This window comes from Streptomyces inhibens (assembly GCF_022221585.1).
Taxonomy (GTDB): Bacteria; Actinomycetota; Actinomycetes; order Streptomycetales; family Streptomycetaceae; genus Streptomyces; species Streptomyces inhibens.
The window spans coordinates 516381-630511 of sequence record NZ_CP084681.1 but is presented as its reverse complement, the minus strand read 5'-3'; the positions used below and the strand labels follow the sequence as shown (position 1 = coordinate 630511).

The window sequence follows — 114131 nt, the reverse complement described above, 5'->3', positions numbered from 1 at the left end:
TCCCGAGGACGTAGCCATCGTCCTCCAGCTGGCGGAGGTACCCGTCGTGGCGAGCGTACGCAAAAGGTGATACGTGGTGGTCAGCGGCAGCCCCGTCTCCCGTGCCAGCTGCTGAGCCGGCGCGCCGCCCTCGTGCGCGCCCAGGGCCTCCAACAGCCGGAAAGCCCGCTGCACGGAAGCGATCAGGGTGGGGTCCTCGGTCGCCATATGCCCAGCCTGCGTCCGCCGTTCGGCGCAGGCAAGGCGGTAATTCGCGGGGCTCACGTATCTGTAGCGCATCCGTACGGGCAGCGACGGCCGTCGGTGCGCGACCTGGTGCCGCCGACATCGCCCGTCGGCGTGCTCGACGAGTACGCACCGGAGGCCGGCCGCCCGCCTGTCCACCGCCACCGCCCAGCATCCGAGCTGCAGGCCGGCCTCCCGGGCCGCGGCGAGCACGGCCAGGACGGGGGCTGCGGTGCGGTGGTCGATTTCGGAGACGACAGCCACCCCCGGTCGGCAGGGCCGGCAGCAGCGGTCCAGTCGTATTCACGTGCGAGCGGCGGCCGACCTCTCGACCGGCTGGCGGCCGAGAAGGTCAGCCGCCGCGCTTCAGGCGTACGACGACGGGGGCACCGAAGGGGTCGCCGGACTGGTTGACCTGGACGTGTCCGGCCCCCAGCCACTCGTCGGTGCCGGGTACCCGGTGGATCTCCTTCAGCCACAGCGACTGGTTCGACCCTTTGCGGGCGCCGGTCGACAGGGGCAGACGGTGGCGCTTGATCTTCACACACCGGCCCTCGTCGGTCAGGTACCAGTTGCCGTCGAGGAACAGGCCCTCGTCGTCCTGACCCACCGGGGTCCGCAGAGTGCACCCGCCGGGAGCGGGCTCCTGCTGGACCCACTTCGAGCCGTCCCAGCGCAGCCGGATGTACTCGTCCGCGGGTTCGTTCTCAACCTCGCCGTGGTTGAAGGTGTTGTTGCCGTACGCGCGCACCTCACCGCTGTCGAGCGCGAAGACCTGGCCGAGGCCGGCGCTGGGCTCCGGCGGGAGGGGCTCCTCGAAGCGGGCCTGTGGAGTCTCCACCGACTTCCAGGACGTGCCGTCCCAGTGCATCGAGGCCGGCTGGCTGTACCGCTCGCCGTAGCCCAGCTCGGTGCCCGGCCCGGTCGAGCGGCTGCCGACCGCCCAGACGTCGTCCGGTCCCACCACGGCGAGATCGGAGGCGCCGTACGGTAGCCGGGTCGTGGTCCAGTGGGAGCCGTCCCAGTGCTGGGCGGTCTGCTCGCTGTCGAGGGCCCAGATGTCGTCCGGGCCTGCGGCCTCCAAGTCCCCGGCTCTGCCCGGTGGGGGGTTCGGCACCGCGGACCAGCGCGTGCCGTCCCACCTTGCCCAGGGATTCACGCCGGTGCCCTCTTTGTAGTGTTGCGGCCGCAGCCACAGTGCTTCCTCACCGACCTGTTCGAGCGCTGGCGGGTAGTCGGTGGTGCCGAGAGCTTCGGGAAGGGGCTCGCGCTTCCATTGCGTGCCGTCGTAGTGCAGCAGGTGGGCGTTGGACTCGCCATTGTTCTCGGTCCCGACCGCCCAGATGTCGTCCTCGGCCAAGCCGGCGACATCGGTGAGCTCCCCACTGAAGTCCGCGATGTGCTCGAACTCCCAAGTGAGGGAGCCCGTAGGGGCCTTCGGCGGGGCGCCCTTGCCGCCGGAGTCCGCCGGGCCGGCGGAGCCCGTGGTCCGGGAGCCGACCGGATCGGAGTTCGTGCCGCCACACCCCGCAGCCGTGAACAGCAGGGCGACCACGCAGAGAAGGGCCGGAATGGCGGCAAGGCGGCGGGGGAGCGGATACATGCGGCAAAAGCCTGCGCGGTGCGACTTACGGGCCGGTAACGGCCAGGTCTGGATCGCGACTCAATCGATAGCAGCGCTTCGGTTGGCGAGTCCCGTCAGGTGAGGCGCTCAGTCGCCATCGTGTGGCTGATCCGTTGACGGGCCCATCCAGCAGGGAAGGCCGTCCACGAAGCAGCCGGCCCCGGTCGCACGGATGCCCCTGTCCGCGAGGGTGGTCGCCATCCTGTCTCTGCGGTGGCCGGGAGAATGGGGCCGGGATCCGGTGTCTGGGGCGGGCCCAACGGACGTCTGCCTTCCGGTGCGTGGACACGCAAGGGCTGTCCGGCGGTCGAGGGCCACGACCGTGACGTCGTCGCGGTTGAGTGTCCGCTTGCCGACGTCCCAGCTGCCGGAGGCACTCACCACGAGGGCGTTGAGTTCCGGGTCGATGAGGAACATCCTGGTCTCCGCCGCCACCCCAGCGGGCCAGCGGGATGGTTTTGGCTCACCCGTACCTACGCGCAATGGGCGGAGCTGGTCGACGAGGCCACGGGCCGGCTGCACGCCCTGGGCGCGCGTCCCTGGGACCGGGTGGCGGTCATGAAGGCCAACCACTTCGACATCGCGGTTCTGGCCGCCGCCGCAGCCCGGATCGGCGCGGTTCCTGCGTTGCTGTCCGGCGCCTACAGCCCCGACATTGTCCGGCTGCTGCTTTCCCGGCTGGAGAAGCCGTATGTCATCACCGACGGCGCGCATCTGCGGTCCGGGGGCCTGGACGCGGAGGCAGTCAAGGAGCTGACCACGCGTACGGTGTGCACCACTGCGCAGCCGGGCAGACGGGACGTGGTCGATCTCAACTCTCTGCGGGGCGCGCCGGTGGCGGCGCCGCGGCTGCGGCGCCCGGACGAACCCATGATCGCCACACACACTTCGGGGACCACCGGCATCCCCAAACTGGTCGTGCACTCCGCGATCTCCGAGCTGGGCGAGCCGCCATCATCGAGTCCGAACGGTGGCCCGTGGTCGGTCTGCGCCCCAGCGACGTGTGGGCGTACTGCGAGCCGTACTGGCACGAGCGCCAGACGCACCAGATGCTGTCCATGGCGACCGTCACCCAGCGGATGCTGATGCTGTCCGAGCCGAAGAACCTGCCCAAAATGAAAGGTCTGCTGCTCAAGCACCGTCCCACGCTGGTGGAGGCGCTGCCCGACATCTATCTGTACTGGGAGGAGCTGGCCCGCGACCCGGACCGGCCGTTCGCCTCGGTACGCGAGTACGTCAACTCTTTCGACGCGATCCACACGCGCACCATCCGCACGTTCCTCGATGCCAGCGACAGCCGGATGCCCCTCTGGCTTCAGGCGTGGAGCCAGAGCGAAAACGGCACCATCCTCATCCGGCCCTACCTGCGCCGCAACGTGCGTCGGCGTGGCCACCGGCCGCCCCCCACCCAGATGTTCGGATGGACCGTCCCTGGATTCGGCCGCATCCGCATCGTTGACCCGGCCACCCGCCGCAAGGTCGGCCGCGGCAAGGTCGGCCTCATCGAGATCAAACAGCCCGGCCGCTTCCTGACCTACATCGGCGAACACGACCGGCACACTCTCAAACGCGACGGCGACTGGTGGAACACCGGAGACCTGGGAACCCTCAACCGGATCGGCGCCCTGCGCTTCGTCGACCGCGAAATCGACCGCATCCCCTCCGGGAGCGCCGTTGAACTCGAAGACGTCCTCCTGGACCGGCTCACGAAGCTCTCCGAGGCCATCGTCCTGCCGGTGGCCGGCGGGGCTCCGGTCCCCGTCTACAGCACTCACGATGAGCTGCCGATTGACCCTGACGAGTGGCGTTCCGCGGCCGCTGGGCTGCCTGTGCTCGCCGACCCGATCCACATCATGTGGGATGACTTCCCGCGCACCGGCACCTGGAAGGTCCGGCGCGTGGAGTTGCGCAGCCGGTTTCTTCCGGACAGTCGGGCGCTGGGGATCGGAACCTGGACCTGACGCACTGCACCAGCGCCCGAACGCTGCGCGCTCCCGGGATCTGGAGGCCGGGGGCGTGTGGTGGTCGGGTGCTGGTGGCGTCCGTGACACTGCGCAAGAAACTCCACTGTGCCCGCCTTTCCCGTTTTCTTGAGGGAATCGGCCCTCCGGGGCGATTGGTCAGCCATCGCCCGCAGGAGTCTCCAGTCCGCTCGCGCCGGCAGCGTCTGGGAACTCCCGGGCGTCACGTCCGGCGAGCCGTCACGGGCGGTCCAGCGGCCGGCGGGACCAGGGCCGATCAACGGCCGGACGCGCGGTCCGGTGCCGATGTTCGTGCCTGGGTGCCCAGCAGGTCGAGGAGGTGGTCCGGGAGAAGGCGGGCACTGTCGCGGGCGAGGGAGAGGAACTCGCTGACGAGGGGGTGCGGGGCGGGGCGGGCGAAGACGGCCAGCGATCGGCGTTGGCGCGGCGTGAGGCGCAAGACGGTGCCGGGGAAGTCCGGGGTGAGGATGTTCGCGGGCACCACGGCGACACCCAGGCCTGCGGCCACAAGCCGGGGAATCGCGGCGGTCTGGCGGGAGCGGATCGCGGCGCTGGGAGTGAACCCGGCCTGAGAGCAGAGGTGTTCGACGGTCGCGGCCAGGCCGTGTGCGGAGTCGTACAGGACCCAGCGGCGCGCGGCCAGCTCGGTCAGGCGCACCGTCCGGCGGCTGTGCAGCGCGTCGCCGGGTGGCACGATCGCGACGATCTCCTCCGCCCCCAGTGGGTGGTGCGGCCCGGTCCAGCCTTCTGGCAGAGGGCCGATCGCGACGTCGGCCGTGGCGTCGGCCATGGAAGCGGCAAAGTCGTCGAGGTCCGCGTACTCGTGCAGGACGACATCGACGAGCCGGTGGTGCTGGTGCCAGCAAGCCAGGACGGAAGGGAGCACGCCGAGCGTCACCGACAGCACGGAGGCGAGGTGCAGCTCGCCATGGGTCATGCCGGCGACGGCGCGGGCGGCGCCGGTGGCACGTTGTGCACCGGCCAGGGCATGGCGAGCACCTGGCAGGAAGGCGCGACCGGCCGGGGTGAGACGGACGCCGCGCGGGGTGCGTTCGAGGAGAAGGGTGCCCACGCCACGCTCCAGGGCTTTGAGCTGCTGCGAGAGGGTGGGCTGGCTGATACGCAGGTGTGCGGCGGCCTCGGTGACGGAGCCGTGGTCGACAACGGCGAGGAGATATTCGAGCTGTCTGAGGGTGGTCATCGACATAGGCAAACTCTATGGGGTTGTGTGAAATTTCGTCTTTGAACTATATCGCCGACGTTCCTAACGTGGAGGGCGACCGGGACGAAAGGACTTCCCCCATGACCACTCCCACCCCCGCCTCCACATACGACGAACGGGGCGCGGTACAGCCCCTGCCCACGCGTCCGCCCCTGAACGGCTTGGCGACGCTTGCCCTCGTCTATGGCATCATCGCCGTCGCAGCCGGCATCCTCCCGGCCGTCCGTCAGATCACCGGCAGTCTCGCAGTCCCGGCCGTCGCCCTTGCGGCCACCGGATTGGCCAACGCCCGCCGCCTGGACGGCGCCGGAACGAAGCAGGCCGCCATCGGCCTGGTCACCGGCTTCGCCGGTCTGGCTATCAGCCTGGCCACCTACCTGACCACATAGTTCGAGTTGACAGGCGGAACGAGGAAGCCGCATACGCGGTCCAACCGGCGTGCCTCCTTGGCCGACCACGCGGCTGAAGCGGGTAGGCGAAAATGACGGACATGAACATCGAGCAGGCTGTCGCGGAGATCGGGAACGTCGAGGAGGTACCTGGCCTGCCCATGGCCTGGTGGTGGTCGCGCCGATGTCGAGCTTCGTGTTCTCCCTGGCCGTAGACGTCGATGGGCGCTGGGCCTACCAAATGAACTCGCTAGACGTCTACGACGAAGGTCTGAGCAGGGCTGTTCTTGCGTTCGCGAGAGAGCACCAGCTCGGGCGCGGCCCCGACGCCCGGCCTCTGGCGGTCGTCCCCGGGTTCTCCTACGGGGCCTATCGGTTCGACGCCGTGGCAGCGGCTTCGCCCTCTGTGCATGGCTACCACCACGGGCGGAACGCGGCCTTGAACGAAGTCGTCTCAGCGGTCTTCCCGGCGTACCAGTGCGAGTTCCGCGGGGACGAGAACCTGGAAGAGGCGGTCCTGCGGTTCAAGCGCATGCTGCGGCCGACGATCGTCTCCCGACCACCGGTCCCGTACCTGCGGATGCGGTACGAGAACACCAGGACCGGTGGCGGCAGCGTGGGACCGTCCCGCGGGTTCACCACGCACGATGTGCTGGAGAGGGAGCTCAGGCTCCTCGAAGGCGCTCCGGGGAGTTTCGTGGAGTTCGAGAACTCCCGGGGCGAGGTGTGGAACGTCGAGTGGAACGGATCCTGGCTGGTGAACGACACGCCCCAGGACGGACCGCCCTCCGAAGACTGGGCGGCATCGGCTCTGGGATGTCCGTAGGGGCCCGATGGCCCGCATCATCCTTCCGCCGTAGTCATCACGGAAGCGCGGTCGTAACCCTTCAGTTGGCGGACTGGCGCGATAGTTGGCGAGTCGAGCGCGATAGGTGGCGGTGTGTGCGCGGCACGCCAAGATTCACACAAGCGTCTTAAACAAACGTCTTGTACGCACGTATAGATCTGCTCTACGGTGAAGCCATGGACACCGACATCGCCAAGCGTTCCGCGCTCACCGTCGACGGCCGCACCCTTTCCTATGTGGACTTCGGCGGCCCCGGCCGCCCGCTGCTCGCCCTGCACGGGCACATGTCCGAGGGCCTGTCGTACGCCGAGCTCGCCGCCCGTCTCGCCCCGGAGTGGCGGGTCATAGCCCCCGATCAGCGCGGCCACGGCGAGTCCGACAGGGCGGCCGACTACAGCCGGGAGGGCTACCTCGCCGACCTGAAAGCCCTCATGGATCACCTGGGTCTGGACCGGGCGGCCCTCCTCGGCCACTCACTCGGCGCGATCAACGCCTACCAGTTCGCAGCCCGCCACCCCGAGCGCGTCACCGCGCTGATCAATGCCGAGGGATGCGCCGATCTCGGCCTGGACGGCAGCAATCCGCTGGAGTTCGTCCTGAACCTGCCGGAGGGTAGCGCCCCCGACCGGGAGGCGTTCGTCGCGCAACTCGGCCCGTTCGCACCGTACTTCGAGTCAGCCGTCCGCGAGCGGCCGGACGGAACCTGGGGCCTGCACTTCCGCCCCCAGGACATCTACGACTCCGAGGACCAGGTGCACGGCGACCACTGGGCCGACTGGACCGGCTCTACCTGTCCGGCGCTGCTGGTGCGTGGCGCCAAGGGCGGTGTGCTGCCGGCGGAGCAGGCAGCACAGATGGTCACCCAGCGCCCCGGCGCCCGCCTCGTCGAGCTGGAGACCGACCACTTCGTATACGCCAACGCCCCGGCCGGCTTCGCGGCCGCGGTCCGCGACTTCCTCGCCGCGGTCTAACGCTGGTCCACGGCCGTCCCTGCCACCCGGGGCCACCGCATATTGGGCAGCCCGTGACTGAGCGCTTCACCTGGCGGGTCAGTGCTGGAGTTGGCGCGCCTCGGGCGCTTCGGTTGACGGGCAGGGCGATCGCTCAGGGGCCAACGGTGTGGTCCAGGTATCGCAGCGGACGTGTCCCGTTGATGACTACCGCTTGCCGCTCTTCGCGACCTTGGGCGTGACCAGGGGGCTGCCGGACCAGTCGTCGCCAGCATTGATGCTCTTGGTCCGCAACAGGCCAGCGGTGCTGGAGGTTCGGGGCTTCGAACTCAAAGTCCCAGAGCGGTAACGCCCCCTACCCAGGGCGGTCTGCTCCGTAGGGTGATCGGCACGCCGGGGCCATGGGGGCACCTGGCACGTCACGAGGAAATCCGATGCTTCGTCTCCGTACGGCCGCTTGCGCTGCCGTGATCGCCGCAGCCGGTAGCTTGGTTCCCATGCCTGCGCAGGCTGAGGCTGCCGGCTGCCGCTGACCGCGAAGCAACGGGGTGCCAGAGAGCGCGGCAGCTACTTTGCACCGTGGGTCAGGGATAGCAGACCGCACTATCGGCATGCGCCACGGCGGTCGAGCGCGGCACCAAGTCCCGATGGGATTTCAGCCCCACCATAGAACTCCCTGGCCAGCGCTTCGCGAGTTGAGCGCACGAGTTGGCCGTACGGGCCAAGTCGGGGGTTCTGACCGCTCTTCCGTGATGCCTACGGCTGAAGGAGGACGCGGGCTCTGAGCAGTGCGAATGAGGCTCGCCCGTACATTTGCCGCTTGATCGTTTTGATTCTGGCAGGGACCGCGATGCCCTCCCGGATGGCCATCATGTAGCGGTTCACAACGTGGTATCCACCGGTGTAGCCGAGGGCGGTCAGAACCCTTCAGTCGGCCAGTTGAGAAAGGGTGGCGCGCCCACACCGTCCGCCCAGCCGGCCTCGCTGTCAGCGCTCTGTGTGATGATGCGGACGCGTCCCAGGGGAGTGGGCCGCGGTCTACTGATTGCCAGGGGGTTGGGGATGGGTGCGGGTACGGAGCCGGACGGTTCGTCCAGGTCCGACGAGGAGTGGGAGCGGTTTCTGCGCGAGTCGGTGGCGGGTGCCGCCGACGCGCCCAAGGAGCCGTCGGCGCGGGCCCGCGACGTGGCAAGGCGGCTGCGCGCGGAGCCCGGCCGTGGCCGGGAGGGCTGGCGCAGCTACACGCCCGCGCGGCCCAAGCGGCGCACGGGCTGGTACGTGGTCGGGCTGCTGGCCTCGCTGGTGCTGCTGGTGGTGGCGCTCGCGCCGGGGCGGATAGTGGACCTGTTCGCCGGCGCTGACTCCCCGCCGCTGGCGGCCGAGACCGCCCGCCCGACCCAGGCACCCCCGGCGGAGGCGTCCCAACGCCCCACCATGGAGGAGCCGTTCCGCGGCTCGCCGGCGGCGAGCTGGGCGAGCGGAGCGGCGGGGATCACCGTGCCGAAGGCCGAGGCGGTCGGCTGGATGAGCGCGGCCGAGGTCGAGCGGGCCCTCGCCCGCAGCCGGGACTTCCTCGTCGCGTCCGGCCTGGACCGCGGGGTGCTGCGGGGCGAACGCCCCGAGAAGGCGATTGCACTGATCAACCCGCACCAGAAGGACGTCCAAGACCTTCTGAAAACCGCTTTCCGAACCCCGAGCGAGAAGAACGACCCGCTCCTCCTCTTCAGCCGCTTCCAGCCCTCCCGCACCCACCTGGTCGGCGACGTCGTAAAGACCCGGGGCCGGCTCACCTACCGGGAGGGCGAGCGCGGCGCGCTCCAGGTGACCGCCGACGTCACCTTCGTCTACCCGGTCACCCGTGCAGACGCGGGCGGCGACGACGAGATCGTGCGCACGATCGTCCGACGCGAGCTGGTCCTGAGCTGGGACGACCCTGACAAGGTGATCACCGAGCCGGGCACGTTCTCGATCGTCTCGTACAAGTACGACATGACCAACGGCGGCTGCGGCGCCCCCACGGGCTACTTCACCCCGCCCTTCGGCACGGACCGCCAGGTAGACGAGGCCGGCACGCAGGTCGACCCGTACGACCGCAGCGCACCGGTCGGGCGGGGCGAGTCCTCTGGGGACGAGTGCGGGAGGGCGACGCGGTCCTAGCGGGCGTTACTCGGTGGCGGCCACCCCAACCCCGAGGGCGATGAATGTCCAGCCGCCGATCCGCTCCCAGCGCCGGCGCCAGGCCGGTCGCCCGAGCACCGCGCGCAGCCGGGCGGCGACGTGCACGAGCGCCAGCCGGTTCGCCGCCACCGGCTTGTCGCTTAGCGCCATCGGCCGCCGTCTGCAGTTGGACCGCAAGACGGTCCGGCGCTACCGGAACAAGGACCTGGCAGGGCTTCTCGCCTCGGCGCAGGACCGCGGCCACGCTGTCCTCGACCTGTTCATCGAGCACGTGCAGCACCGCTTCCAGGCGGGCTGTACTAGGCGGTGTCCGATAGCTCATGTAGCTAGGGCACGTCGGTGTCGTTCACCCGACATGAGGCCAATCCGTCACCCACTTGGGTGCTCAGGCCGCAGAGCGGCCTACATGAGCGCGCCCAAACGGAAGACGGACTCACAGGGTGGGGCCCACTTCACCGCTTCCAGGACAATGAACCATTGAGGGGGCCAATCATGAGAGCTGCGCGTTCGCTTCGTAGGCGTCGCACTGCTGTCGCGGCGGTCGCGTCGTCAATCGCGCTAGTGGTGCCACTGGCGACCAATGCCCACGCGGCGAGTGGCCAGCTAACCTACGTCAGGGCCGACACGGGCACAGTGGATGCTCTGTTCAACCCGCCGAACGACGTGTGTTTGCAGATTCTCGGAGGAGCAGTGCGCTTGGGGAACGACACGGACGCCGCGGTGTTCGTGTACCCGGACCCTTCCTGTAGCCAGGGCTGGGACTTGGTGGGGGTCGGGGCACAGTGGGATGCACCGACAGGTATGGCGGCACAGAGTGTGCGCCTCGGATCGACGGGATAAGACCGCCTACCCGTAACACAGTTCCGTCTAGATGATCAATTCCAAGGGATGCCTGCGGAGGGTGTGGGGTGGGCGGCGGCCGAAGCCACCGCGAGACGGTCAGGCGGCGGGCTGCCGGCCCTGGTTGTCGAGGTGGCAGCGGGCGGTCAGGCGTCAGGGTCGACTTCGGGGTGCGTGAACCGCACGGGCTTGCCCAGCGACCGGGCGTAGGCGATTTCGGCTCGGGTGCTGTCTCCGATGTAGTCGCCGACTACGAGTACCTCATCAGCGAGGCGGATCTTCGCCCGGTGCAGATCGTCGAGTCGAACCTTCAGCGCCTCGGCCTCGACAGGATCGGACCAAAGTTCGTGCGGCGACTTCATGTCACAGCCCGGTTTGACGACAATCTTTCCGGCTTTGGTCTCCCGCAGATCGGCCTCGTTCATCTCGGTCATGAAGCGGGTGGAGCCGCAGATCACGACGATGCGCGGGAGGCTCAACAGCTTCTTCGCGTGGGCGAGCTTCTCCTCAGGGGTGAGCAGTTGCGGGTATGACACTGGTTCCTCCTGGTGGTGTGGTCCAAGGGGTGGTGCCTGCGGAGACGAGAACGAGGGTGTCCAAGATCGTTTTGTGACGAACGATGTGGACACCCTCGCGACAGCACTCTATGCGACGACCGACGACATGCTGAAGGAGCATCCCGACCTGGCGCCGTGGCGCCCGCCGGTTGGCATTACGCCCCGCCTGAGCGATGCCGAACTGGTCACCCTCGCCACGATGCAAGCCATACTCGGCTACACCTCTGAGGCCAAATGGCTCCGCCATGCCCGTGCCCACCTGCGCCACCTCTTCCCCTACCTGCCCCAGCAGCCCGGCTACAACAAGCGGCTGCGCAAGGCCGCCGGTCTGATGGGAAGCGTCAACCGAATCCTGGCCACCATCACCTCGGTGTGGAGCGACGACGTATGGGTCGTGGACTCCACCCCGGTGGAATGCGGCCGCTCCCGCGAGACCGTCAAACGCTCCGACCTGGCAGGTTGGGCCGAATACGGCTACTGCGCCAGCCACAGCCGCTTCTTCTGGGGCCTGCGCCTGCACCTGGTCTGCACCCTTCAGGGCCTGCCCATCGCCTTCGCCCTGACCGGGGCCAAGGCCGACGAACGCGAGACCCTCCTTGACCTCCTGGCAGCCGAATGCGAGCTTCTGCGAGAGCGCCCCCGACAGACTCTCATCGGCGACAAGAACTACTTCGGCCGTGGTTTCGAACGCGAACTGTCCGAGCATGGAGTCCAGTTGCTGCGGCCTGCCCGTAAAGGTGAACGGGAGCGGCCTGGCGCAGCCCTGTTCAAGCCGCTGCGACAGGTCATCGAATCGATCAACGAGACCTTCAAGGGACAGCTTGACCTCGAACGGCACCGAGGGCGCACACCCGGAGGTGTCATAGCCCGCGTCATGCAACGCATCCTCGCGCTGACCGCCGCGATCTGGCACAACGACGCCACCGGACAAACCGTCCTACGCTCACTGATCGCCTACGATCACTGACCCCTTGGAATAGATCATCTAGGGCGTGTCCGATGATCCGTCGGACACGCCCTGGTTCGATGCAGCTCTATTGTGAGTTGCTCGCCCTCGGCTACACCGGTGGATACCACGTTGTGAGAACACCAGCCTCAAGCAGCGCGTCCGCCGGCTGACGGCCGACAATCGCAGCCTTGACGAGAGGATGAAGGCCGCCCGCTCCCACCTCCGCTTCCAGGACCGGCGCGTTGCCGACCTCGAAGCCCGCATCACCGAGCCGGGATCAGCGACCATGATCGCCAAGACCCGTGCCTGCTTTGCTGCCCAGGCCCACCACCGCGCCTATCTGCGCGACTTCTAAGCCAACCCCCACCTCAGTGCTGAGGTACGGGTCGATGACGAGCGGACCCTGGCCACGCTGGAGCGCATGCTCAAGGACAGCTAAGAATTGTCGTCAAATGTCACGCCCACCTCAGGCGACCGGCATGACAACAAGAAGCGAGCGATCCCGGATCCGAGCCCGTGCGGGCTCGGCCTGGGTGGCCGGGCGGGGTTGTTTCAGAACGGGAGGTTCCTCCTGCCAGTCGCGGATGGAGCCGGATGCGCAGCTCGCGCCGGTTGGACCAGCAGGGGCAGAGGCCGTGTTCGTCGGCGAGGCCGGACGTGATGGCTGCGCCGGAGGGGTCCCCGTTGCCTGCGGGGCCGTTCAGGGCGCGGACCTGTCATGGTGGAGCCGTGTTCTCGGATGAGACCTTCGAGGTGAGCCGTTCGCGCGGTTGTGCGATGTCGAGGCCGAGGCGTTCAGCGATCTTGGGGATTCGGGCCCGGGGAACGGTTGAGAAGCCGGCGGGCCCGGGCCCGGCTGTTGGCGACCGAGTTCCAGCGCGTGCTGCTCCCGGGACCCTTCGGGACTACTGACTTCCCTTGGTGTCCGCTGCTACGTTGAGCCTCATGTTCCTCCTCTTGGCATAGGCACGCCCAGGACCGCGACCCGCACACAGCGCTCGCGACACTTCGGCGTCCCTCCTATCGCCTCGACCGAGGAACTTTTCCATGTCTGCGCCTGCTCAAGGGCGGCCCTCGTACGCCGCCGTACTGCGCCTTCCGTACGCCCGACGCACCTTCGGTGCCGCCCTGCTCGGGCGGCTCTCGTACCGGATGGTCGCCCTCTCCGTGATGATGGCGGTGACCCGGGCCACCGGCTCGTATGCCGTCGCCGGCACGATCACGGCGCTGTTCGGCGCCACCAGTGTCTTGCTGTCCCCGGTACGGGCGGCCCTTGTCGACCGCCACGGCCCACGCCCCGCGCTCCTGCCGATGGCCCTGCTCTACGCGGGCCTCCTGGGCGCGCTCGCGGCGGCCTCCTTGCGGCCCGGCGCCCCCGCCTTTCTGCTGGGCGCGATCGCCGCCGCCGCGGGCGCCGCGACGCCGCCGCTCGGCCCCTCGATGCGGGCCGTCTGGCGTGAACTCACCGATGACCAGGTGCTGTTGCAGCGCGCGTACAGCCTGGACGGCGTCGCGGAGGAGATGCTGTTCGTCTCCGGTCCGCTGCCGGTCGGCGCGCTGGTGCAGATCGCGCCCCCGGCGGCCGGGGTCGTAGTGAGCGCGCTGCTCGTGGGGATCGGGACCTTCGCGTTCGTCATGTCGCCAGCCGTGCGGGACTTACGGCCGACTGCCGTTGCCAAGGCGGCGGCACGCTCCGAGGCGCGGCGGCACGGGGCGCGGGCGCTACTGACGCCGGTCGTGGTGGCGGCCGCGGTCAGCGCGCTGGAGGTCATCGACGACTCTCCAGCGCGCTGTGAGGCTGTCGTGTGCAGACGGCCCCATGCGATGCCGCCTTACGAATTGATCTGAGCGAAAAGCCAACTGGTGACTGCTCGCGCGATACCTGCTACGAGGCCGCCCAGGGCAGTGCGGAGCAGGGCCGGGGACAGGGGCAGGCCCTCGCGGCGACGAGGTTGTTCGGGGAGCATCGGTCCTCCAACAGGTTGCGGAGAGCGGGTGGGGCGCCGGCCGGTTGTGCTCCATGTTGGGCATGGATTGGAGATCGACTCTCAGTTGCGACGGGGCCGTGCGAAGCTTGTGGCATCTGTACTGGTCCGGCCCGCGCGCCGGGGCGGGGTGGGGGCGAGGGTGCGATGAGTCGCGACAAGAGGACCGATCCGGTACGGCGGGCGCGGACGGTCAAACGGGCGCGGGTCGGGGCGGGGCCACTGCGAGAACTCAAGGACCTGCTGTACGAGGTGTACTTGGCGGCGGGTACCCCGACTTTGGATGAGATCACCGAGGGCATTGGCGCCGACAACGGACTGCCGGGCGCTCCGAGTCGGGACACTGTCCGACGGGTCCTGAACTCGCCGGAGGTGCCGGGCAATCAGGCCGATGCGATCGCCGTTGCGGTGGTACTGGCCCGATGCGCGGCTTGGGACGAGCGCGATCTGGCCGCGCGGGTACACGCGCTGTGGGTGCGGGCCCATATGGTCCAGCCACCGGGGCGGCCGATCCGCGAGTTCGTGGACGACCCGTTCGTATTGGAGGTGCACCGGGCCATCGGTGTTGGCGGCGCAGCTGCCGAAGCGGACCTTCCGCCGGAGCTGCCGATGCTCCCGGATTATGTCGAGCGGGAGCATGACGCGCGGCTCAGCGCGATGGTGGCGGAGGTCGCCGCGGGGGCGAGCCGACTGGCGGTTCTGGTGGGCGGGTCCTCCACTGGCAAGACCCGGGCGTGCTGGGAGGCGGTCCAACGGCTGCCCGAAGGCTGGCGATTGTGGCATCCGATCGAACCCGGCTGGCCCGAGGCCCTGCTCAACAGCCTCGACGAGGTCGCACCTCGCACCGTGATATGGCTGAACGAGACACAGCACTATCTGCTCACCCCGGCCGGCCCGCAGGGGGAGACCGTGGCCGCCCGGCTTCGCGCGCTGCTCCGAGACCCGGATCGCGCGCCGGTCCTGGTGCTGGGCACGTGCTGGCCCGACTACTGGGCGGCGCTCACCAGCGGCCCGGTGGACGGCCAGCCCGACCCGCACGCGCAGGCCCGCGTTCTGCTGGAGGGCAATGGCGTACCCGTACCGGATACGTTCAGCGAGCCAGCGCTGGATCTGCTGCGGAGCAAAGCCGCGAGCGACCCACGACTGGCCCGTGCGGTGGACGAGGCGGATCAGGGGCAGATCGCTCAATTCCTCGCAGGCGTCCCCGCTCTCCTCAATCGCTGGCGCACCGCACCCGCCGCTGCCCGTGCAGTGATCGAAGCAGCCATCGACGCCCGCCGTCTGGGGCACGGACGGGCCCTACCGGACTCGCTGTTGGAGCACTTGGCCCCCCACTACCTCACCGACCAGCAGTGGGAAGCACTCCCCGAGACCTGGCTCGCCCAGGCCCTCGACTACACCGGCGCCCCCTGCCGCGGTGTCCGAGGCCCGCTCAGTCGCGTCCGGCCACGCCCCGGCGAACCTCGTCCGGGCCAACCCTCTTACGTACTGGCCGACTTCATTGAACAGCAGGGCCGCGCGGACCGCCGTGCCCACCCGGTCCCGGCGGCTGTATGGCATGCGCTCCTTAGCCACGCGAGCCCGCCCCACCTCACCGATCTCGCCTGGTCCGCGCAGACGAGGGGGTACAAGCGCCTCGCGTTCCGCGGCTACTTGGCCGCCGCGGGAGGCGGGGACACCAGGGCCATGTTGTCCGTCGCCGAGTTGCTGAAGGCGGCGGGGCGTTCCGACGAGGCGATCGGCTGGCTGCGGTACGCCGCCGAGTCCGGCGAGGCCGATGCCGAACCGCGGACCATCAACGCCCTCCAGGACGCGGGGTGCGGCGCCGAGGCCATCGACTGGCTGCAACAGCGCGCCGCCGCGGGCAGCGACGACGCGTCCTTGAGGCTGGCCACTTTGCTGAAGGCGGCGGGTCGCGGCGAGGAACTGATCCCCGGTTATTTGCGCGCAGCCGAGGACGGCAGCACCAGCACCGCGATGAGAGTTGCCCGTCTGCTGGAGGAAGCAGGGCGTACCGAGGAGGCGATCGGCTGGTTCCGGCGCTGCGGCGACAAGGGCGCCTGGTCGGTGGGCAATCTGCTCAGGCGGACGGGCATCACGGAGGAGGCCATCGAGTGGCTGCGGGCGCGCGCTGAGGAAGGGGGCGGCAGCTCGCTTGCGACGGCGGCCGAACTCCTCAGGGAAGCCGGGCGCGCGGAGGAAGCGTTGCAGTGGCTGCGCACCCGTTTCGGCGCTGGTCACAACGGCGCGTTCCACGCCGCCGTCCGGTTACTCCAGGACATCGGCCGCCCGGGCGAAGCCCTGGACTGGCATCGATGTGCGGCCCAGCACGCCTCGGGACAGGGCCCGCTGAAGGGAGGCGCATTCTTCATCGTCCACAGGTCGGCACATGCGCTGTTTGAGGCCGGGTGCGTGGACGAGGCGACGGCCTGGTATCGCCGGGTGGCGCTGGGAGCGGCCGAGGACGGGAACCTGTACTACCTCACCAAGGCCCTGCGACGTCTCCAGGGCGGGGACCGGACCGAGGCCCTAATGCTTGGCTACCGCAGGACTTCTGAGCGCGAGTTCCTGCCTTTTGCAGTGGATGTTCTGGCGGGCAAGATGCTGGAAGCCGGATGCGTGGAGGAAGCGCTCGGCTGCCACCGGAGCGCCGTCGAGCACGGCTGGCACCACTCCCTTCTCCCGATGGCCGAGCTGCTTCTCCGGCTTGGCCGAGCCGAAGAAGTCACCGCCTGCTATGCCCGCGCGTACGAGGACGACGTGGCTGAAGCCCTGCCGCGGCTGGCCGAGTTGGTGATCACGGCAGGGGAGACCGAGCGGGCCCTCGACGCCCTGCGTGCCCGCGCTGATGCCGACGGCCTCGACGCATACTGGGCGGCGGCCGACCTGCTGCGTCGTGCGGGACGTACGAAAGAGGCACTCGCGTGGCACCGCCGCGCAGCCGGGACCGGTGACATGGAGGCCCGCTGCCGACTGGCACACTTCCTCCACGAGACGGGCCGTACCGACGAGGCCATCGCCCAGTTGGGGTCCTGGGCCGAAGCCGGGGACACGTTCGGACTGTGGCACGCGGCGTATCTGGCACGGAAGTCGGGTCATACGGACGAGGCGATTGTCTGGTACCGGCGGGCGGCCGAGGCCGACGACGACACCGAGTCCTTGCTACAGGCCGCGTACCTGCTCCAGCAAACGGGGCGGGTGGACGAGGCACTGGTCTGCTTTCAGCGCGCGGCCGAGGCCGGTGACGCCGAGGCCCTCTGGGAAGCGGCCGACCTGCTGCCGCGCGCCGGTGCCGACACCCTCGCCTGGCTGCGCGCCCGCGCAGAGTCCGGCAACGTTGAGGCCCAGTTGCAGATGGCCCTCCTGTGCCGACAGGGCCATCGTGTACCGGAAGCGCTGTCCTGGTACCGGCGGGCCGAAGGCGCCGGCAGCACCGTCGCCCTGTTCATGGCAGCACAGCTCCTCCGGGAGGCAGGACACAGCGACACCGAGGCGCTCTCCTGCTATCGGCGCGCGGCCGAGGCCGGCGACAACGAATCGTTGCGCCACGGAGCTGAGTTGCAGCTCTCGGCCGGATGTACGGACGAGGCACTGGCTTGGTACCAGCGCGCGACCGAGGCCGGCGACGACACCGCTGTTCAACAGGCCGCCCAGCTTCTCAAGGATGCCGAACAGGCACAGGAGGCGGAGTCCTTGATCCGGTACGGCTGGGAACCGGCCGGCGGAATCGCCGCTCCGTGGGACGCTCCATTGCCCCAAACCTCTAGCACGGTGCAGCGGTCGGTGAACACGTACTGGACGCGATGATTGACGTTCTCTCGACCACCTGGAAGCCCGCGGGAAGGTCGGTAGAGTCCTCGACCACGATGATGTAGACGCAGGCATCAAGTGCCGACTCGCACGCCGTCGTCTACCGCTGCATCGGCCCTTGGTACAGCAGCTGTGATCCCCATGCGCCCAGCCCACAGTCGTCCTCCCCGCTCCCAGGTGGGGCGGCTCCCGTTCGAACCGCCGCGGTACGGCGGTGGTGGGGCTCAGGCGGATTCGAGGAGTGGGCGGATCTCGATCGTCTCCGGAGTAGGCAGGGTCTTGGCCAGTTCGACGGCCTTCGCATGGTCGGCCACCTCAAGCACGAACCAGCCGCCGAGGGTCTCCTCGCTGGTGTGCGCGGGCCCGTCGGTCACTGATGACGCCCCGTCGGTCGTCTTGCGCACGGTCGCCGGGGTGTTGTGCTCGGTTTCCAGGGCGTCGCCGCCGACCAGCTTCCCGGTCGCCGCAAGCGTGCCGCTCCAGGTCTGGTATTCCGCGCGGTAGGTGTCCCGGTCGGCCTGGATCCGGCAGCGTGACTCATCCATCTCAAAGATCACGAGTGCGTATTTCACGGCTGTTCCTCTCCGGCCGCCGTGCGGGCGGCCGTTGGTGACGTTGACGGGTGTGAGGGAGCCGTTGGTCAGGTGGCGCTGTTCAAAGGGGCGATGCGAGCCAGCGCACCGATCTCCAGAGCTGCCCACAAGGCGCCGTCGGGACCTAGGGTGATGCCGTGCGGCTCGGAGCCGGGGGTGGGCAGGTCGTGCACGGTGATGGTGCCGTGGGGGGTGATCGAGCCGACGCGGTTGCCGCCCCACTCGGTGAACCACGCGGTGCCGTCGTCGGCGACAGTGATGGCGTGGGGCCGGGCTGCGCGGTCGGGCAGCGGAAACTCGATGACCTGCCCGTCGGGGGTGATCCGCCCGATCTGACCGGCGGAGATCTCGACGAACCACAGAGCCCCGTCGCGCCCCGCGGTGATGCCTACCGGAGCGGCGTCCTTGGTCGGCAGTGGGTGGAGGGTCACTGCGCCGTCCATGCCGATCCGCCCGATGGCGTTCGCCTGGTTGAGCGTGAACCACATCGCGCCGTCGGCGCCGGCGGTGATCGCGGAGGGGAACGCGCCCGTGACGGGGAGCGGGAACTCGGTGACCCGGCCGTCGAGGGTGATGCGACCGATGCGGTCGGCGGTGGTCTCGGTGAACCACACGGCGCCGTCGGGCCCGGCTGCGATACCGAAGGGCCCGCAGCCGGGGGTGGGGGGCGCGAAGTCGTTGATGACGCCGGCGGTGGTGATCCGCCCGATCCGGTGTGCCTGGTATTGGGTGAACCACAGGGCGTCGTCGGGGCCGGGGGCGATGACGGTCGGCCCGCACGCGGGGGCGAGCTGGTGGCTCGTTGGTTGTCCGCCGGGGACCAGTCGACCGATCCGGCCGCTGTGGACCAGGGTGAACCACAGTGCGCCGTCCGGCCCGGTGGTGATGGCGTACGGTCCGGCTTCGCTGTCAGTCACCGCGTGCTCGTCGATGGACACCTGGGTCACAGGGGTTTCTCCAGTTCGTGCTCGGCGGCGATGCGTGCGATGTCCGCGGGAGTTCCGGCCATGATGGTGCGGGCGTGTTCGGTGACCAGGTCGACAGGCCAGCCCCACCATGCTGCGCGGAGGAGTCGCTCGACGTCGTCGTCGGTGAACCGCTGTCGAATCGGCCTGGCCGGGTTGCCGCCGACGATGGTATAGGGAGGGACGTCGGCGGTGACCAGGGCACCGGCCGCGATGATGGCGCCGTCGCCGATGTGCGCGTGACAGGCGAGCGCATGCGAGCCGGCCCGCCGATCCAAGAGCCCCACGGCGACTGAGCCGACCGGGCCCTCCAGCACCCGCACGCCGATACCGACCAGCCCGCCTTCCTTGCTCTGGACGTCGACCGAGGGTGCGCAGAGGGTTGTCGGAGTTCGGATCCGTTCACCATGCCTGGTCACAGGGGCAATTCACTCCCCGTAACGAGTCCTCTATGGAGTTCTCTGGTGAGTCTTCTATGGGGTCCGCGTATGACGGCGTGGTGAGTACGACTTAGAGGAGCTAACAGAATGCTTGGACGCGTCGATAGGTGATGACGCAGCAGGCCAGTTTGAGGAATGCTTCGTGGACGTCGTCGCGGATCTCCCAGCGGATCCGCAGCCTGCGAAAACCGTGAATCCAGGCGTTGGTGCGCTCCACCACCCAGCGGACGGTGCCGAGCCCGGAGCCGTGCGGCACGCCTCGTCGGGCGATGACCGGTTTGATCCCGCGCTTCCACATCAGACGGCGGTACTTGTCGAAGTCGTAACCGCGGTCGGCATACAGCCGCCGGGGCCGGTGGCGAGGTCTGCCGGTACGGCCCCTGATGTGCGGTATCGCGTCGAGCAGGGGGAGTAACTGGGTGACATCATGCCGGTTGCCACCCGTGAGCGTGATGGCCAGCGGGGTGCCGTGCGCGTCGGTGATCACATGGTGTTTCGAGCCCGGTCTGGCACGGTCGACCGGACTCGGCCCCGTTTTGGGCCGCCCCGACGCGCCTGCCGATGCGAGCCGTCGATCACCGCCCGGGACCAGTCAAGCTTCCCCGCCTGGTGCAACTCGGTCAGCAGCACCTGGTGGAGCCGGTCCCATACGCCAGCTTCGTTCCAGTCCCGCAGCCGGCGCCAGCACGTCATCCCCGACCCGAACCCGAGCTCCTGTGGCAGCCACTCCCATTGGATGCCGGTATGCAGCACGAACAGGATCCCCTGCAGGCACCGGCGGTCATCCAGCGGCAGACGCCCCGCATTGCGAGATCTGCGCTCACGGACCGGCAATAGAGGCTCGAACCTCGCCCACAAGTCATCCCTCACCAGCCACGGCGGGCCCTTCCCCTTCCCCATGACATGCCCAACGAGCCACCAGGAAGCGAGACATGGCGACACAGAAGCTTTCTGTTAGCTCCTCTAAGGCGTGAACTCCGATCATCTTGGCGGAAGTTGAGTTGCTTCAAGCAGGCCCTGCTCACTGCCGTCCAAGCGGATGTGTTCAGGTGATCAAGCTGCGTAGAGAACAGTCGTGATCACCCACGGCCATGGGCTTCCTGTGTCCAGGGCCCGACCCACCCTGCTTTCGCTATCTGTGACGGTGTGACAGGCCGACTACAGTCAGACCCACTCAAGCTCCAACACTTGCCATCGGGTCCCTCCGCACGCCCGGAGTGAAGGACATTACGGCCAACCTACGCCGCAACGCCGGCAACCCCCGCCTTCCCCTCGCGCTCCTCGGCCTCGGATGAGCGCGAACCGGACATCACGCGACTACGTCGAAGCCCTGGCTCCCGGACCAGCGATGACAGGTACCCGCGGCTGCGGTGTCAGTCTGCTGAAGTATCCTTCCCGCCACCGCACACCGATTGGGAGGACCAAGAGAATTGACTGGCCTGTCTGCTTTCCCGCTGCCCTTTCATGCTTCTCGTTCCATAGCGTTCGCGACACCCCGAACGCTGCGGGAACTTCAGATGATGCAGTGCAGCGCACTCATTCGGGCGAAGCCGGGGTGGTTCGACAAGATGAACGATGCCGACATCGTCGCCAGGTGGACGCAAGAAGCGGTCGCCCAGGGCCTCACCGAAGCACAGGTTCGTTATGTGCTTGCCGAACTCCTGCATTACGCCGCGCTGCGGGACGGACGAACCGGCGTCGAGGTGTCCGCCGTCGACGGGGTATGGCAGTCGGACACGCTGGTCGACGACAAGCTCAGATCCCGGCTGCGCGAGGCGGTTCGGGTTCTGGAGCAGGTCCCCGAAGCAGAACAGGACTGGCATCCCGGATCCGACGGCCAGGTACTGGATCTGGTTCATCCCTCACTGTTCTGCCTGGTGAGAGAGGTGAGCGGTGGGCCCGAGAGGGCTTGGCAGAACCCGACGGACCGCTACTCGAGGTACGAGTTCTCGGAGAAGTTCCAGTGGCTACCCACGGACGTCGACGTCAATGACGACGGCGATGTCAGCTTTCGTTCGTACGTCAACAACGTCCACCCCGAGACGCATCGCGAACTAGCCTCCGTCCTGCCGGACTTGTTCGCGCGCTTGCGCCCACTGCTGGAGAACGTGCTCACCGATCTGCGCCATCCGCGACCCCTACGGATCGAAGCCGATCCTTTCGGGTGGTACGACTCGGAGCCGGAGTATCCGGACAAATCCTCCTACAGTGATGATGAGGCCTACGCAGAAGCCCGCCGTGCATGGGAAGAGGCCCAGGACGACTGGTGGGAAAACCGCCGCCCGGCGATCCCGGACGCCCCGGCCTTCACTCCGCCCGAGTTTCCCGATGAATCCGCCCGAGTCGACCTGCGCGGCCGCCGTCTCCAGGTCATCGTCAAGCTCGCCACCATTCATCTCACCCCGGACAAGCCCGAGTACCCCGGCGGTTCCTGGCATGTCGAGGGGATGATGAACGAGCGGATCGTCTCGACCGGCATCTACTACTGGGACAGCGAGAACATCACCGAAAGCCGGCTGAGTTTCCGGGCGGCACTCGACGACCCGCACTACGAACAGAACGACGACAACGGCCTGCGTGAGGTCTACGGCCTGGAGGACGAAGACGCACTGAACCAGATGCTGGGATCGACATCGACCCCAGCGGGCCGCTGCCTGGCATTCCCGAACATCCTGCAACACCGCGTCGGCTCATTCCGCCTCACGGACCCCACCCGCCCGGGATATCGCAAAATTCTCGCGTTCTTCCTGGTCGACCCGTCGGAAAGGATCGTCTCGACATCCGATGTGCCACCGCAACAACCATGGTCCGACACCTCGACCATGACGCTTGAACAGGCCAAGAACTACCGCGAACAACTCATGCAGGAACGCAAGTTCTTCGTCGACGAACACAACGAGCAGCTCTACGAACGAGAATTCTCCCTCTGCGAGCACTGAACCCCTTCTATCCTGAATACATGCAGGTCAGGACGGTGCGGCGGCCTTCGCGAGAGAAGGGGATGGCGTCGCCGCCCTCGAGGAGCAGGTGTTCGGGAATGCGGAGCAGTGGTTCCATGCCCAGCATGAGGGCCGCGGCCTCCATGGTCGCGGCTTCTGCCTTGCGGATGGGCGAGAGCATGCTCCCGACGATGTACCGGCCTGGCAGCCAGGGGAACGTGATGAGGGCGTCACGGGTGTAGACCTGGTTCGGATTCGCGTGGGCCTGCGCGAACACCTCATTGTTTCCTACGAGTTCGGAAAGACGTCACCAATCGTCCTGGAAAACGTCACCGCATCGCTCATCGGCCAGGGGGAGAACGCCCAGATGAAGTGCAACAGGCCAACTACCACGAGGACAATCGTCAACGCCATGGGGACGACACTGCGGACCATGCTCAGTGCTCCAATCCCGTGCCGACGCGTGCGGATCTAGTATGGCAACGCCCCTTTTCGCCAAGGTAGTTGACCCCAGCACGCGCGAGACCTATGCGGTCAGATGCAGTCAGAGCACCAGTACGGACACGCTCACGCAAGACTGCGACAACAGGTCTCCGGAAGCTCGACCTGACTCGCATCACCGAGCTACCAGGAGGTCCTGCCCTCATGCACCGCCCTCGCGATTGCCCGAATAGATACTCTGCTCGACTGACAACTCCACTGACCGGAATGCGGATGGCTTCTAAGATCACCCCGCCCCACACGGGACGGAACGATCCACCGCCAGACCCGTCACGGAACCCTTCGGACAGGCCCTAGCCCTGGCCGTGCCCCTGGCCCTGAAAAGGCAGGCGCGGCTGGTCAGCTGGTCCCCAGGTGAGTCCGCAGGTCGGGGGGCGTCGATCGGCAGGCTGTAGGTGGAAGGCCACCGGCAGCAGCGCCACCGCGATCGGGGAGAAGCTCAGGACCCGTCCGATGGCTTACGGCCCGGATGACGGCCGCACGACAACGCCCGCCCCGATGGTGTCGAGGCGGGCGTGAACTGTCTGCCGGAGTGATCAGACGTTGTTCTCGGCGTCTTCGTACGCCTTGATCTGGTTGTCGATGGCGCGCGCCTCGGCGCGGGCACGCTCCGCCGCCTCGTGCTCGCCGTCCTGGTCCAGTCGGTTGGCCTTGGCCTTCAGGTCGGCGGACTGCTGGCGCAGCTCGTCGAGGTTGACGTGGATGCTGCCCGCCCGGGCCACCGCGGCGTGCGAGCCGGTGGTCGTGGCGGCGTGTGCGGGCAGGGCCGCGAACAGTACACCTCCGGCCATTGCGGCTGTGACGGCGAAAGCGGAAATGCGTCGACGCATAGGGTCCCCCTGGTCCGAAAACGGTGGTTACTTGTGGATAAGTGTACGCGAAATGATCTTGCGCTCTTGCACTCGATGCAACGTCAGGGGGAATTGACCTGGGATGACGCAACCGGCTCGCTCAATCTCCTTGGATTGATGGGGTGTTGCCGTCAGTCTCGCTCTGCGGGGGGTCGGTACGCGGGGCCGTCGGTTCAGGGCCTGGATGGTGCGGGCGAAGTCCTCGATCGCTGCTGCGATACGGGGACGGGCGCTCGAGCCCGCCCCCGCCAGCAGGCGGTACATGTGCCTGGTGGACGACGTGGAAGGCAGCGACCCGGTACCCGCCGTGGGATGCCGGTTGGCGAAAGAGAATGCCGGTGATCACCCGGCGGTGGCTCTTCCCCCGTCCGCCGCGCCCAATGTTCCGCGGCAGGTGCGCGTTCAACCGAGCCCACTCTGCGCCGGACAAGTCACCACGTCCCACGAGGGGCGGAACGACATGGATTCCGCCCAGTCATCAGCCATCGGACACTGCCTAATCCGTTCGCCGGGTGCTCGGCTCGGTGACGACACGGCCTCCTCGGTGACAGGCTCACCGACGAGCGGATACATCGACCGACCTTCACTGGCAGGATCGCGTGTGATTCAAGGGTGAATGCTCCAACGCCGTGGCCCGTCCATCACCGGTGGTGGTCCCGATCTGCTGCGCCCCATGGGGTCACGTACTGGAGCGAGAGGCGTTCTGCGGTCTTTTGCCGCAGACGGCGCCATGCACGTTGAAGGACGCGCACGCGTTGCCATTTCACCCTCAGGAGCGGAAAGCCACATGCTCACTCCGGGGCACTGGGGCGACGCCCCACAGCTCATCGCGGCCAGTCCCGGCTGACAGTGGCGGGTCAATCGACTGGGCGGGGAGCTCGTAGGTGCCGGCGCCGGGCCAGCTCTTCGTCGTCGGCGCAGCGGGCCGATCCGTTCCTGAGGAGGCCGCAGCAGCACTTCCTGGGTCGCCTTCGCCACCGATCTGAGCTGCGTCAGTTCCCGCTCGTGCCGCTCGCGGCGATACGCCAAGAAGGTCACGAACGCCGAGATCAGGATCAGAGTGGTGATCTGGAGGGAGTGGTTGAGATCCGTCAGGCTGGTGCGCACAGCGGCGACGACCGCCTGAGCCAGTACGGCCACCACGCCGACGAATGCCGTCATCCGCGGGCTGCCGAACGACGCCGTGATGGCGGGAGCGGCGACCAGGAAGGGGCCGAGGTGTACGTCGGGCGGAGCCAGGATGTCGACCGCCGTGACGACCAGGACGGAACCCGCAGCCCTCGGCAGCGCCCGCGGCACCCGCCGAGCAGCAGCACCGGCAACGCCGATAGCTACCGAACCTGGCCTCCGGAGGCCAGGTGCCCGCAGAGGACACGGGTGGCCACGGCTAGGCAGCCATCTCGCTCCGTATCTGCTCCAGAGACTGCGAGGCGGCAGCATGCTGGGCGGGCAGCCTGGCTCCCGCAGTGCGCATGATCCGTTGGAGCTGATGGGGCAGGCGCTGCGTGGCCGCCTCTCGGATCGCGCTGTCCAGCGACTCGGCGGCGCCGCCGCGGTCGTCGGCGAGCAGCTGGACGTGAGCGACGGTGATCAGCTCGATGACGCGCCACTGCGGGGCCACGACCGTCGTAGGCGCCGGACTCTGTTCCACCAGCCGCATGGCCACGTCCGTTCGTCCGGTGGAGACGAGACCGCGCAGGCGGATCTCGTGGAGCGAGAAGGGGTTGAACAGGCTGGTGTGGTCGACCCGGGAGAGGAGGTCGTCGGTCTCCCGCATCACGCGGTCGAAGAGCTGGCCGTTGCGCAGTGCGCCGGCCGCACGGGCGAGGAGTGGCAGAGCGGCGGCTCGGGCGGTGTCGGTGGCCGCGGCGCGGCACAGCCGCTGGACGGCCGCTCCCCGCAGGTTGGCCTTGCGCAGCTCGTTGCCGTGCATGCGCAGCGCGTACGAGTCATGCCCGGGTCCTGGAAGTACTCGGCGATGTTCAAGCTCTTGGCCGTCCAGTGGGCCGCTGTGGCGAGACGCTCCTCGGGCAGCACGTTGCCCAGGGCGACGCCGAGGCCCACGCGAGCCCGGGCGAGCAGGTACAGCACGTCGCGCTCGGTGTGGCCGTCGTCGATGCGGGCTTCGAGCCGGGCGACGAGCGGCCACAGTTCGGCGACGGCCTCGGAGGCGTGGCCGGACTGGCGGGCGATCTCGGCGAGCCGGACGGTGGACTCCCCGAACTGCAGCATCGCCCGGTAGTCCGTATCGGCGGGGTCGGTGATCCCGAGGACGTGCGGCGGCAGCTGCAGAGCTTCGCAGATGCGGCGGCGGGAGCCGACGTCGTCGAGGGCGCGCTTTCCCAGTTCGAGGGCGGAGATGTAGGTCTTGTCGTAGCCGAGGAGTTCGCCGAGGAAGGTCTGGTTGATGCCGTGCACCCGCCGGTAGAACCGCATGATGGCGGCCAGGTCCCCCGTGGAGAGGATGAGTTGGGCCTGCGGGGTCGCCCAGTGCCATTGGGCATGTCGGGCTGAGGGCTGGGGCTGGGGCTGGGGCTGGGGCTGGGGGAGGATCCGGCTCGTTTCCGTTCGCTGCACGATCTCGCCCCCGGCCATCGTCGGCTACATCCGCTCGGAGTCGTCCAGGTCTGCTGGGTCCGCGTGCCTGCGGCCGTACCAGCCGGCGATGGCCTGCTTGTAGCCGTCGGGCATGTTCAGCCCGGGCACCTCGTCGGCGGTGAACATGCCGAGCTGCTTGTGTTCGTGGCTGACGACCGGCAGCCGGTCGGGGGTCAGCACGGTGCAGCCGTAGGTGACGATCAGCACTCTCCGCCCGGGGATGGGCTGGTAGATCCATGTCCCACCGTCGATGAGCGAGCCGGCCTTGACCTCCCAGCCCGTCTCTTCCTGGATCTCCCGCTCCAGCGCAGCCTCGGGACTGGCGTCCGTCGGTACGGCACCATCCGCGCTGCCGATCTCCAGACGACCGCCGGGCAGTTCCCACTCGTCGCGCTCGTTCTTCAGCAGCAGTACGCGGTCCCGCGCATCGAGCGCGACGCCCTTCACGGAGACGGGCCGGAGCGGCGGCATGTACGTCATGTCGGTCCTCGTGTCCTGCGGTATGCGACCCGGGCTTTTGGAACGTAGCACGCATCACCCAACCCGCCTCCGTCGCGAGCGATTTGCCCGAGTCGACAATCAGTCGCTTTACCCCGACAGCCCCGGATCCCCACCCTGATCACACCTGCCTCGATTGAAGGAGTACGGCGATGCGCGATGCCGCAACAGGCTCCGTGACGTTCTTCGCTGATCACTACGTCAACATCCGTGCCTCGCACGCCGGCGACGTGCTCGCCGCTCAGCTTCGCGAGACCGGCCTCGTCACCGTCGAAGGACTCCAGACCCGGAACGAGGTCCTGACGTTCGCCACACGGGTGATGGCCATCACACCGCACCCGCACAGCGCGCCGGACGGTCTGACCCTGATCCGCGACACGGGCAGCCACGCCCACCGTGCGGGCTTCGCCGGACTCGGCAGCGGCGAACTGCAAGCGCACACAGAACGATCCGGTATCCCCAGGCCGCCACGCCTGATGCTCCTGGTGTGCCTGCGCCCCGCGCCCAGGGGCGGTGACGTCCTCCTCGCCGACGGACGCGACGTCTACGACCTGCTCGTGGGCAGTTGTCGATAAGCCGCCGTCACGTTGGCCCAGCCCCGTACCGCGTACTTCGGAGCGGGGGCCGGCCACACCACCCAGGTCCTCACCGCCCACGCCGACGGACGGATCTCCATACGGCTGCGCCAGGACGGTCTGGCCCGGTGGAGTCCGATCGCCCAGCCGTACCTCTCCCGCCTGCGCGGCGCCATCGGGCGATCCGGTCTCGCCGTTGCGCTGGACCACGCTCTCACTGCGGTCCATGGCCTCGGCACTGACCACTCAGGGCAAACCCCATCAGCGCGGCGACCGTCGGACGCCTGCTGCACACCCTGGGATACAGCCTGCAAGGCACTGCCAAGACCACGGAAGGCGCCAGTCATCCGGACCGGGACGCTCAGTTCACGCACATCAACGCCACCGCCGCCGCATTCCTCGATGACGACCAGCCGGTGATCAGCGTGGACACCAAGGCCAAGGAATGGCTGGGCAACCGTGACCGGCCCGGCCGCACCTGGCGTCCAAGCGGAAATCCCATCCGTGTGGACTGCCACACCTTCACCACGAGTGACCAGCCCGTGGTCATCCCTTACGGGATCTACGACATCGCCCGCAACACCGGCTGGGTCAACGTCGGGACCGACCACGACACGGGCGAATTCGCGGTGGAATCCATCCGCCGCTGGTGGCAGCACCGCGGACGCGGCGACCACCCGGACGCCACCCGCCTGCTGATCACCGCCGACTGCGGCGGTTCCAACGACCTCCGCCGCTGGACATGGAAGAAACACCTCGCCGCCTTCGCCCTGGAAAGCGGACTCGAGATCACGGTCAGCCACTTCCCACCGGAACATCGAAGTGGAACAAGAGCGAACACCGGATGTTCTGCCACATCACCGCGAACTGGCGGGGCAGGCCCCTGACCAGCTACCAGACCGTCATCGACACCATCGCCGCCACGACCACTCGCACGGGACTCAGGATCGGCGCCGAACTCGACACCGGCCGATATGACCTGGGCACCGCAGTCCCACCCGCCGAGTTCCACGCCCTGCCGATCACACCACACACCTTCCACGGCGACTGGAACTACACCCTGGCACCGTTCCCTCCCCGGCTCCCCGAGCCGGCAGCGAGCCGACAACGGATCGACCCCGCCCTGACCACGATGCTCACCGACCCGGCCCTGACAGGCATGTCACGCTCCGCCTTCGACCACCTGGTCACCATCTCGGAACCGTACTGGGACGCCCTGGCCGAGGCGGCATTCCAACGACGCTTCCACCGCCCACGCAGCTACCTCCACCCGCAGACCAGCAGCCTCGACCACTACCACCGTCTGCTGACCGCCCTGTTACGCCGCCGCAGAGCCGTCACCAGCACACTTCTGGCCCAGCTCCTGAACGTCGGCCGCACCAACCTGTCCAACCAGTTCCAAGACGGCCACCGCCTCCTGGACCTGCATCGCATCGTGGTCACTCCGCTGCCCGGAACCCCGGCCCGCACCCTCGCACAACTACAAGCCCGCCTACCGCTACACGGCGAAACCACCACAGATCAACCCTGACAGTTATTCAGACACAGGCCCCCGCGGTCCCGGAGTACTGACGCTGGACCCCTGCCGAACGGGTCCCCTTCTTCAGGAAGCCGGTGTCGTCCACGATAAGCACGGCCTCGGGGTCGCCGAGGTTCTCGGCGACGTAGTCACGCACATCGTCGAGGACCTCATCGGCTTCCCACTCGATCCGGTTCAGCAGCCGCTGGATACGGTCCGGAGCGGCATGACCGGCCTGTTCGGCCAGTGTCCAGCCGTTCTTCCGCTCCAGCGGAGCGATCAGTCCCCGCTTAGAGGCAAGCGCCGACTCCCGCGGCTCCGTCCTGGAAAACCGATGCACGAACCGCTCATGCACAGCATCCAGTTCACCGGCCCACACCCTGACTGCAACAAGGTCCCCACCCATGACCAGACCAACGACCCACCTGCCCAACCGTCACGCCAAACACCGTTGCAGTACTAGGCCGTTTCGTTTTGGATCACCTCGTGGACCAGAGGAAGATGGCTGCGATGTGGAGTCCGGCCAGGTAGATGGTGGCGGTCTTCTCGTAGCGGGTGGCGATGCCTCGCCACTGCTTGAGGCGGTTGATGCACCGCTCGACAGTGTTGCGCTGCTTGTATGCGTCGCGGTCGAAGGCCGGTGGCCTGCCGCCGTGGCTGCCTCGCCGCAACCGGTGGCCACGCTGGTCCGCCGGGACGGGGATCACCGCCCGGATGCCGCGTCGTCGCAGGTGCTCGCGGATGGCGCGTGAGGAGTACGCCTTATCGGCCAGGACTACGTTGGGCCTGGTCCGGGGCCGTCCACGCCGACGGGGAACCCGCAGTCGGGCCATCACGTCCCCGAAAGTGGGGGCGTCACCCGCCTGTCCTGCGGTGAGAACGAAGGCCAGAGGCCGACATCGGGCATCGGCCGCAAGGTGGATCTTCGTACTCAGCCCGCCGCGGGACCGGCCGAGGGCATGGTCGTGCGGCTCGCCGGCCGGGGCCCCTTTTTGCGGGCCCCGGCCGAGTGCTGTTGAGCGCGCACGATCGTGGAGTCCACCGAGACCACCCAGTTCAGATCCTCGTCGGCGTCGGCCTGGGACATCAGCGCAGTGAGGACACGCTCCCAGGTGCCGTCGACGGCCCACATCCGCAAGCGGTTGTAAACGCCCCTCCAGTTGCCGTACTTCTCCGGCAGGTGCACCCACTGCGATCCGGTCCGGAACTTCCAAGCGATCGCATCGATCACCTCACGGTGATCCCGCCACCGGCCACCCCGCCTCGGTGTCCGGTCCGGCAACAACGGCTCAATCCGCGCCCACTGCACATCAGTCAACAGCACACCCGGACCAACGATCCGGTGATCTGAAAGGAATGGTCTAACTCCCGGCCGTGGCAGCCGTGACCACGATGACCGCGGCCATCGCCGCCTGCATGTCGCGGATGGCAGCGTGGACGCTCTCGGCTGCCCATTGCCCGGCGGCCACCTGCGCCATCCGCGCGGCGACCTCCTTGCGCGGGCTGTCGGGGAAGGCCAGGCGGTGCAGCTTGGCGGAGTGGATCAGCGCGATCAGGCCCGCCGTCCGTGTGTCCGGCTCGGCGCCGCCCAGTACGACGGCGCGGAGCCGTTCCCGCAGCTCAGCCTCAACGGCGCCATCGGCCTCGGGGTAGAGGCGTATCGGGAACACTCCGAGTGCCTTGCGCTTCTCCTCCACGACCACTCCGCGCTGGCACAGGCTCTCCAGAGCCGCACCGACGGACTTGGCCTGGTCCTTCGTCAACCACTCCGTCACCCGTCCCTTCTTGCGACCGCGCAGCCAGGTCTCGATCAGTGCCGTCCGGCTGTCGAGCAACTGGTCCCCGGTCGGCGTCGTATCTGTCAGTGCGAGGTGCTTGCCTGCAACGGACACTCGCCTGGCCAGGACCAGTTCGAGCAGGATGCCTCCCGACACTGCCCACCCAGCGGCGCTCCGCTGCTTCGCCGACCCGGACTCATCGTCCAGAGACAGCAGCATGATCTCCTCGGCCAGTGTGATCGCCATACCCACTACCCCCGTATACGCCCCGTGATCGCTTTCTCATGATCAGACGCCCGGGACCGCTAAGAGGTTCCTCCTTTAATTCCGGCCCTGGCCCGACCCTCTCACCTCATGCGTGGTCCGCGGACTGATCCGAACGAGACGGCCTAGGCCTCAGGGTCGGCGGAAGTGCGTTTGTAGTGACATGTGTAGGGATAGGGGTCCCCGCCGTCCGCGTGGACAGTCCCGTCCATCCACAGCTTTCCGTGCTCCAGATGGAACGGCAGAAACTGGTGGTCGTTGTGATTCTTGAAACTAAGCACCAGATAAGGCGTCAGGCCGGGGTCGTTGTTGACCCCATGCCATTTCCCGTCGCTTGAACGGCGTGTCACCTGCGAGTCCGGCCCGGGGCCGTCCCACTGGACCGGAAAGTCCTTGCTGGAGAAGGTGTAGTCGTCGCGTAGCCGGACGATCGGCGATCCGCATTCCCCCTCCCCGTCCCACCGGCCGACCAATTCGGCATGAGTGACGGCCTTCGGAGTGGGGGCGGGTTTGGCTGTCCCGCAAGCGGACGGGGCGAATGCCATCACGGTGGCAGTCGCAAGGCTTGCGCCGATGCGAAATATGTCGAATTGCATGCTGTCTGCTTCCAACCGTTGGATGACGCCCAGTATGCCGGTCGGTGATCCGAAAGAGACGGCCTAGCAGGCGCTGGACGAGATCCAGCCTTCGTTGTCACGGTGGCGGTCCAGCCCCACGGCCTCGAACTCGTCCTCACCCAGGCCCCTTCGCGTGCCCAGCCGCCCCAGGGACTGGGAGATCGGGCTGACTGTTCGGGAGAACCGCTTCTTCGTTGGCACATCCAGCGGCCCCAGCACCAGTGCCCCGTCAGCCCAGACGGCGGCTCGTTGCTCGCCGACGCCACCAAGGTACTCGGCCTCCACATAGGCAACCGGCCCTGAGACCGACCACTGAGCGAGCAGTCTCTCGAAGCCACCTGGCAGCCGCCAAAAACCCAGATCCCCTGCGGCGCTGCCGTCCGTGACGCCGTCGAAGACCTCATCCGTCATCGGCATCAGCGACAGGCCCTGCCGAAGGGGCGCCACTCGGGCTCCCGGAACGTCCCGTGCCGCGGCACTCAGCAGCTCGTCCCCTGCGATTACCGCCTGCAGTACGTAACCCACCCCAGGCCCCTCCCCAACCGATTGGAGCCCTCATCTTGCCTGACGCGTCGGGCACGAACCCGAGCGCCTCTCACTACAGAACCCACAACCCACCAGCGAGTTCCTGCCACGGCTACCACCAGATTCTGCGAACCCGCTGGTTTCGTTGAATAGGATGCGAGTCGTGTTGAGCGCCTCGAAGACCCAGCAGTACCTGCGCCGACTCGGGCTGCCCGCTCCCAGGGCGCCGTCGGTGGCCGGGTTGTTCGCCCTGCACCGGGCGCACGTCGAGCAGGTGCCCTACGAGACGCTGGAGATCCAGCTGGGGCGGCCGACGACGGTCGATCCGTACGAGTCGGCCGACCGAATAATGCGTGGCCGCGGCGGCTACTGCTACCACCTCAACGGCGCCTTCGCCACGCTGCTGACCACGCTCGGATACGAGGTCCAGTGGCACGTCGCCGGGCTCCAGCCGGATGCAGGGATGCCCGCCGGAGCGAACGGCAACCACGTCGCATTGACCGTCGAATGCGAGGGCCGCACGTGGTTCGCGGACGTCGGTCTCGCCGACGCACTGCATGAACCAATGCCACTGCGGGAGGGGACATACCAGCAGGGGCTGATGACATTCGGCCTCCGCCCTTCAGCCGCCGAACCGGGCGGATGGCGGTTCGATCACGATCCCAAGGATCCTTCCCGGGAATGGACTTCCTGACCGCGCCCGCCAGCCCGGCCGACTTCGCCGAGCGGCATCAACACCTCTCGACCTCTCCGGACTCGCCGTTCGTCAGCACGGCCTGCGTGTTCCGACGGGACGCCACAGGACTCGACGCACTGCGGGGCTGCGTCCTGACCCGCACCGACGTCGACGGCCGGCACAAATACGAGCTGACCACCGGCGAGGAGTGGTTCGCGGTACTCGGCAGCCGCTTCGGGCTGACCCTGGACGACCTGCGCCCCGCCGACCGCGACGCCCTGTGGCAAAAAGTCCACACCACCCACCTGGCCTGGAAGGCCACGGCCACCCAGCCCTCGTAGCTACGCCGCCATACGGCCGCCAGCGGCCCGGGGGCGCTGCCGCGTTGTTCACGGACGCACTGTCCCAGTAGCGGTGCCCAGACAGACCCAAAAAGCATCCTTCGACAGGGACCTTTCGAGATCAGTCCTTCGAGGAGGCGCGCGACCAGTCGTAGGCGGCGGCTGAGCGCTTGAGCCGGCGAAACCCGCCAACTCAAGCGCTCAGTCACAACGTGTGTGACTGAGCGGCCGAGCCGGCCCGTGAGCGCTTGAGTTGGCCCGGGTGAGCGTCGTGGTTGGCCCGCAGGGCGCAACTCAAGTCGTCAGGGTGTACCGCCGAAGACGACGTCCTTGGTCTCGACCGCCCCAGCCGTCCGCCCCGGCGCCGTCTGGTAGGTCCAGTACAGGTTCGTGTGCGCGATGACCTGGTCCGGCGGGGGCGCACCCCATGCTGTCTTGTCGCCCGTCGTGTGGGCGTCGCTGACCAGCGTCGCGTCGTACCCCCTGGCGAACGCGCCGTGGAGCGTCGAGCGGATGCACGCGTCGGTCTCCGCACCGACGACGACGAGCCGCCCAACACCGAGTCCCGACAGCACGGTCTCCAGAGTGGTGTCCTCGAAGGAGTCGCCGTAGCTCTTCTCGACGAGCGGCTCGGCGTCCTCTGGATTGAGCTCCGGGACGATCCGCCAGTCGTCGCTCCCTCTCGTGAGCTCCTCGTCGGAGTGCTGGACCCAGACGACCGGGACCCCTTCCCGCCGCGCCCGCTCGACGAGGCTGGCGACGTTCGCGACGACCACGTCGCGCTGGTGGACCCCTTCGACGACGCCCTTCTGCACGTCGACGACAAGGAGCGCGGTGTTCGGCCGGTTCTCCAATATGGTCATGATCTTCCTTTACTCTCGCTGGGCTCGTGTCTACGCACGGTAGCCCCACCCACCGACAGCGGGCCGGACGTCGATCAGCGCCGCCACCCAGGCAGCAGCACAAGGAAGTCCGGTCCGTGCTGCAGCCCAGGGCGCTGCTGCTGGCCCGCCCGTGAGGTGAACCCGCATATTGGCGCCGACGCCAGCGCCGGGGAACCGGCCACACCCTCGGCCGACCAACCCGGCCCGCCATACCGCTTCTTGCGCAAACCACGCAGGTGAGCGAGGCGGCCCACAGGGTGGGAGGCGACTCTCTCAGGTGTCCCTGCAGTGCGCACAAGACCCAAGGGAGTAGCCTCTGACCTGGGGTGTCAGGGGCGGGTGGCGGCCACGAGCTCGCCGGTCGTCACCACTCGGGCGAAGCCGCCGCCGTGCAGCGAGACGGCACTCGCCCGGGCGAGTTCGTCGGCCGTCAGATGCCAGCCATTCGGGCCGGTCAGGCCGAAGGTGTGGGTGGCGTCGAGGACGACCAGCACGTCGTAGCCGAGGTTGCCGCCCATGCGGGCGGTGGTCTCCACGCACATGTTGGTCTGGATGCCGGCCAGTACGACCTGGGTGATGCCTGCCGCCTTGAACCATTCGTCAAGGTTGGGGGTGCCGTAGAACGCCGAGTTCGCGGACTTGGTGACGAGTAGCTCCGGACCGCCGCCCTTGCCGCGCCGCTCCTGGACGTACTCCTTGAAGTCGTTTCCCTCATACCCGGTCCGCAGCGGCGAGCCAGGCTTGTTCGAGTCGTGCCGCACGAAGACGACTGGCCGGTCCGTGCCCTGCCAGGCCACGATCAGCGAGGCGATGTTCTCATCGGCGGCCGGGTTGTTGCGTGAGCCCCAGAACTCCGACTCGTCGAAGCCCTTCTGCACGTCCACCACTACCAGCGCCGCGTTCTGTGTGATCTCCATGCCCACGATCCTGCCGCCCCGCCGGGCCCGCTCACAGAAGACGAAAAGACAGCGATCGATGGCTTACTGCCAGGGTGACCCGACCGTCACCGGCCCACCGCATCGCCCTGCTCGCCTTCCCCGGCATCCGCGCCTTCGACGTCTCGGTGATCACCGAGGTATGGGGGACGGACCGCACCGACCGCGGGGTGCCCGCGTTCGAGCTGCGCCGGGTGGCCGCGGGCCCCGAACCGGTACCGATGCGCGGCGGGCTCGCGCTCACACCGGACCGCACCCTCGCCTGGCTCCCCTGCGCCGAACTGATCCTGGTGCCGGGCCTGGACGACCACGTCACCCCAACACCCGAGCCGGTCCTGGCGGCGCTGCGCCGCGCCCACGACCGGGGCACCACCATCGCCGCGCTGTGCGGCGGTGCGTTCACTCTCGCCCAGGCGGGACTGCTGGACGGCCGCCGGGCACTGACCCACTGGGCGCTGACCGACCTGCTGCGGGCCCGGCACCCACGGGTGCGGGTCGAGCCGGACGCCCTGTTCGTCGAGGACGGCAATCTGTGGACCTCCGCCGGTACCGCCGCCGGCATCGACCTGTGTCTGCATCTGGTGCGTGCCGCACACGGCGCGGAGGCGGCCGCGACAGTCGCCCGCTCCATGGTCACCGCACCGTTCCGGACCGGCACCCAGGCCCAATTCATCGAACATCCGACACCGCACGCCGACCGCGACGCGGACGCGCTGGCCGAGGTGCGCGCCTTTGCCCTGGCTCATCTCAACGAGCCACTCACCGTGTCCGCGCTCGCCGCCCGTGCCGGGATGTCGCCGCGCTCCTTCGCCCGGCACTTCGCGGCAGCCACCGGGACCACCCCGCTGCGCTGGCTTGTCGACCACCGCATCGCGGCGGCCCAGAAGCTCCTCGAACGCACCGACCTACCCGTGCCCGAGGTCGCCCGCCGGTCCGGTTTCGGCAGCGAGGTGACCATGCGCCAGCACTTCGTATCCCGCCTGGCAACCAGCCCGCGCGCCTACCGCACCTCGTTCGCTGAGCAACCGCCCTCTGCACAGACGCGTTGATTGCGGGCCAGCCACTACGCTCCGCCGGGCCAACTCGACCACTCACGGGCCAGCTTGCGCGCTCAGTCACATTTCCCGACGATCTGGTGCAACTGCGGCGTGACCTTGATCAGGTCAACGCCGACCTCAAGGCATTCCTCGACGCGCACCCGCATGCCCCGGAGCCCCTTGACGGCTGGCACGGCAAACCCGGCGAAGGCTACTGGCGCGATCGGCAGCGCGACCCCTCGCCCGGCTGGAGCGACGACGACAAGGCGCACGAGACCGAACTCCGCCGGAACCTCCTTGACCTCATCGGCAAGGTCCACAGCCACCCACACTGGGACGCCCTCACCGGACCCGACCTCGTCAAAGCACGCATGAAGCTCAAGCACATCGACGACGCCGACGAGGACTGACCGGAATCGCAGAAGCCCCTGCCCGAACCGGGCAGGGGCTTCTTGCAGTACCGCACGCCAGCGCTCCATCCGGGGCCGGCGGGGCCTCCATCTGCCGCAGTTCGAGCTACCTACTCCACCGCATACAGCAGCTTGTACTCAGCGCCATCCGCCCTGAAGTGCAGACTGCGTTCACCAGGCGTATCCGTAATCCACTGCTTCCCGAGCCTGTCATCCCTGTCCGGGCCGTCGTCCTCCCAGAGAGAGACGGCAATCGTTCCCGTGAAGTCGCAGTCGTACTTCACGGTGTACATCCGGCCCCCCAGCACCGTCCCATTCCACACAGTGCCGCGATTCTGGACAACAAGCCTCGGCTCATCGAAGCCGCTCCAGTCCTCAGCCGTGACGCACTTGAGCTTCTCCAGATACAGCTTGGCCATACCGTCCCCTGTGAAGGATCCTTCCCGACACTTCACATCCTGCCGAGCCTCAATAAACGATCACTAAACGATCTGGTGCGGTATTCGCCGCCGCGGCGATGCCCCGCCCAACACCGACGGGGCGTCGCCGCAGTCCCGGTCAGAGCAGCCAGTGGGCGCCAGCCCCACCAGCCCCGAGGCTGACCAGCCACGCCAGCAGCGCCGGCGACAACGCCAGTTGCAGATGATGGCTGGCGCGTACCTGCAGACCACGGCGCCCCAACGTCAGACACCACGCCTCAGACGCCTGCGGCCGGGAACGCTTCCCGGGACGCGTAAAACTTGATCCAGGTGCTACCGTCATGAACGACTCCAAACTTGATACGAGGGGTCTCGCTGAGCGGGGTGCAACCCGCAGGCACTTACACAGCCGAGGTGTTCCACCACCTCGGCTGTTTTGCTGCTCAGACAGTAGCGCCGCCGAGATCCAGACAGACTGGAAGCGATCGAATCCTGGACACCTGAAACTCACTGAGACTCACTGAGGCTGCATTGCACGTGTATTGGGTCTCGAGAGTCCGGGGCTGGTCGAAGGTGGGTAATTTAGTCAATGCTGCAGGTCAGGATGGCGTTCCCACCTGGCACTTCCCTGCAGGGGGGTGTCAAAACCATCCTTCAGCTGTGCGATCGCCCCGGGGTGCAGACACTCGATCACAGGGAACCCGCCGCGCTGGCAGACGTGTCTGAAAATCACCTACAGGTGTCAGGGCGTCCTCAACCGCGTCGTCCAAGCTGGCCCAGCCGCTAACCTCCCCCTGCACACGACCTCAGGGGGAACGCGTGGACGAGGGCAAGGCCGCCTTATACGCCGCCATCATCGGCTTCGCCGCAGCCATCATCGGCGCCGCAGTCGGCGGATGGGCCAGCTGGCGAGCAGCACGACATCAAGTTGTTGGCGGGGCAAAGAACGAGCACAGGCACTGGGTACGCCAAGAGCGACGGAGGGCTTACGGGCAAGTGATCCAAGCAGTCCAAGAGCTCTCGCACGGTGAGAGAGCTCTGCCGAATCCTGACGTGCCACCCAATGACTACACGCAATCTCAAGATATCGGGAACACGCTGTTAGAACTTCAAAAAGCAGTCATCGTCGCGTGTGAAGAGGCATACATATTCGGGCCAGAGGGTGTGACGAAGCATGTCGAAGCGCTCCGGAAATCCTGCTGTGAATTTATTGCGTCCTCATTGAAGCTGCATCAGCAGGAGGTTGGAACCGAAGAACATTCCCAGGCTAGAGGAGAGAGGGATGGTGCGTTGAATAAAATGATGGGCCGACATGGGGCATTCATCGCAGTCTGCAACTTCGAACTCATCGGTGAAGGACTCAACTCCGACAGCAGTTACATACCCGCGCCAGACTAATCCTGCAGCCCTGACTTGCGTCTTCGCTACCGCTTGCCGCTCTACGCTACCTCTCGGTGCCGGTCTGGTCAGACGGCCAGAGCCTCCTCTCGCAGGAACGCCGCCGGGCACTGCCGGCAGATCAGCGACCGCGCCCACCGCTCCCGCGCCTCCTCCGCAGCCGACGCCCGCCGCGGCAACCACGGGCGCCATCCCGCCGCCTAACTGCCAGCCGCACAGTCTTCGAGCGGTTTACCCTTGGGGTTCATGACGTCCGGCTGTTTTACGTCGTTCACCTGCTTGAATGCGTCGAGTCTGTGGCCGAGCATTTTTTTGAAGTCAGCGATACCGAAATTTCCTTCTACGGGTGAGAGTTTCCCGTCGCCGGCTCGAACCCATTGCTTTCCGTTTGTATCTCGAAAGTAGATTAGTAGCAAATCTACGTAAGTGTTTTCCGCCGAGTACCGCTCCCCGTCACCCCGGATGATATCGGGGGGTGTAATGGTGAAGCTTGAGCAGGGCTGGATAGGGTGGATCACGATGACGTCGTGCAGCTCATCGTAAGATTTTCCCGTTTTATTATCGATCCCGAAGGTGGTAAATGCAAGGTCTAAGATTGTTACCGGGTCGAGGGAGCGGTTTGCGAAAACGCCGTTGGTGGCATATGTGTAATTCTTTGATGGCTCAGACCACATGTAAACGCGAGACGCCTGAGCGCGGCTCTCCTCATCCGTGGTTTTGCGTGACTGATCGAGCTGATCCTGGGCAACCTTGGCACCATAGTAAGTGCTAACCCCCGTGAATATGAGGCCCCGGCAGCTATTAGGCCGGTAATTAGATTCCAATCAAGTCGAAATCCAGCTCGTCGAGCCGTCCCACTGTTCTGTCGAAGCCTCCGCACCCGCTGAGGATGCGGCCACTTCCCACGCACCAGCCGTAAGCGCGTCCTACGGTCCTGTCGGTTCCGAGACACTGATTCCCCCAACGAACTTCATCTCTCCGCGACCGGTCACACCGCGACCGCATCCTCCCGCGGGAACGTTACCGGGCACCGCAGACAGATCAACGACCGCTCCCACACGGCCTTCGCCTCCTCGGCGGCCGACGTCTGACGCAACATCCACGTGCCCAAGCCTGCCGCACACACCAGCAGCGCGATCCCGGCCGCCACCACACCCGACCCGAGAAGCACGGCCGCCAACACCCCGGCACCCACCGGCAACAGCCACTGCGCCATGTACGCCTCCGGCGGGGCATGCTTCGACCGCGCCTCCGACTCACGCGGCAACGACCGCCAGTACTCCGGCAAATCCAGCACCTGCACGTGATCCTTGCAGCGCGGGCATGTGAGCGTCATCAATCCCCCCCGGTCAGAAGACGAGAGCCTGCCAGCGGAGTCGGTTGTTCAGCAGGGCGCGAAGTCGCCCACCTGAGGCCGACACGAAACAGCCCCACCCCAGTACAGGGCGGGGCTCCGGGACACGGTCACGCTCGCTCGGACCGTGAGGGCTTCCTCAGGCAGGAACCGGGCCGGACACCGCTGGCAATACAACGACCGCGCCCACCGAGCCCGCGCCACCACAGACGCCGACGCCCGCCGCGACAACCACACACCGATACCCACACCGCCAGCTACCGAGAGCCGTCACTTGGCTGGACCGACGAAGAGAAGCAGACCGAGCCCAACCTCCGCCTTGAAGTCCTCTACCTAGCCGCCCTGACCTGGGATGATGTGGTCATGCGGGCCTCTGACCTGCAGAAATGGATCTTTCAGCGTCCTTCAGGTTCGTGCCGCGTTACGCAGTCGATTCTCCTCACGCGCTCCCCAGCGCCGCCCAAACTCCCCAGATTCTCCCCAGGGATGGTCCGTGCAGCTGGACGGGGCGCCGTCGGAGCCCCTACCTGAGGCGCTGCTTTAGCTACGTAGCGTGACTGCCGTGGGTCAGGTAGAGGCCCACCAGCAGGTTCTTCGTCTGTTGGTGGTACAGAGCTCCCCTTGTTGCTGACCTGCTGAAACGGCAACCGTGGCTGCCCTGGTCAGAGCGTTGGTCCGTGCACGGTCCGGATCTTGGCGTCAGCTTGCTGAGTGCTGGGACAAGGGTGTCAGCCCCGCCCTGGAAGGTGCCTTCGTCGGTTCCTGGTCAGTTCCAGCGCGGCATGTGGCGAGTTGAACGTGCATGGGCGCGGCAACCCGCCAGGTACTGGAAGCGTGTCTCTTCGGCCTCAATTGGCTCCGCCCCATCCAGGCTTGGGCCAACAGTCCCACGGTGTGCTCGGGGTGCTGCTCCGGCTTTCGGCGCGACGACCTGATGGCCTTCGGCGGATTTCCGGAACGGACCATCGTCGAGGACGTGGACTACACCTGCTACGCCCGGGCGGAACGTCCCTACGTTCAAGCCTGACAGGGCGGAAAATATGCTGGTCAGGGGCGCTTTTTGGGTGCTCCTGTCGTGCGCAGGTGGGGTCGAGTGCAGCCTCCTTTGGCAGGGTTCTTGCTGACCTGATACTGACCCTTCTGATGGGGCGTCAGGCCAGTACGGGCGCGTCGATGCGGCCGACTGCTGGTGGTAGCCGGGCGGGGGGAGGGGCGAGGCGCCGACGGTCGGGGCTGTGACCGTGGGGCAGTGCCGAATGGTTCGGAAGCTTGCTTGAGGGCGGGCAAGGGGCCGTCGCGTTGGTCGCCAGGGGGACGGGGCGGGCTCCACCGGCGGGGTCGCTCGTCGGCCGGGGCCCAGAGGTCAACCCCGCGGGCGCGAGCACGCTTCGAGGCGGCGGGCGAGTGCCTGGAAGCGGGCTGCTGGATCGCGCCGTGCGGCCGATGAGCTTTTCCGGGCCTCGGTCGGACGGGCGGATCAGCGCAGTCCGGCGAAGAGATCGTTCTCGGGTAGGGCCGTGCCGGTGGCGTCCTTGACGCGTACGAAGGTCTCCATGCCCATCAACTCGCCGAACCGCTCCTTGCCCATCTTGAGGAAGAAGATGTTCTCGCCCTGACTGGCGTGCGCGGCCAGTGCGTCGAACTTCTGACCGCTGAAGGCGGTGGTGTCCACCCACGTGGTGATCTCATCGTCGGGGAGGCCGATTTCGGCTATCGCGGCGGCCTCGGCAGGATCCGGCTCCGGCATGTCCTCATGGAACTCGCGCATGGTCTCCCCGAACCGCTGCATCATCGAGCGGGGCATCGTCGTCCAGTACACCTTCGGTGTCAGCGCGGTCATCTCCAGCGCCGCCATCGTGATGCGGTGGGCCTGGATGTGGTCGGGGTGGCCGTAGAAGCCGTTCTCGTCGTAGGTGACGACCACATCGGGTCGGTAGTGCCGCATGAGTTCCGCAAGTCGGGCGGCGCCTTCCTCCACGGGGGTCTGCCAGAAGGAGCCGGGGGCCTCGTTGCTCGGCCAGCCGATCATCCCGGAGTCGGCATAGTCCAGCATCTCCAGATCGCTGACCTTCAGGACGTCACAGCTCGCCTGGAGTTCTTGACGGCGCATCAAGGCGACGGCCGCCGGATCGTGCCCGGGATCGCTCGGCTTGACACCCCCCGGTCCGTCACCGCAACCGCCGTCGGTGCACGTCACGAGAACCGTGCGGATGCCCTCCGCCGCGTACCGCGCGAGGACCCCTCCGGTTCCGGTGGCCTCGTCGTCGGGGTGGGCGTGTACTGCCATGAGCGTCAAGGGCCGGTCAGTCATGAAAACAGTCCTCCTGCAGAAATACGTCGTGTTCCGAGTGCGCGGCGGGCACCCCGTGATCCTGGTGGGGCGGACGACCTTGTGGTCTTCGTGTTCCCCGCCCATGCGGCGCCCGTCCCTCGGTCGATGCAACCAGCCGACCGGCCCGGCTGTTCCCGGCGCGGCCGTGGCCTTCCAGGCTTCGGGTTTCAACGCGAACGAGGTACAGGCGCGAACTGCCCCAACTGCAGCTACAGGGCAAGGGCGTCGGCGGTCAGGCGGGAGAGGATCGCGGTCGGTGCGGAGGAATCAGGCACGGTTCTCCGTGAGGGAGGTCGGGCGCAGGGCTTGGGCGAACGAGGCGGCCAGGGCGGGGGCTTGACCGGGGACGGTGGTCAGGGCGCGGACGATCGGGGTGCCGATGACGACCGCGTCCACCAGCGGGGCGACGCGCGCTGCGAGGGCCGGGGTAGAGATCCCCACTCCCGAGACCGCGGGCAGCGGGCTCGCTGAGCGAAGGCGCCGGGTGAAGTCGGCGAGGGCCGGGATGTCGAGCGGGCGCCCTGGTAGCCGGTGGGTGCCGCGCTGGCGGGTGCGTAGAGCCATCCCGAAGCTTCGGCAGTAGCGCTGGGGAAGTCGGCGTCGAGGACGTGGCGCGGGACGAGGCGTGGGGTGCGCAGGCCCGCTGCCCTCGCGGCGCCATGCCAGCGTGCGGCCGTGTGCGCGGGCAGGTCGACGACCATCACCCCGGCGGCACCGGCACCGGCGTCGGCGAACAGGCGGGCCAGGCGTTCAGAGCCGTGGCGGCTGACGGGCTCCCAGTAGGTCATGACGACAGTCGGCCGGAGGGAGGCGGCATGCTCGGTCGCGCGGAGGGTGCGGTCGAGGACCTTCCCGCGCTGCAGGGTGCGGCGGTAGGCGGACTGGATGACCGGGCCGTCGAGGACCGGTGGGCGGTGTGCCAGAGCGACCTCGAACAGGTCGGCCCCTGCCCGCGCGAGGCGGTCGAGGTGACAGCGCTCTTCGGTAGCCGAATGCAGGCCGGCGGGGACGAACACGCCAAGAGAGCAACCGGGTTTGGTGAGGAGGGATTCGGCGGTGGCCAGGGTGGGAGTCTTTCCCGGAGGTGCCGTCGCCGGAGGTCAGCGACGGCGTCCCGCCGGTGGAGTCGGGGTGGTCGCGGGGGTAACGGCGCTCCGGCCGTGGGTGTGTGCCGCTGCGGATGAATTGGCGGTGACGCTGGGGCCGACGAGGGCACGGTCGATGAACCGCTCGTCCTCGCGTTGCGCGGTGGCGGAGGCCAGACGGCGGGAGAGCCGTTGTGCCAGCGCGCGGTACGCCTTGGCGGAGGCATCCATCCTTTCGGCGGCGTCATGAAGGACGCGTCGGCTCGCGTCCGGGGTCTCATAGGCGTGCTCATACAGCAGCACTTCGGTGCGGGTGTGAATGGCGAGGGTGCACATGGCGGCGGCGAGCGACACCTGGGCTGAGACCTCGGCGAGTTCGGCGAGATTCTCGTACCCGTTCTTCATGACCGCGTACTGGCTGGGTGGACAGGTCCGCGAGCTGCTGTGTGCACCGCGTCGCCAACTCCTGCGCCCGGACGGCTTTCGGAGCCAGCTCGCGGACCGGCTCGGAGATCTCTGCGGCACGCTCCTGTTCTTCGTCTGCTGGTGGTACACCGTCTGCATGGCTCTGACCAGTGCAAATGCGTTGTGTAGAGGCGCATGGGCAGACGTTGGCCCGGGCATGGTCCGGATTTCGGTAGGAGAGGATCGACCGGCAGGTCTCAGCTGCTCTGCTGTTTTGGTCGGGGAAGCCGTCGATCACGGCCGCGAGGTTTTCGGCGAGCGACAAGAGGTCCTCACAGGTCTCGCGCCCATGCGTCCACCCGATCATGCGGTCTTTCTCGATACGCCAGCCCGGTCGGGCGTCGTGCATGCGCCGTTCCATGGCGTACGTACTGATGAGAGCGGCGAAGTCGGGATCGGATGCGCAGTACGGGCCAGATGGTGCCTAGGTCGGGCAAGTCGCTTGCGCGTCCCGTGAGGCGGTTGAGCGCGGGGCGTTTTTCCAGTCGATGGGATGCGGTCAGTCGGCGGCTCGTCACGGCAGTGGCCGGGAGCGTCCGGGGAAGGCGTAGTACGGCCACGGAGTACGTCCATGCGACATTTAGCAGTCTCAGCTGGCGGGCGATTTCCGGTCCCGTACAGCGGAGGCAAGGGTCACGGCAGTCCCGACGAGGATGGGCACGATCATTGCGGTGAAAAGCCAACCGGACACTTGTCGTTCTGGCGCGGAACGCCACAGCACTGCGCAACCGATCGCGAGCGAGATGCCTGTGCAAGTGTTGAGCACCAGCAATGCCCGGGCGATCCACAGTGCGGAGGCGCGGGTGCGCGGCCGGTTGACTGACGACCTCGCCAGGGAAGGTGCAAAAGGTGCTGCGGTGTCGTCCGGTAGCTCGGAATGCGGGGTAACCCGCAACGTCAGCTCTGCGCAGGCCGTCAGCAGCACTGTCGCTCCGATGAACACGAACACCAGGACAAATGCGCTGCCGATCGACCGGTCCGTCCATGCGTCCACACCGTCGACGCTGATGTGCTGCGGCAGCCGATGGGGCAGGTGCGGGTAGCGGGCGAGGCCCCAGAGAGATAGTGCGGCGAGCAGTACAGCGTTAGGGAACAACCACAGGCGTACGGGTGCCGAGAAGACCATGAGATCGATTATCGGATGAAGAGGTCAAGGTCGGTACCGGATCCCCAGTCGCTTGTGCCAAGGAACCAAGGCCGAGCCGTCGCGGGCTCCTGACTTGGCCTTGTCCGGGGGGACCGTTCCCAGGCGTGCAGGCACTCCGAAAGCCTCTGGACCTGCACGAACCAGTCAGAGATCAAGAACTACAGCTGACCTGAGAGGTGTTTTCCGTGACAGCGGATTTGCGGTCGTCGGAAGACGGGGCGAGGATTTTTTTTAGGGGAACGGCGGGGCACACGTTGATGCCGACGCCATCGGATCGGTACCGCGCCCTTCGGACCGTGACGCTCACCGGCAGTATGCGCCGCCGTGGCGGAGAAGATGGAACATACGGGTGCTCAGCCGGGGGCGACGGGCGAGCTGTCCAGCTGGGCGGCAGTCGGAAGGAGTCTGCCCATGCGGATCGCCGTAGACCTGAATCGGTGCCAGGGGTACGCACAATGCGTGTTTTTGGCGCACGAGGTCTTCAGATTGACTGGCCAGGAGGCCCTCACCTACGAGCCGAACCCCGATGACGAACGGCGCCTGCAGGTTGAGCGGGCCGCTGCGGCGTGTCCGGTGCAGGCGATCGTGCTCGAGCGCCTGGACGGCGCGGAGGGGAGCGCGACGTCATGACCGTGCGGGCAACGGTCGCGGAGCTGGTGCGCGAGTTCAGGGCCGATGGCCGGATCGTCATCGTCGGTGCGTCCCTGGCCGGACTGCGGGCCGCCGAAGCCTTGCGTGAGGAGGGCTTCTCCGGGGCTCTGACCATCATCGGGGACGAGCCGTACGAGCCCTACGACCGTCCCCCGCTGTCCAAGCAGGTGCTCAAAGGCTGGGTGCCGGCCGATCACACCAAGCTGCCCCACCTGCGAGAAGTGAATGCGCAGTGGCGGCTCGGGGTGTCCGCCACCGGGCTGGACCGGGCAGCCAAGCAGGTGCGCCTTGCCGACGGCGAGGAGATCCCGTACGACCGCTTGCTCATCGCCACGGGCACCCGCGCGCGACAGTGGCCGAACCCGGACGAGGCTGCTCTGGACGGGGTCTACACACTGCGCTCGCGTGATGATGCCGCACAGTTGCAAAAGGCGCTGGCCGCGCCGCCGTCGCGGGTCATGGTCATCGGCGCCGGGTTCATCGGTTCGGAAGTGGCCTCCGTCTGCCGGGAACTGGATCTCCCGGTGACCGTCGTCGAGCGGGGCTCGGCGCCGCTGGTCGGCGCGCTCGGCGGGGTGATCGGTGAGATCGCCGCGGAGATGCAGCGCGACCACGGCGTGGACCTGCGCTGCGGGCTGGGCGTGTCGTCACTGGAGGGAGACTCCGGCGGACACGTCCGGCGTGCTCATCTCTCGGACGGAACCACCATCGACGCCGATGTGGTGGTGGCCTCGCTGGGGTCGATCCGGAACGTGGAATGGCTGGAGGGCGCCGGGCTGGCATCCGGTTTCTGGGGCGTCGGCTGCGACGCCGGCGGTCGCGCCTTCGACGTCAACGGCGTGATCACCGACAGCATCTACGTGGCCGGAGACGTGGCGCGCGCGCCCCACGTGCTGTACGAGTACCAGTTCCTCGCGATGGAGCACTGGGACAATGCCGTTTTCGGCGCCGAGGTCGCGGCCCACAACATGGTGAACCTCGAGCCCCACTATCGCCCTCATCTGTTGCTGCCCGGCTTCTGGTCCGGTCAGTTCGGCGTCAACATAAAGTCCGTCGGCGTGCCGCCTTTCGGTGACGAGATCGTCTTCACGCAGGGGTCCGTCGAGGAGCGCCACTTCGCTGCCGCCTACGGTCGCCGGGGCCGCATCGTCGCCGCCGTCTCCTTCGATCACGGTAAGTGGCTGGAGTACTACGGGAAGCTGATCGAGCAGTCGGGTCCGTTCCCGCCTCCGCCGCCGGGCTGGGACCAGCCCACCGACATGAAGCCGATGCCGGCCGAGTTCCCGCAACCCGGCGTCCCGACGGCGCTCCCCGACGTCGTCCTGACCGGCCACGACCCGAGCGAGCGGAGGGCCGAGTTCCGGCCTCGCCCTCGTTGACGCGCCCGGACGTGCGGGCAAGCGGACAGCAACGACAGGAAGAAGGAGGGGAGCCTCGTGGTCGAGGAAACCCCCTGGCAGCAGGCCCTCCGCTACGCCAACCGCGCCAATCCCTACCCGTTCTACGAGGAACTCCGCAAGACACCGGTGGCGCGGCAGCCGGACGGCACCTACGTCGTCAGTACCTACCAGGAGATCGTCGCGCTGCTGCACGACCCCCGGGTCAGTTCGGATGTCAGGAAGCTCCCCGCCCCGGTGGCGGCCCCGGCCGAGGGCTCGACGGAGGGCGAACTGATCACGGAGGCGGTCATCCTGGAGCCGAACATCATCACCCAGGATCCACCCGAGCACGATCGGGACCGCCGGATGATGACGCCGCATTTCGTCGGCCCGTCCCATTCCCCTCACCTGATCTCCGACCTGGAACCCGACATCCGCCGCATCGTGGACGGCCTCCTGGACAACATGCAGGGCAAGCCCCGGATCGACGCCGTCGACGAGTTCGCCTACCCCCTGCCGGTGACCGTGATCTGCAAAATCCTGGGCGTGCCACTGGAAGACGAGCCACGCTTCCACAGCTGGATCGAGACGGCCCTGGACGCTTTGGATTTCGGCCCCGAGGCTGCCTCCGAGGAGATACAGAGCCGACGGGCCGGCGGGCGCCAGGCCGTGGAGGAGTTCGGGCAGTTCGCAGCTGAGCTGCTCGACCGGTACGCCCAGCAGCCCGGCCCCGGCATGCTCTCGGCGATGGTGAACGAGGACGGCCCGGAGGGACGGATGTCCAAGGGCGTGCTCGTGAGCAATGCCTTGCTCCTGATCTTCGCCGGGCACGAAACCACGGTCAATCTCATCGCCCACAGCGTGCTCACCCTGCTGCGGCACCCCGACGCGCTCGAGAAGCTGCGCCGCCGGCCCGAGCTGATCGTGCCCGGGGTCGAGGAGTTGCTGCGCTACGAGTCATCGGTCCAGTTCTGGCACACCCGCTCCGCCGTGGAGGACATCGACATCGCAGGCAGCACCATCCCGAAGGGCGCGCCGATCTTCCTGGCCTACGGCTCGGCGAACCGTGACCCGAACCGGTTCGCCAACCCCGACGAGCTTGACCTCGAACGCCGGGACAACCAGCACCTCGGATTCAGCCAGGGCATCCACTTCTGCTTCGGCGCTCCGCTCGCGCGGCTCGAGGTCCAGGTCGCGGTCGGCGAGTTCGTCCGCCGGGTGGAAAATCCCCGGCTCGTCGAGGACCCGCCGCCGTACCGCCACAACCAGATTTTCCGCGGCCCGCGCCACGTCCTGGTCGACATCGACGGCATCCGCGACTGAATCGGCGTGCGTAAGGGATCGCTATGCGGGCTTTTCAACTCGTCGGATGGCAGCAACCGCCCGAGCTGCGCGAGGTGCCGGTGCCCGAGCCCGGTCCGGGGCAGGTCCTGGTGAAGGTCGGGGGCGCCGGTGCGTGCCACTCGGATCTGCACATCATGGAGGCACCCGGACCACCACCCGGGTTCGCCACGGAACTGCCCTTCACGCTCGGCCATGAGAATGCGGGATGGGTGGAGAGCCTGGGGCCGGGTGTCACCGGGTTCGCGCCCGGAGACCCTGTGATGATCTACGGTCCCTGGGGCTGTGGGACGTGCGCCAACTGCCGTGAGGGCCGGGAGAATTACTGCCAGAGGGCCAGTGGTCAGGGCGGGGGCCTGGGAGGCGGTAACGACGGCGGAATGGCTGAGTACCTGCTGGTCCCGGCGGCGCGATTCCTGATTCCGCTGGGCACCCTCGACCCCCGCCAGGCCGCCCCGCTCAGCGACGCGGGGCTGACCAGCTATCACGCCGTCAAGCGATCGGTGCACCTGCTGGGTCCGGGCTCGACCGCGGTGGTGATCGGGGTGGGCGGTCTGGGCCAGATGGCCATCCAGATGGTGCGAGCGCTCAGCACGGCGACCACCGTCGTCGCCGTGGACACCGATGCCGGCAAGCTGGAAACCGCCAAGCGCATGGGCGCGGACGAGGTGTTGCTCTCGGGCGAGGAGGCGGTCACGCGCATCAAGGACATGACGGGCCAACAGGGCGCTCAGCTCGTGCTCGACATGGTCGGCATGGACCCGACCCTGCGGATGGCTGCTCAGGTGGCCAGGGTGCTTGGCCACCTGACCATCGTCGGTCTCGGTGGCGGAGCCCTGCCCGTCAACTTCGCGAGCCCGCCTCACGAGTGCTCGGTCACTTCGCCCTACTGGGGCTCCCTTCCCGAACTGATGGAAGTGATCACTCTCGCCCGGCAACAGAAGATCAAGATGCTGGTCGAGTGCTTCACCTTGGCACACGTCAACGAGGCATACCGGCTTCTGCACGACGGCAAGATCCAAGGACGCGCCGTCATCACCCCTCACCCGTGAGTACTGTCATCAACGCGACCGGGCCGGTGCCGCAGGCCGTAACTGTCGGAGGGAACGTCATGGAGGCGGTGGCCGGTGCGGTCGCTGGACCGGGCCGACGGCGGACGGCACAGTCAGCAGCGGGCGCGGCAACGGCAGCTGTGCCGGCGCCTGTGACTGTGGCTGTGACGGGCGCCGGGCTGATGAACGCGGCCTGCGGGCGGTTGCCGTGACCGCGAACGCCTTCCGACCGGTGGCCGCTGCACGGCGGCCGTATCTGATCGTGAATCCCCGGTCGGGAGGAGGGAAGGCGAGCCGGTTCCGCATCGCGGATAGAGCCCGTGAGTTGGGGGCCCAGGTTCTCCTGCTCGATCCTTCCCGGCCCCAGGAACTGGCGGCTGTCGCCAGACGCGCGATGGATGACGGTGCGGACCTGCTGGGGGTGGCCGGCGGAGACGGCACGCAGGCACTGGTCGCCGGGCTTGCCGCGACGAGCGGTCTTCCCTTCCTGGTCGTCCCGGCCGGTACGCGCAACCACTTCGCGATGGACCTCGGGCTGGACCGTGAGGACCCTTCGGCCGCGCTGGAGGCCCTCACGGACGGCGTCGAACTGCGCGTGGACCTAGGGTTCGCAGGCGAGCGGGTGTTCGTCAACAACGTGTCGTTCGGTGCGTACGCCGCCCTGGTGCAGGATCCGGCCTATCGGGACGACAAGATCGGCACCGTGGTGCGGATCCTCCCGGAATTCCTTGCCCGTCACGAGGGCCCGGAACTGGTGGTACGGGCCGGACTGCTCACTGTGGACCGGCCTGATGCCGTGCTGGTGAGCAACAACCCCTACCGGGTCGATGACCCGGCCGGGCTTGGCAGGCGTGCGCAACTGGACTCCGGGCTCCTCGGGGTATTGGCCGCCAGGGCGGAGACGCCCGCCGAGACGGCCGCCCGGCTGCGGAGTGGGCAGGCGCACGGCATGACCAATCTGGCCACCTCTGAAGAGGTTGTCGTCGATGCCGAGGTCCCGGTCGTCCCTGTCGGGCTGGACGGTGAAGCCGTCACCCTGCCGACTCCCGTGCGGTGCCGGATCAGTCCCGGGGCGCTACGGGTGCGGGTTCCCCGCCATCGACCGGGCGGCGCGGACGCCGGGCGGCCACCGGACCGGGGCGCCATCCGGCGGGTGGCCTCGGCTGTCGGGCGAGCTGTTCACGGCCGTCACCCCGGCTGACCGAAGCCGAACCGGGCACAGCGCGGACTTCCCGGGTCACCACGTGTGCACCCAGCGCGCGACTCTGGCTGGCGACGCGGCGCGCAGCAAGTTTCAGACGCAACGGACAGCTGCGCGATCAGTCGCGATCATGGTGGACGACGGTGATCTGGGAATGGTGCCGAGCGGACGACGGACGTCCGAGCGAGCGCTGCCCCACGTCGCAGCGCGTTCGCTTCGCGGTCGTCCGCGGCCGTGCGGCGGCGGCACCGCGTAGGGATGTCTGCCCGTCCGGGCGGTCGGCCTGTCGCTGTTCACAGGTGACCAGCCGACCGAACGGCCGGCCGATCCGGCTCCGATGATCAGTGCTGCGGGTGCGGACGGTGGAACAGGGGGCGCCGCTGGGCGGCGGGGGCCGGAGCGAGACGGCCGACTTCGACACGGAACATGATGGCCCGGGCCACCTCGGTCAGCCCCAGGACGATGGCCATGACGCCCACCACCAGGGTGAGTGCCGCGATCGAGGCGAACGGCGAGACGATCAGCACGATGCCCGCCAAAGCGCTGATGAGGCCGAAGGCCACGTGCCAGCCTCGCGCCGGCATGTCCTGGGCGGAGACAGCCGCAGCCGTCTCCATGCTGCCGCGCAGCAGCCAGCTGAAGCCGATCCACAGGGCAAGCAGCAGGATCGACTCCAGGGCGCTTCGGAAGCAGATCAACCCCAGCAGGATGGACAGCGCGCCTGTGAGGAAATGCAGCACCCGAAGATGCCGGGGCACGTGCGTACCGAAGGCGCCGGCCAGCTCGAAGACGCCGGTTGCCAGCAGATAGACACCGAAGAGCACGCCGAGGACGCGCAGCGTTGCGTCTGGCCAGACCAGAGCGATGACGCCCAGGGCTGTGGTGGCCAGGCCCATGGTGAGCAGGATCTGCCAGCCCACGTTCGCCAGGAAGGCCATGCCTTCGGCCGGGCGCGCGTTCTGCGGCGCGGTGCTACCCGGGGAAGCGGGGCCTGGGGCCCCGGAAGGGGATGTCATGACGCTGCCTCCTTCTGTTGAGCAGCGTGGTCACGTCATACACGTCCATCGTCACCCGCTCGACTCCGCGTCGCCCGGCGGAGACGGAGCGTGCGGCCGTGATCCGCTGCGGGCACTGGTGAGGTGCGTCCGTTGGGCCCGAGCTCCGGGCATGCCTGCTGTAGCCGTTGACCCCGTGGGCGATGAGCAGAGCATCCCCGTAGGGCACGGCATCGGGGTCGTTGGTGGCTACTTCCACGCCGCGCAGGCGGCCCGCGTGGGCTGGGCACTCGATCACCGCTTTGTACTTGTACAGCTCTTTCTCGTCCTCCTTGTGGAGCACTTTCTCCTGGAAGCTGTCGCTGTTCTCCAGGCCATCGAGGTTCCGGTACGTGCGATCCGGATCGCTTGACGAACTTCGCTTCCGCCGCTATGCCGTCGGTGGGCGCGCTTGGACATGGGCGTACGGGCCTTTCGATCTGGGGTGGTTGTCTGGGGCGCTCGTCAGGCGGAGGCGTTCTTCAGACGCTGTGGCCGACGAGTTGGTCGGCGAGTTTGTTGAGGCGCTTGACGGTGCGTTCCTCCGTCGCGGCCTGGGCGGGCTCGACGCGCTGGTCGCGGTCGTAGTAGGCGCCGTTGACGATCTCGGTGGCCGGGTCGCAGAGGCGTACGACATGGGCGGCGCCCTCGGCCGCGGACACGATCACTGTTGTGGCGGACCCCGGGCGAGTCGCGCCCCGCCTCCCCGGCGGATGTTGACGAAACCGTGCGAACCGTTGTGTTCTGCGCCTTGTCGCTGCTGTCCATGGTGAGCGTCGTGGTGCTGGCTGTCATCGGCCGGCGGCGCAGGGCATGAATCGACCCACCTGCCCCCGAACTGGGCTACGCGACCGTTGAACGGGCCCAGGAGGTGGCCCTGCGAGATCTACTGCGCACCGGCTACCGCGATGAGTGGGGATAACGGATACCTCAACGTGGACCCTGCGAAGTTCTGAGGAAAGCGGTATCGGGTCTCGCTGACGTTAGTCCAGGTCAGCGGGGGTCGGCAACGGTGTGGTGAGTGAACGCAGACCCGTGCCGTACCCACTGGCCGCACTGCGCCGGATCAACACTTCGGTGACGGCGTGGGGGAGTGGGGAAGAGGACCAGCGCCGGCTCGCAGTCGGCACGATGCCGCGCGCAGCCACGCAGACACTGCCAGGAGCGGGGCATGCAGAGACCGACAAGCTCGGTACCTACATCATGAAGTTGTCTACCTAGGTGCACTGACCTGGCATGATTCGACCATGCGGGCCTCTGACCTGCGAGGATAGATCTTTCAGCGTCTTTCAGGCTTGTGCCGTGTTACTCAGCCGATTCTCCCCACGCGCTCCCCGGTGCCGCCTAAACTCCCCAGATTCTCCCCAGGGAAGACCCGGACGGCGGGACGAGGGTTCCGTCGGAAGCCAGATCATCTGAGGCGCTGCCAGCTACGTTTCGTGACTGTCGTTGGCCAGGCAGAGGACCACCAGCAGGTTCTTCTAGCCCCGTTCACCGGGCTGAGCCCGTGTCAGTTCGGCAAGCTGATCACCGTGCTGCGGCGCGAGGGTGCAGATCCGGTGCGCAAGGGTCGACCGTGGAGCCTGTCGCTGGAGGACCGCGTGCTTCTGGTCGCCGCCTACTGGGGGACGAACCTGACTCTGCGCCAACTGGCCTCGCTGTTCGGGGTGTCCAAGTCTGCAGCCGACCGCATCATCGACCATCTCGGGCCATCGCTCGCCCTCCAGCAACGCAAGCGTTTTTGCAAGGACACCGTGCTGATTGCCGACGGCACAACACTTCCCACCGCAAGGTCCGAGCCCGCGTCGAGCACGCCTCGCCCGCATGAGGACCTGGAAGATCCTCCGCGACTGCCGCCTCAAAGGCGACGGCGTCCACCACGCCATGCTCGGCATCGCCCCCCTACACAACCTCACCCTCGCCGGGTGACGAAGGAACAGGCAGGCCAACGGACACGTCGTAGATCATTTACGGAACAGCCCTTAGAGATGAACGAAGCCAAGGGCGTGTGGTTCAGAACGACGGTGACGATCTCGCCGCTGCCGGCCACCGGGACGGTCCCGCCGTGGCCGGCGACTACCCGCAGCCGGACATCGGCTCGGTGGTCGGCGCCGTAGCGCGTCCTGGTCAGTAGAGGCACGCTACCTATCCGTCGATGTATCAACGGCAACACCCGGTCAAGTGCCCTGCGCAACAGTTCACTTCCGTCGCGCCATACCTTCAGAGACACCCGATGTGCCGTTCGGTAGGGCGAACCAGCAGCATTTGCCGGCAGGCGTGCGCCGCACTCCCCAGTTCCCACCGCTGAGGTGGTGGACGATCTGCAGTCCGCGCCCCCGTTTTGCGAGCACAGCAGACAGGGCATCCAGCCCACCGCCCCGATCCATCTCGTGCGCTTCAAAGGGTCGCGCAGCATCAGGGGGCTCCGGCAGCTGGCTGCTCCTGTCATAGACCTCGCAGATGAACTCACCCGCCATACGCCGCAGTACCAGCGCATACGGGCCGCGCGCATGCTCAACGGCATTGGCAACGAGTTCCCCAACCACGAGCACCGCGCCCTCGATATCGCCCTCCGGAAACCGCAGCGCTGCCAACGCCGCCCCTAGCACGGCCCGGGCCGTGATGACCGCGGTGCGCTCACCCTCCTCCCAGCGAAACAGGACGCCACTCCCACAACGGTCAGACCTGGTGTTCATCGCGAACCACCGCGCAGTGCGCACTGCCCTTGCAAAGTACGACGGTGCCGCTCGCGCTCCAGTCGTAGGCACGCCCGTACTTCGCTGAACACGCATGCTTTGGGGCACAAAACCACGGACAGGAGCAAGGCACCTGTGAGCGGCAGGGACAGGATCATGGCGAGCCTCCAGTGATCACGACGCTGGTCCGGCCCCACCGCACCGTCCGCTCGCGTAGGAGCGGAGCCGTCCTTCTCCGAAGCGGTCGACATTGTCTCCGGAGCCCGCTGGGGCCCGGGCGGGGCCAAAGCCGTCCTTAAGCGCCGTTCCGTGTTCAGCAACGGCGACTTCTACACCTACTGGCGCTTCCACATCGCCAGCGAGCAAGGACGGGTCTATCAAGCGCCGGGCCAGGGCGAATACGTGCTCGGTGCCTGAGCAGCACCTCCCGCGAAGCGATCCGTGCCCAACCCGACCCGCGTAACCATCAATGTACGTTCATGCGGGAGGCGATACATCCGTCATCTGACGGAGAGAGCGACTTTGTGGTTCCCGGTCAGGCGTCTGACGTTGGTTCACGCGGCGATTCGCGACTTCTGGGAGTCGGCGTGGACTTCGCGCAGATACGGTAACGCGGCGCCGAGTGAAGACGTTTGCGATTGCCCCAGAATTCGATGGAGAGCGCGATGCCCTGCCAGGCTGCCATTCGGGTCAAGCCCGTTCCCCGTGATACGCGTTCGTTCCGCCCTCGGCGAGCTTCCTGTACCGTGCGGCATTGCGGATGTCCCGGGATATCGGCGAGATCTGGTAGTGGTCGTCCATCGCATACCTGATGACATTCTCGGGCAGCAGTCGATGACGGTAGCCAGATAGATCGAACATTCGCCGCTGGGGAAGTGGTGGGGCTTTGTTGGGTGGTGTCGTAGGGCTGCCATGGGGTGGGTTGTCGGCAGGTGGGGAAAGCGCCGGTCCAGGTGGCTAGGAAGTGTTGGAGGAGGGCCAGGGTCTGGTAGACGGTCAGGCCCTGGCAGGGGCTTTTGGGCTCCTTCGCTGTTTGGTCAGGAACAGGTGGGCGGCGGTGACGAGGGTGACGTGGCGGTGCCGGCCGGTGAACGAGCGGCCTTCGAAGTGGGTCGAGGCCGAGGGCGGTCTTCAGCTCGCGGTAGTCGTGCTCGATGCGCCACCGTAAGTTCGCGATGCGGACGAGGTCGCGGGCGGGGGTGTCGGCAGGCAGGTTCGAGATCCAGTACTTGCCCGGCTCGTCCGCGCCCTCGGGCCACTGTGCGATCAGCCAGCTCAGCGGGATCGTGCCGTCCGCGGCGGGTTGGGGCCGGCGCCCTGCAAGACGGACCCGCACGAGCACGAAGTGCGAGTTCATCGCGGCTTTCGAGCCCTTGCGTCAGGTCGGGGCCCGCCTCTGCTCTCGTCCTGCAGCCAGCACGTGTTCACGCAAGGACACCGGCGAGACCGGCCGGGTGCGGTAACGCGGAAGGGGACTGGGCCCAAGTCCGCTGTATACAGCTGGTGCATCTGGCAGTTGCCGACCTTACCCAGCGTGCCGGAGTACTGCCGGGCCGCGTCCGGCGAGGAGATGCCGTCCTTGGGAAAACCGGTGTCGCCCACCGCTCATACCTGAGGACGGACCACCCACGGCCCGCCACACCAGTCGTGCTCGCACCGCATCGAAGGGTCAGGTGCAGGACGTGATGAACTGCTGGAGCTGCTGGTGGTCCATCCCCAGACGGTCAGCCGTCGTGCATCGACTTACGTCGGCCGTCCAACAGCAGCTCCGCAGATACAGGGCGCCCTTCTTAAGAGATCCCGCCGCACCAGCGGCGCGAACACCTCCCCGGCAGAAGGTGGTGTCGGTGCGTCGCGAACGTTTGAGGTGAGGTGCGGAGATGTAGACAGGTAGGTACCTCTTTTGAGTGCAGTGCAGTGCGGGAACGAATCGTAGTAGCCGAATTTGGACACGCCGAGCCGTATGTGCATGAGTTCGATGCTGGATGCGTACTCGACCGAGTCGAGTCGGATCCCGTCGGTGAACTTGCACTTGCTCGCTACCGTGGATCCCTCGCGAAGTACGCTGTGGATTTTCCAGAAAGGTGTTTTCTATCTTCAGTTCACGTTGCGCCGCTCAAGTTCTTGAGTTCAGCTCGCTGAGCGTCAGTCTTGCGTTAGCCACGGGGTCCTGGCGCGCTTTGTGTTTCTTCAACCCAGCCGCGCCTTCTGGCGCGCACGGCCGATCCGCCGGCCAGCCAGTTCGGGTGTGTACTCGCTGGGTGGCGCCACTGCTTCCCGTCTTAACTTCTTCGTAGGCATGAACTGGTCATTCGTAGGATCGGTGGGGCCAGAGGCTCTGGGTATGGCTCGTTCCTGTTGCAGTTCGCATGGCCTAGGAAACTTGGCCGCCCGGAGCCCCGCGACGACTCGACCACCAACTCGCCGACGGCGAAGTCCTCAAGCTCATGCGCCTGGGCTACGCGGGATCCGCCGACATCTGGGGCTTCGCCCCCTACTTACGCCAGCTACGAACCGCACGCAGACTCCATCCTGCCCACCGGTGGCTTCGCCGGCCCACCCGAGGACGCCCTCGACTGCGCCAGCCAGCTCCACCTGGGCCGTGCTGGGGCAGCCACACCCGGGCGCTCACGAGGATTCCGGAGGGCGTTGACAACGATCGGGCAGCTCAGGAGAGTTCGTGCCGAGTGCCGTCGGCGACGGCGTGGAGCTTGTCCGGGTTGGCCACGTTGTGGATGGTCGAGATGCGGCCTTCCGGGTCGAAGTCGAAGGTCAGCGTGGCGACCACGCGGTCCGGGCCGCGGAAGACCACGCCCGGGCCGCCGTTGATCCAGGTGAGCTCTGCCCGCATCTGCCCGGGCTCGATGCCCTGGTAGGTCACGGTGCCGAGCGCGGCGAACCAACGGGCCACGGTCTCCAGGCCGACGACCGGCTTGAGGGCCTGGCGGACCTTGCCGCCGCCATCGGTCCACAGCGTCACGTCCGGGGAGAGCAGCTCCATGAGGGTGTTGATGTCGCCGCCCGACGTCGCCACGAAAAAGCGCTCGGTGACGTCGCGTTGGCGGGCGCGGTCCGCGGTGAAACGGGGCCGGCGGGCCTGGACGTGCTGGCGGGCGCGGTGCGCGGCCTGCCGGACCGCCGTCTCCGAGCGTTCCACCGCCTCCGCGATCTCCGCGTAGCTGAAGGCGAAGACCTCCTTCAGCACGAAGACCGCGCGCTCCAGGGGGCTCAGCGTCTCCAGGACGACCAGCAGGGCCATGGAGACCGAGTCCGCCATGGCGACGCCGTCGGCGGTATCCGGGCCGGTGAGGATCGGCTCGGGGAGCCATGGCCCGACGTAGGTCTCGCGCTGGTGGCGGGTCGAACGAAGCCGCTCCACCGCCAGGTTGGAGACGATCCGGGTCAGATAGGCCTTGGGGTCGGCGACCTGGGAACGGTCGGCCGCCGACCACTTGAGCCAGGCGTCCTGGACCACGTCCTCGGCATCGGCGGCGGTGCCGAGGAGGCGGTAGGCGACGGAGAAGAGCAGGTTGCGGTACTGCTGGAAGGCGAGCTGGTCGGGGCCGATCTGCTGCGGCTGGGTCACTTGGCGCTCCGTATCCGGGTGTAGCGGCCGCCGTGCGGCCAGAGGGCGCCCGAGACGGGCATCTTCTTCATGCGGGCGAAGGTCGGCCACGGCGCGGCGGTGACCGTCTCCTTGTACTTCGCGGCTCGCCTGCCGGTCAGCACGAGCCGGCGCGGGCTGTCGTCGGGGTGGGTGAACTGCACGACGGCGTCGTTCCGGCCCAGGCTGACGGGTGTGTGGTAGTAGCCGAAGCGGAAGGGCTTGGGCTCCTTGCCGGCCAGCACCCGCAGGATCGAGAGGGCCGCGTGCACGCCGGTGGGCATGCCGCCCTGGCAGGTCCCGTGCATCACGCCGTAGCCCTGACGGATCGCCGCCGCGTCGCCCACGGCGTAGACATCCGGGTGGGAGACCGAGCGCAGCGCACTGTCGGTGACCACACGGCCGCGCTCGTCGACGGTCAGGCCCGCGGTGGCAGCCAGCGGCGAGACGCGGGTGCCGCTGGTCCACAACACCGCGGCCGCCGGGATGCTGGAGCCGTCCGCGAGCTCGACGCTGTCCGGCAGCACCTTGGCCACCTCGACGCCGCTGCGCACCCGCACGCCGACCCGGGCGAGTGCCGCGTCCAGGTAGGCCTTGGCCTTCGGATGCATGCTCGCGCCCGGCTCCTGCCGGCCCAGCAGCACCACCTGGATCTCCGGGTGCCGCTCGGCGATCTCCGCGGCGGCCTCGACGCCGGTGAGGCCGCTGCCGCCGACCACGACGGTCCCGCCGTCGAGCCGGGTCAGCCGGTCGGCGAGGAGGGCGGCGTCCTCCGGGCTGTTGAAGGTGTAGGCGTGGTCGTCCACGCCGGGGACGGCGACGGTGTCCGCGATGCTGCCCAGGCCGTAGACCAGGGTGTCGTAGCGCAGGACCCGGTCGTCGTCGATCCGGACGGTCTTCGCCTCGGCGTCCACGGCTGTGACCCAGCCGCGGACGAAGGCGGCGCCGGTGCCGTCCAGCAGCTCCGGGATGTTCATCTCGGCCGTCTCCTGGCCGGTGGCGGTCATGTGCAGTCGGAGCCGCTCGGTGAAGTTGTCGTAGGGGTTGACCAGCGTCACTCGCAGGTTCCCACGCTTCCTGGTGCGGGCCGCGAGCTGGATCGCGGCGGAGAGCCCGGCGTAGCCGGCGCCCAGGACCAGGACCTCGTGCTGCTGCGCTGCTGTCGCGTTCATCGCTCTGCTATCTCCTTCGTGTTGGTCGTTCCCGCTGTGCGGACGACCACCAGACGCAAGCTGCCCTTCCGTTCGTGACATGAGGCTGATATGACCCACGTCACATCGTGAAGAGGGAGCGGGCGGGCGCGGCATCAGCGCCCCGAGCACCGCGACGCGCAGCGTTCAATCATGATCGACTGGCTCCGCACGGGAACTGACGGAACAACAGGATCCGCAGGTCAGCGGCGGGGCTTGGTGCTTCCACGCCGCCCGCGAGCACGACCGGCTCTACGCCACCCCCGACCAGCGGAACGACGCCCTCACCACTTGATCGCGAGCTTCACTCGAAACGAACCGGACCCAGATCGCCGATCCTCATCACCTCGACACCTGAGCGGCGGCGCCCACGACCGGCTCCGGAGTCAACCCCCGAAGGATTTCCGGAGCCGACCACTTAGGGGCGCCTCAGAACCATCGGGTGTGTTCGGTGGGGAGCGGAACGCGATCAGTCCTTTGGGCATGCCCGGCCGGGGTGCTGCCGACGGATGACTTCGGCTGCGATTTCTACGCGTGAGGTCTTCCCGAGTTTCGTGAGGATGCTGGACACGTGTGTGCTGACGGTGCGTCGCGAGATGAATATGCGGGCGGCGATCTCGGGGTTGGAGTGGCCGTCGGCCACGTGGCCGACGACGATGCGTTCGGTGTCCGTGAGTGCCTCCCAGCCCTGGCGGGCGCTGTTGTGTGGCCTGCGGGTGCCTCGGTGTACAGCGGCCGCACGCAGGCGGGAGGCGGCGCGGGCCGCGTCCCAGCGGGCGTCCAGGTCTGCGTAGATCTCCAGTGCTTGGTCGAGGAGGGCTCGGGCCTGGGCCGGTTGTCGGCGGTGGGCGAGCAGTTGCGCTGCGTCGGTGACGGCGTGTGCTTCACTCAGGGGTCTGGGCGCCTCGTGGTAGCAGCGGGCTGCTTCGAGGAGCAGGTCGGGGTCTTGAGCCAGGAGCCCTTGGCATCGGTAGGCGTCGCCGAGGTGGTACGGCGTGCCGCTGTGGTCGGCGCGCTGCTGGGCGGCGCGGGCGTAGCGCGGTGCGTTGGTGGTGTCACCCTGGGCCAGGGCGAGCCGGACGAGGTCGGGGGTCAGAAAGCAGAGGATGAGTTGGCCAGGCAGGTGGCCGACGCCGCGATCGAATGCGGCTGCGAGGCGGGTGTAGGCGCGCTCGGGATTGCCCTGGGCCTCGTCGGCGAGGGCGTCGGCACACAGCGGCAGGTACTCGTAGTACCAGGCGACCGTTCCGTTGTCGGATGCCATGGCCGCGGCGGTCAGGTGAGCTGCGGCGGTGGTCTGCCGGCCGCGGTGCATCGCGATCAGTGATGCCACCGCCCGCAGCGCCCGGCTCATCGCGAACTGCTCGCCGGGATCGAGACCGGCCTCGACCTCGGCGAGGGCATCGTCCCAGCGGCCGGTGTTGAAAGCGAGGAGGGCGGACGAGAGGTGGTACCAGGGAACGAAGACGCCTGCGGTGTGCTCGGTTGCCTGGTGGACGGCTGCGAGCGTGCGCCGTGCGTCGTGGATGCGGTCGAGTTCGATGTAGTCGTTGGCCAGGGTGAGTTGCAGCCCGATCCGTTGTGCCGGATGGATCGTTTCCGGAGTGAGCCGAGTCGCGTGCCGGGCCAGTTCCAGTGCTTCGGTGCCCGGCGCTTCGAGGAAGCGTTTGACCGCCAGGACGTGCAGGGCATTTGCGAGGGCGGGGCCGTCGTCTTCGGCTTCGGCCCTTTGCCTGGTGATCGCCGCGACCTCCTCAGCCTGTGAGAGCTTGCCCAGTGCCAACAGGCACACTGCGCTGAACGCCTGGAACCGGATCGTCTCGATGGCGGGTACGTCCTGGCTGCTACATGCGAGGCGGGTCTCGATGAGCGCCAGGTCGGGGCGTCCGCGGGCGAATGCGGCGTGGACGATGATCCAGCGCAGGGGGCATTCCCACGTGAGGTCATGGGTCCTGGCCAGGGCGCATCGGGCGGTTTCTTCTGCCTCGGCGAGGTGGCCGCAGGAGAGCTGGGCGATGGCGCGGTGCCATTGGAGGTGGTCATGGCGTGGATCGTGGGGGTCGGCCAAGTCCAGAGCCTGGTCGATGAGTTGGAGAGCGGTGGCGGGTGCCCGGGTGGTGAGTTGTGCCGCGGATTCCACGAGCCAGGTGGTCAGGAACTCTCCGGCTGCTGGTGCCGCGACAAGCAGGTGCTCGGCGACCCGTTCGGGTGCTGCCCCAGCTGTTGCCAGGGCCTGCGCCGTCTTCAGATGCAGTATGGCGCGGACCGAGCCGGGCACGGCGTCGTAGAGGGCGTGGCGGATGAGGTCATGGCGGAAGACCAGTCGGTCACCGACCTCCCGCAGGATTCCGGCCGCTTCGGCCTCCGCGACGATGCTGAGCAGTTCGTGAGTGGGTCTGTCCAGGACCGTGGCGAGATCGGTGACCGTGCAGCCGGCTCCAAGCACCGAGGCGACGCGCAGCGACTGGAGCACCTCCTCACGCAGGTAGCGCAGCCGGTGCGTGATCAGTTTGGTCAGCGGCGGCACGGGGCAGCCGACCGTGACCTCCGCGATCCCGTCACGGGTCTCGATCGCCTCCTCACGCAGCAGGGCGGCCGCCAGCTCCTTGACGTACAACGGGTTTCCCGCCGCTCCCTCGGCCATGTTCCGTAGTCGCGGACCGGGCTCACCTCCGCACAGGTCAGCCAGCAGGGCCGACACAGCGGGTGGGCTCAGCGGTCCCAGCCCCAGCACGGCGCAGTTGCCGTGGGCAAGGCTCTGGGACAGTCGGTCGGCTTCGACCCTGGGCACCGGCCGGTAAGCCCCGACAACCAGAAGGGGCTGTTGTTGAACCGACCGCATCAACCGGTGCACCACCAGCAGGCTCGCCGAGTCGGCCCACTGGAGATCATCGACGAAAAGCGCCAGCGGCTCTTGCGCGCACAGCTCCTCGACCAGGCCGAGCATCGCCTCGACGGTGGCGAAGTCCACCTCGCCCGCCCCGCCCAACACCTCCGGCAGCCCATACCGGTCATTGCCGCGCAGGATCTCGGCGGCCCGCGCCCGGGAGATGTCGCCTGGCGCCGCGTCCACCCCCAGGCAGGACACGATCAAAGCAAACGGACGCTGCCGCTCCAGCTCCTGCGCTGCCCCGTACAGGGCCCGCATCCCCAGCCGCTCTGCTGTTATTGCTGCCAGCTCCAGCACGGCGGTCTTGCCCACACCTGCCTCACCGACAACGAACGCTGCCTGGCCCACACCCGCCATGGCGGATGCCGCCAGCCTGCTCAGTTCCGCCGTCTCGCCCTCACGGCCGATAAGGCGACCTGCGAAATCCTCCATGTCCTCACCTCTGTGCTCTGTGCGCCGCCCCTCAAACAGAAGAGAGGGACCAGAGCCGACTTCGTTATGCGGTCTGTAGGGTGGGTTTCTTCACGACTCGTGGTCATCGCCTCCAGACCGGACTCAGGAGAGCAACGTGCTGGACCGGGTCTGCCGACTTCTTGTCGGCAGGCCCGGATTCAGCTTCAGCAGGTGGTGCGAAGCACCTGCCCGTTAGGCCACAGGCCTGTGGTCTGGAAGCAGTGGTTGCTGTTGGAGTCGAGGTTGTACAGGTACTCCTTGGCGCCTCCGTTGCCCATGGCGAAGGTCACCGTGGCGGTGGCGCCTGTTGCTTCGGCGGGGAAGTACGCCTTCCAGGTCTGTCCGACCGGCTTGGCCGTGTGGCAGTAGTTCTTGCTCTCGATGCCATCCGGCCCCTGCCACTGGTAGCAGGTGTCGACCAGGAAGCCCGAGTTATTGGAGAACTGGATGTAGTGGCCCGAGTCGGCGGAGGCGATCGGTGCCATGGCGAGTGTTCCGATCAAAGCCAGGCCCGCCGCGGCAGCGCCGTATGCCACCGACCTCTTGAGGGTGCGCACGCTGAGTCTCCCTTTCTTGTTACTGAGCTGGGTCAGCAGCTTTTCTCGGTGATGGTCGGGTTCCATGTGTAACCGTTGAGCTCGTAGCAGTAGTTGCGGTTCAGGTCGGTGATCTGTGGCGAATCGAGATCGCCGATCTGATGTCCGTGGACGCTCACTTCGATCCTTGCGCCTTGTGCATCGGCGGGGATGTCCACTCCCCAGTCCGTGCCGATGGGCTTGTTGTCGTCGCAGCTGTCGGGTGTAGTCGATCCCTGCCACTTGTAGCAGGTCTTGACGAGGAACCAGCCCTTGTTGGAGAAGCCGAGGTGGCCCGAGGACTGGGCAGCGGCAGGGGTCGCCGTTACGGCCATTCCGCCGAGCACGAGACAGAGGGCGGTGGCGGCGTTGAGCATGGATCGATTTGTCTTCTGCATTGCGAGCCTTTCTGGTATCCGGGGAACGGGTGTCAGCGCCCGTTGAGCAGATTTTGGCCACACGGGATAATGTCCTGGCCCGCGCGCTTACCTCCCGGGAGGGGGGTCTCCGTGCGAAGTCCGGTGATCTTCGCGCCGCCGAACTTGCCGCCCTGAATCGACACGTTGGTGACCTTCCGGTCCATGTCGTAGCCCAACTTGAGCATGCCCTTCTGTCCGGGCTTTACGACGATGGAGGTGGCGCCCGTGGACATTTCTGAGCTGGATTGGGAGAACCCCGCGCTGGCCCCAATTCCCAGCTTGTCCTTGACGAGCTTGACATCGACGCTGACGCCGACGTTCCACCCCCAGGAGAAGGTATGACCCGCGGTGATCGTCTGGGTGATGTCGTTTCCGCTCTCGCCACAGTTTTCGATCGGTCCGGTGCCCTGATCGGAGTTCTCCGCGTCGTACCACCTGGTGACCGGGCCGATGTCTTCGACCGTCGTAGAGGCGCACGACACGGACAGCGAGCTGCACTGCTGGAGTGCCTCCAGCACATCGGACTGCCGGGTCAGCGTGGTGCCGTTGTCGTAGGTGACCGAAGGGCTTCCCTCCTTCAACCAATTGTCGGTGTGACCGTTGACGTCTTGCCGGGAAGATGATGTGGCCGTCGGCATGGCCAACGTGAGCGCCATCACGGACGCGGCAGCGGTGATTCCTGCCCGGTAAGGAAGGGGCATTGTTCTTTCTCGCTTTCTCGACAGCGGGAGCTCTTGCAGGAAGTGCGGGCTGTGCTTGTCCGTCAGGTTCAGCAGCCGACTTCCAGCAGCTTCGCGTTAAAGGCGGTTCCGCTCACCTCGACACAGCGGTTCTTCTCGGTGCCCAACGCGATGCTGTCCGCCGGACTTTCCCAGGGAAAGGTCTTCAGGTCGATCACGACTTCCGACGTGTTGGGCGGGATACCTACCGTCGCGGTATCGCCCATCGGGCGGGAGTAGTTGCAGTAATTCTTGTCCTCCGCCCCCACGAACGTGAAGCACGTAGTGGCGGCGATAGCGGCGTTCTGCTTGATCTGGACATTCGTGCCCGGTGCCGCTGATGCAGAGGTGGCGAAAACCCCCATCGGGAGGCAAACTCCCGCTGCTGCGATCATCCCGAGTACGGCCCTGCTGCGCCATGTCATGATGGTTTCCTTCCCTTCGCTGAATTCTTCACGGCAAGGGCGCCGACCGCTCAACGTCCGTTGCCGGCACGTCCTTTGCTCTTACGTAATTGATGCCATGAAAATGTTCTCGCCGGAACGGTGAACCGCTAATGCTGCGGCCCTGGCGAGAAACAGCGTGGAGAGCCGACAAGAGAACATGCGGAGAACCACGAGTTCTGGAGCACACGCCCCCGAGGAACGTCTTGGCGGACCGCAAGCTGCACAGTTGGGACCGAAGCAAGCGGCCCCTGCACGGGACCCCGCTGCGTCACGATGAACGACGTCCAACGCACTACCGCGTTCGCAAAGGCGGAACGGGTCGCCGATGCACTGCCCGGACCGGCGCAACGGGCAGCAGGGGGCCGTGCTCACACGACTGTTGGCCCCAACGCCGCGAGCCCCACCAGTGCCGGTGGGGCTCGGGTTGTTCACCGCCAGCGAGGGGACCGCGTCCCTGTCCTGACTCTTTACCGGCGTCCCTGCGCCCGTGAACGGTGGCAGTACCCGGTTACTTCATCCGGACCGAGTGCCCGGGGCAGCCACGGCAGCGGCGAGCTGATCGCGCCCGGAAATCCCCAGCTTGCGGTAGGCGCCGGTGAGGTGGGTCTCCACGGTCCGCAAAGACACGAAGAGCCGCTCGGCGATCTCCTTGTTGCTGCAACCCTGGGCAGCCAGAGCGCTGACACGTTCCTCTCCTGGCGTCAGGAGACCAGAGCCGTTCTTACCAGCGCGCCCACCGGCGTCATGCAACTGTTGCCGCAGGCGCTTCGCAAGCGCTGTGGCGCCGCACTCGGTAGCCAGCATCAAGCCCTTTCGCAGCGCTCTGCGTGCGTCACCCAAGCCCCCGCGGCGAGCCTGGGCCACACCCAGATCGTGCAGGGCGCGGGCGAGTTCGAGGCGCGCCGGGGTCGCGGTGAGCGTGGTCACCGCTTCGTCCAGCAGTTCAAGCTGTTGTGCTCCGGAGGCCGATTTGCCGGTCATACGCAGGGCCACCCCCACGGCTCGTGGGATCTGGGAGCGCCGTGCGAGGTGCAGTTCTTCGTCGAGGAGTTCCTGGGCGGCAGAGGCTTCGCCAAGTACCAGGTGAGCTGCGGCGGCGCGGGAGCGCCACGGGCAGATGGCCGGGCTGGCTGTCCCTGACGCGAGGAAGAGATGGCCGCACTCGTGCAGCAGGGACAGCCCTGCGCGGGTGTCGCCCTGGGCGGTGCGCAGCGCTGCCAGGCTCATCAGGAAGAGCGGTGCTTCCCAGGCTCCTTCTTCCCATCCCTCGGCGGAACGGGTCCGTGCCACGTGTTCAGCCGCGTCGACCCTGCCTCGTGCCAGGAGAGCGTCGATTCTCATGGCGTCGAGGGCAGCCGAGTACGGTGGTCGGCCGGTCGCCGAGCCGCGGTCCACGGCTTTCTGGGCCGCGACGAGCGCCTCGGTGACGTTTCCTCGGCGCAGGGCCAGGGCTGCGTGATAGGCCGTCACCGAGGTATCGAGCAGCTCCATGCTCTTCCCCTCGGTTGCCCGGGCCAGTTGCGCTCTCATCCGGTCGGCCGTGTCGAATTCGTCGAGATAGAGGAGGGTGTGAGCCACGAAGTAGTGGAGGGGGAACACGTCAGGGGACAGGACCGGCGGGGTACCGGAGGCGCGGTCGAGGAGCGAGGCCACGTAGGGCGCCGGACTTCCAGCGCGCAGTGCACGGAATGCGTGCAGGGCGAGGAGCTGTCGTTCTCCCAGCGAGCGGCCGAGCAGGTGCTCGACGCCGACAGCCGGAACCGCCCCCGGCGCCGTGGTGAGGGCGGAGGGCCGTTCACACTCCGCCAGGGAGCGCAGCACCTGTACGCGCAGTGCGAGCTCCTGATCTGCCCCGTCGGCGTCCGCCTGGCTGCGGACCTCTGCGATCAGGCGATCCACTACGGACGGCGCTGTGCCCGTTCCGGGAGCGAGCAGCAAGCAGGCTGTCACCAGCCCCAGCGCGTCGCGACGGGCAGTCGTGTCGATCAGCGCCTCCAGCGCCTCGGTGGCATACGACAGCGCCTGGACAGCGTTGTAGTGGCTGGTGGCGACGGCGAGTTGGAGGAGGAGGGGGCCGCGTTCTGCAGCCTGTGGAGGCTGGCGTAGGGCGCAGCGCAGATAGGTCGCGGCAGCCTCCGGTGCGCCGCGGCGCAGGGCTTGGTCGGCCGCTCTACGGAGGGACGGCACGGCCCAGGTGTCCTCCGTCGGGTCCGCTGCCAGCAGGTGGGCGGCTACTTCCTCGTCGGGCCGACCGCCGAGGAAGGTCACATGAGCGGCACGGGCATGCCCACGACTCACTTCGTCGGGAGACATCATCTCGAGGACCGTGTCGCGTACGACCGGGTGGACGAAACCGGGGTCAGGCTCCGCCCGTACCAGGCCCAGCGATCGTAGTTCTGCGGCCGCCGCCTGGACCACCGCCTCTCCCCTTCCGCAGTGTGCGGCAAGCAGGTGTCGCGAACTGCGGTCGCCGAGGATGGCGAGCGCCCGTACCAGGTCGACGGCCGCCGGGGACGCCTGAGAGAGCCGGTGGAGTATCTCCCCCCTGAGGCTGGTCAGGGACATGGTGCGGATTCGGTCCTGGTGCTCTGCCGTGGGCTTCAGACCACTGAGCTGAGCGTGGCTCAGCAGAGCGTGCAGGAACAGCGGGTGACCGTTTGTGGCGGCGTGGCAGGATGCGCAGAACGACGGGTCAGGGTTCTCGTCCCGCCACACCGCCTGCGTCAGTTGTTGCACGTCCGGGACGCTTAGAGGCCCGAGAACGATCGTGTGGCAGTGCGAGGGGTGGAGGAGTTCGGCCAGCAGTGGGTCGTGCTTGCGGAACTCAGCGGTGGGCGTGACCACCACGACCAGTACGGGGCCGGTATTGACGCGCCTGATGTATTGGACCAGCCACCGCAATGACGGCGGGTCGATCCACTGCGGGCTGTCGATGATCAGCAGGAGAGGCTGCTGGTCGGACAGGCGCTCGGCGAGCTTGTCGAGCCCGCTCAGGGTGGCGGCTGTGGTGTCAGGTCCGCCTGGAACCGGGGGCGCCGGCACGGTGTCGTCGAGGAACTGCAGCGCGGCTGCCCCGCTGTCCGGCAGGGACTTGCGCGCTGTTTCGCCGGCCGGCGCGATGACCGGCTGGAACAACTGCCGGACCGCGCCGAAGACAGTCTCCTGTTCCAGCGGGTGGCAGCGAGTGCGCAGTACCCGGAACCGTTCGTCACCTCGGCACCAAGCGCTCAGCAGAGCTGATTTGCCGATACCGGCGGGACCTTCGATCTGGACCACGTGAGGCCGGCCCCTCAGCACGTGACTGGCTACGGTGTCCAGTGCGGCCAGCTCGGCGTTCCGGCCGACCAGCGACCAGTGCCCACTGGGCGGGGTGTGGTCTTGCCTAAAGATCACGCTGTAAGCCCCCCGCAGGAAGGGGGCGCCGACGCGGCCGGACGGGCCAAGCGCACGTCGGTGCTGGCTGGGGAGGTTCCTCTCACGGTGCATTCCTCTCGTGTGGAGCCGCCCGGCGCTCCCGCTTGGCTTCCGCAGGCGTTGCTGCGCCAGGCCGCAACGACGACATTCGCGCACCTGCTGCCGCGGGCAGCAGGTGTCTGCCAGCCGGCCCGCGCGGCATGCTGCTACCTCTTCCTTCTCAACAGGCGTCCAGGCAGTGCTGGCACGAGGTCTGAGTATCCGTGCCTGCCTGTGGTGTTGGATCCGTCATTTGACGTAGGACTACTGTGCGCGTACTCGGTGACGTGCCGGCGTGAAGGGTCCGGGTCCTGATCGAGCAGTCCTTGGCAGCGGTAGGCGTCGCCGAGGTGGCACGGCCGCCGCTATGGTCGGCGCGGGCCCGGGCAGCGGCGGCGTGGCAAAGGGCGTTCGTCGTGTCGTCCGGGGGCAGGTCGAGCCGGACCAGATCGGGTGTCAGATCTGATAGGGCGGGCGGGTTCAGCGGCGCCAGCTCCAGCAGGGTTGGTGTCCCAGACTCATGCCCCGGGCGAGCCGGTCGGCCTCGCTGTCAGGGCCCGGCCTCCTGTGCTGCCCCGCTCAGCGTCCGCATTCCCAGCCGCTCCGCGCTTCCCGCGGCCGCCGCCAGGGCAGCGGTCATGCCCAGCCCGGCCTCACCGACGACGAACGTCGACCGCCCCGCTCCAGCTACTGCCAAGGCCGCCGGCCTGCTCCGTTCCGCCGTCCCGGCCGCACGGCCGACGCTGGGGTGACCAGCGCCGACGCGAGATCTTCGAGCCTCTATACCGTCACCCTCGGCCGGGTCCATGGTGAGCTCTGGATGACCGAATGATGGGCTTGTCACAAGCCCACGGGCCATGCGGTTGGCGACACGTCCCTACGGCGCGACGTGCAGCCCGGGTGACACTCGGCAGCCCAAGGAGCCGGGCAGCGGGATGCACTGGGCCGAAGCGGAAGGAGGACGCATAACGCCGTTCCCCTCGCCGAAGGCCAGGCCTCCAGGTGGCTCGGAATGCACGGACCTGGACGAGGGCACGGCCCCGCTCACCGAAATCAGCGGGTACGGGCCGGGGGCCGCGCCCTTGTAGGGGCCACGCCCGGCGGACCCACGCCGCTGGGTGCACGCCGACGACGAGATCCTTGGCATCGCCTACGACGTGGCCTTTACCGATCGCCAGCTGATTGACCGGATCGCTCGTTGGTAGTGGGTTTGTTCTCGCTACGTTCGCTTTTACAGACCTTGGTAAGCCTCTTCGCCACTTAGGTGCGTCAGGAAGGGCAGCCGGTGAGAACCACGATGATTTTGAGGGACTTTCGGCTCGCCTCCGGCCGGCCGTTCCCGTCGTTCGGCCCATGTCAGGCCCCGACCTGCCCGCACCAGCCACAAGATCCCTTGCGGCTGTGCCGACCGCACGCAGCTCTCTACCGGCGGGAGGGTATGCCCGGCGGGGCCGCCCTCGAACGCGGCTGGACCTACGAGGTGCGGGAAGAGCCTGTCGCCGTTTCCTACCAGGCCGAGGGCGAGTTTTGGCGTTGGGTGAACCGACAGACCCCTGTTCGCCTGAACAGGCAGGTGTCCTTGCTCGGACTACCGCCCCTGGTCAAGCCCGAGATCCAGAGGGCGATGTTCCCACACACGCATGCCCCGACAAAAGGAGCCGTCAGGCCGCGGAGCAGCCGGCAGCAGCTGGCCGACCACTGCCGGCGACAGAAGGTCATTTCGCTGGCAGAAATCAATTTCGACGGAGTGCCTCACCGGGCGGCCACAGTCGCCCGATTGTCCCTGAAGCAACCGCAGGCCGTGTATTTCACCCGCGAGGAGACGAAGGCCGCGGGCTTCCTTCAAGTACAGCACTTCGGTGTCAGCTGGGGACCGGTCGCCGGTCACCTGGACCTGACGAACGTGACTCAGCAATCGCTCCGTGACTACATCGCCCATCGGCTGACGCACTGAGGTGAGACATGGATCACTTCGCGGGTTGCCTGGTCGGCCGTGAGGCCGAGACGGCGACATTGAAGGAACTGGCGGCATCGGCGTCGTCAGGTGTGGGGCAGGCGACGTTCGTGCTCGGCGAGCCCGGTATGGGCAAGACGGCTGTGCTGGGGCTGGCGGCGTCAATGGCACAGCGTGCGGGGATGCGGGTACTGCACGGGGCGGCGCAGGAGCTGGAACAGCGGTTCCCTTTCGCGTTGATGTCGGCCTGTCTGGGCGTGGACGCAACCTCGGCTGATGCGTCCAGGGCTCGGGTCGCCGAGGTCTTGCGTGGCGACGCCCGCTACGGGCTGCCGGGTGCGCAGGGCGCGTCGGCCGGGGCGGTGGACTTCGCCACCGTGGAGGCGATGCTCGCTCTGGTCGAGGAGCTGTGTGCCCAGGGGCCGTTGGCGCTGCTCCTCGATGATCTCCAGTGGGCCGACCCGGCGAGCTTGCTGGTGCTCCAGCGGCTGGCGCGCGGTGTTCAACAGCTACCGCTGTTGGTCGTCGGGGCCTATCGGCCGGTGCCTCAGGCCAGGAACGTCGACCGGCTCTCCCAGAGTCTGGGGCTGCGAGACCAGACCGTGCTGGGGCTGGGACCGCTGAGCCCACCCGCTGTGTCGGCCCTGCTGGCTGACCTGTGCGGAGGTGAGCCCGGTCCGCGACTACGGAACATGGCCGAGGGAGCGGCGGGAAACCCGTTGTACGTCAAGGAGCTGGCGGCCGCCCTGCTGCGTGAGGAGGCGATCGAGACCCGTGACGGGATCGCGGAGGTCACGGTCGGCTGCCCCGTGCCGCCGCTGACCAAACTGATCACGCACCGGCTGCGCTACCTGCGTGAGGAGGTGCTCCAGTCGCTGCGCGTCGCCTCGGTGCTTGGAGCCGGCTGCACGGTCACCGATCTCGCCACGGTCCTGGACAGACCCACTCACGAACTGCTCAGCATCGTCGCGGAGGCCGAAGCGGCCGGAATCCTGCGGGAGGTCGGTGACCGACTGGTCTTCCGCCATGACCTCATCCGCCACGCCCTCTACGACGCCGTGCCCGGCTCGGTCCGCGCCATACTGCATCTGAAGACGGCGCAGGCCCTGGCAACAGCTGGGGCAGCACCCGAACGGGTCGCCGAGCACCTGCTTGTCGCGGCACCAGCAGCCGGAGAGTTCCTGACCACCTGGCTCGTGGAATCCGCGGCACAACTCACCACCCGGGCACCCGCCACCGCTCTCCAACTCATCGACCAGGCTCTGGACTTGGCCGACCCCCACGATCCACGCCATGACCACCTCCAATGGCACCGCGCCATCGCCCAGCTCTCCTGCGGCCACCTCGCCGAGGCAGAAGAAACCGCCCGATGCGCCCTGGCCAGGACCCATGACCTCACGTGGGAATGCCCCCTGCGCTGGATCATCGTCCACGCCGCATTCGCCCGCGGACGCCCCGACCTGGCGCTCATCGAGACCCGCCTCGCATGTAGCAGCCAGGACGTACCCGCCATCGAGACGATCCGGTTCCAGGCGTTCAGCGCAGTGTGCCTGTTCGCACTGGGCAAGCTCTCACAGGCTGAGGAGGTCGCGGCAACCACCCGGTGCGCGGCCGAAGCCGAAGACGACGGCCCCGCCCTCGCCTATGCCCTGCACATCCTGGCCGCCAAACGCTTCCTCGAAGCGCCCGGCACCCAAGCCCTCGAACTGGCCCAACAAGCAACCCGGCTCACACCACAAACCATCCACCCCGCGCAACGCGTCGGCCTGCAGCTCGCCCTGGCCAACAGCTACATCGAACTCGACCGCACTGATGACGCGCACCACACCCTCGCAAGCACCCGCAAGGCAGCCGAGTACACCGGAGGCTTTCTGCTGCCCTGGTACCACCTCTCCTGCGCCCTCCTCGCCTTCAACACCGGCCGCTGGGACGACGCCCTTGCCGAGGTCGAGGCCGGTCTCGAACCTGGCGAGCACTTCGCGATGAGCCGAGCACTGCGGGCAGTCGCGGCCATCATCGCGCTGCACCGCGGCCAACCGAACGCCGCCTCAACCCACCTGACCGCCGCAGACGCGGCCACCGACACCACAACGATCGCCTGGTTCTACGAGTACCTGCCGCTGTGTGCCGACGTTTTCGCGGACGGGGCCCAGGGCAATCCCGAGCGCGCCTACACCCGCCTCGCAGCCGCATTCGACCACGGCATCGGCCACCTGCCAGGCCAATCGATCCTCTGCTTTCTGACCCCCGACCTCGTCCGCCTCGCCCTGGCCCAGGGCGACACCACCAACGCACACCGCTACGCCCGCGCCGCGCAGACACGAGCCGACCACAGCGACGGCCCCTACCACCTCGGCGACGCCTACCGATGCCAAGGGCTCCTGGCCCAAGACCCCGACCTGCTCCTGGAAGCAGCCCGCTGCTACCGCCACGCGCCACGGCCCCTGAACGAAGCGCACTGCTACACCGACGCAGCCGAACTGCTCTCGCAACGTCACATGCCCCGCGAGGCAAACACCCTGCTGGACAAAGCGCTGACGATCTATAGCGGCCTGGACGCCGCCTGGCACGCGGCCCGCGCCACCTCCCGTCTGCGTACCGTCGCCGTGCGCCAACACACGCGCCGGCCACGAGACAGCGCCCGACAAGACTGGGAGGCACTCACGAACACCGAACGCATCGTGGCCGGCCACGTCGCGGCCGGCCACCCCAACCCCGAAATCGCCGCCCGTATGTGCATCTCGCGACGCACCGTCAGCACACACGTGTCCCACATCCTGCAAAAGCTCGGGATGACCTCACGCGTAGAAATCGCCGCCGAGGTCATCCGGCGACAGAACCAGGATCGTTCACGCTGACCCACCCCGTTTCCCCCACACCTCCTACGCCACCTGAGCGATGCATCACGTGAAAACGCTGTGGGAGCCAGGAATACGCGCCCCGGATGAGGCAGTTCGAGCGGCTCCTGAAGGTGGTGCGGGAGCGGGGCGGAAACGGTCCAGGCGGTGGTCGGCCGTGGCGCCTGCCGCTGTCCGACCGGGTGCTGCTGGTGGCCGTCTACTACCGCACGAACCTCACGATGTGGCAGCTGGCGCCGCTGTTCGGGGTCTCACCGGCGACCGTATGCCGGGTCATCCAGCGGCTGCGGCCCCTGCTCGCCCTCGAGTCGGCCGCCCGTCCCGCCGATGCCGCGGATCGGTTGTGGATCGTGGACGGCACCTTGATCCCCCTCCGAGACAGGACGGTTGGCGCCTCGACGGGGCGGAATCGGCTCTGACGCAACACTCAGCAGGGTGGGCACATCGGGCGAAGCTCCCGGTCCGCCCGAGGGGGGACCGGGAGCCACTCACACCGTATGTCCGTCACCTGGCGAGAAGAGCAACCAGCCCCTCGGCAGGATCCGTATATGACGGACTACACACACGACCCCGTCGTCGGCTTCGTTGCCGAGTGCCGCAGAATCCACTCTGCGCTGAACACGCCGTTATTACCCGCTCCGGTGGCCGCGGTGACTTTCGTCCCTCCGGCGTAGTGCCACTCGTTCCACGCGTTGGGATTGAATACAAAGTCCCCTGTGACGGTCACCTTCCTCGGCACTTCCTCCACCCAGCCGTATTCGCCCGCCGGAATCATCGCGGTGACATCCTGCGAAGCGGTATGGGTGGTGCCGTTAGTACGCGCGTAGTTGGATTCCCAGCTCTCGGTGAACTTGCTGGAAACCTTGGCGGAGAAAGGGCCCCCGGATACTCCGAGTTCGATGCCGACCTCTACGCCCTTCCGAATAGCCGTTCCTGTGGTTTGCGAATTGATGCTGCTCTCCGCCTTGGTGTACTTGAGAGGGGCCTCCGTTGATCCAGCGGTGTTGTCAATGAGGTTGTGGCAGCGCGAGGCTCCCTTCTCCTCGTTGGTGACGTCCGTCTTGTTGAACTTGCAGAGGCTCTGGTCCTTGTCGCACCTGGTCATCCCGTACTCGGCGGCGAGGCTCCGCAAAGCCTGTCCGCTCGAATCGGCAGGATCCTCGATCTTCCACAACGAAGCCGAGTCCCCTTGGTTGCAGGAGTAGGAACCCACGTGATTCGTGTGATAGACGAAGTTCTGACCACTGTAGCCGCCGAGTGCGTTCATGCAGTTGCTGTCGGAGACCGACCTGATCATGAAATAGCCGTTTGAGGTCGGCTCCAGGTAGAACTTCTGGTTGTCTTCGACTTGGCAGTCCACCTCCCGATTCCAGCCGCCGCCTGGTTGAGAACCGTCCTGGAAAATGCACTTCCCGGTGTCGCGGACCACCATTTGGAAGCTGCCGTCACCGGTGTCGCGGAACTGGAATTTTTCGTTGTCACTTCCTTGGTGCGGGTAGACGCTAAGGCTCCCAATGTTGCTCATGCCGTCACCGGCCCAGCCCCTACCGACATCGAGCACTCGCCAATTGGGCCCTTCCAGTTGGCTCCAGATGGTCAGACACTGAGCCGGTTGGGAGCAATCCGGAGAGTCGGCTCGCGCAGAGCCGGTGCCGAACGGTGAAACGATGAAACCGAAACACGTCAGCGCCACGACCAAAATCGCAACACATGTGCGTTCACATCGACTTCTGGTGTGCGATAGATTCATGGGTCCGTCCTTTTTTGAGGGTTCGCTTGGCGTGCAACATCGAACGCCACGGTGCAGATCGTGCTGAGGCCCACACCACGAGTCCGAGGCCCGTCACGAACACGGCCAGCAGCCTCACGCCCGTACGCAGCTCCAAGCCGGGTAGCAGATGAGCCATCACGCTTTCCCTGTCCTTCATCGGTCCCGCAAGGGATAGATCAGCCGACTGCGTGTCACTCATGGCCGGCTAGCCCTGCAGATCCGTCTGGTGCCATCTTTGGGGTACGCGCGACTGCGCTACATCCGTCAACTGACGTATAGGGTTTCTTCACATACGCGCGGGACCAGCCGTCCGTGTCCGACCGATTCACCACCGGACGCGAGCGGCCCAGAGCCACCGCAGCAGCGCCACTGTCGGCTACGCCGAGACCGGCCGCAGCGGTGAACTGTCCCTGCGGGCACGGGCCTTCACCCCGGACGGCAAGACCGTCCGCAACGCCCACGAACGGGCCGGCCGGCTCACCCCCGGGACACTCGGCACCTTCGTCGCCCTCGTCATCCGATGCCAGGGCGCACCCGAGCTGATCCACGGCATCGCGCAGTGCATGCGCACGAGCGCGAGCATGCCCGTCAGCGTCCGGAAGAGACGACTGCGTCGAGGGTGTCGGCGAGTTCGACGGGCGTGGACAGCATCGGCCAGTGCCCCGTGGGTAGATCGAAGCGCCGCCACGGTGAGTGGTTGAGGAAGGCCGGCGTCGGCACCGCGGCATCCAGCAGGGTCTTGGCGTCGTCGCAGGCGACCACCACGCGGTCCACGTCGGGGCCGAGCTCACCAGGGCCGGTGAGCCGTTGCTCGAAGGCGGAACGGCTGGGGCGTGGCACGGTGCGCATGAGGTCGCGCTGGTCCGCGCCGAGCCCTTCGGCAGCGCTGAACGCGCCGAGCAGCTCGAACGGACGACTGCGAGGCATGGGAGCTATCCGGCGCCAAGGACGCCGTCCGCCGGACCACGGTCGTCGCGGACGGCGGCTACCGGGGAACCGGCCTGGTCATCCCGCACCGCCGCGAGCGTGGCAAGGCCGAGCTCCCGGCCCTGGAAACCGGCGCCGGCCGAGGCCGGCATCATCCCTCCGCGCCCCAAGGGGGCGAAGCAGTGGTAGTGGGAGGCGGCACCGAAGGACGGCTTCCACGTGCTGCGGCACACCTACGCCTCGATCATGCTGGAGGCGGGGGAGTCCCTGGTGACTGGGGCGCGGGCACTCCTCGCCGGCTGTCACGCTCGGTTACTATGCTCACTTCATGCCGGAGGCCGGAAGCAGGGGGCGCACCGCCATTGACGGACTGCTCGCGAGGATCGGGGATCCACCGTGCATCTGAGGCGCTGCGAGCTGTGTTGCGTGACTGCCGTGGGTCAGGCAGAGGACTACCAGCAGGTTCTTCGTCTGCTGGTGGTACAGCAGCTGCACCCTCGGTGACCAGCGAAAACGACAGTGCGTACGGCTCCTTGGAGCGGGCCGGTCCGGGAATGGTCCGGATCTTGGTGCCCGTCACGCCCGGTAGGGGCAGGCTTCGGGCGCGGCGGGTGGGGGCGGAGCGGGGTGGGTCAGCGGAGGTCGGGGCCGTATGGACTCCAACCGCGCAGTGATGCGACGGCTGAACCTCCGGCCGGGCGAGGGCCGCGGCCGCGCTGCGCGTGGGCAAGGCGCTGTACGCCCTGAACCCCGACGGACCCCGCCTCGTACTGGACGCGATCGTCCTCAACTGGGGCCGCATGGCCCCCGATCCGTGACCACGGTCCCGGCCCGAACGGGCCGGGACCGTGGTCGTATCCGTCAGAGAATGCGCCAGGCGACGGCGTACGGCTGGGCGAACTGGGTGATCCGGAAGGCGCTGACGACGACTTCGGCTTCCCCGGCTGGGACGTTCTGCCAGTTGACCTGCTCGACGTTGTTGACACGGTCGAACCCGGGGCCCGTGCCCATGTTGCCGTGGCGTTCCTGACTGCCCGCTCGGACGATCAGGTTGAGGTCGTTCTGCAGAGCCTTGCCAGGGGGGTCCGTCCAGACGAGGGTGACCTTCAGGCGGGTCGCCCCTTCCGGGACCGTGATGCGGAACGCCCGCTCTTCTCCCTGGTCCAGTTCTTTGGCGTCGGTGAAGCCCGCCCGACCGGCTTCGGTAGGCAGGACGACGGCACGCTGGAGGTTGACGATGCCGAAGCCGGAGTGGTTGTTGGGGGAGGGGCCCGCCTCGCTCGGGACGTACTGGCCCTTCAGCTCGTCGGCACCGTTGACCAGCATGGCCTTGATGAGCGCCGCGCTGGGCTTGGGCGTGCCGTTCTTCACCAGCGTCTCGCGCAGTACCGCCACACAGCCGGCGACCAGCGGGGTGGCCATGCTGGTGCCGCTCTCGAACATGTATGCGGGGTCCGTGGAGGCCCCGAAGTTCTGGAGGTCCTGTGCCAGACGGGAGCGCGTCGACAGGATCGACGTACCGGGGGCGACGACAGTTGGCGCGATCCGGCCTTCCTGGGTGGGGCCACGGCTGCTGAAGGCGGCCATCCCGGCGGGGTTGTCCGCCATTTTGTCGCCGTGGATCGGCGGGACGGGGAACCGGACCAGTCCGTTCCGAAGCTGCTCGTACCTCTTGGGGATTTCGGGACGGTCGCTCTCGCTCGCGCCCACGGTGATGATGTTTTTGGCCCCGGTCTCCCCGCTGACGGACCTCAGGTTGATGCGACCGTCCCTGTCCCGGTCCTCGCCGTCGTTGCCCGCGGCGAAGAGGATGACGAAGTCCTTGTTGTCCCAGATCATCTGATCGGCTTCCTTCGCGGCCGAGTTGTAGGGCAGCCCGGGATCGACCGGGCCCCACGAGTTGGTGTGGATTCGCGCCCCGTCCTCGAGGAAGGGCGGCTCGAACAGGTCGAGCAGGTTGGACGGGATGCCGGTGAGATGGCCGTTCTCGTCCATCACGGACTGGAGTACCAGTCTTGCCTCGGGAGCCGTGCCGGTGACGTTGCCCATCGACGCCGACGTCCCGTCGCCGAGGACCGAGCCCGCCACATGGGTGCCGTGTCCGTCCGGGTCGTCCGTCTTTGCGGGGCTCGTGCGGCCCAGGGCGACCAGGCCCTTGACCCGGCCGGTGAAGGCGGGGTGCACATTGGTGATGGACCCCTTGTCGAACCCGGTGTCGGCGACACACACGATCTGGCCCTCGCCCCGGAACTTCGTGCCGTTGAAGGACACATGGGCGTTCATGAGGTTCCCCGCGACGGTGTTGTACAGCACCCTCTCGGGGACTTCCTCGATCTCCTTCACCTCATCGACCGCGGCCAGGGCTGGCAGGTCCTCGTCACGGACCGTCATGCGGATCTTGCCGCGCTCGGGCCGTACGTCGCCGACGCTGCCACCGGCTGCCGCCACGATCCGGTCTCGCAGCCCGTCCGTGCTCACGTTGACGTCCTCGTGCAGGGCGATGTCGACGGTGCGGGTGGTGGGTCCCGCACCGTCCATGGGCCCGGCCAGCTCGGCGACGCCCGTACGCAGCCGCGTTGCTCGGAGAGACTGGGCGATCTTGAAGCCCTTGAAGTACACGTCCGCCCAGGCCACGAAGGGCAGGGCGCGTACGGCGTCCAGATCCGTGGGCCGGAAGCCGCACAGATAGGTGTCGTCCGGAACGTACTCGTGGATCACCACCCCGAGCGCCGCGAGTTCTTCCTTCTCCTCGGCTGTGGGTGGGTGTGCGGTCTGGACGAGCAGGTAGTTGGACGCGGTGGCGTCCTCTGACACCAGCGAGGCGGTGGCCAGCTCATCGGCCTGGGCCAGCGGGTCCACCGTCACGCCGTTGATGGTGATACGGGACATGCCGAACTCCCGGAGGGTGCGGGTGATGGAGAAGGCGGGCACCGGGCGGTCGCGGTGGTCTCCGCCACTGCCCGTGCCGGCGCCAGTGCGTCAGGGGTCCTTCCGGAGCCATGGCACGCCGGGCTTCGCGTTACTTCCGTTCGGCCAACACGCTAGGTGCTCGACCGCGCGCCCGGCACGTGGAGTCCACGGGGAGACCCCTATCCGGGCCCGATATTGCTCCGAAGGGGGCGTTCCCGCCCGGCCTGCACTTCCCGTGGGTCGAAGGCATCCCCAGGCTCGTCGCAGGATGCAGGCCACTCCACGGAACGGGGAGATCTGTGTCTGGAGCAGGTAGGCGATGCGGGCGACGAGGGTGCGGCCGCCCGGTGAGCCCGGAGGAGTGCTGTTGAGTGGCGCGGAAGCGCCCTCCACAGCCCCCGCGGACCGGTTCGGTCATTTCCGCATCAGTCACCGTTTCGACAAGGAGACATGTCGCCCTTGCCCGGTGCGTGACCAGTGCACCCGCTCGAAGACCGGCGGCCGGACTCTCTCCCTGCAACCCCGCGAGGTGCAAGAAGTCCTCGACCACGCCCGCCTCCAGCAGGGCGACGAGCAGTGGCGAGCGAAGTACGGAACCCGCGCGGGCATCGAGGGAACCATCCACCAGGCCGTCGCGGTCACCGGCATGAGACGTGCCCGCTACCTCGGTCTCCAGAAGACCCACCTGGAGCACGTCTTCTCCGCCATTGCGCTCAACCTCATTCGCCTCGATACCTGGTGGAACGGCCACCCGCTCGACCGCACCCGCGTCAGCCACCTTGCCCGCCTCGACCTCTCCCTCGCCGCGTGACCGAATAAGCCAGCAGGATCGTCACCAGCCGCAAACGGCGGTGATCTTGCGAGAGCGTCACCCGTGTGGGTGAGTGCGGGGCCGTGTGGCTGCGGTGGGTGAAGCCCCGCGAGGACGATCGATGATCGTGGCCCGCACCTCATTGGACCTGGACGAGCTGGTCGAGCACTGGACGCTGCTGAAGGACGAGCAGGGGCTCGTGTCCGGCAAGCGCGGTGCGACGCGACTGGGCTTTGCCGTGTTGCTGAAGTTCTACAGGCAGTACGGCCGGTTTCCCCGGGGCCGGTTCGAGTTGCCGGGCGAGGCGGTGGAGTTCGTCGCCCGGCAGGTGCAGGTACCCGCGTCCGAGCTGGGGACGTACGAGTGGACCGGCCGGACGATCGAGTACCACCGCGCGCAGATCCGTGGGTACCTGGGTTTCCGCGAGTGCAGCGTCGTGGACGCGGACAAGCTGACGGCCTGGCTCGCCGAACACGTCGCGTGCAAGGAGCGGCGGCCGGAACAGGTGCGGGTGGAATTGCTGGCCCGCTGCCGTACGGAGTGCATCGAGCCACCCTCTGCGGGGCGGTGCGACCGGATCGTGGCGGCTGCGCTGCGGGCGGCCGAGGAGATGTTGACGGCACGGATCTCCGCGCGGCTGACGGTGGAGAGCACCGAGCGGATCGTGGCCCTGGTCGCCGGCGCCGACCAGGAGGACAACGTCGGCGCCGGTGAGGGCGCTGCCGGTGAGGGTGAGGACGAGCCGTCGGTCCTGGGGAAGATCAAGGAGGCTCCGGGCAATGTGAGCCTGGAGACGATGCTCACCGAGATCGACAAGCTGCTCGCGGTCCGTGCGATCGGGCTGCCGCCGGACCTGTTCGCCGATGTCGCGCCGAAGGTGGTAGCCGGATGGCGGGCGCGGGCCGCGGTGGAGTCTCCCACCCATCTGCGGACGCACCCGCTGCCGTTGCGGGTGACGCTGTTGCACGAGCGGGAGCGAGAGATCACGGACACGCTGGTGGAGCTGCTGATCTCCACGGTGCACAGGATCGGGGCGCGGGCGGAGAAGAAGGTCACTGAGCAGCTGGTCAACGCGTTCAAGAAGGTGTCGGGCAAGGAGAACATCCTCTTCAAGCTCGCCGAGGCGTCGCTCACCGAGCCGGAGGGCACGGTCCGTGAGGTCGTCTACCCGGCGGTGTCCGGCGGTGAGCAGACGCAGCAGGAGCTGGTGCACGAGTTCAAGACCCGCGGTCCGGTCTACCGGCGCACGGTGCAGACGACGCTGAAGGCGTCGTACACCAACCACTACCGGCGCGGGCTGATCAAGCTCCTGGACGTGCTGGAGTTCCGACCACACCCACCGGCCGGTGATCGAGGCCCTGGCCCTGGTGGCCCGGTACGAGGCGGCGGGCAACACCATGTACTACCCGCTGGGCGAGACCGTGCCGGTGCACAAGGCGATGGGCGGGGACTGGGCGGAGGTCGTCCGCCGCACCGACAAGCGCGGCCGGCGCCGCGTGGTGCGCATGGTCTACGAGGTCGTCGCCTTCCAGGCCCTGCGCGACCAGCTCAAGTGCAAGGAGATCTGGGTCGTCGGCGCCGATAAGTGGCGCAACCCCGACGAGGACCTGCCCCAGGACTTCGCCGAGTGACGCGAGGAGAACTACCGTGAGCTGCGCAAACCGCTGGACGCTGCCGTCTTCGTCGACGAGCTGCGCGAGCAGATGACCACCGAGCTGACACTGCTGAACGACCAGATGCCCAAGCTGTGCTGGCTGGACATCGCGGAGCGGAAGTCCGGGGCGATCCGGCTGACGCCGGCCGAGGCCCAGCCCGAGCCGCGCAACCTGCGTCGGATCAAGGGCGAGGTACAGCGCCGGTGGGGCACCGTGCCGCTCATCGACATGTTGAAGGAAGCGGTGCTGCGTACGGGCTGCCTGGACGCGGTCACCTCCGTCTCCGGCGGCGGCAGCCTCGCGGCGGAGGTCCTGGCCGAGCGCCTGCTCCTGGTGATCTACGCCTACGGCACGAACACCGGCATCAAGGCCGTCGCCTCCGGCGGCCACGACCACACCGAGGACGAACTGCGCTACGTCCGGCGCCGCTACCTGTCCGCCGAGGCCGCCCGCGCCATTGCCATCCAGATCGCGAACGCCACCTTCGCCGCCCGCAGCACCGAGCTGTGGGGCCAGGGCTCAACCGCGGTTGCCTCCGACTCCACGCACGTGCGCGCCTACGACCAGAACCTGTTCACTGAGTGGCACTCGCGCTACGGCGGCCGCGGGGTGCTCATCTACTGGCACGTGGAGAAGAAGTCCCTGGCCATCCACTCCCAGCTGATCAACTGCACCGCCTCCGAGGTCGCTGCGATGATCGAGGCGCGATGCGGCACGGCACGACCATGGACGTCGAGGCCAACTACACGGACTCGCATGGCCAGTCGGAAATCGGCTTCGGCATCACCAGATTGCTGAACTTCGACCTGCTGCCGAGGATCAAGCGGATCAACAAGGTGAAGCTGTACCGGCCGGTTGCTGGCGAGCCGGACGCTTACCCGAGGCTCGCTCCGGCGCTGACCCGGCCGATCCGCTGGGAACTCATCGCCCAGCAGTACGACCAGATGATCAAGTATGCGACGGCGATCCGTACCCGGACCGCGTCCACCGAGGCGATCCTGCGGCGCTTCACCCGTAACGCGTCCCACCCCACCTACGCGGCAATGCTGGAGGTCGGCCGCGCCCAGAAGACCATCTTCGTCGCCCGCTACCTGCGGCTGCGCGACCTTCAGCGGGAGATCGAGGAGGGCCTGAACGTCATGGAGTCCTCCAACGGCGCCAACAGTGTGATCGCCTACGGCAAGGGCGGGGAGATAGCCTCGAACCGGCGCGATGAGCAGGAGATGTTCGTGCTGTGCCTGCGGATCCTCCAGTCCGCCCTGGTGTACGTGAACACCCTGATGCCCCAGGATGTCCTCGGCGAGCCGGAGTGGGCCGACCTTCTGACACCTGCCGATCGCCGCGGCCTGACCCCGCTGTTCTGGTCGCACGTGCGCCCGTACGGCGAGGTAAACCTCGACATGGGCGCCCGACTGAAGCTCGCGGCGGTCACCGTGCCTGGCCCCCGCTCATCGGCCGAAAGCGCCCCCGTCCCAACTGGGCTTGAGCGACGATGACGGGATGACGATTAAGCGCGTGGTGTTGGTCGGGACGTGCGTGGTCGTCGCCGTCCTGGGGTGGGTGTTTGCTGTCTCGCAGTGGGAGACAGCGAGCCGGATCGCGACAGTGGCCTCCGCTCTCGCAGGTGTGGCGGCGGTAGGCATCGGGATCTGGGCAGCGCTCCCTGGCGCCAGGCCAACAGGCATCGTCGTGCGCGACACCGGTGCCGCCAAGACAGCAGGCACGGGCAACGCGGTCACGGGCTACCACGGGAGTGGATCCACGGATGCCGCCGTCACCGTAGAGCGGACTGGCGATGCCGAAGCTACAGGGGACGGCGACGCCATCAGCGGGTACAGCGAGAGGTAAAACGGGGGCATCAGAGGGGGAGCGGCATGGTGGGATGGCGGGACATCGAGGTTCGGAACACAGGTCAAGCGACTTCCGGGCCAGCAGGGGTGTCGATCAGCGGATACCACAGCGGCGACATCACCACCGTGCATGTGCATGGGAGGGAGCCGATCCCGTGGCCGCACCAGGTCGGTGCCATTCCCCGCGAAGCAGCGGCCTTTCAGGACCGAGACGAGACCGACCAGCTGCAGGCCGTGGTATCAAACGGCGGCACCCGGGGTGCTGTGCCAGGTGCTGCGCGGCACCGGAGGGGTTGGCAAGACTCAGCTCGCCGCCCACCACGCCCGAAAGGCGTGGGCTGCGGGCGAACTGGACGTGCTGGTCTGGGTCAGCGCCAGCAGCAGCCCCGCCATCATCTCCGCCTACGCCCAGGCCGCCGAGGAACTCCTCGCCCTCGACCCCGGCGACCCCGAGCGATCCGCACAGGCGTTCCTGAGATGGCTGGAACCCAGGCCGCCAGGGTCCGGGCCAGCCTGCCGGTGGCTGGTCGTCCTGGACGATGTTGCCGACCCCGCCGACGTGACCGGCCTGTGGCCTGCGAAGAACCCTCACGGCCACACGATAATCACGACTCGCCGCCGCGACGTCGCCGTGCCCGGACGCCGGATCGACCTGGGGGTGTTCACGCCTGAGCAGGCCGCCGCGTATCTGACCGAGTTCCTGGCCGAGCACGGGCGGCACGACGACCCAGACCACATCGACGCACTTGCCGAAGACCTCGGCTACTTGCCACTGGCCCTGTCGCAGGCCGCCGCTTACATCGTCGACGCCGACATCACCATCGACTGCCCCGGATGCACCCACGAGCAGTGCCGCAGCTACCGCCGTCGGCTGGCCGACCGCACCGCCAAGCTCGCCGGCATGCTGCCCGAGCCCGGCACCCTGCCAGACGATCAGACCACCTCCGTGGACGCAGCATGGTCGCTGTCCATCGAGCGCGCTGACGCCCTCCGCCCCGTCGGCCTGGCACGTCCCGCACTCCAGCTCGCCGCCATGCTTGACGCCAACGGCATCCTCCAAGACGCCCTGACTAGCGAACCTGCCCGGGACTACCTCGCCCAGTCCCGCATCATGAACGCTCCTGAACGGAACCGCGATGACGCAGTGACGGAACAGAGTGCCTGGGACGCGTTGCGGACCCTGCACCGCCTAAACCTCATCGACCACGACCCCCAAAATCCGTACCAGGCAGTACGCGTTCATCAACTCACCCAACGCTCCACCCGCGACACCTTGCTCTCCCAGGAGTACAACGTGGCGGTCCGTGCCGCCGCCGACGCTCTGAACGTGGCGTGGCAAGCCAACATCGAGAGTCCTACCACCCGGGCTCAAGCTGTGAGCATCCTGCGCGCTAACACCGAAGCTCTCGCCCGTGCCGGAGGGTATGCCCTGTGCCAGACCGACGGCGTTCACGCAGTGCTCTTCCAATTCGGGTGGAGTCTGGAACGTACCGGCCAGATCAACGACGCTATTGATCACTTCGAGAGCCTCGCCGAGGCTGCATACCAACGCGCAGGGTCTGACCACCCGGACACACTTGCTGCTCTGAGGGCCCTGGCCCAGTGCCTCGCGTCCGGCGGGGACCCCACAGGGCGCCGTCGACATCTTGGAGACGGTGGTGCAGCAACAGGTAGTGGAACACGACAGTTGGGACGCCCTCGGTACCCGCTTCATGCTCCTAACGTGGCGTGGGAAGGCCGGGGATGCAGTTGGCGCAATGGCAGGTCTGCAGCAGCTGCTGGCCGACATCGAACCGGCACTCGGCCCCTTCTCAGATCTTGCCCTAAGCACTCGGAATTCCCTTGGCTGTCTCCAGGGGGAGGCCGGGGACGCAGAGGGCGCCGTGGATGCCTTGGAGCAACTGGTGGCCGACGTCGAGTCGGTACTGGGCCCTGGCCACATGTCTACCGCCACTTACAGAAGCAATCTGGCGCACTGGCGTGGCAGGGTCGGGGATACGGCGGGCGCGGTGGAAGATTTGGAGGAACTGCTGGCGGACGTCGAACCGGTGCTGGGCCCCGACGACGTGTTCGTCATCAGCCTTCGGGCCGGACTCGTCACTTGGTACAGGCATGGTGACGATCCGTCCAGCGCCTTGGCCGCCTCGGAGCGAGCGCTGGCCAGCCTTCTGAAGGTGCCGGGGCCCGATCACCCCGAGACCCGCCAATGGTGGAAGACAGTTGCGACGCTGCGGGGGGAGATCGGGAACACGGCGGGCGCCGTGGCCGCCTCGGAGCAGGTGCTGGCCAGCCTTTTGAAGGTGCCGGAACCCGATCACATGCCTATCTATGTCGCCCGGAACAACCTTGCCTACTGGCGGGAGAAGGATCGGAACTCCATTGCTCATCAATCGACCGATTGATGAGCAAGATCGGTGTCCCGTCTCATTCGATCTAGCTCTTGGCTATCGCTCTGAGCAGGCATGATGCATTGTCTCGTGAGACGAACCAGGGCTGGTGTCTCAGTTCATCATGTCCGCCGGGTGCAGATATGTGGCCTTGTCTCACTTCATCGTGTCTGTGGGCCGTCAGATTGAGGAACATCGGGGCGAGAGCCGACGCCTGCAGTCTCCGTGACGGCCTGCCGTGCTGAGATCTCCGGTGGGACAACTGGTCCAAGAGTGCTTTGGGTCGCCCTGCAGGGCGACCCGGATGCGATCCGGCCGCTGTGGGAACGCATCGAAGCCGCCGAACCTGGTGACGACGACGGGCCCAGGTGGCCGGCGGCTGCCTTCGGCTGACCACACGCCCTCCCTCAACGACCAACCGTCTCCGCTCCGATCTGCCCCGGGGGACCCATGCCGCCCGCACCACCCACCGCCGTCGGCACCACGCCGCACACCACCCCCGTGCGCACGACGCTCGGCGGGCAGGCCATCACCGTGGTTCTGCCCGCCGACTTCACCGCCTTCTGCCAACTGCACTACGACGTCTACCAGCACTACGCACACCAGCTGGTCGCCAACCATGACGCCGCGGTCGATGCCGTCCAGCACGCCTTAGGCGACCTCGCAGCCTCCTGGGCCCAGGCCCTCGCCGGTCACCGCACCGCCGCCATCGCCTGGGCCGCTCTCACCCGCCGTATCCACCAGGCCGCACGGACACCGGCGGGCACCGCCGCCAGCGCCCTGTACGGCCTGGTGCCGGCGCCGGAAGCCGACGCCGTCCTCCTGCATCACGTCGTCGGCCTCAGCATCACCGCCTGCGCCGACACCCTTGGCGCCGAAGAAGCCACCGTCACCTCGCTCCTGCACAACTTCGACCGCCGTCTGACCGCGGACGGCGCCGAGGCCTTGCGGGCCTGCTGGGCAGCCGCATCGCGGGGAACAAGCCACCCTCTTTGACAGCACGCAGCCACGGACCTGGCACTGGCCCGAACGCGCCCCGACAGCGCCGTTTAGTGACCGTTGATCTCCGGCAGGCAGGATCCCCCTCACAGGCGCGCACCACCGACCATGAGGGGGAAACCTATGGGTGTCGTGAAGTTCGCCCGGCTCGGATGCGTCAAGCCGGAGGGCTGGACTGGTAAGGACGACATCTACATCACGATCAACGGGGGAATCCGGTCTACTCGACCCAAATCGGCGAGGAAGGCAAGCGCGACATCAACGAGTCCTTCCGGTACGAGGGCGACGTCGCACGCGTCTGCATGTACGAGAGCGACAACCTCGATGACGACGACCTCCTCGGCGAGCAGGTCCCCCTCGCCGGCTACGGCGAGATGAAGTTCCGCCAGGATGACGCCTACTACACGCTCTCCCACAAGCTCGAACCGTAGCCACGGCCAGGACTCAGCAGTCCGTACGCGACAAATCCGGGTTGTAGTGCCGGACCGACTTCGCAGGACCACACTGCGCCTGCGGCACGCGCGGCCCCTTCGGACCGGACGTCGCCGTAGGCGCACAGTCCAGCAGACACACCAGACCTTAATCGAGACGGCTTTGACGGTCTGGGAGTCGATGAAGGTCGACGCGTCCGTAGCGGGTGATGGTTTTGGTCAGCTGCTTCTCGTCGGCGGCTTCGACCAGTTCGTTGACGAGTTAGGTGGCCAGCACGTACTTCACGCGGAAGCTGGCCATGGCGGTTTCGGTGCCCAGGGCGATCAGCAGGTGGACTTGCCGGTGCCTGAGTCGCCAATCAGGCAGAGCGGCAGGCCCTTCTTGACCCAGAAGACGGCGAATATCACCGGCGCTGGGGTTCTTGAAAAGTATTCGTACGTCAAGAAGTGGCCGTGAAAGGGAATTCCCCATATCTTGATGATGCTGACGGGAGTACTTTCGCCTGCAGTGTCCAGGCAGGTCAGCGCTACGGGGGCGGTGCCTGGGTCTACGGTCGAAGGGATCCTGCCAGATTTTGCAGGTCGTCAGGCCCGCAAGCCCACATCCCGCTCCCAGCGGTTTGGCCACGGGCTGCACTGGCCGATGTTGGGCTTCGATCTTGTCTATAGTCACACCCATGGATGAGGGAAACAGCGGAGAGCCTCAAGGCCGTCGTACTGTGCGTGTCGCAGCGTCTGTGGGCTGCACCATATTATTTTTAGGACTGTTTTGGGTCATGGCTTGGAAGGTTGGCTGGTGGACTCCCGGCCTCGGACTCCTATCAGCGAAGGTGGCCATCGTGGTGTCAACGGGGCTAGTGGCCTTGGTCGCCTGGTTCGCTAGGCGGCGGTGAAGCGCTCCGTGTCACCTGCCAGTTGACGGTGTCTGAGTATTCATCACCAGGACAGGCTGCGTGCCGGCACGCCCCAGGATCTTGCTCATGGGTACCTGGCTGGCCACTCGGCAGTGAAATCGCATGCTGTCCGGTGCGGTGAGGGCTACGCTTTTTAGGTGAGAGGAGCCGAACAGCCGGGCGGCCCGTGGCAGCACATTCTCCTCGTCGGCGAATGCACTGCCACGGTGTGTTGTGACGCCTGAATGCGGCCAACTTTGCATACCGATCAGGACAGCGAGAGCCCTCGGTGCCCGCTTCGTTGTGGAGTGTGTGAGCTTCCTGCTTCTATCTCGTCCCAGCCACGACGCTCCCGGCTGCTCGGCCATCGTCGCTCGGCCTCAGCAGGCACACGGGCTGGTCAGGCAGGAACAGTTCGAAAGTGTGCGGTGGAGCGCGCCTGCCCCAGTCCCGGAGGCGGCATCGCCACCGGCAGCCGAGGTATCGCATGGGGACCGTCTGCTGATGACCGCTCGATCTCTTCCGGGCCGCTTCTGCCCCTCAGGTAGACGGGGCAGAAGCTTTACGTGTGGACTCTGTCTCTTTTGCTGACGTCGCGTCCAGACGCGGATGGCGGCGGGCGATATACGTGCCCGTCGTGTGGAAGTGAACTGACCGATGGCGCCTGAGACAGGCGTGAGTTTCGCCGCTGTCCGTCCTGCCGACGCCTCGCATACCGAGCCGTCCATTCAAGTGAGCCTTGGGCCGATGCTGATGCGGAGCCCTGATACGGCTACCTCTTCGTCGGCGAATCTCTGCAGTTGGTCTGCCAACCGCAGCCCGCGGACCGGATCGGACGACATCAGCAGCCCGTTTCGGTCCACCTTGCATCAATGCTCACTACTGGGCGGCCGCATCCGATCACTGCTCAGACGATCAGAGAGAAACGTGATGCCGGGCTATGTCGCTGCGTGAGTGCGGCAGTTGGTCCTCGTTATCTCTGCGCTCGTCGTGGACCGTTCGCTTCCTTGCATGTGGCGGCGTTACTGCGCGTCACGATGGTGCTTCTCGGCTAGGTATTTCGCCAGTTCCTCATGGGGCTCTTGATCTCGTCCTGGATATCTCCGGAGACAGGCAGAAGGTATGGCGCATTTGAGTCGGGAAGGGCTGAATTTGTATCGAGAATCATGTTTTTGAGCCACCTTGATCATTCATGCTCGATCATGGTCCTTCATGGTGGTGTCTGAAAGGTTACTCACAAGATCGAGACGGCGTTGCTGCGCCGGCAGCGATTGATGCCACGCAGAGTAATCACGGGAGGTCAGAGGAGGTATGAGCCCCTCTCTCGGCCGGTTCGCATGCATGCAGTGCGACTGAGGGTTGACGCTGAACCGCACCGTTTTGAGTCACATCCGATCAGGCGCTTCTTTTTCCGTGTGGTGGACTGCCCGACGGGGATATGAAATTGTCTGTAGTGCATTGCAAAGCCCCTCGTAAGCGAGGGGCGCGGGGTAAACGGGGGTTTAGCTGCATGCGTAACGGGGATTCAATGCATCGCCTGAGGCGATTTTCCTAGCGGATCTTTCAGTAAGGCTCGCTATGGCGCCATGTCGTGGCCATTTATAACGCTGCGCCTTCCTGAGGCTATTTCAGTTAGAGCGGGCGGTGAGGCGCAATAAGCGCCCCTACCGGTATACGCCTTTCTCTTCCTGGCATCCGTTTACCCATTCACTATGTCACTTCTGTGTTTCGCGTGGCATTTCGTCGCCCTGCCCTCTTGGGTCAGGGCTAACAGATAAGGAAAGAACATGAAGAAGGCTATTGCTGGTATAGGCGTGGTCCTCGGAAGTGCGGCGCTGCTTGTGGCCACCCAGGGGCCGGCGCAGGCGGCGGATGCAGGTGCGCCGGCGGTCCCCGCTGCCGCTGCTGCGGTACAGGACACGGGCAACTCTCCGCAGATCATTGGCGGTCTGGGCAAGCTCGCGCAGAAGGCCTGGGTGCACGGGAAGGCAGCGGCCCAGCTGGCCGGCGACGCCGCCGCCGAAGTTGCCGGTAATGTGAGCGACGCCTTCGGCAACCCCCCGTCCACGTCGCCGTCCAGCGTCGCTTCCGTCGAGACGGTCTTCGACAAGTGAAGGACCACGCTGTAACCAGGAGGGTGGCGCTGCTTGTCGGCGCCGCCCTTCTGGGCCTTCATTTCGTCGTAGCTGCGTTCTCGCAGATGCCGTTGACCCCGGTGAAGCTTCGCTACTTGAGCTATGTCAATGCATACCTGGAGCCATACCAGTCTCAGAACTGGATGCTTTTCGCCCCGGATCCTCTGTCTGACAATCGCGGTATCTTGGCTCGCGGTAAATGCGCGAATGGGAAGACCACCGAATTTTACGACGTTACCGCGAAATACATAAAGGCTGCGCAGGAGAGCAGGTTCTTCCCCTCGCGCATGTCGCGACTGGTGACCGGTAACGTCATGCAACTGAACGGCGGAGACCCTGTACTGGATAAGTTGCGAGAGGCGGAGAGGGCGAAGCGCAAGCCGCTGACGCCACTCACCGCGTTCGAAAAAACCAACCGGAAGGAAGCTGTAAAATTCCTGTCCCGGTATTCTCTGACCCAAATCCCCAAGCTGTGCAATGGGAAGCCTGACAAGGTTCAGATTCGCTCGTATGTCCAGGAGTTGCCGGCCTGGTCGAAGCGGCACGATCCAAAAGCTGAGCGCAAAGTCGAAATCCAGGACATGGAGTGGATGAAGGCGGGGTCTCTATGAAGAAGATAACCCGCTTCCTGGACAAAGCGAGCACCCGGTATTACAGCATTCTCGGTGTAAGCGGCACGCGGCTCGTTCTGGGCTTCGTAGGTTTCATGTACTACGCGAGCCAATACGGTGACCGCGAGTACCTCTTCGGCCCTAACGGCGTACTTCCCTGGCGAGAATTTGTAACCCAGATTCACGAAAACGAATCGTTCAGCCTGTACGCGTTCAACAGTTCAGGTGCGTGGTTCGAGATCGTCTTCCACCTGGGAATGCTGGCTGCTCTCGCGGTGACCTGCGGCGTGGGTGGCAGGCTCGGACTGGCCGTACACTGGGTTTTTCTGTGGTCGATCTACCAGCGCCAGACAATTCTCCTGGATGGTGGGGACAACCTTGCCTACGTCGTGATTCCCATGCTCCTGCTGACGCGTTGCTACGGGCGGCTGGCATTCTCGACCGGACTCGCCCGAAAATTTACGCAGCGCGTTCCGGGATCCCTGCGGGCGTTGGCCCGGCCTCTGCACAACCTCGGAATTCTCGCCGTCGCTACGCAAATCTGCCTGGTGTACGTGACGAGCGGGCTTTACAAGGTGCAGGGCAAGATGTGGCAGGACGGTACTGCCCTCTTCTATGTGCTGAGGGTCTCGGAGTTTACTCTTCCCGGTGTTTCTGACCTGGTCTACAACAACGACTTCCTGGTCTTCCTGGGGACCTACTCCACCACTATCTTCCTGGTGTACTTCCCGCTGGGCATCATGGTCCCGCAGCTGCGGCCATGGGCCGCGGTGGCATCCATCAGTTTCCACGTAGCCATCGGGGTCCTGATGGGACTCACCAGCTTCGCGCTGACCATGATGGCGTGCGATCTCATCTTCCTGAGCGGAGCACTCAACACAGCATTAGAACGGGGGACCTCAGTGCTCCAGCGCTTCCGATCCGCCAGAAGCAGACCCGCTAAGGCGCCTACCAACACCCTCGCGGAATCACCGCCGGAGCCCGTTGCTGTGGACAGCCTTCCGCAGTCTGCGGCGACACCATCCAACACGTAATGCCTCCCGGTGGAGAGCGTCGGGCCCCCTGCTGCTCCGGGCCCGATGCACACCCGCTCAGCAGGCGCCACGGCAAAGGAAAACACCGATGAGTCCGACGGTCAGCCCCACCGAACCCGTACTGGCCTTCGACGGAGACTGCGGCTTCTGCCAAGCCGCGATCAAGAAGATCTCTTCTCAAGGGCGACCGTCCGTGCATGCAATGCCCTGGCAGTTCCTGCCGCAAAGCATGACGGAGCCCTATCTTGACCGACTCGACCGTGAAGTCCTGCTGCTTGCGAACGGTCGGGTGCTCGCCAGCGGGGCGGAGGCGCTCGCCGCGTACATGAAGCGCTCGCCTGCCCTGTGCTACCGGGTGGCAGGGGCAGCGATATGCATGCCCCTCCTTCGCCAGTGTGCTCATGGTGTCTACCGGTGGGTGGCGCGAAACCGGCACCGCATGCCCGGTGGGAGTGCGTCCTGCGCCATGCCGTCATCACACTCGTGAAAGCTGGCATCTCAGCGCCCGTGCCTCGTCGAACGCTGGCACAGAACATCACGGGGCACAGCGTCGCCTCCGCGGAGCGGCCCAGCTGGCGTAGCAGCACCGGCAGGCCTAGAAACTGCTAAGCCGCCCCCATGCCTAGTGAAGCCATGCCGTTGAGCGCCGCTCTACCGAACCCTCGCTGCTCAGCCAGCCGGCGGACCGCCGAGGCCTCGAGCCCCCTCCACGCCTGAGGCCGAGACGTTCGACGGGAGCGGTACGGATTCGAGCCTGGGCCACCGTCAGGCTATGAATAACGGGCAGAAACCAAGCTTCGCTTGAGAAAGCGTCGGTCTGATGGGAGCGACTCACATGCCAGTGCCTACCTGCGTTTTGGGCGGCAGAGGAATCCGTGATCACGTCACACATGGCCACAATCCGGAACTGTTCGTCGAGTTGGGGTCACTCACCAAAGTGGTCACCGGTACCATCCTGACCCAGCTCGCAGAGGCGGGCTTGCTGAGCCTGGACGACCCACTCGAACACCGACTGGACGAGGTGCCGGAAGGCACCGGCATTACTCTCCGCCACCTCGCCAACCACACCTCCGGTCTCCCCACACTCCCTCCCGGTACCTCAGCTTCCTCCCGTGACCCCTACGCGTCCTTCACTGAGCCCGTTCTGCATGAGACGCTGCGCGGCTTAGACAAGGCGGTTACCGGGACGGTAGGCAGCAGGACGTACTCCAACTTCGGTTACGCAGTGCTCGGCCACGTTCTCACCGCCTCCACCGGTCGCACCTTCCAGCAGCTCACGGACGAATATGTCCTTGCTCCCCTCGAGTTGCCGGCGGGCGCGGTTACTGCCGATCCGCCCTCCGGCCAATGTCTCGTACCGACGGGCCTTCTCAGGCGCCCTCTCAGCACCTGGGACTTGTCGGGGCCGATCCTGCCGGCTGGCGGACTGTGGGCCGCCCCCCGCACCACCGCCCGTCTTGTAGTTGGCCTCACTGTCGACCGAGTCCTGGGTGATCCGGCCCCCACATGGGTCCGCAGCGGGCAGGCCCTTTGGCACAACGGCGCGACTCGCAACGCTTCAGCCTTCGCCGCGGCACACGATGACGGCCGCTGGATTTTCGTGCACCGCCTCCGCGGAAACCACCGACGCACGGAACGCCTCGCCGTAAAGATCCTCCTAGGGCACAAACGATAGAGACGTAGATCCTGCGGGGCACGGTGGCGGACGGATGCTTGGTCTCCTTGGCTTCGTGGGCGTCACTCCCGGCACACTGGGGCGAACGCATTCGAGAACCTCCTCCAACGTTTCAGCACGTCTGAACCTTCAGACGCTACGTATCGCTATCAACTCCCGAGGCCCTGGAGATTGGTTGTAACGGAGCCGAGAAGATCTGGCCTGACTTGCCCACGTTTCATGAGTCAGTCTGCTCTCGAGGGCCAGCGACCGGGACGCCAGCGGTGCCCGGCCCTCGGTCACGGGCCGGGCACTGCTGTTCTCCTGGCGCAAGAGCTCCTCGCAGGCTGCAGTTTTGCTGGTCCGATCGCCCCTCGGCTCGGCGCCCGATGCGCCCGAGCCCCGAAGGACCTCGTTGCCGCTTTGTCCCGTTGAGGGCACCGCAACGGAGACGGGCGGGCAGGGGGCAAGCGCGCCGCGGCGGCGGGCTTCCTGACACTTTTCTCCTGGCTGCACTTAGCGGGCCACGGGAGGGGACTGGTGCAAATGTGGACGTTGATCAACTGTTTATCGAACTTGCCTTAACTGTTGGTACCCGCCAACCACGCAAATCGATTCGGAATTCCTGACAAGGGGGAGTCATCCGTACATGAGTGAAGCTTTCACTAGCCGACGTCACGGCGCTCAGTGCTCGTGGTCTGCGCGTTCCGCCGGCCTTCGCGCAGAGCGGACCCAGCATTGCCGTCGCCACTGTCATCACTGTGGTAGGTGCTGGTTCATGGTGGCAGCGACCAGGCAGAGGGCAAAGCGACCGAAGTGCGTTGAGTCGCTTGTCCAGTCGCTTGGAAAACATGCAGGTGAGCGAGGCTGCGTCATCAAAGCAGCGACTGAAGCGACTGAACATCGGTATCTATGACGCGCATGCGCGCTCGGGAATGTCTTCATAGTCCGAACCCAGAGTCGCTTCAGTCGCTGATCGAGCCGCAATCCCCCTGACCTGGAGTTTTCCCAGTGCTGAGGGCAGCGACTGAACAGTTCAGGTCGCTGCCCCGACCAGAAGATCCGGCAGGTCGTCCCGGGACACGGTGGTCAGCCACGTGCAAGGGGTAAAGCCCGGACGCGGGAACGCGAACCGAAGCACGCCTTCAAAGGGCAGTCCTTCCACGGCGCCTACTGCCACTTCGACGCCCAGACCGGTGATGTCGACACCCGCCCGAGCGACGACCTGCATCACCCGGATCCCGGACGCGTCGTCTCCCGACAGCAGCACGACCGGCCGCCGCTCGTCGAACTCCACCCACCAGACTTCGCCACGTTGCACATGTCCTCCTGACACAGGACGGCGGGCGGACGCTGCGCGACCCCGACGAGCTGTGGAGACGGGTGCGGCCACCCGTTGATCATCGGTGTGTGAAGACAAACGATCACGCGGTGGCCGCAGGTCACAGCGTAGACCCTGCCCGCTGGCAGGAGGCGTTCGAGGGCCTGATGAGCCGGATAGCGGGACGGTTCACACGGGTCGAACCCCGGTTCCGGGTCCGGAAGTTGGTGCTCGGACTGCTGTCGGACCTGCCGCGCAAGAACTGCTGGACCATCGCCGAATGGGCCGGGGAGAGAACCCCGGACGGCATGCAGCATCTGCTGGGGCGGGCCAAGTGGGACGCCGACCGGGTCCGCGACGATGTGTGTGACTACGTGGTGGACCACCTGCACGACGACCAGGCGGTACTGGTGGTCGACGAGACCGGGGACGTGAAGAAGGGCACCGGCACGGTCGGCGTCCAGCGCCAGTACACCGGCACCGCGGGCAGGATCGAAAATGCCCAGGTCGCCGTCTACCTGGTCTACGCCGGCCGGCGCGGGCACGCGGCAGTGGACCGGGAACTGTACGTCCCGCGTTCATGGACCTCCGACCCTGACCGCTGCCGGGATGCCGGACTCAACCAGGACACCGCCTTCGCCACCAAGCCGGAACTGGCCACTCGTATGGTTGCCCGGTTCCTGGACGCCGGCCACCAGGCCGCATGGGTCGCCGACGACGAGGTCTACGGCGGCAACCCCAGGCTGCGAACCGCACTGGAGGAACGCGGCACCGGCTACGTCCTCGCGGTGGCCTGCTCGCACGAAGTCACCACCGGGGCGGGGAGGTTCCGTGCGGACACCCTGGCCAAGAGGGTGCCCAAGCGGGCCTGGCAGAAGCTCTCCGCAGGGGCCGGGGCCAAGGGCCACCGTTTCTACGACTGGGCAGTCATCGACCTCGCCGACCCCCGACCCGGGAGTCGTCAGCTGCTGATCCGCCGTAACCGCAGAACCGGCGAACTCGCCTACTACCGCTGCTACTCGCCCGCACCCGTGCCGCTGACCGTGCTGGTCAGAGTCGCTGGATCAAGATGGCGGGTGGAGGAGTTCTTCCAGTCGGGCAAGGGCCTACCACCGCGCTGTCGAAGGTCGGAATCGGCTGACAGGCATCCGCAGGGTGGACCTGCGTCCGGCGCTGGTGACTGGTCCTTCCGCCATCCGTCAGCGCCGGACGCGTCTCTCGCGTGGGCCAACGCATCCCGCCCGCACTCACGGACCTCCAAGGTCCCTCCGGCTGGACACTGCATGCCGCGCGATCGTCGACAAGGTCAGCTCCCGCTCGTTCTCGATGACGAGCCAGCCCTTGCCAAGGAGGGACTGGAGGAGAGGGCGGACCTCGTCGCCCAGCTCGTCCGCCAGGTCGTCATCCGTGGGGGAGCGGCCGGTCCGAAGGAGGGCGGCCACGTGGAAGACGAGTGCTTCCTCCTCCGCGGTGATGTTGAAGTCCATGAGGCGAAGGTAGGCGCGCCCCTCATTCGCGGCATGCTGGCATCTGACCCGGTCGTGCGAGGGACGACCGAGTACCCATCGGCGTGATCATTTGGGGTGTATGCGGCGCGCACGGCACCGAGCTGTGCTCGCTTTCCCGGTGAATCGACCCTGACGATGGTCATCGCAGGTGTCTGATGCCAATGTCCGTATCCCAGAGGAGGCGAAGGACCGGCTTGCCGCGATCGCGGCCGCCGAGGGTCTGTCGCTGCGCGCCTATCTGGCGCGCCTGGCCGAGACCCTGCTCACCCCGGCCGAGCGCGCCGAGCGCGCGGAGAAGGCCCTCGCCGCGTTGAAGAAGTGGAACGGCTATGCCCCCACCGCGGCCCAGCAGCAGGACCTGGACAGTGAGCTCGACCGGCGTCTGGCTCAGGTGACCGGCCGGTGAGCGACGCCATGCACATCGTCCTGGACGATACCGCGATGACCGCGGCCGGCCAGGGCAACGTCCTCGCCTCCCGCCTCATCCATCGCGCCCACGCCGAACCCGGCTGGTACCTGTACGCACCGACGTGTGCGCTCGTTGAAGCCGACCGCGCCCGGCCCGGTACCGCCGAGCACCTCGCAGCCCTGCCCGGCATCACCGTCCTGGATCTGGACCTGCCCGCCGCCCTGGCCGTGGCGCAGCAGGAGACATGGGCGGCAGCCCACAGCCAGTACGCGGCCCAGCCCACGCCGGACCGCCCCGACGGGGCGATCGTCGCCACCACCGCCCCGAAGCGCTGGGACGGCGAGCCGGTCCGGGTCCTGGACCTCAACGCCTGACCCTTTGTCCCGACGCTGTGGGCCTCGCCGGATCCGGCGAGGCCCACAGCGCTACAGGACTGCTGCCCCGCGCGACTAAAGGACCCCTCCTGCGCCGGGGCCGCTGCGGCCGAACAGGGCGACCACCCGCCCCAGCTGGTGGAGCTTCCGCGTGAACGCCGCCGAGAGGAAGGCGGCCAGAGTGAACACTGTGAGGGGAATGAACAGCAGTCCTGCCCCCTCCGCCCCGGCCGCGGGGGCGATGACGAGGGAGGCCGCAGCTGCGACACCGGCAATCGCGAACACCCCGCCAAGCCCCTTCACCTCCACTACCTCCGGGCCCGGCTCGGCGGGCAGAGCATCCGCATCGAGGAGCGCCCCGTACGCCGCCTGAGCCTGACGGGCCGCCACGGTGAGCACCATGGCGCCGAGCTCACGGGCAGCCCGTTCCCGGTCCTCGACAAGTTCGCTGAGCTTGTCGGCGAACGCGGTGCGGACCTTCTGTCCGTGCTCACGCAGACGCCTTTGGTCAGCCGCGTACTTGGCCTGCAGCCCCCCAGCGGCGTCCGCGCTGTTCGTCACCGCAGTCATCAGTTCCGAGACCTTCTCGTGCACGTCGGTCAACGCTTCGGTCCGCGTACGGCCCGCCGGGGCGGAGGCGAGAGCGGCGAGAGAAGGGAGCGCATCCAGGGCTTCGGTCACCACCTGGTCGCCGTCCTTGACGTATCCCTTGAGCAGCCCGTCCCGCTTGTCGGACATTCGGCGGTAGGAGGAAAAGGCGAGGGTCACGACGAACCCCACCGCCGCCGCCTTTCCCGCCCCCTTTGCCAGGGCCCGGTCGGCCTTCTTCTTCTGCTCGACCGACAGCGGTGCTACCTGTGTCTTCTTGGCTGCCGCGGTGGTCTCCCTCTTCTGCTCGGCGTCCAGGGACAGCAAGGTCATGGCGGCAGAGCCCACCACGAGCGTCATCATCAGGGCCGCGCCGAGGGCTCCGCCCAGGAGCATCCGGCATGACTTCCACGGGGTGCGAGACGGCCGGGTGTAGGCGGCGCGGAGGTCTTCCCAGGGCACCGGACCGGTGTGCCCGAGCTCGAGGGCGGCAGTCCTCGCCTTATCGATGCGCTCCTCTGCGGCGGTGGCATAGCGGGCCCGTAACCGGTCTCGGTAGCCGGGCCGCGGAGCGGTGGTCGGTGGGGCCGGGGCGGTGGGCGTGGTCAAGGCCGTTGTCCTCTCTCCTGGTTACTCGAGGAACACATCAGGATGAGAGCGGCTGGTTGCACCGGCCAGGAGTACACGGCACGGCCGGTGCGTGATGCTGGACACCAACCGGACGTCCGAACGCACACGGCGGCGCGTGGTGTGGGGAATCGGTCAGCGGCTGGAGAGATCGCTGCGAGCACGCCGGTCAAGCGAGCGAAGAAGTAGCTCAGCCCGGATCAGCACGGCGATCACGCCGATCGTGCCGACGAGCATGACCAACCAGCCGATCGACTGCCAGACGGATTCGTGGCGCAGCACGTACGGCGTGAACACCGCCATGACGACGGCGAGCACACCAAGTGCGGCCAGCCAGAAGAACCTCATCACATCCTCCAAAGGGGCGGGCACTGGCGGGGCTCAGGCAGCGGAGTGTGCTCCGCGACCTGCGATCTCTCCGAAGCACGGCACGGCGAGGGCCGTGGTGATCCCGATGACGGCGGACATGGAGAAGGTGGCGTTGCCCAGGACTGCTGCAGTCAGCTGCAGGCCAGCGAGGACCAGGCCCGTACCCCACATGACCGCCCGAGGCAGAACAGGAGACCGGCCCAGGCCCCGGGCCATGACCAGCGGCACAGCGGACAGCAACGCCACCAGCGCGAAGACGACGGAGACGACGAAGGCCACGGGATCGGCCCACGACCGGTAGTGGGCAAAGGTGTAGGTCATCGATCCCATGTAGACGAAGGCACACAGGAGGGCGGCGGCAGCGCCGATCGTCACCAGGAACTCCTCGTCATCCCCAGGATCCAGCGTTGTGCTGAGGTGGGACGCCAGGGCCTTCTTGTCGCTCTTGTCGCTGTCGGAAGGTGTGTTACTCAATGCGATTCCTCTCCCTGGGCCGCTCCGGCACGTCCGCATCATGGCCCCAGAATCCGGCGGCGATGGCGACTTCACCGGTATCGACCTGAAGGGGATGCTGGTGGCCGAAGGCGTATCGCTCGATCGTGTAGGGCCTGATAGCTGCCCACTGCGACGAGCCACCCACGACAGCTACTGCGGTGTCCGGAGCACACGGGCAGTACGTGGGCTGATCACCAGCTACTTACCGGTGCCCCGCGCTCGCGGAGCGGCCGGCGGTACGAGAAAAGCCGGCGCCCAATCCGCCGAGGCGGGTGGCAAAGGAGCCGGCACCGAAAACAACACTCCAAGGGGGAGGCGCAATGCTCAAGCGCGCACGCTGCGAATCGTCGAGGAAGCGTTGAAAAGCGGGGACGGCACGCTGCGGCTGATCGCCTTCATGGGAGCGGCCACCTGTGCCGCACTCACCCTCGGTGGTGGCGCCTGGCTCGCGGGTCTGCTGTAGCGGTGCTGTGGCGCGATCCAGATTTTTCGGAGTTCGGCGGTCTGCGGATGTCGAGAACGTGCCACCGGCTCCGTCCCAGGGACATCAGCGGCCACCACCGGCCGCACGAGGAAGAAGGAGAAACCAGCATGGCGATTCAGCGGATGGACAACGTCGGCATCGTCGTGGAGGACATGGATGCCGCCGTCGCGTTCTTCGTGGAGCTCGGCATGGAGCTGGAGGGCAGGGCGGAGGTCGAGGGCCTCGTCGCCGACCAGTGCACCGGACTCGACGGCGTCCGCTGTGACATCGCGATGGTCCGGACCCCGGACGGTCACAGCCGGCTCGAGCTGGCGAAGTACCGTAGCCCCGCGGTGATCAGCGCCGGGCCGCGCAACCGGCCGTACAACATTCTGGGCACGCATCGCGTCATGTTCGCCGTCGACGACATCGAGGACACCGTTGCCCGCCTGCGCCCTCACGGCGCCGAACTCGTCGGCGAGTTCGCCCGGTTCGAGGACAGCTATCTGCTCTGCTACATCCGCGGCCCGGAGGGCATCATCGTCGGACTGGCCGAGCAACTGCGCTGAGAAGGGCAGCCGAACGAGATCATCGAGGTTCTGAACCGCCCGATCGGCCAGGAGCTGCTGGCCCGTGACGTGACCCGCCTGGCATACGTCGCCAAGGACGGAACCCCGCGCAACGTACCGATCGCCTTCACCTGGAACGGGTCCGGCGATGGAGTGCGCCGAACTTCACGCACCTGCGGGCGTCCCGCTGGCCAGCGCGGGGAATGCCGCTTCCACACCTCGCGGATGTGTCGGCTGACCAGGGTGCGCAGCACAGGCCACTGCGAGACGCTTCCGGCTCGGGAGCGGTCAACCTCGGGTGGCGCCCTGCGGCCAGACCACCTGCACGGGGGTGCCGGTGCGCTCGGCGTAGGCGACGACGTCGGCGGTGCCCCCGTGGCTCCGCGCGGGCTTCCCGTCCCACACGGCCAGCAGCTGGTCGACCAGGCCGACCAGGATTTCGCTGCCTGCCATGTGCGCGGCGGAGTCCGACGTCGTCAGCCCAGTCTCGTGGACGTCGACCGCCTGCCGGAGCAGCGCGTCGTAGGTCGGGTGGTGCCAGGAGGGCAGGCCCGAGCGGTACTCCCGCGCGGGGACGACGACCTCCAGGCGGCCGCCGTGCTTCAGCACCGCCTCGGCGAACCAGCTGTCCGGGCCGTCCGCGATGCACGAGACGACCAGCTCGGCCGGCTCCCACTCGCGCACCGCATCGTCGAGGAGGCCGCGGACCTGCCGCTCTACGTCCTGGTCCAGCCCACGGTGGCCGGTGATTCCCACACGCATCGAATCGCCCTTTCTGTTCACAGGCAGACGCCGTGGAGGCGCTCGTCCAGGTCCCGCACGACCCGGGGCGGGGCGCCGGAGGTCAGCGACCGCCGTACTGCGCGTACCCGCTCGACGATCCGCCCGGAGCGGTACTGCAGACCGGTCTCCAGCGCCCGTCCGGCCAGCGCGAACGCCGCCTCGATCTGCCCACCGGCGAGGTGACCGGCCGCGATGTCGAGAACCAGAAGGGCGCGCTGCTTGGCGTGGCCGGTGGCCAGCGCCTCGGTGCCGTCCCCCAGCACCCACTCCGGCAGGCCCAGGCGCGCGCCGCAGGTCACCCGGCAGGCCGCCGCCTTCACCGGATCGAACCGGAAGACCCAGGGCCACGGCGGTACTTCCGCCGGCAGCGTCTCGGCCGCCGTCCGGGACGCGGTCAGTGCCCGGTCGGCGCTGCGCCGGTCGCCGCCCGCCGCGTGCGCGAGGGCCTCGACCGAGGACAGCCACGCATCGGCGACCGAGGGCCGCTGTGCGCCGAGGGAGCGCCGGGCCCGCCGGGTGAGATTGAGGGCCTCGGTGGCGTTCCCGTTGTCCGCCTCGAACTGGGCGAGGGTGCCGAGCTGATAGGCGGCCAGCAGCGGGTCACCCGCCGAGCCGGCGGCCTTGATGGCGGAGCCGTACCAGGAGCGGGCGGAACCGTCGTCGCCCCTGTCCCAGGCCAGCCATCCGGCCAGACTCGCCGCCTCACTGCCGACGGCCGCCAGCCGCCGCCGCTCGGCGTCGTCCGTCGCGTTGCGGGTGATGGACTGGATCAGCCGCAGGTGGGACTCCACGGTGTCGGACAGGTCCCGTGACGGTGTCGTGCCGTCGAGCCGGCGGTAGGCGGTGGTGCTCAGGCGCAGGGCGGCGGCCTGGCCGGTGGTGGTGTCCGCGGGGTCGGGGAGTGCGTCGAGTACGGGGGTCGCGGCCACCGCGGCCGCCCCACCCAGAAATTGTCGTCGGTCCACGTCGGAGGAGTCCGATCCGTTCACCGGCCCCCGGCGTCGTCCGCGTCCGTCTACGAGTCCCACCAGGGCCGGCGGGAATCCCAGATGTGCAGACGCCGCTGCCAGGATGTCCGTGCTGTAGGCCCCGGCGCCGCGCTTCTCCAGATGGGAGACGGCGGACTGGGACAGGCCGCACGCCTGGCCTAACTGACTCTGGGTCATGCGCTGTTCCTCGCGTGCGAGCGCGATCACCCTGCCGTAGTCCCCGGCCCGGGACGCGTCCCGGATCGGTCCTGTCTGCCAGTTCATGACCACGGCACACCCCCACGCTACGAGCCCCACCACCAGCACCCGGCATCCATATGCGCCGTGCGCATATCCGTATGCGGATACCGGGTAACCGATGGTCCCACGCCTGTAGCTGGTCGTTGACTGTCTGTCAGTGCACCGACGCCCCTCGGGCGCCGGCCCATCCCCGTATCGAGGCGATGACGATGACGATGGCGACAGACCACCAGCGAGCCGACCACGCCGCGGCCACGCCCTTCCGCATCGGCGAACGCGTAACCGGCATGACCTACGTCCCCCGGGAAAACCGGCCTTTCGAGCAGCCGCGCCCGTTCGAGGGCGACGTCGTCCAGGTTGGCAGCGGCTACGCCGGCGTGGACGCCGACGATGCCTATGTCTGGGCCCGGCTGGACGACGGAACCGAGTGCCAGGCCCTCATCGTCGACACCAAGCCGAGCACCACCGAGACGCCGGAGGCCGGCCGGTGAGCGCGGACGTCGGCGATGAGGTGGAATACGCAGCTGACCGGCGGGCGGTGGTGACCGACATCCGCGCCGGCATCTACTACCTGCGGTGCCCGGGCCGGGCCGAGTGGCCGGTGGAGGACCCGGACACGCTGACCGTGACGCGGACGCGCGCCGAACGCATCAAGGCCGACGGGCCGTGCCACGGACTGTTCTGGTGAGCGGCGCGCACGCCAGCCCGCGGCAGGACTCCATCGGCGTAGCGGTGTGGCGGCCCATCATGCTGCTCGCCACCCTCGGAGTGGGTGCCCCGGCCGCGGTCGTCAGCGGCGCGGTGGACGCCCACAGCGCCCCGTCCCGCGCCACCGTGCCGGACACCGCGGCGCAGGCCGCCGCAGTCGGGCACACAGCCCCAACCCGCCCCTGCCGATGTGGGACAAGCACCTGCCGCTAGACCGCCCGCCCCGTGGCGGGCCAGGCCCACCGCCCGGTACAGGCCAGGCAAGACTGGCCGGGTGGAGGGCTACCGGCCCGGGACGTATACGCCCCCGTCGTGGACGTCCCGGGCCGACGCTCTTTCAGGGCCTCACGATCGCGTCGAGCGCAGGCGGCCGAGGAAGAGGGCGAACACCGTGCATGGGCGGCCGGCTCAGTACCTTCAGGAGCCGACCCCGCAGCGCGACGGCCGCAGCGGCGCCGCACCCGCCCAGCCACCCGGCAGCTCCTCGTCCAACAGCCGGCGCGTCCTGGAGTGGGCGGACCTCTACGCGGTCCAGGCCAGCATTGGCGCACCTGGTGAACATCGCGCAGAACGCCCACGACGGCTGCTGTTGTCACGCCTCACGCCCACGGCATCAGCCGCGGTCCGCTCGGTCTGGACGACAACATGGTGCTTGGTCCGCGGACGAGGTGCTCGCCGAGCTGCGCCGGCGTTGGGTCATGGACGCCCGCGTGCTGGCCCACGCCCTCGCTCACCGTACGGACGGCGGTTCCGCAACGGAGCCCCGGAGGGAGAAACCTGATGGATACCGCTCACTGGCACTTCGTGAAGAAGCGCACCGCCGATCCGGCCGGCGGGGCGGTGTACGTCAGCGATGACGGCACCCTCTACCGGCGTACCGGCGGGGAGGCCCTCGCCGCGGAGGCCGCCTATCAGCGGCAGCTCGCCGAGCTCGGATACCCGGTCCCGCGTGTCCTGGACGACGGCACCACCGCCGACGGCCGCGTCTTCGTTGTCGAAGAGTCGCTGGGTGAGCGGTCGCTGCACGACATGGCTCTGGAGGGCTTGGACGGTACGCGGATGCTGTCCGACACGGTGGTCGATCTGGCCGCCGAGGTCGGTAGCCGACTGCTGTGGGCCCAGGCCGCGCACGCGGTGACTGCTGACCTGCAGGCGCTGCAATCGTGGGTGCGGGAGGCCGGGTGGACGGACAACGTCTTCGCCGAGAACCCCGACCTCGACACCCTCCGGGTCCGGGCGGCCCTGGGCCGGGCGGTGGCCCAGCTCGCCGGCGTGCCGATGGTGCGCGGGCATCTCGACTACGGTCTGCCCAACGTCCTGCCGGTCGGCGTGATCGACTGGCAGCACCACGGCCTGGTGCCGGTCGGCTACGACGTCGCCCTGGCCCTGGAGATCGTCCCGTTCATGGGCGGCACCAAGGGCTACCTGGCCACCTCCGAGCAGCGGCGCCGGTACCTGGAGGAGCTCAGCGAGGTGGCCCGCGCCACCACCGGGCAAGCCCTCAGTCAGCATCTGGGCCCTTACCTTCTGGTCAAGGCGCTGTTCTTCCTCGCGCTGATGAAGCCCACCGACCCCGCGCGCACCGACAAGCACCTCAAATGGCACTATCGCCGGCACCAATTCGTGGAGGTGCTGGAGCAGTATGAGTGCACCGGAGCAGTCGATACCGCCCGCCTCCCAACCCGTGACGTCTTCGCCGCTCGGCACGGCGCTGGCCATCCGTGATCGCCGTTCCTGCTCGACCGCGTTGGCGGGTCGAAGAAGGAGGTGCCCGGCGGCGGCAGCATCGGCCGGACGCAGAACCGGCCGCCGAGCTCATCCAGTCTTACCTACGGCTCACCACTGGAGGCGCCAGGGCCCCCGATCGCGTCACCTCGGCTCCGCGAAGATGCCTGGCCTACCAGGAGCCCGTCGTTGCGGTCTCATGTGCGTGGGAGGCGGAGATGGATGGCGAAGACGCCGAGGGCTTCCTTCTCGGGCGGGTAGATGTCGCGGCAGGTGGCTAGCAACTGGTCGCGGGTCATGCCGGGTTCGCCGATGGCGGTGTTGTCCTCCGCGGTGAGCATCTCCTCGAAGGACGTGTACTCGCTGAGGTCGGTGATGCGGGTGAGGAGGGAGTGATCGCCGGAGCTGAACCGCAGGCTGTCGCCTGCGGCCATTTTGCGGATCTTGGCGTAGCCGACGCGGATCTCGATGGTCTTGGACCCGGTGGCGATCAGGTCGAAGTAGGGCTTGCGGATGTTGAGTGTGTGCTCGGCCGGTGGTGGCGGGGTGGTCATCGCGCTCTCCTCACCTCCGGGGCGGGGGTGCGTGCAGGGCCGGGCGGGCGGCGCTCGCCGTGGTGAGCCGTTCGCGCCACGGCGGCCTGGCGGGGATAGCAGCGGGTGAGGAACGAGGTGAGGTCGCCGGCTCGGCCCAGGACGGAGCCGACGACGCGCGGAGTCCAGGCCCTTGCGGGCCGCGTTGCGGGCCTTTGCCGGTCGTTGTTCGTACAGGTTGATGGAGGCGGCGGCGTCCATCGCCCTGGTCCTTCGCCGCCCTCGGGTTTCAGCGGGACAGCTGCAGGTGCCAGCCGGCCGGGCCCTGGCCGTCGTCTGCGGGGACGAGGGTTGGGGTGTAGGTCTCGGGGGCCGGGCGGCCGGCGTTCTCCCAGGACGTGAGCCACTCTCGCAGGGCGGAAAGCGATGGGGAGTTGGGGCTGTCGGCGAGGATCGTGCCGTCCTGCTGGATGACGGCGGCCGTCTTGGTTGTGGAGTGGCCGATGGCCCACAGGTCCGGTCGGAGCCCGGCCATCGCGAGCTGGGGGTTGCCGAGGGCGGCGGCGAAGGTGCGCCAGCTGGGCCAGTCGACGTCTCCACCCTCGTACGGCTCGGTGTGTTCGGCGTTCAGGAGCCTGTCCAGGGCGGTGCGGGCGCCGGTGTGCAGCCGGTCGTCCTGTGCCCGCCAGGCGAGGGAGATCCAGGAGGGGTCGGGGACGCGGTTCTCCCAGTCCACCCAGCGGCCGGGAAGATCGAGGTCGCCCTTGGGGGAGGCGGTTGCCTCGATGTAGCCGCCGGTGAACACCGCCTTTACCACGGGCTCGCCGACGCGGACGCGGACCTTGGCGACCACCGTCATGTTGGGCACGTCCGCGATCGGTAGCGGCGCGACGATCAGCCCGTCGTCGGCGACCTGATCCGTCCAGGCCTTCGGCAGCAGCGGCGGGGTGCACCAGGCCACCACCCGGTCGTACGGGGCCCGCTCGAGGAAGCCGGCCGTGCCGTCGGCGGTGTAGCAGCGGACGTTGTCCAGGCCCCGCTCGTGATGGATGAGGCTGGCCCAGCGCGTCAGGTAGGCGTCGATGTCGAGGCTGGTCACCTCGCCGGTGGGGCCCACCAGCCGGGCGATCAGCTCGGTGGAGTAGCCGGAGCCCGTGCCGTACTCGGCGACCCGCATGTGCTGCCGCAGGTCCAGGGTGGCCAGTTCGCGGTGGATGACGACCGGGTTCGAGCGGTGCGGCGTCGGGCCGCGGCCTTCGTGGTGGGTGTAGTAGCGCTCGGGGACCTGCTCGGCGGCCAGGGCAACGGCGTTCACGGCTCACTCCTTCGAGGGTTGGGTACGCGTATGCGACAACTGCTCCGGGCGGGTGAAGGACACGGCGCCCGGGACCTTCGGACAGGTCAGATCGTCAGGGCAGTGTGGTGGTGCCATCCGGCCTCGGTGTACTCGCCCACCGGGCCGTCTTCGGGCAGTTCGGCCCAGGCGTGGTACTCAGTCGGCGGCGGGGAGAACCGCACGCCCAGGCACCAGTGCAGACGGCCGCCCAGCAGGGCGGCCGCCAGGACCGCGCCGAGCGAGGTTTCCATGCAGGCGGCACGTCCCGGCCACAGCCGGGCGGTGTGCCGTACCGCCTCGACCAACGCCTCCGCCCGCGCGACGGTCAGCGGGCGGCATCCGGCCCGCCAGGCGAAACGGACCGCGCGGGTGGTGTGGCGGAAGGGCAGCCGCAGCAGCACGAGGGCCAGGGCGAGGCCGGCTGCCGCCGCGCAGCGTTCGAGGAAGGTGCCGGTGCGGACGGTGGCGTACGCCTCCATGCTTGTCATCGCCACCACCTGCACCAACTGCGACCGCGACGCGCAGGTTCCGTGGCCGCGAGGCCCTGCGCGGTGAGCGCGGCGGCGACGGTACGGACGTCGGCGGCGGCCTGCTCGAAGCTGATGCCGTAGCGGGTGGCGTACTGCCCGGCGGCCTCTTCTTCGGTGGCGCCCGCCAGCAGGAGCATCACAGCGGCGGACGCGGTCGGGGTCAGATGCGTCCAGCGTCCGGTGCGCTCGTCCAGGAGGGCGCCGCCCTCGTCGGTGAGGACCGGATGGGTGCTCTCACGCAGTCGCCACACGGGAGTCCACCTCCCACCAGGCCGGGGCCGTTTCCAGCTGCCGCAGCCAGACTTCGGCGGCGACCGCGAGGTGCAGGGCGCCCTGGGCGGTGGGCTGTCCGGCAGCGGCCCGCTGGAGCATCGTGTCCACCGGTGCCTCGGTGATCAGGCCGGCGGCCGCCAGCCGAGAGGACGGGCCGAGCAAATCCCGCAGTACGGAGGCGTGTTCGCGCAGGCCCGCATACGCGAGAGCGTTGAAGCCGCCCTTCGTCGACCGGGCCAGGGCGAAGGGCGGCAGTACGCCGGCAGGGGCGAAGGCCTCGCCCAGCAGGGGCTTGTAGCGGCCCGGGGTGCCGCGCTGGTCGGCGGGCACGGCCAGGCAGGCGCGGATGACCTCGTTGTCCAGGAACGGGGCGGCGACCTCGATGCCGTACCCGGTGAGCGCGATCTCACGCCACCCGGTGGTGTCCGCCCCGACCCGTGCGAGGTCTTGGCGGCTGGCCCATGCCGCCAGCCGGGCGGGGCCATCGGCCAGTTCGGCGGCGACGTCGAGAGCGCTGGCGAGCCGGTCACGTAGGTCGAGGCTCATCCAGTCGGCGGTGGCCAGCAGCGGCGCCCAGGACACCGGCCGTTCTGCCTGGGGCACCCACGGGCGCGGAGGGCGCCGCAGTTCGGCAGCTGTCGTGCGCAAGGCTCCGGCCAGATCCGTGCGGGCTGCCGGTCGGGCCCGCCGCAGCAGGGACAGGGCGGAGGTGTGCCGGAGCCGGGCGTGGGCCTGTGCGTGCTGCCAGGCACGGTGGTGCTGTCGCTCGCGCAGAAGATCGGCCAGGTAGGACGAGGGCGCGGACAGTACCGCGTCCCCGGCCGCCCCTGTCAGGTGCACGCCTGCGGTGTGGCGTCCGGCGACGGGATCCAGGACGGCCCGCTTGATGGAGGCGGTCACCACGTAGGCGTTCGGGGCGTCGGTGACCGGCAGCGCCGAGAGGTCCTCAAGGCCGGCGTAGTAGACGGTCTCCGGGCTCCCGGGCACTGTGTGGTGAGCGAGGTTGGGCACCGCGGCCGCGGTGCGGACCGCATACGCCAGGTCGTCATCCCGTAGGCGTGCGTCGGCGAACGTCACCGCGGCAACCGCGCCACGCTGTGCGGCCAGGCAAGCCAGCGTGGTGGAGTCCAGCCCCGCCAGATCCGCGCTGACAGGCCGGCCGTCACATCGAAAGCCGACGGCTTCGGATAATGCGGCGCGCACCGTCGGCGCGGCATCGCGCAGGTCCACCGGCCCGTACTCGGCCGGCTCGTACCGGAGGGCGCCCGCGCCCTCCGGGCCGATCAGCAGCAGGTGCCCAGTCGGCACCCGGCTCACCGAGCGGAACAGGCTCCACTGCCCCAGGACGTCCGGCTGGGCCAGGGCGAGGTGAGCGGCCAGCGCGGTCGGATCGGCAGGAGCCCCGTCCAGCGCCGCCAGAGCGGCGGCGGAGGTCGACCACCAGGTTCCAGCGCCGTCAGCCGCCAGTACACCGGGTGCTGACCGGCCAGGTCACCGATCACTGCCAGCACCTCGCCGCTGCGGGCGATCGTCAGGTAGGAGCCGGGCCAGCGGGTCAGCGTCCGCCATCCTTTCGCCCGCACCACCGGCAGCGCCCGCTCCAACTGGGCGTTGTCGGCGCCGCATTCGCCGACCACCGCAAGCGCAACGTGGCCCTCGCCCACGGCGCGGACCCGGGCCCCCGGCCACCCGACCGTCCATGTTCTGTCCAGGCCGGGCATCGCCCGGCCCCCGGCAGGCAGCCGGTCGTGCCCGGTGCCGCCGTACCATCCCGCGCTCCACCTCATCGGTGCCTCTTCCCTTCTCCGTTGTGCGTCGAAAGGCGAAGGCGCCGGGCCGCCCCTTCCCGTGCCCCAGCACGAGAACGAACAGGCCCGGCGCCTTCTGGCGCCGGGGCCGACCGTGGCGCTCATCTCCTGCCGGCCCCGGCAGTCCGCGGACTCAGGCGTTCTTGTACTGGGTGTCGTCGGCGGTGTCGAAGTTGTTGGTGCCCAGCGTCACCGCGACGACGTCGCCGGCGTCCAGCACCACGGGCGCCTGATAGACGGGGGTGATGGTGTGCTCCATGGGATGCGTCCCTTCACTCGCTGCCCGGCCTCTGTCCGGACGGGCTATGACGATGAGTCAACGCCCGGACGCGTAGCGTGGACAGCTGCCACAATGTCTGCCAGCTGTAGGCCAGTTGTGAACCAGGACCGACGATCGGCCGGACATGACCCTCGGGGAGCGCATCCGCGCGGCACGTGAAGCACGGCGTCCCAGATGCAGCCAGGAGAAGCTCGCTGACGAGCTTTCGGTGGCGCGCTGGGGAAAGCCAGGATTTCTCGACCGGCAGCAGGTCTACCGGTGGGAGACCGGACGGCGAGGGCCCAAGGAGTGGCTGCCCTTCATCGAACAGGTTCTGCACCTTGATCTGTCCGGGGACCATGAAGCCCAGTTCGCCGATACCGTGACGTCAGTCATGCGCTTGGGAGGCAGCGACGTGGACCGACGGCAGTTCCTCACCGCATCCGCCGCCGTCGGCCTGGCCGCACTCGACCTACCTGACGCCGAGGCCGTGACCCGCCACTCGAACCGGCCAGGCCCCGTCGCGGTCGGAAGGGGCGAGGTGGCGGCGGTCCGCACCATGACCACCACCCTCGGAGACGCCGCCTCCGAGCTCGGCGGCGGCCACGCCCGCCACCTGGCGGTGCGCTACCTGACCGTCGACGTCAAACGCTGGCTGGACGGCCGCTACACCGACACGGTCGGGCGCGAGCTGTTCGCCGCCACCAGCGAGCTGGTCCACCTGATCGGCTGGATGGCCCGGGATGAGGGCAACCAGGGGCTGAGCCAGAAGTACAACCTGCACAGCTTCCGCCTCGCCGCCGAGGCCGGCGAGAACGAACTCGCTGCCACCGCCCTGCGTGGCCTCGCCGACCAGGCCATCGACCTCGGCCACATCCCCACCGCCGTCCGGCTCGCCGAGGCCTGCGAGCAGCGCGGCCGCAAACTGAACAACCCCAAAGCACTGGCCTACTACCGCAACACCTACGCCCGCGCGGCCGCCGCCGACGGCGACCGCACCACCGCCGCCAAGCTGTTGACCTTCGCACAGACCGCGATCGAGAACGCCCCGGCCATGCCCGGCCAGTCGTGGGCCAGCCACTACAGCCACGGCCGGTGGGCGCACGAGTCCGGCATGATCCACGCCACGATGGGCGACCTCGCCGCGGCGGAGGAACACCTGCACCTGGCCCTCGACATCCACGGCCTCGACCGCAAGAGAACCCGGGCGATCGTGCTCGCCGACCTCGGCCACGTCCAGCTCAAGCGCGGCAACACCGCCCAGGCCCTGGCCACCTGGAACGACTTCCTCGACTGCGCGGACGGCGTACAGTCCGTCCGCATCAACGACGGCCTGAGCAATATCGCCGCCCGCCTGCCCAACATCCCCCACAGCGCCGCAACCCAAGAACTCAGCCAGCGCCTCGCCTCCCGCTCGTGAAGCACTGGGGCGGGGGTCCTGGACCCGGCCGAGCGAGGCCCGGATGCGGCCAGCGCCCCGGCCTTCGCCGGGGCGCCCCCGTCGCTGCCTGCACGAGACGCTAGAACTCGCGGGGGGCAAGATCTTCGATGTCCTGGACCAACCACTGCCATTCCTGCTGGTCGATGACCCATTTGGCCATGATCAGCCGGTTCAGGTCGGCGTTCTTCCGCTGAGCCTCGTCCAGGGTCTGCAGGAAGGAGATGTAGAACCCGGCCGGCAGCGGGTCGCGCTTATCGAACGATGTCGACCATTCAACGAGGGGAACCAGGTCCCGGGTGTCGGACCTGATGGCGTACACACTGGTCTTGCTGCCTCTGACGCCGGTGATCACATCGGCCAGGATCGCCTCCTGCTTGCTCGTGTCAGCGGGCTGGGTGAGAACCCAGATGCTCGCCATAGTCCCCTCCTGGAGATCGGCTGTCCTCGTTCATGATTGCGGACCGCGCGGACACTCGGATGGGATCGGCCTCAACTGTCCGGGACGAGACAGTGGTGCGCACCCTTGGAGGAACTGGTCGGGGAGGATCGGGCGGCGGCCGGCGGGGGCGAGCATGAAGGCCCTGGCTGGGATGCGGGGCTGGTAGCCCCTGGTCGCCCTCGAAGCCCAGGCATGCGGACTGCCCGTGCTCTACCAGCCCGTCCCCGGCCTGCGTGATGCTCTCGGCGCCACCGCAGTGGCCACCGACTTCACCCAGCCCGCCGCGGTGGCCCGGCACCTTGAGCGGCTGCGAACCACCACCGCCCTGCTGCCCGCCCTGCGGGAGGCCAGCTATGCCAATGCCGCCCGCTACCCGCTCTCAGCCACCGCCCGAGCCCTGCACACCCTCGGCCGCCGGCTCACGCACTGAGCCCGCGCCGCACCAACAACCAACCCGCCCGCGTCACTACGCTGAATCGGCGGGACAGCCACAGCGAACAGGGAGACCATGATCGACCGCATCGAAGCGCTCCTGGCCGAAGGCGTCCGCGACAAGGTCTATCCCGGCGCCGTCTGGGCCGTGGGCGACAGCGCCGGTGTCCAAGCAAGCGGCACCACCGGCGTCTTGGACCCGGACGAGCCCGAGACACCGATGCGGCCAGACACCGTCTTCGACGCCGCAAGCCTCACCAAGATCCTCGCTGTCTGGTCCTCCATCGGAGCCCTCTGGGAGGACAGCGTCCTCGACCTCGACCAGCCGCTGGGCAGCTTCTGGCCCGAAGTGGAAAACCGCCCGCTCGGGCAGGTCACCGCACGGCAGTTGCTGACCCACACCGCTGGCGTCCCACTGCGGGCTCAGCTGAAGAGCCTCTACGGCACCCGCGAGGACGACATCCGCCGCGGCGTCCTGCACGAAGGACTGCACCGGCCACCCGGCGAGGCCGTCGAGTACACCGACCGGGCCGCCCTCATCCTCGGCTTCCTCGCCGAATACCTCGCCGGCCAGCCCCTTGACCAGGTGGCCGATGCCCGGACCTGGCGGCCACTGGGCATGGACTCCACCCGCTTCGGCCCGCTGCCCGCCCCGATCGCCGCGCGCTGTGCCCCCACCGAACTCGACCCGGAGACCGACACCCATCTCAAGGGCACAGCCCACGACTTCTCCGCCCGCCTCCTGGGCGGCGTGTGCGGTATCGCCGGCGCCTTCACCGTCCTCGACGACCTGACTGGCTTCCTGCGGTACATGCTGGATGCCTCCACAGCCCCGACCGAAGCCGGTTTCGGGCCCGAGTGGACCTCCTACTCCCTGACCGTGCAGACCAACGGCCTGGAGCCCGCACGCGGCCTGTTCTGGCACCCCGCACCCGGGACGAGCGATGAACAGGACGTATGGGTGCACTACGGCTTCACCGGCACCGGCATGTGGATCTCACCCGCCACCGACCGCTGGGCGGTACTGCTGACCAACAAGCTCTACTACACCCGCGACCGCCAGCCCCTGACGGACGTCCGCAACACCTTCCGCGAACTGGCCTTCGCCTGAACCGATGTGATCGGTGGCGCCCCGGCCTTCGCCGGGGCGCCCTCGTCGCTGTCCTGCACGAGACGCTTCGCAGGCTTGGTCAGCGGCTGACGGCGGTCAGGTGGGCGATGCGGGCGCGGTAGGTGGCGATCTCGTCGTCGGTGAGCACCAGGTGTCCGGGGCCGGGCTGGTCGGACGGCAGCGAGGTGCCCTCGGTCAGCGCCTCGGCCATCGAGCCGGGCAGGTCCGCATCATGATCGGCCGGGCACCAGAAGGCGAGGGCCTGTGCGCTTCCTGCTGCGGCCGCGACGACCCGCACACAGGATGTTCCGGCTGCGATACCCCCGGAGATCTCCTGACGGGTGGCCTGTGCCCTCGCTGCACCCTCACGGAGCGCGTCGAAGACTGTCTCAGCACTGGGCATGGGTCCGTGCCCTCCCAACTCGCCCCCCTGGCCGAAGCGCTGACGCCCAACCCCTACACCGTGCTTGACTGGCTCAGTACAAGCCGATCCGCCGCCCTGCTGGCCGAGCTGGCAGAGCTGGCAGAGCATCGTTCCGACCTCACCCACGACGTACTCGACGCCCTACCTCAGACCAGGGTCACGCGCCACGTCCGCGCGGTCCTGGTCACCACCGGAGTGCTGCCCCCGCGCCAGGAGCGGCTGGCCCAGATGAACCTCTGGCTGGACAAGGCACTGGGCCACGCGCCGCCACCCCATCGACAGGTCGTTCGGCCCTTCGCGGAGTGGGGATTGCTCCGCCACGCACGCCGCAGTGCCGCCCACGACCGGTACTCCGGCAGCGCGGCACGACGTGACCGCAGCCAAGTCCAGGCCGCCCTCGATTTCCTCAGCTGGCTCGATGACGAGGGCCTCGACCTGTCGTCCTTGGCCCAAGAACACCTCGACCGCTGGCTCGCAACCCGTCCCGCCAGGTACGACACCCTGCATGCGTTCATCCGCTGGGCCACAGCACGGCACCTGACCGGCCCGCTCACCCTCCCGTCCCGGCCACGCAGCAGCGCTTCACACTTCCTGACAGAGACCGCATATGAGCAGCAGCTTCGCCGCTGCCTCAACGACGAAACACTGCAACGGGAGCTGCGCATCGCGGGAGCCCTGATCTGCCTCTACGCACTTCCCGTCAGCCGCATCATCGAACTGACCACCAGCCGATTCCACCGCGAGGGACAGGGCACCGCCTACCTGACCTTCGAACGCCACCCCGTCCTGCTGCCACCCAAGCTCGCGCGCCTCATCGAAGACCAGATCATCCACCGCAGCACCACCAACAGCCTCAACCACGAACTCGGCGCCTCAGACCGCTATCTGCTGCCCGGAACGGTTCCCGGAAGCCCCATCGATGGCGGGACACTCGCGAAGCTCCTTGGAGAAAAGGGACTGCCGGTCCGTGCCGCACGCAACACCGCCATGATCGAAGCGGTGACCAGCCTTCCCCCGATCGTCGTGGCCGACCTGCTCGGCCTCCACCCCGCCACCGTCGGCAGATGGTCCGACCAGGCCAACGACAGCTGGGCCTCCTATCTCGCAGCCCGCCCCAAGGCGTAGCGAGTTGCCCGCACGGGCCGCCGGCGCCGGCCATCGAGCACCATCTGGCCACCGCAGGGCTCCCCAACTTGGACTTGCTCATCCGCACGTCCGGCGAGCCCCGCCTGTCCGGCTTCCTGCTCTGGCAGGCTGAGCTCCGCGCCGAAGGACACGACATCAAGGGCGAAGACGTCGCCCGGCCCTCCCCGCTCAAGGACCGGCACATCAACTTCCTGGGCCGCTACCTGCTCAACATCAAGGCCAGCGGCCCCGGCCAGGGCCTGCGCCCGCTACGCGACCCGGCCGCCCCCGAGCTCGACGATGACGACGACGGCGGGGACGAGTAGGACAGCCCGGAAGCCAGATCGGCCCGGTGCTGTCCCACGGGGGAGGGCAGCACCGGGGCCGACAATGGGAGACTCTGTCGGGAATCTTTCTGTGGTTCGTTCCGGCATGGTCGAGGCAAGGCCGCGCATGCTGCCGGCCGAGTCGTGGTCCACCTGTTGCTCTCGTCTCAGCAGGCCATTGACGCTGGCGATCGTCGATATGTCTCCTCGGCGCCGACCAGGGCGACGGGGCCGCCGCC

General features: G+C 67.7%; 103 protein-coding genes and 21 pseudogenes (1 of these 124 only partly in view). 58 read left to right on the top strand and 66 right to left on the bottom strand.

What is annotated here, in order from left to right; translation table 11 throughout:
• Together KI385_RS03045 and KI385_RS03040 are read right to left on the bottom strand one after the other, a co-directional pair.
• Positions 1-207, bottom strand: a pseudogene (locus tag KI385_RS03045) (IclR family transcriptional regulator); it reaches 550 nt to the left of the window's first position.
• A gap of 370 nt (positions 208-577) precedes the next feature.
• Positions 578-1828, bottom strand: coding sequence for a hypothetical protein (locus tag KI385_RS03040; RefSeq protein ID WP_238570680.1), 1251 nt, complete (start codon positions 1826-1828; stop codon positions 578-580).
• Between the two features lie 246 nt (positions 1829-2074).
• Here KI385_RS03040 and KI385_RS43830 point away from each other — a divergent pair, with 246 nt between their 5' ends.
• Together KI385_RS43830 and KI385_RS43825 are read left to right on the top strand one after the other, a co-directional pair.
• Positions 2075-2935, top strand: a complete 861-nt coding sequence (locus tag KI385_RS43830; protein WP_281066782.1) for an AMP-binding protein — start codon at positions 2075-2077, stop codon at positions 2933-2935.
• Complete coding sequence (locus KI385_RS43825) at positions 2827-3810, top strand: AMP-binding protein (protein ID WP_281066781.1); 984 nt, start codon at positions 2827-2829, stop codon at positions 3808-3810. Before KI385_RS43830 ends, KI385_RS43825 begins: the two co-directional genes overlap by 109 nt.
• Positions 3811-4087: 277 nt before the next feature.
• On the opposite strand, the gene KI385_RS03030 is transcribed toward KI385_RS43825, so the two are convergent.
• Entirely contained in the window at positions 4088-5038 is a 951-nt protein-coding gene (locus KI385_RS03030; protein ID WP_238570679.1) for a LysR family transcriptional regulator, read from the bottom strand.
• A 95-nt stretch (positions 5039-5133) separates the two neighbouring features.
• Between KI385_RS03030 and KI385_RS03025 the strand changes: the two genes are divergently transcribed.
• The 3 genes from KI385_RS03025 (at position 5134) to KI385_RS03015 (ending at position 7260) form a co-directional block, all read left to right on the top strand.
• Positions 5134-5442: a hypothetical protein gene (locus KI385_RS03025; protein ID WP_238570678.1), complete on the top strand. Its 309-nt coding sequence runs from the start codon at positions 5134-5136 to the stop codon at positions 5440-5442.
• Positions 5443-5626: 184 nt separating this feature from the next.
• Complete coding sequence (locus tag KI385_RS03020) at positions 5627-6268, top strand: hypothetical protein (protein ID WP_238570677.1); 642 nt, start codon at positions 5627-5629, stop codon at positions 6266-6268.
• A 161-nt stretch (positions 6269-6429) separates the two neighbouring features.
• On the top strand, positions 6430-7260 hold the full coding sequence (locus tag KI385_RS03015; RefSeq protein WP_342593423.1) for an alpha/beta fold hydrolase: 831 nt from the start codon (positions 6430-6432) through the stop codon (positions 7258-7260).
• Positions 7261-7446: 186 nt separating this feature from the next.
• Here the strand turns inward: KI385_RS03015 and KI385_RS03010 are convergent.
• Positions 7447-7551, bottom strand: a pseudogene (locus tag KI385_RS03010) (DUF3052 domain-containing protein); the annotation flags it as partial.
• A gap of 750 nt (positions 7552-8301) precedes the next feature.
• Here KI385_RS03010 and KI385_RS03005 point away from each other — a divergent pair.
• Positions 8302-9396 (top strand): hypothetical protein, encoded by a 1095-nt coding sequence (locus KI385_RS03005; RefSeq protein ID WP_238570676.1) that lies wholly within the window; start codon positions 8302-8304, stop codon positions 9394-9396.
• A gap of 6 nt (positions 9397-9402) precedes the next feature.
• Here the strand turns inward: KI385_RS03005 and KI385_RS03000 are convergent, their stop codons facing one another.
• Both KI385_RS03000 and KI385_RS02995 read right to left on the bottom strand, forming a co-directional pair.
• Positions 9403-9567: a hypothetical protein gene (locus KI385_RS03000; protein WP_238570675.1), complete on the bottom strand. Its 165-nt coding sequence runs from the start codon at positions 9565-9567 to the stop codon at positions 9403-9405.
• Between the two features lie 836 nt (positions 9568-10403).
• Positions 10404-10793 carry a hypothetical protein gene (locus tag KI385_RS02995; protein ID WP_238570674.1) on the bottom strand — a complete coding sequence of 130 codons (390 nt, stop codon included), beginning with the start codon at positions 10791-10793 and terminating at the stop codon, positions 10404-10406.
• Positions 10794-10866: 73 nt separating this feature from the next.
• Between KI385_RS02995 and KI385_RS02990 the strand changes: the two genes are divergently transcribed.
• The 4 genes and pseudogenes from KI385_RS02990 to KI385_RS02975 all read left to right on the top strand — a co-directional run bounded on the left by KI385_RS02990 (position 10867) and on the right by KI385_RS02975 (position 17555).
• Positions 10867-11781, top strand: a complete 915-nt coding sequence (locus KI385_RS02990; RefSeq protein WP_238570673.1) for an IS982 family transposase — start codon at positions 10867-10869, stop codon at positions 11779-11781.
• A gap of 181 nt (positions 11782-11962) precedes the next feature.
• Positions 11963-12118: a hypothetical protein gene (locus KI385_RS02985; RefSeq protein WP_238570672.1), complete on the top strand. Its 156-nt coding sequence runs from the start codon at positions 11963-11965 to the stop codon at positions 12116-12118.
• Between the two features lie 692 nt (positions 12119-12810).
• Positions 12811-13518, top strand: a pseudogene (locus KI385_RS02980) (MFS transporter); the annotation flags it as partial.
• A 377-nt stretch (positions 13519-13895) separates the two neighbouring features.
• Positions 13896-17555: a tetratricopeptide repeat protein gene (locus KI385_RS02975; RefSeq protein WP_238570671.1), complete on the top strand. Its 3660-nt coding sequence runs from the start codon at positions 13896-13898 to the stop codon at positions 17553-17555.
• A 227-nt stretch (positions 17556-17782) separates the two neighbouring features.
• Here the strand turns inward: KI385_RS02975 and KI385_RS02970 are convergent, their stop codons facing one another.
• The 4 genes from KI385_RS02970 to KI385_RS02955 all read right to left on the bottom strand — a co-directional run bounded on the left by KI385_RS02970 (position 17783) and on the right by KI385_RS02955 (position 20456).
• Positions 17783-18115 (bottom strand): YciI family protein, encoded by a 333-nt coding sequence (locus KI385_RS02970; protein ID WP_281066970.1) that lies wholly within the window; start codon positions 18113-18115, stop codon positions 17783-17785.
• Between the two features lie 83 nt (positions 18116-18198).
• A complete protein-coding gene (locus KI385_RS02965; protein ID WP_238570669.1) occupies positions 18199-19098 on the bottom strand; it encodes a Vgb family protein in 900 nt (299 codons plus the stop codon).
• Positions 19095-19535 carry an LbetaH domain-containing protein gene (locus KI385_RS44450; RefSeq protein ID WP_425356855.1) on the bottom strand — a complete coding sequence of 147 codons (441 nt, stop codon included), beginning with the start codon at positions 19533-19535 and terminating at the stop codon, positions 19095-19097. The genes KI385_RS02965 and KI385_RS44450 overlap by 4 nt, the downstream gene beginning before the upstream one ends.
• 100 nt (positions 19536-19635) lie before the next feature.
• Positions 19636-20456, bottom strand: a protein-coding gene (locus KI385_RS02955) for an IS5 family transposase (protein WP_238570668.1) whose coding sequence is annotated in 2 segments (ribosomal slippage) — positions 19636-20093 and positions 20093-20456 — 822 coding nt in all. Because the reading frame shifts where the segments join, the coding sequence is not laid out codon by codon here.
• Positions 20457-20986: 530 nt separating this feature from the next.
• On the opposite strand from KI385_RS02955, the gene KI385_RS02950 reads away from it, so the two are divergent.
• Positions 20987-22495, top strand: a complete 1509-nt coding sequence (locus tag KI385_RS02950; protein ID WP_238570667.1) for a DUF4246 domain-containing protein — start codon at positions 20987-20989, stop codon at positions 22493-22495.
• Between the two features lie 7 nt (positions 22496-22502).
• On the opposite strand, the gene KI385_RS02945 is transcribed toward KI385_RS02950, so the two are convergent.
• The 6 genes and pseudogenes from KI385_RS02945 to KI385_RS02920 all read right to left on the bottom strand — a co-directional run bounded on the left by KI385_RS02945 (position 22503) and on the right by KI385_RS02920 (position 26925).
• Positions 22503-22772, bottom strand: coding sequence for a hypothetical protein (locus KI385_RS02945; protein WP_238570666.1), 270 nt, complete (start codon positions 22770-22772; stop codon positions 22503-22505).
• 760 nt (positions 22773-23532) lie between these two features.
• Positions 23533-23787, bottom strand: coding sequence for a hypothetical protein (locus tag KI385_RS02940; protein ID WP_238570665.1), 255 nt, complete (start codon positions 23785-23787; stop codon positions 23533-23535).
• Between the two features lie 379 nt (positions 23788-24166).
• Positions 24167-24292 (bottom strand): annotated as a pseudogene (locus KI385_RS02935) (IS5/IS1182 family transposase); the annotation flags it as partial.
• A gap of 942 nt (positions 24293-25234) precedes the next feature.
• Complete coding sequence (locus KI385_RS02930) at positions 25235-25624, bottom strand: hypothetical protein (RefSeq protein WP_238570664.1); 390 nt, start codon at positions 25622-25624, stop codon at positions 25235-25237.
• Positions 25624-26424 carry a helix-turn-helix domain-containing protein gene (locus KI385_RS02925; RefSeq protein WP_238570663.1) on the bottom strand — a complete coding sequence of 267 codons (801 nt, stop codon included), beginning with the start codon at positions 26422-26424 and terminating at the stop codon, positions 25624-25626. The genes KI385_RS02930 and KI385_RS02925 overlap by 1 nt, the downstream gene beginning before the upstream one ends.
• A 24-nt stretch (positions 26425-26448) precedes the next feature.
• Entirely contained in the window at positions 26449-26925 is a 477-nt protein-coding gene (locus KI385_RS02920) for an NUDIX hydrolase (RefSeq protein WP_238570662.1), read from the bottom strand.
• Positions 26926-27095: 170 nt separating this feature from the next.
• Here KI385_RS02920 and KI385_RS02915 point away from each other — a divergent pair, with 170 nt between their 5' ends.
• Both KI385_RS02915 and KI385_RS02910 read left to right on the top strand, forming a co-directional pair.
• Entirely contained in the window at positions 27096-27518 is a 423-nt protein-coding gene (locus tag KI385_RS02915; protein WP_238570661.1) for a TauD/TfdA family dioxygenase, read from the top strand.
• A 178-nt stretch (positions 27519-27696) separates the two neighbouring features.
• Positions 27697-29090, top strand: a pseudogene (locus KI385_RS02910) (ISAzo13 family transposase); the annotation flags it as partial.
• Here the strand turns inward: KI385_RS02910 and KI385_RS02905 are convergent.
• The 5 genes and pseudogenes from KI385_RS02905 to KI385_RS02885 all read right to left on the bottom strand — a co-directional run.
• Positions 29069-29443, bottom strand: a pseudogene (locus KI385_RS02905) (transposase); the annotation flags it as partial. The pseudogenes KI385_RS02910 and KI385_RS02905 sit on opposite strands and share 22 nt — an antisense overlap.
• Positions 29444-29516: 73 nt before the next feature.
• Positions 29517-30376, bottom strand: a protein-coding gene (locus KI385_RS02900; protein ID WP_425357057.1) for an IS5 family transposase whose coding sequence is annotated in 2 segments (ribosomal slippage) — positions 29517-30022 and positions 30022-30376 — 861 coding nt in all. Because the reading frame shifts where the segments join, the coding sequence is not laid out codon by codon here.
• Between the two features lie 22 nt (positions 30377-30398).
• Positions 30399-31061, bottom strand: coding sequence for a GOLPH3/VPS74 family protein (locus KI385_RS02895; RefSeq protein ID WP_238570660.1), 663 nt, complete (start codon positions 31059-31061; stop codon positions 30399-30401).
• A 143-nt stretch (positions 31062-31204) separates the two neighbouring features.
• Positions 31205-31675, bottom strand: coding sequence for a hypothetical protein (locus tag KI385_RS02890; protein WP_238570659.1), 471 nt, complete (start codon positions 31673-31675; stop codon positions 31205-31207).
• Between the two features lie 63 nt (positions 31676-31738).
• Positions 31739-32143: a hypothetical protein gene (locus KI385_RS02885; protein ID WP_238570658.1), complete on the bottom strand. Its 405-nt coding sequence runs from the start codon at positions 32141-32143 to the stop codon at positions 31739-31741.
• A gap of 241 nt (positions 32144-32384) precedes the next feature.
• On the opposite strand from KI385_RS02885, the gene KI385_RS43820 reads away from it, so the two are divergent.
• Both KI385_RS43820 and KI385_RS43815 read left to right on the top strand, forming a co-directional pair.
• Positions 32385-32915 carry an arylamine N-acetyltransferase family protein gene (locus KI385_RS43820; RefSeq protein WP_281066780.1) on the top strand — a complete coding sequence of 177 codons (531 nt, stop codon included), beginning with the start codon at positions 32385-32387 and terminating at the stop codon, positions 32913-32915.
• Entirely contained in the window at positions 32903-33238 is a 336-nt protein-coding gene (locus KI385_RS43815; RefSeq protein ID WP_281066779.1) for an arylamine N-acetyltransferase, read from the top strand. The genes KI385_RS43820 and KI385_RS43815 overlap by 13 nt, the downstream gene beginning before the upstream one ends.
• A 302-nt stretch (positions 33239-33540) precedes the next feature.
• Here the strand turns inward: KI385_RS43815 and KI385_RS02875 are convergent, their stop codons facing one another.
• Positions 33541-34101: an isochorismatase family protein gene (locus KI385_RS02875; protein ID WP_238570657.1), complete on the bottom strand. Its 561-nt coding sequence runs from the start codon at positions 34099-34101 to the stop codon at positions 33541-33543.
• A gap of 350 nt (positions 34102-34451) precedes the next feature.
• Positions 34452-35039 carry a cysteine hydrolase family protein gene (locus KI385_RS02870; RefSeq protein ID WP_238570656.1) on the bottom strand — a complete coding sequence of 196 codons (588 nt, stop codon included), beginning with the start codon at positions 35037-35039 and terminating at the stop codon, positions 34452-34454.
• 74 nt (positions 35040-35113) lie between these two features.
• Here KI385_RS02870 and KI385_RS02865 point away from each other — a divergent pair, with 74 nt between their 5' ends.
• Both KI385_RS02865 and KI385_RS02860 read left to right on the top strand, forming a co-directional pair.
• Entirely contained in the window at positions 35114-36106 is a 993-nt protein-coding gene (locus KI385_RS02865) for a GlxA family transcriptional regulator (protein ID WP_238570655.1), read from the top strand.
• Positions 36107-36192: 86 nt separating this feature from the next.
• Complete coding sequence (locus tag KI385_RS02860; protein ID WP_238570654.1) at positions 36193-36504, top strand: hypothetical protein; 312 nt, start codon at positions 36193-36195, stop codon at positions 36502-36504.
• A 110-nt stretch (positions 36505-36614) separates the two neighbouring features.
• Here KI385_RS02860 and KI385_RS02855 read toward each other — a convergent pair whose 3' ends face one another.
• The gene (locus KI385_RS02855; protein ID WP_238570653.1) at positions 36615-36923 is read right to left on the bottom strand and encodes a hypothetical protein; all 309 of its coding nucleotides are present in this window, start codon (positions 36921-36923) and stop codon (positions 36615-36617) included.
• Positions 36924-37742: 819 nt separating this feature from the next.
• Here KI385_RS02855 and KI385_RS02850 point away from each other — a divergent pair.
• Positions 37743-38321, top strand: coding sequence for a hypothetical protein (locus KI385_RS02850; RefSeq protein WP_238570652.1), 579 nt, complete (start codon positions 37743-37745; stop codon positions 38319-38321).
• Between the two features lie 200 nt (positions 38322-38521).
• Here KI385_RS02850 and KI385_RS02845 read toward each other — a convergent pair whose 3' ends face one another.
• The 7 genes and pseudogenes from KI385_RS02845 to KI385_RS02820 form a co-directional block, all read right to left on the bottom strand.
• Positions 38522-39145: a hypothetical protein gene (locus KI385_RS02845; RefSeq protein WP_238570651.1), complete on the bottom strand. Its 624-nt coding sequence runs from the start codon at positions 39143-39145 to the stop codon at positions 38522-38524.
• Between the two features lie 164 nt (positions 39146-39309).
• Entirely contained in the window at positions 39310-39624 is a 315-nt protein-coding gene (locus KI385_RS43810; protein ID WP_281066777.1) for a hypothetical protein, read from the bottom strand.
• A 1528-nt stretch (positions 39625-41152) separates the two neighbouring features.
• Positions 41153-41986 carry a PIG-L family deacetylase gene (locus KI385_RS02835; RefSeq protein ID WP_238570650.1) on the bottom strand — a complete coding sequence of 278 codons (834 nt, stop codon included), beginning with the start codon at positions 41984-41986 and terminating at the stop codon, positions 41153-41155.
• A 288-nt stretch (positions 41987-42274) separates the two neighbouring features.
• On the bottom strand, positions 42275-42571 hold the full coding sequence (locus KI385_RS02830) for a tryptophan synthase subunit alpha (protein WP_238570649.1): 297 nt from the start codon (positions 42569-42571) through the stop codon (positions 42275-42277).
• A gap of 5 nt (positions 42572-42576) precedes the next feature.
• Positions 42577-43023, bottom strand: a pseudogene (locus KI385_RS43805) (tryptophan synthase subunit alpha); the annotation flags it as partial.
• A gap of 84 nt (positions 43024-43107) precedes the next feature.
• A complete protein-coding gene (locus KI385_RS02825; protein WP_238570648.1) occupies positions 43108-43497 on the bottom strand; it encodes a hypothetical protein in 390 nt (129 codons plus the stop codon).
• 649 nt (positions 43498-44146) lie between these two features.
• Positions 44147-44683, bottom strand: coding sequence for a DUF1648 domain-containing protein (locus KI385_RS02820; RefSeq protein ID WP_238570647.1), 537 nt, complete (start codon positions 44681-44683; stop codon positions 44147-44149).
• A 432-nt stretch (positions 44684-45115) separates the two neighbouring features.
• Between KI385_RS02820 and KI385_RS02815 the strand changes: the two genes are divergently transcribed.
• The 5 genes from KI385_RS02815 to KI385_RS02795 all read left to right on the top strand — a co-directional run bounded on the left by KI385_RS02815 (position 45116) and on the right by KI385_RS02795 (position 50328).
• Positions 45116-45334 carry a ferredoxin gene (locus KI385_RS02815; RefSeq protein WP_238570646.1) on the top strand — a complete coding sequence of 73 codons (219 nt, stop codon included), beginning with the start codon at positions 45116-45118 and terminating at the stop codon, positions 45332-45334.
• Positions 45331-46734 (top strand): NAD(P)/FAD-dependent oxidoreductase, encoded by a 1404-nt coding sequence (locus KI385_RS02810; protein ID WP_238570645.1) that lies wholly within the window; start codon positions 45331-45333, stop codon positions 46732-46734. The genes KI385_RS02815 and KI385_RS02810 overlap by 4 nt, the downstream gene beginning before the upstream one ends.
• Positions 46735-46791: 57 nt before the next feature.
• Positions 46792-48057 (top strand): cytochrome P450, encoded by a 1266-nt coding sequence (locus KI385_RS02805; RefSeq protein ID WP_238570644.1) that lies wholly within the window; start codon positions 46792-46794, stop codon positions 48055-48057.
• Positions 48058-48080: 23 nt separating this feature from the next.
• Positions 48081-49127: an NAD(P)-dependent alcohol dehydrogenase gene (locus tag KI385_RS02800; RefSeq protein ID WP_238570643.1), complete on the top strand. Its 1047-nt coding sequence runs from the start codon at positions 48081-48083 to the stop codon at positions 49125-49127.
• 208 nt (positions 49128-49335) lie between these two features.
• Positions 49336-50328, top strand: coding sequence for a diacylglycerol/lipid kinase family protein (locus KI385_RS02795; protein ID WP_342593422.1), 993 nt, complete (start codon positions 49336-49338; stop codon positions 50326-50328).
• A gap of 341 nt (positions 50329-50669) precedes the next feature.
• On the opposite strand, the gene KI385_RS02790 is transcribed toward KI385_RS02795, so the two are convergent.
• The 3 genes and pseudogenes from KI385_RS02790 to KI385_RS02780 form a co-directional block, all read right to left on the bottom strand.
• Entirely contained in the window at positions 50670-51344 is a 675-nt protein-coding gene (locus KI385_RS02790; RefSeq protein WP_238570642.1) for an HdeD family acid-resistance protein, read from the bottom strand.
• Complete coding sequence (locus tag KI385_RS44445; protein WP_425356854.1) at positions 51301-51666, bottom strand: restriction endonuclease fold toxin-2 domain-containing protein; 366 nt, start codon at positions 51664-51666, stop codon at positions 51301-51303. Before KI385_RS44445 ends, KI385_RS02790 begins: the two co-directional genes overlap by 44 nt.
• Before the next feature lie 178 nt (positions 51667-51844).
• A pseudogene (locus tag KI385_RS02780) lies at positions 51845-52021 on the bottom strand (SDR family NAD(P)-dependent oxidoreductase); the annotation flags it as partial.
• Positions 52022-52801: 780 nt separating this feature from the next.
• On the opposite strand from KI385_RS02780, the pseudogene KI385_RS02775 reads away from it, so the two are divergent.
• A pseudogene (locus KI385_RS02775) lies at positions 52802-53291 on the top strand (helix-turn-helix domain-containing protein).
• Between the two features lie 79 nt (positions 53292-53370).
• Positions 53371-53496 (top strand): hypothetical protein, encoded by a 126-nt coding sequence (locus KI385_RS43800; protein WP_281066776.1) that lies wholly within the window; start codon positions 53371-53373, stop codon positions 53494-53496.
• Positions 53497-53560: 64 nt separating this feature from the next.
• Here KI385_RS43800 and KI385_RS02770 read toward each other — a convergent pair whose 3' ends face one another.
• The 13 genes and pseudogenes from KI385_RS02770 to KI385_RS02720 all read right to left on the bottom strand — a co-directional run bounded on the left by KI385_RS02770 (position 53561) and on the right by KI385_RS02720 (position 68504).
• Positions 53561-54058 carry an ATP-binding protein gene (locus tag KI385_RS02770; protein ID WP_238570640.1) on the bottom strand — a complete coding sequence of 166 codons (498 nt, stop codon included), beginning with the start codon at positions 54056-54058 and terminating at the stop codon, positions 53561-53563.
• 690 nt (positions 54059-54748) lie between these two features.
• Positions 54749-54919, bottom strand: a complete 171-nt coding sequence (locus KI385_RS02765; RefSeq protein ID WP_238570639.1) for a hypothetical protein — start codon at positions 54917-54919, stop codon at positions 54749-54751.
• Positions 54920-55054: 135 nt separating this feature from the next.
• Positions 55055-55415: pseudogene (locus tag KI385_RS44440) on the bottom strand (transposase); the annotation flags it as partial.
• A complete protein-coding gene (locus KI385_RS44435; protein WP_425356853.1) occupies positions 55412-55660 on the bottom strand; it encodes a transposase in 249 nt (82 codons plus the stop codon). The pseudogene KI385_RS44440 and the gene KI385_RS44435, both read right to left, overlap by 4 nt.
• Positions 55661-56726: 1066 nt before the next feature.
• On the bottom strand, positions 56727-57644 hold the full coding sequence (locus KI385_RS02760) for an RNA polymerase sigma-70 factor (RefSeq protein WP_238570638.1): 918 nt from the start codon (positions 57642-57644) through the stop codon (positions 56727-56729).
• Positions 57641-58834 carry an NAD(P)/FAD-dependent oxidoreductase gene (locus KI385_RS02755; protein ID WP_238570637.1) on the bottom strand — a complete coding sequence of 398 codons (1194 nt, stop codon included), beginning with the start codon at positions 58832-58834 and terminating at the stop codon, positions 57641-57643. The genes KI385_RS02760 and KI385_RS02755 overlap by 4 nt, the downstream gene beginning before the upstream one ends.
• Before the next feature lie 487 nt (positions 58835-59321).
• Entirely contained in the window at positions 59322-62174 is a 2853-nt protein-coding gene (locus KI385_RS02750) for a helix-turn-helix transcriptional regulator (protein WP_238570636.1), read from the bottom strand.
• 185 nt (positions 62175-62359) lie between these two features.
• On the bottom strand, positions 62360-62752 hold the full coding sequence (locus KI385_RS02745) for a hypothetical protein (RefSeq protein WP_238570635.1): 393 nt from the start codon (positions 62750-62752) through the stop codon (positions 62360-62362).
• Positions 62753-62784: 32 nt separating this feature from the next.
• The gene (locus KI385_RS02740) at positions 62785-63147 is read right to left on the bottom strand and encodes a hypothetical protein (protein ID WP_238570634.1); all 363 of its coding nucleotides are present in this window, start codon (positions 63145-63147) and stop codon (positions 62785-62787) included.
• Positions 63148-63200: 53 nt separating this feature from the next.
• Positions 63201-63890, bottom strand: coding sequence for a hypothetical protein (locus KI385_RS02735; RefSeq protein WP_238570633.1), 690 nt, complete (start codon positions 63888-63890; stop codon positions 63201-63203).
• Positions 63891-63958: 68 nt separating this feature from the next.
• Positions 63959-64333 (bottom strand): hypothetical protein, encoded by a 375-nt coding sequence (locus KI385_RS02730; RefSeq protein ID WP_238570632.1) that lies wholly within the window; start codon positions 64331-64333, stop codon positions 63959-63961.
• Between the two features lie 534 nt (positions 64334-64867).
• Positions 64868-67840 carry a helix-turn-helix transcriptional regulator gene (locus tag KI385_RS02725; RefSeq protein ID WP_238570631.1) on the bottom strand — a complete coding sequence of 991 codons (2973 nt, stop codon included), beginning with the start codon at positions 67838-67840 and terminating at the stop codon, positions 64868-64870.
• A 517-nt stretch (positions 67841-68357) separates the two neighbouring features.
• Positions 68358-68504: a hypothetical protein gene (locus KI385_RS02720; RefSeq protein ID WP_238570630.1), complete on the bottom strand. Its 147-nt coding sequence runs from the start codon at positions 68502-68504 to the stop codon at positions 68358-68360.
• A 741-nt stretch (positions 68505-69245) separates the two neighbouring features.
• Between KI385_RS02720 and KI385_RS02715 the strand changes: the two genes are divergently transcribed.
• From KI385_RS02715 to KI385_RS02705, 3 genes and pseudogenes are all read left to right on the top strand, one after another.
• Positions 69246-69761, top strand: coding sequence for a hypothetical protein (locus tag KI385_RS02715; RefSeq protein WP_238570629.1), 516 nt, complete (start codon positions 69246-69248; stop codon positions 69759-69761).
• A gap of 8 nt (positions 69762-69769) precedes the next feature.
• On the top strand, positions 69770-72619 hold the full coding sequence (locus KI385_RS02710) for an ATP-binding protein (RefSeq protein WP_238570628.1): 2850 nt from the start codon (positions 69770-69772) through the stop codon (positions 72617-72619).
• A gap of 86 nt (positions 72620-72705) precedes the next feature.
• Positions 72706-73032 (top strand): annotated as a pseudogene (locus tag KI385_RS02705) (helix-turn-helix domain-containing protein); the annotation flags it as partial.
• Positions 73033-73175: 143 nt separating this feature from the next.
• Here the strand turns inward: KI385_RS02705 and KI385_RS02700 are convergent.
• Entirely contained in the window at positions 73176-74180 is a 1005-nt protein-coding gene (locus tag KI385_RS02700; RefSeq protein WP_238570627.1) for an RICIN domain-containing protein, read from the bottom strand.
• A 557-nt stretch (positions 74181-74737) separates the two neighbouring features.
• Between KI385_RS02700 and KI385_RS02695 the strand changes: the two are divergent.
• A pseudogene (locus KI385_RS02695) lies at positions 74738-74947 on the top strand (hydroxymethylbilane synthase); the annotation flags it as partial.
• A 31-nt stretch (positions 74948-74978) separates the two neighbouring features.
• Here KI385_RS02695 and KI385_RS02690 read toward each other — a convergent pair.
• Complete coding sequence (locus KI385_RS02690) at positions 74979-75317, bottom strand: hypothetical protein (protein ID WP_238570626.1); 339 nt, start codon at positions 75315-75317, stop codon at positions 74979-74981.
• On the opposite strand from KI385_RS02690, the pseudogene KI385_RS02685 reads away from it, so the two are divergent.
• Together KI385_RS02685 and KI385_RS44430 are read left to right on the top strand one after the other, a co-directional pair.
• Positions 75305-75436: pseudogene (locus KI385_RS02685) on the top strand (IS5/IS1182 family transposase); the annotation flags it as partial. The gene KI385_RS02690 and the pseudogene KI385_RS02685 sit on opposite strands and share 13 nt — an antisense overlap.
• Before the next feature lie 4 nt (positions 75437-75440).
• Positions 75441-75723: pseudogene (locus tag KI385_RS44430) on the top strand (site-specific integrase); the annotation flags it as partial.
• A 455-nt stretch (positions 75724-76178) separates the two neighbouring features.
• On the opposite strand, the gene KI385_RS02680 reads toward KI385_RS44430, so the two are convergent.
• Positions 76179-78206 carry a S8 family serine peptidase gene (locus KI385_RS02680; RefSeq protein WP_238570625.1) on the bottom strand — a complete coding sequence of 676 codons (2028 nt, stop codon included), beginning with the start codon at positions 78204-78206 and terminating at the stop codon, positions 76179-76181.
• A 340-nt stretch (positions 78207-78546) separates the two neighbouring features.
• Between KI385_RS02680 and KI385_RS02675 the strand changes: the two genes are divergently transcribed.
• From KI385_RS02675 to KI385_RS43795, 8 genes and pseudogenes are all read left to right on the top strand, one after another.
• Complete coding sequence (locus tag KI385_RS02675; protein WP_281066774.1) at positions 78547-79038, top strand: transposase; 492 nt, start codon at positions 78547-78549, stop codon at positions 79036-79038.
• A 121-nt stretch (positions 79039-79159) separates the two neighbouring features.
• Complete coding sequence (locus KI385_RS02670; RefSeq protein ID WP_238570623.1) at positions 79160-80623, top strand: DUF4158 domain-containing protein; 1464 nt, start codon at positions 79160-79162, stop codon at positions 80621-80623.
• Between the two features lie 118 nt (positions 80624-80741).
• Positions 80742-82189: pseudogene (locus tag KI385_RS44425) on the top strand (transposase).
• Positions 82176-82541, top strand: a complete 366-nt coding sequence (locus KI385_RS02655; RefSeq protein ID WP_238570620.1) for a hypothetical protein — start codon at positions 82176-82178, stop codon at positions 82539-82541. The pseudogene KI385_RS44425 and the gene KI385_RS02655 overlap by 14 nt, the downstream one beginning before the upstream one ends.
• A 132-nt stretch (positions 82542-82673) precedes the next feature.
• A pseudogene (locus KI385_RS44420) lies at positions 82674-83162 on the top strand (NB-ARC domain-containing protein); the annotation flags it as partial.
• A gap of 1138 nt (positions 83163-84300) precedes the next feature.
• Positions 84301-84945 (top strand): tetratricopeptide repeat protein, encoded by a 645-nt coding sequence (locus KI385_RS02650; protein WP_238570619.1) that lies wholly within the window; start codon positions 84301-84303, stop codon positions 84943-84945.
• Between the two features lie 435 nt (positions 84946-85380).
• Entirely contained in the window at positions 85381-85926 is a 546-nt protein-coding gene (locus KI385_RS02645) for a hypothetical protein (RefSeq protein ID WP_238570618.1), read from the top strand.
• Between the two features lie 305 nt (positions 85927-86231).
• A complete protein-coding gene (locus KI385_RS43795) occupies positions 86232-86360 on the top strand; it encodes a hypothetical protein (protein ID WP_281066773.1) in 129 nt (42 codons plus the stop codon).
• Between the two features lie 184 nt (positions 86361-86544).
• Here the strand turns inward: KI385_RS43795 and KI385_RS02640 are convergent.
• A pseudogene (locus KI385_RS02640) lies at positions 86545-86750 on the bottom strand (ATP-binding protein); the annotation flags it as partial.
• Positions 86751-89040: 2290 nt separating this feature from the next.
• Between KI385_RS02640 and KI385_RS02635 the strand changes: the two are divergent.
• The 5 genes from KI385_RS02635 to KI385_RS02615 all read left to right on the top strand — a co-directional run bounded on the left by KI385_RS02635 (position 89041) and on the right by KI385_RS02615 (position 92708).
• Positions 89041-89367 (top strand): hypothetical protein, encoded by a 327-nt coding sequence (locus tag KI385_RS02635; RefSeq protein WP_238570617.1) that lies wholly within the window; start codon positions 89041-89043, stop codon positions 89365-89367.
• A gap of 23 nt (positions 89368-89390) precedes the next feature.
• The gene (locus KI385_RS02630) at positions 89391-89999 is read left to right on the top strand and encodes a DUF5819 family protein (RefSeq protein ID WP_238570616.1); all 609 of its coding nucleotides are present in this window, start codon (positions 89391-89393) and stop codon (positions 89997-89999) included.
• Positions 89996-91033 (top strand): HTTM domain-containing protein, encoded by a 1038-nt coding sequence (locus KI385_RS02625; RefSeq protein WP_238570615.1) that lies wholly within the window; start codon positions 89996-89998, stop codon positions 91031-91033. Before KI385_RS02630 ends, KI385_RS02625 begins: the two co-directional genes overlap by 4 nt.
• An 88-nt stretch (positions 91034-91121) precedes the next feature.
• The gene (locus tag KI385_RS02620; RefSeq protein ID WP_238570614.1) at positions 91122-91520 is read left to right on the top strand and encodes a thiol-disulfide oxidoreductase DCC family protein; all 399 of its coding nucleotides are present in this window, start codon (positions 91122-91124) and stop codon (positions 91518-91520) included.
• Positions 91521-91853: 333 nt separating this feature from the next.
• Positions 91854-92708, top strand: coding sequence for a serine hydrolase domain-containing protein (locus tag KI385_RS02615; RefSeq protein ID WP_342593421.1), 855 nt, complete (start codon positions 91854-91856; stop codon positions 92706-92708).
• Positions 92709-93753: 1045 nt separating this feature from the next.
• Here the strand turns inward: KI385_RS02615 and KI385_RS02610 are convergent.
• A pseudogene (locus tag KI385_RS02610) lies at positions 93754-94008 on the bottom strand (type II toxin-antitoxin system PemK/MazF family toxin); the annotation flags it as partial.
• Positions 94009-94175: 167 nt separating this feature from the next.
• Between KI385_RS02610 and KI385_RS02605 the strand changes: the two are divergent.
• The 3 genes and pseudogenes from KI385_RS02605 to KI385_RS02595 all read left to right on the top strand — a co-directional run.
• Positions 94176-95117: pseudogene (locus tag KI385_RS02605) on the top strand (IS701 family transposase); the annotation flags it as partial.
• A 547-nt stretch (positions 95118-95664) separates the two neighbouring features.
• Positions 95665-95922, top strand: coding sequence for a hypothetical protein (locus KI385_RS02600; RefSeq protein WP_238570611.1), 258 nt, complete (start codon positions 95665-95667; stop codon positions 95920-95922).
• Between the two features lie 8 nt (positions 95923-95930).
• Positions 95931-96299 carry a PIN domain-containing protein gene (locus KI385_RS02595; RefSeq protein ID WP_425357056.1) on the top strand — a complete coding sequence of 123 codons (369 nt, stop codon included), beginning with the start codon at positions 95931-95933 and terminating at the stop codon, positions 96297-96299.
• Between the two features lie 75 nt (positions 96300-96374).
• Here KI385_RS02595 and KI385_RS02590 read toward each other — a convergent pair whose 3' ends face one another.
• The 3 genes from KI385_RS02590 to KI385_RS02580 all read right to left on the bottom strand — a co-directional run bounded on the left by KI385_RS02590 (position 96375) and on the right by KI385_RS02580 (position 98357).
• Positions 96375-97496: a hypothetical protein gene (locus tag KI385_RS02590; RefSeq protein WP_238570609.1), complete on the bottom strand. Its 1122-nt coding sequence runs from the start codon at positions 97494-97496 to the stop codon at positions 96375-96377.
• Positions 97497-97649: 153 nt separating this feature from the next.
• Positions 97650-97862 (bottom strand): hypothetical protein, encoded by a 213-nt coding sequence (locus tag KI385_RS02585; RefSeq protein ID WP_238570608.1) that lies wholly within the window; start codon positions 97860-97862, stop codon positions 97650-97652.
• A gap of 33 nt (positions 97863-97895) precedes the next feature.
• Positions 97896-98357 carry a hypothetical protein gene (locus tag KI385_RS02580; protein WP_238570607.1) on the bottom strand — a complete coding sequence of 154 codons (462 nt, stop codon included), beginning with the start codon at positions 98355-98357 and terminating at the stop codon, positions 97896-97898.
• A gap of 40 nt (positions 98358-98397) precedes the next feature.
• Here KI385_RS02580 and KI385_RS02575 point away from each other — a divergent pair, with 40 nt between their 5' ends.
• Both KI385_RS02575 and KI385_RS02570 read left to right on the top strand, forming a co-directional pair.
• On the top strand, positions 98398-98841 hold the full coding sequence (locus tag KI385_RS02575; RefSeq protein ID WP_238570606.1) for a hypothetical protein: 444 nt from the start codon (positions 98398-98400) through the stop codon (positions 98839-98841).
• A gap of 128 nt (positions 98842-98969) precedes the next feature.
• A complete protein-coding gene (locus KI385_RS02570; RefSeq protein WP_238570605.1) occupies positions 98970-99410 on the top strand; it encodes a VOC family protein in 441 nt (146 codons plus the stop codon).
• A gap of 288 nt (positions 99411-99698) precedes the next feature.
• Here the strand turns inward: KI385_RS02570 and KI385_RS02565 are convergent, their stop codons facing one another.
• Both KI385_RS02565 and KI385_RS02560 read right to left on the bottom strand, forming a co-directional pair.
• The gene (locus tag KI385_RS02565) at positions 99699-100172 is read right to left on the bottom strand and encodes a hypothetical protein (protein WP_238570604.1); all 474 of its coding nucleotides are present in this window, start codon (positions 100170-100172) and stop codon (positions 99699-99701) included.
• A 17-nt stretch (positions 100173-100189) separates the two neighbouring features.
• Positions 100190-101446, bottom strand: coding sequence for a helix-turn-helix domain-containing protein (locus KI385_RS02560; RefSeq protein ID WP_238570603.1), 1257 nt, complete (start codon positions 101444-101446; stop codon positions 100190-100192).
• Positions 101447-101631: 185 nt separating this feature from the next.
• On the opposite strand from KI385_RS02560, the gene KI385_RS02555 reads away from it, so the two are divergent.
• The 4 genes from KI385_RS02555 (at position 101632) to KI385_RS02540 (ending at position 103855) form a co-directional block, all read left to right on the top strand.
• Positions 101632-101913, top strand: coding sequence for a hypothetical protein (locus tag KI385_RS02555; RefSeq protein ID WP_238570602.1), 282 nt, complete (start codon positions 101632-101634; stop codon positions 101911-101913).
• A complete protein-coding gene (locus KI385_RS02550) occupies positions 101910-102110 on the top strand; it encodes a hypothetical protein (protein WP_238570601.1) in 201 nt (66 codons plus the stop codon). The genes KI385_RS02555 and KI385_RS02550 overlap by 4 nt, the downstream gene beginning before the upstream one ends.
• Positions 102107-102343 (top strand): hypothetical protein, encoded by a 237-nt coding sequence (locus KI385_RS02545; RefSeq protein ID WP_238570600.1) that lies wholly within the window; start codon positions 102107-102109, stop codon positions 102341-102343. Before KI385_RS02550 ends, KI385_RS02545 begins: the two co-directional genes overlap by 4 nt.
• Positions 102344-102910: 567 nt before the next feature.
• Positions 102911-103855 carry a phosphotransferase gene (locus KI385_RS02540; protein WP_238570599.1) on the top strand — a complete coding sequence of 315 codons (945 nt, stop codon included), beginning with the start codon at positions 102911-102913 and terminating at the stop codon, positions 103853-103855.
• A gap of 197 nt (positions 103856-104052) precedes the next feature.
• Here the strand turns inward: KI385_RS02540 and KI385_RS02535 are convergent, their stop codons facing one another.
• The 7 genes from KI385_RS02535 to KI385_RS02505 all read right to left on the bottom strand — a co-directional run bounded on the left by KI385_RS02535 (position 104053) and on the right by KI385_RS02505 (position 108594).
• On the bottom strand, positions 104053-104409 hold the full coding sequence (locus KI385_RS02535) for an ASCH domain-containing protein (protein ID WP_238570598.1): 357 nt from the start codon (positions 104407-104409) through the stop codon (positions 104053-104055).
• Positions 104410-104677: 268 nt separating this feature from the next.
• The gene (locus KI385_RS02530; RefSeq protein WP_238570597.1) at positions 104678-105703 is read right to left on the bottom strand and encodes a protein-L-isoaspartate O-methyltransferase family protein; all 1026 of its coding nucleotides are present in this window, start codon (positions 105701-105703) and stop codon (positions 104678-104680) included.
• Between the two features lie 86 nt (positions 105704-105789).
• Positions 105790-106212 (bottom strand): lasso peptide biosynthesis B2 protein, encoded by a 423-nt coding sequence (locus KI385_RS02525; RefSeq protein ID WP_238570596.1) that lies wholly within the window; start codon positions 106210-106212, stop codon positions 105790-105792.
• On the bottom strand, positions 106209-106505 hold the full coding sequence (locus KI385_RS02520) for a PqqD family peptide modification chaperone (RefSeq protein WP_238570595.1): 297 nt from the start codon (positions 106503-106505) through the stop codon (positions 106209-106211). Before KI385_RS02520 ends, KI385_RS02525 begins: the two co-directional genes overlap by 4 nt.
• Positions 106489-107835 carry an asparagine synthase-related protein gene (locus KI385_RS02515; protein ID WP_238570594.1) on the bottom strand — a complete coding sequence of 449 codons (1347 nt, stop codon included), beginning with the start codon at positions 107833-107835 and terminating at the stop codon, positions 106489-106491. The genes KI385_RS02520 and KI385_RS02515 overlap by 17 nt, the downstream gene beginning before the upstream one ends.
• A 5-nt stretch (positions 107836-107840) precedes the next feature.
• Positions 107841-108314 (bottom strand): hypothetical protein, encoded by a 474-nt coding sequence (locus KI385_RS02510; protein ID WP_238570593.1) that lies wholly within the window; start codon positions 108312-108314, stop codon positions 107841-107843.
• A gap of 154 nt (positions 108315-108468) precedes the next feature.
• A complete protein-coding gene (locus tag KI385_RS02505; protein WP_238570592.1) occupies positions 108469-108594 on the bottom strand; it encodes a lasso RiPP family leader peptide-containing protein in 126 nt (41 codons plus the stop codon).
• 145 nt (positions 108595-108739) lie between these two features.
• Here KI385_RS02505 and KI385_RS02500 point away from each other — a divergent pair, with 145 nt between their 5' ends.
• The gene (locus KI385_RS02500; protein WP_425356852.1) at positions 108740-110014 is read left to right on the top strand and encodes an NsdA family TPR-like regulatory protein; all 1275 of its coding nucleotides are present in this window, start codon (positions 108740-108742) and stop codon (positions 110012-110014) included.
• Positions 110015-110114: 100 nt separating this feature from the next.
• On the opposite strand, the gene KI385_RS02495 is transcribed toward KI385_RS02500, so the two are convergent.
• A complete protein-coding gene (locus KI385_RS02495) occupies positions 110115-110453 on the bottom strand; it encodes a hypothetical protein (protein ID WP_238570591.1) in 339 nt (112 codons plus the stop codon).
• A 190-nt stretch (positions 110454-110643) separates the two neighbouring features.
• Between KI385_RS02495 and KI385_RS02490 the strand changes: the two are divergent.
• Together KI385_RS02490 and KI385_RS02485 are read left to right on the top strand one after the other, a co-directional pair.
• A pseudogene (locus tag KI385_RS02490) lies at positions 110644-110904 on the top strand (glycosyltransferase); the annotation flags it as partial.
• A gap of 78 nt (positions 110905-110982) precedes the next feature.
• The gene (locus KI385_RS02485; protein WP_238570590.1) at positions 110983-112017 is read left to right on the top strand and encodes a serine hydrolase domain-containing protein; all 1035 of its coding nucleotides are present in this window, start codon (positions 110983-110985) and stop codon (positions 112015-112017) included.
• Positions 112018-112096: 79 nt separating this feature from the next.
• On the opposite strand, the gene KI385_RS02480 is transcribed toward KI385_RS02485, so the two are convergent.
• The gene (locus KI385_RS02480) at positions 112097-112420 is read right to left on the bottom strand and encodes a hypothetical protein (RefSeq protein WP_238570589.1); all 324 of its coding nucleotides are present in this window, start codon (positions 112418-112420) and stop codon (positions 112097-112099) included.
• 6 nt (positions 112421-112426) lie between these two features.
• On the opposite strand from KI385_RS02480, the gene KI385_RS02475 reads away from it, so the two are divergent.
• Both KI385_RS02475 and KI385_RS02470 read left to right on the top strand, forming a co-directional pair.
• The gene (locus KI385_RS02475; RefSeq protein ID WP_238570588.1) at positions 112427-113566 is read left to right on the top strand and encodes a hypothetical protein; all 1140 of its coding nucleotides are present in this window, start codon (positions 112427-112429) and stop codon (positions 113564-113566) included.
• A gap of 32 nt (positions 113567-113598) precedes the next feature.
• Positions 113599-113697: pseudogene (locus KI385_RS02470) on the top strand (undecaprenyl diphosphate synthase family protein); the annotation flags it as partial.
• Positions 113698-114131: the final 434 nt, after the last annotated feature.

Bases quoted from the DNA above. Each gene is read 5' to 3' on its own strand.
- KI385_RS03040 (WP_238570680.1), bottom strand. From the start codon at position 1,828: ATGTATCCGCTCCCCCGCCGCCTTGCCGCCATTCCGGCCCTTCTCTGC.
- KI385_RS43830 (WP_281066782.1), top strand. From the start codon at position 2,075: ATGGGGCCGGGATCCGGTGTCTGGGGCGGGCCCAACGGACGTCTGCCT.
- KI385_RS03030 (WP_238570679.1), bottom strand. From the start codon at position 5,038: ATGTCGATGACCACCCTCAGACAGCTCGAATATCTCCTCGCCGTTGTC.
- KI385_RS03025 (WP_238570678.1), top strand. From the start codon at position 5,134: ATGACCACTCCCACCCCCGCCTCCACATACGACGAACGGGGCGCGGTA.
- KI385_RS03020 (WP_238570677.1), top strand. From the start codon at position 5,627: ATGTCGAGCTTCGTGTTCTCCCTGGCCGTAGACGTCGATGGGCGCTGG.
- KI385_RS03005 (WP_238570676.1), top strand. From the start codon at position 8,302: ATGGGTGCGGGTACGGAGCCGGACGGTTCGTCCAGGTCCGACGAGGAG.
- KI385_RS03000 (WP_238570675.1), bottom strand. From the start codon at position 9,567: ATGGCGCTAAGCGACAAGCCGGTGGCGGCGAACCGGCTGGCGCTCGTG.
- KI385_RS02985 (WP_238570672.1), top strand. From the start codon at position 11,963: ATGAAGGCCGCCCGCTCCCACCTCCGCTTCCAGGACCGGCGCGTTGCC.
- KI385_RS02975 (WP_238570671.1), top strand. From the start codon at position 13,896: ATGAGTCGCGACAAGAGGACCGATCCGGTACGGCGGGCGCGGACGGTC.
- KI385_RS02940 (WP_238570665.1), bottom strand. From the start codon at position 23,787: ATGGCCGGAGGTGTACTGTTCGCGGCCCTGCCCGCACACGCCGCCACG.
- KI385_RS02930 (WP_238570664.1), bottom strand. From the start codon at position 25,624: ATGCGGGAGACCGACGACCTCCTCTCCCGGGTCGACCACACCAGCCTG.
- KI385_RS02920 (WP_238570662.1), bottom strand. From the start codon at position 26,925: ATGACGTACATGCCGCCGCTCCGGCCCGTCTCCGTGAAGGGCGTCGCG.
- KI385_RS02915 (WP_238570661.1), top strand. From the start codon at position 27,096: ATGCGCGATGCCGCAACAGGCTCCGTGACGTTCTTCGCTGATCACTAC.
- KI385_RS02895 (WP_238570660.1), bottom strand. From the start codon at position 31,061: ATGGCGATCACACTGGCCGAGGAGATCATGCTGCTGTCTCTGGACGAT.
- KI385_RS02890 (WP_238570659.1), bottom strand. From the start codon at position 31,675: ATGCAATTCGACATATTTCGCATCGGCGCAAGCCTTGCGACTGCCACC.
- KI385_RS43815 (WP_281066779.1), top strand. From the start codon at position 32,903: ATGGACTTCCTGACCGCGCCCGCCAGCCCGGCCGACTTCGCCGAGCGG.
- KI385_RS02875 (WP_238570657.1), bottom strand. From the start codon at position 34,101: ATGACCATATTGGAGAACCGGCCGAACACCGCGCTCCTTGTCGTCGAC.
- KI385_RS02870 (WP_238570656.1), bottom strand. From the start codon at position 35,039: ATGGAGATCACACAGAACGCGGCGCTGGTAGTGGTGGACGTGCAGAAG.
- KI385_RS02855 (WP_238570653.1), bottom strand. From the start codon at position 36,923: ATGGCCAAGCTGTATCTGGAGAAGCTCAAGTGCGTCACGGCTGAGGAC.
- KI385_RS02835 (WP_238570650.1), bottom strand. From the start codon at position 41,986: ATGACTGACCGGCCCTTGACGCTCATGGCAGTACACGCCCACCCCGAC.
- KI385_RS02830 (WP_238570649.1), bottom strand. From the start codon at position 42,571: ATGGCTCTACGCACCCGCCAGCGCGGCACCCACCGGCTACCAGGGCGC.
- KI385_RS02825 (WP_238570648.1), bottom strand. From the start codon at position 43,497: ATGAAGAACGGGTACGAGAATCTCGCCGAACTCGCCGAGGTCTCAGCC.
- KI385_RS02820 (WP_238570647.1), bottom strand. From the start codon at position 44,683: ATGGTCTTCTCGGCACCCGTACGCCTGTGGTTGTTCCCTAACGCTGTA.
- KI385_RS02815 (WP_238570646.1), top strand. From the start codon at position 45,116: ATGCGGATCGCCGTAGACCTGAATCGGTGCCAGGGGTACGCACAATGC.
- KI385_RS02810 (WP_238570645.1), top strand. From the start codon at position 45,331: ATGACCGTGCGGGCAACGGTCGCGGAGCTGGTGCGCGAGTTCAGGGCC.
- KI385_RS02800 (WP_238570643.1), top strand. From the start codon at position 48,081: ATGCGGGCTTTTCAACTCGTCGGATGGCAGCAACCGCCCGAGCTGCGC.
- KI385_RS02790 (WP_238570642.1), bottom strand. From the start codon at position 51,344: ATGACATCCCCTTCCGGGGCCCCAGGCCCCGCTTCCCCGGGTAGCACC.
- KI385_RS02770 (WP_238570640.1), bottom strand. From the start codon at position 54,058: ATGAACACCAGGTCTGACCGTTGTGGGAGTGGCGTCCTGTTTCGCTGG.
- KI385_RS02765 (WP_238570639.1), bottom strand. From the start codon at position 54,919: ATGTTCGATCTATCTGGCTACCGTCATCGACTGCTGCCCGAGAATGTC.
- KI385_RS02755 (WP_238570637.1), bottom strand. From the start codon at position 58,834: ATGAACGCGACAGCAGCGCAGCAGCACGAGGTCCTGGTCCTGGGCGCC.
- KI385_RS02750 (WP_238570636.1), bottom strand. From the start codon at position 62,174: ATGGAGGATTTCGCAGGTCGCCTTATCGGCCGTGAGGGCGAGACGGCG.
- KI385_RS02740 (WP_238570634.1), bottom strand. From the start codon at position 63,147: ATGCTCAACGCCGCCACCGCCCTCTGTCTCGTGCTCGGCGGAATGGCC.
- KI385_RS02735 (WP_238570633.1), bottom strand. From the start codon at position 63,890: ATGCCCCTTCCTTACCGGGCAGGAATCACCGCTGCCGCGTCCGTGATG.
- KI385_RS02730 (WP_238570632.1), bottom strand. From the start codon at position 64,333: ATGACATGGCGCAGCAGGGCCGTACTCGGGATGATCGCAGCAGCGGGA.
- KI385_RS02725 (WP_238570631.1), bottom strand. From the start codon at position 67,840: ATGCACCGTGAGAGGAACCTCCCCAGCCAGCACCGACGTGCGCTTGGC.
- KI385_RS02715 (WP_238570629.1), top strand. From the start codon at position 69,246: ATGCCCGGCGGGGCCGCCCTCGAACGCGGCTGGACCTACGAGGTGCGG.
- KI385_RS02710 (WP_238570628.1), top strand. From the start codon at position 69,770: ATGGATCACTTCGCGGGTTGCCTGGTCGGCCGTGAGGCCGAGACGGCG.
- KI385_RS02690 (WP_238570626.1), bottom strand. From the start codon at position 75,317: ATGCCTCGCAGTCGTCCGTTCGAGCTGCTCGGCGCGTTCAGCGCTGCC.
- KI385_RS02680 (WP_238570625.1), bottom strand. From the start codon at position 78,206: ATGTCCCGTATCACCATCAACGGCGTGACGGTGGACCCGCTGGCCCAG.
- KI385_RS02675 (WP_281066774.1), top strand. From the start codon at position 78,547: ATGCGGGCGACGAGGGTGCGGCCGCCCGGTGAGCCCGGAGGAGTGCTG.
- KI385_RS02670 (WP_238570623.1), top strand. From the start codon at position 79,160: ATGATCGTGGCCCGCACCTCATTGGACCTGGACGAGCTGGTCGAGCAC.
- KI385_RS02650 (WP_238570619.1), top strand. From the start codon at position 84,301: ATGGCAGGTCTGCAGCAGCTGCTGGCCGACATCGAACCGGCACTCGGC.
- KI385_RS02645 (WP_238570618.1), top strand. From the start codon at position 85,381: ATGCCGCCCGCACCACCCACCGCCGTCGGCACCACGCCGCACACCACC.
- KI385_RS43795 (WP_281066773.1), top strand. From the start codon at position 86,232: ATGTACGAGAGCGACAACCTCGATGACGACGACCTCCTCGGCGAGCAG.
- KI385_RS02635 (WP_238570617.1), top strand. From the start codon at position 89,041: ATGAAGAAGGCTATTGCTGGTATAGGCGTGGTCCTCGGAAGTGCGGCG.
- KI385_RS02625 (WP_238570615.1), top strand. From the start codon at position 89,996: ATGAAGAAGATAACCCGCTTCCTGGACAAAGCGAGCACCCGGTATTAC.
- KI385_RS02620 (WP_238570614.1), top strand. From the start codon at position 91,122: ATGAGTCCGACGGTCAGCCCCACCGAACCCGTACTGGCCTTCGACGGA.
- KI385_RS02615 (WP_342593421.1), top strand. From the start codon at position 91,854: ATGGGAGCGACTCACATGCCAGTGCCTACCTGCGTTTTGGGCGGCAGA.
- KI385_RS02595 (WP_425357056.1), top strand. From the start codon at position 95,931: ATGCACATCGTCCTGGACGATACCGCGATGACCGCGGCCGGCCAGGGC.
- KI385_RS02585 (WP_238570608.1), bottom strand. From the start codon at position 97,862: ATGAGGTTCTTCTGGCTGGCCGCACTTGGTGTGCTCGCCGTCGTCATG.
- KI385_RS02575 (WP_238570606.1), top strand. From the start codon at position 98,398: ATGGCCCCAGAATCCGGCGGCGATGGCGACTTCACCGGTATCGACCTG.
- KI385_RS02570 (WP_238570605.1), top strand. From the start codon at position 98,970: ATGGCGATTCAGCGGATGGACAACGTCGGCATCGTCGTGGAGGACATG.
- KI385_RS02565 (WP_238570604.1), bottom strand. From the start codon at position 100,172: ATGCGTGTGGGAATCACCGGCCACCGTGGGCTGGACCAGGACGTAGAG.
- KI385_RS02560 (WP_238570603.1), bottom strand. From the start codon at position 101,446: ATGAACTGGCAGACAGGACCGATCCGGGACGCGTCCCGGGCCGGGGAC.
- KI385_RS02555 (WP_238570602.1), top strand. From the start codon at position 101,632: ATGACGATGGCGACAGACCACCAGCGAGCCGACCACGCCGCGGCCACG.
- KI385_RS02540 (WP_238570599.1), top strand. From the start codon at position 102,911: ATGGATACCGCTCACTGGCACTTCGTGAAGAAGCGCACCGCCGATCCG.
- KI385_RS02535 (WP_238570598.1), bottom strand. From the start codon at position 104,409: ATGACCACCCCGCCACCACCGGCCGAGCACACACTCAACATCCGCAAG.
- KI385_RS02525 (WP_238570596.1), bottom strand. From the start codon at position 106,212: ATGACAAGCATGGAGGCGTACGCCACCGTCCGCACCGGCACCTTCCTC.
- KI385_RS02510 (WP_238570593.1), bottom strand. From the start codon at position 108,314: ATGAGGTGGAGCGCGGGATGGTACGGCGGCACCGGGCACGACCGGCTG.
- KI385_RS02505 (WP_238570592.1), bottom strand. From the start codon at position 108,594: ATGGAGCACACCATCACCCCCGTCTATCAGGCGCCCGTGGTGCTGGAC.
- KI385_RS02500 (WP_425356852.1), top strand. From the start codon at position 108,740: ATGACCCTCGGGGAGCGCATCCGCGCGGCACGTGAAGCACGGCGTCCC.
- KI385_RS02495 (WP_238570591.1), bottom strand. From the start codon at position 110,453: ATGGCGAGCATCTGGGTTCTCACCCAGCCCGCTGACACGAGCAAGCAG.
- KI385_RS02485 (WP_238570590.1), top strand. From the start codon at position 110,983: ATGATCGACCGCATCGAAGCGCTCCTGGCCGAAGGCGTCCGCGACAAG.
- KI385_RS02480 (WP_238570589.1), bottom strand. From the start codon at position 112,420: ATGCCCAGTGCTGAGACAGTCTTCGACGCGCTCCGTGAGGGTGCAGCG.